Below are 115,343 nucleotides of genomic sequence, written 5' to 3'. Positions count from 1 at the left end.
GCGTCGAGCAGCTCGGCGCGACGTCCGGGCGCGGCCGTGGCGCTGCCGATCACGATCAGCACGGTTCAGCCCTCGATCAGCGCGAGCTGCTCGTTGATCTCGCGGGGGTTCGAGTCGCCGGCCATCCTCTGCAGGAACGACGTGTGGTCGAACACGAAGTCGCGGACCGGCCGCAGTGGGGCCGGGGCGTGGTGGAAGACCTTCCCCAGCACGTAGGCCATCTGTACCTGCTTGGCGGTGTGCGGCTTGCGCGGGTCCTCGTAGGACTGCAGCGCCTGCCGCACGACCGCGAGGTCGGTGAGGTCCACGCCGCGGAGGGCGACGCCGAGGAAGTAGCCGTCCTCGATCGACATGCCGGCCCCGTAGGCGGCGTAGGGCGACGTGGGGTGCGCGGCGTCGCCCACCAGCGTGGCGCGCCCCTTCGACCACTGCCTCAGCGCCGGCCGGTCGCGCAGCACCCAGCGCTGGACGTTCTCCGGCTCGGTCGCGGCGATCAGCCCCGGGAGCGGCGCGGGAAAGCCGGCGGCCAGCTCCGTCGCCGCCGCCTTGAGGTCGGCCGGTGCCGGGGCGTCCGGGTCGGTGGACGTGAGGACCCACCACTGGTGGCCGTCGCGGCCCTTGTGGCGGATGGAGGTCCAGCTGCCCTGGACGGTCCGGCTGTGGGTGAGGACGCACCTGTTCGGCACGGTGCCGGCGACGTCGTCGAACGTGAACCCGCCGAAGATGTGGAGGCGGTGCTCGCGCTTGGGGGCGTCGCCCCAGAGCGTGCGGCGGACGAGGGAGTCGATGCCGTCCGCGCCCACCAGGACGTCGTGCTCGGCGGTCGTGCCGTCGGCGAAGTGCAGGGTCACCGCGCGGCCGTCCTGCTCGATCCGGTCGACCTGCTGTCCGAACCGGAGGACACCCGGCGGGATGGCGGCGAGCATGCGCTCGTACAGCTCGGGTCGGAGCAGTCCGATGAAACCCCCGCCGAACGCCTGCTCCACGTCCTCGTCGAGCTTCACGTCCACGCGGACCTTGCCCTGCATGTTGCGGAACTCGGAGTGGGTGGGCGCCCCGAGGTCGGTGGTGTTCACCCCGAGCGCGCGCAGCGCCTTCAGCGGCGGCGGCCACAGGTTGAGGATGTTGCCGGCCGGCCGGGCCTCGCGGTAGCGCTCGTAGACGACGGCGTCGTGGCCGGCCGTGAGCGCGCCGAGGGCAGCGGCCATGCCGGCGGGGCCTGCGCCCAGGACGGCGACGCGTCCGGCGGGGGAACGGGTCATCGGGCACCTCGACGGGGGGATGCGGAAACCGTAGTGGGCACTACAGTCAGTCCGGGACTGTAGTGCCCGTCACGTTCCTGTCAAGGGGCGTCACGGGGAGCCGGGAGGGGGAAGGATCACGCCGTGACCGACGCCGTCCTGCCTGCCGACCTCGAGGTGCGCCCGCCCAAGCAGCAGCGCAGCCGCGAGGCCTGGAACCGCGTGCTCGACGCGGGGGTCGCGATCCTCGAGGACGCCGGGTACGAGGCCTTCACGATCGCGGCACTCTGCGAGCGCGCCGCCGTCGCGCCCACGGCGATCTACGCCCGCACCACGAGCAAGGACGCGCTGTTCCTGGCCGTGTACGAGCACGGGATCGGCCGGTTGCGCGCCGAGCAGGGCGTCTTCGCCGACGGGGACCGGTGGGCCGGCCTGGCGCCCGCCGACCTGGTCCGTGCCGCGGTCGGCGAGATGGTCGGCATCTCCCTCCGCCACCAGCGGTTCCTGAAGGCGATCGTCCTGCTGTCCGCGGCGCACGAGGAGGTGCAGCGGCGGGGCGACCGGTACGCGCGGGAGCTCGGCGACGGCTTCACCGCCGTGGTCCTCCGGGCGGGGGAGGCCATCGCGCACCCGGAACCGGAGGCCGCGGTCCGGTCCTGCTTCGGCACGGTGTTCGCCGCGACGATGATCCGCGTCGCGTACGGCCCGGCCTTCGCGACGCCGTCCCCGCTGGACGACGACGCGTTCGTGGCCCACCTGGGCGAGACGGCGGTCCGCTACCTCCTGGCCCACGCGCCGGGCTGATCGACTCGGATGGTGTGCCGACCAGGCCGTCGGGATCGCCGGTGTGGTCGTCGTCGACGACGACGCGGCCGAGCGGGACCACCCGCCGCAGGAGCGGCGCGGTCAGCGCTTCAGCTCGGCGAAGGTGTCGGCCACCCAGTCGGCGATGAAGGTGCTGACGTACGGCAGGTGGTCGAGACCGATGTGCTCGGTGGCGCCCTCCTGCGGGGTGAAGACCCGCAGCTCGCGCTTGGGGGAGTTGACGGCCTGGTCGTAGGAGCGGTGCGCCATCTCCAGCGGGATCTGCCGGTCGTTCGCGCCGTGCGCGATGAGGAACGGCACGGTGATCTGCTCGACCACACCGTCCAGGTTCACCGCGTCGGCGAAGTCGAGGAACGCGTCGAGGTGGTGCTCGTCGCCGTCCTTGCCCCAGACCCACAGGACGTGCTCCCAGTAGTGGGGGACCGGCCGCTCGCCCTCGCGCTCCTTGCGACGGCGCTGCACCGCGCCCCAGTCGTGGTTGGCGCCCCAGGCCACGCAGAGGGCGAGCCGCTTCTCGAAGGCGGCCGCCCGGGGGGCGTAGTAGCCGCCCAGCGACCAGCCGACGATGCCGATCCGGGCGGCATCGACGTCGTCCCGCTGCTCCAGCCAGTCCACCGCCGCACCCGCCCAGACCTCGGTGTCGATCCGCGCGGTCAGCCCCTGCAGCCGCAGCGCCTCGCCGGTGCCGGGCTGGTCGAGCATCAGGCAGGAGATGCCGCGGGCGGCCAGCTCCTCCCAGTGGTTGGAGGCGTACATGTGCTCCTTGGTGGAGTCCAGCCCGTTGACCAGCACGATCACCGGAGCCGGGCCGTCGTCGGTGGCCGGAGCGGCGCTGAAGTACGCCGGCAGGGTGGTGCCCTCGTACGGGATCTCGACGCGGGAGACCCGTGGGCTGTGCAGCTCGAACGCCTTCTGCGCGATCTCCAGCATGCGTCGGTAGGTGGGCACCCGGTTGGGGTCGGAGTGGGCCAGCATCCGCTCGGCCTGGGCGAGGTAGTTGCTGGCGCGGAACCACAGCTGCCCGGCGGTGCGGGTGTGCCCGGCCTTCTCGGCGTCCTCCGCCTGGGCCACCAGCTGGTCGGTCAGCGCACGCCAGGCGCGCAGGAACTCCGGTGTCCCGGCGTCCTCGCCGGCGTTCGCGGCGTCCTTGATCGGCCGGCAGGCCCGGTCCATCTCGTCGATGAGGCCACCGGAGTTCAGCGTCGCGACGACACCGAGGTTCCAGGTGTAGGGGCCGGTGGGGAAGTACTCGAACACGTGCGTTCCTCTCGGAGTGGTTCAGGAGGCGGTGCGGACGGCGTCGCTGATCGACTTCACGCCGCCGTGGGCGGTCATCCCGCCGTCGACGGGGATCTCCGCACCGGAGATGAAGGTGGACTCGTCGCTGACGAGGAAGAGCACGAGCGGCGCGACCTCGTCGACGGTCCCGGTGCGGCCGAGGGGGGTCTCGGCGACGTTGGCGGCACGGAAGGCGGGTGCCGCCGAGGCGGTCATCGGCGTCTCGATGTAGCCGGGGTGCACGGTGTTGACCCGGATGCCGCGCGGGCCGAGCTCCAGGCACGCGGCCTTGGCCAGCCCGCGCAGCGCCCACTTCGACGCTGTGTAGGCCACCGGATAGTGACCGGTCAGGGCGGCGACCGAGCCGACGACGACCACCGAGCCGCCGGCGGTCATCAGCGGGGTGAGCGCCTGGACACCCAGGAGCGTGCCGGTGACGTTGACCTCCGACACCCGGGCGAGGTCGGCCGGGTCGAGGTCGGCCAGCCGTGCCCGCCAGGTGATGCCGGCGTTGGCGACCAACCCGTCCACCCGGGCGAGGCCGGCGGCCAGGGCTGCCCATGCCGCGGCGTCGGTGACGTCGAGCTGCCGGTACTCGACCCCCGGCAGCTCCTCGACCGGCTCCGGACCGAGGTCGCAACCGATCACCGTCGCGCCCTCGGCGGCGAGCAGCCGCGCCTCGGCGGCGCCCTGGCCCTGCCCGGCGCCGGTGACGACGACGACCTTCCCCGCGACCCTCACGACGCGCGCATGCGGGCCCGCGACCGGGGCCGGGCCGGGGCCACCGGTGGCAGGTCCAGGCCCTCGACGACGCGGTTGCGGATCGTGCCGAGGCCCTCGACGGTCATCTCGACGACGTCGCCGGGCCGCAGCGGCGGGGGAGCGGCGGCGCCGTGCCGCCCCCACAGCTCGGCCAGGCAGCCGCCGTTGCCGCAGGTGCCCGAGCCGAGGACGTCGCCCGCGCGCACCTCCGTGCCGCGGGAGGCGTAGGAGATCAGCTCCTCGAACGGCCAGCCCATGTTGGACAGCAGGTCCTGGCCGAGCTGCTCGCCGTTGACCGACACCCGCATGTCCAGCGCCAGGAAGCCGTCGGCGTCGCGGTAGGGCTCCAGCTCGTCGGCGGTGACCAGCCACGGGCCGAGGGTGGTGGCGGAGTCCTTGCCCTTGGCCGGCCCGAGCTTGACGGCCATCTCGCGGAACTGCAGGTCGCGCGCGGACCAGTCGTTGAAGATCGTGTACCCGAACACGTGCTCGCGGGCCGTCTCGGGGGTCAGCGAGGCGCCGTCCCGGCCCACGACCACCGCGACCTCGAGCTCGAAGTCGAAGCGCTGCGACCCCGGCGGCACCGCGACGTCGTCGTGCGCTCCGATGAGCGCGTACGGGTTGGTGAAGTAGAACGTCGGCGCCTGGTACCACTCGGGTGGGACGGTCTCGCCGCTCGGCAGCACCATCCCCTCGACGTGCTCCTCGAAGGCGACGAAGTCGCGGACGGTCGGGGGCGTCAGCGGCGGCAGCAGGCGGACCGACTCCAGCGGCACGGCGGGGCGGTCGAGAGCAGCGGCGCCCGCCTCGAGGGCCGCCGGCAGGCCGGCCCGGACGAGGTCGAGGATGCTGCGGCCGTCGGGAAGGGCGTGCAGGCCGGCGGCTTCCACCACGCCGGCCTGCACGCGGCCTTCCGCCTCCCAGGTGGCGAACCGCATCAGACGGGAGGAGCGACGAAGAGACCCTTGTCGGGGTCGTTGAAGGACTTCTGCGCGACGAACTCGTTCATGGCGTTCGCCGTGCCCCACTGGTCGCTGACCTCGGGGTTGCTGATGTCGTAGAGGTGCGGGTGCCAGGTGTCCTCGTCGAGGGTCTCCAGCTCGGTCGTGTACTCGACGGTATTGCCGTGCGGGTCGAGGAAGTAGCTGAAGGTGTTGTTGCCGGCCAGGTGCCGGCCCGGGCCCCAGATCTTCTCCACGCCGGCGCGCAGCAGCCTCCCCGTTCCGCGCATGTACTCGTCGATGCCGCGCATCTCGAAGGAGGCGTGGTGCAGCGACGGGTGCGGCCCGCGGGCGATGGCCATGCTGTGGTGCCAGGCGTTGGTGCGCAGGAACCACATCATGTTGCCCATGCGGGGGTGCATGAGCGTGTCCGACAGGGAGAAGCTCAGGTGCTTGTCGTAGAACGCGACGGTGCCCTCGGGGTCGGTGGAGTTGAGGACGACGTGGGAGAGGCGGACGGGGATCGACTCGCCCTCCTCGATCGCGCGGTGCTGCCGCACCGCGACGTCGGAGCTCACCTCGATCGTGCGGCCCTCGTTGTCGAAGAACCGGAAGCCGTAGCCGCCGCCGGGGGTCTGCAGGTCGGTCGGCTCGTGCACGAGCTGCACCCCGTCCGCGGCGAGCTGACCGGCCAGGGTGTCGACGTCGGCCCGGTTCGCGGCGCCGAACGAGATCAGGTCGATCCGCTTGTCGGTGGCCTCGCGCAGCCGCACGATGTACTGCTCCGGGGACCCCTCGGCGGCCAGGAAGGCCAGGCCGGTGTCGGTGTGCTCGGGCGTCAGGCCCCAGATGCCGGAGTAGAAGTCGAGCTGCGTGGCGAAGTCGGGCACGGCCAGGTCGACGTGCCGCAGGTGGGTGATCAGGCGCTGGGTCATGGATCCGGTCTTCCTACGCGGGCTGGCTGGTGAGCATGGCGATCGAGCGCATCAGCGACGGGATGTCGCCCTGCACGTGGTCGAGCTGCCACTGGGCGAGCTGGTCGGACGCCTCGACCACCGTCTTCGCGCGTCCGAAGCGGCGGGCCATGAAGGCGTCCCAGAGGTCCTGGTCCAGCACGTCGCGCTCGACCAGCAGCTCGGCGAGGACGACGGCGTCCTCCAGGGCCATGGCGCCGCCCTGCGCGATGGTGGGCGGGCAGGTGTGCGCGGCGTCGCCGATCAGGACGACCCGCCCGCGGTTCCACGGCTCGTCGAGGACGTGGGTCTCGAACCAGGTGTAGTTCAGCCGGGACGGGTCGGTCAGCGTCTCGCGGATCTCGTCCCAGGGCCCGTGGTAGGCCTCCGAGAGCTGCTTCATGGTGGCCAGCTGCTCGTCGGGGGAGAGGGCGCTGCGGTCCTGGGCGTCCTCGACGATGTAGGCGTAGAGGGTTTCGTCGCCGGTGGGGCAGTAGCCGGCGATGTAGGACGGACCGCCGTAGTAGAGATCGGTCCGGGTCACGCTGGCCGGGCGCGGCCCGAAGGCGCGCCAGATCCCCATGCCGACCGACTTCGTCTCCAGGTTGACGCCGAGCGCGCGGCGGGTCCAGGAACGGACCCCGTCCGCGCCCACGACGAGGTCGTACCGACCGGTCGAGTGGTCGGCGAAGGAGACGTCGACGCCGGCCTCGTCCTGGGCCAGCCCGGTGTGGGTCGTGCCGTACCGCAGCTTCACGCCGACCTCGGTGGCCCGCTCGCACAGGATGCGGGCCAGCTCGGGCCGGGGCATGCCCATGGCGGCGGGCAGGTCCGGGCCCCCGGTCCTGGCGTCGGGGATCTCGGCGACCACCGTGCCGTGCGGGTCCGGGGCACGGATGCCGGTGACGTCGAAGGCGTAGCCGGCGGCCTGCACCTGGTCCCACACGCCGAGGGAGCGCAGCTCGCGCAGGGCGTTGCCCTGGAGCGTGATCCCGGAGCCGATCGTGGCGATGTCCGGCTTGATCTCGAGGAGGTCCACGGCGACACCGGCCTCCGCCAGGTGGATCGCGGTCGCGGCGCCGGCCAACCCGGCTCCGACGACGAGGACGTTGTTCACGGCAGGCATGTGGTCTCCTACGTCGGTCTACTTGACGGCGATCGGGTTGACCGGGGCGCCGACGGCGCCGGTCACGCGCAAAGGGGCCGCGGTGAGCCAGAAGTCGTACCGGCCGTCCTCGGCGCAGTCGGTGGCGAGCGCGTCGAGGTCCCACATCTCGCCGATGAACAGGCCCATGTTGGGGATCGCGACCTGGTGCAGCGGCTGGAAGGCGACGTCGAACTCGATGGGCCGGACCTCGAAGCCCCAGGTGTCGGTGGCGATGCCGGCGATCTCGCTGCCGTGCAACCAGTCGGCGGTGGTGAACGACAGGCCGGGCGCGGCGCCGCCGGCGTAGTCCCCCCAGCCGCGTCCCTCGGCGATGTCCCGCCGGGCCCGGGTCAGCCGCCCGGTGCGCACCAGGAGCAGGTCGCCCCGGCCGACGCGGGACGACCCGCCCTGCGCAGCGATGGTGGCCTCGAGGTGCTCGGCGGTGATGGCGAAGCCGTCTGGCAGCTCGCCGTCGGTACCGATCGTGCGGCCGACGTCGAGCAGCACGCCGCGGCCGGCGATCAGCGCAGCGGTGGTCTCGATGCCGGTCACCGAGTCGCCGAGGCTGGTGACGACGTCGCCGGCGCGACGGCCGTTCCAGGCGAAGCCGTGGTCGAAGATGTGCCCCAGGCCGTCCCACTGGGTGGAGCACTGCAGGGGCATCGAGATGACGTCGTCGGCGCCGCCGATGCCGTGCGGGAAGCCCTGCACGCCGCGCTCGGCGTCGGTGCCGGTGTCGGTCATCGTGTGCACGGGGTTGGTCCGGCGCCGCCAGCCCTTCTGCGGGCCGTCGGTGTCGAAGGGCTGCGACAGCGAGAAGCTCGCACCCCGGCGGACCAGGGATGCGCCCTCGACGCGCTTGTCCTCGGTGAGGAAGTTCAGCGTGCCCAGGACGTCGTCGGCGCCCCACCGGCCCCAGTTCGAGCAGCGCTTCGCGGCCGCGGCGATGGCGCCCTCGGGGTCGCTGCGGTCGAGGCTGTCGGAGTTCGGCTGCACGGTCCTGACGGTGGCGCAGCCCACACGGGTGAGGGAAGACGAGATGTCTGATGACATGCATCAGCGCCGTCGATAGCGTGGCCGGCGTGAACCTGGCGAGCCTGGACCTCAACCTGCTCGTCTCGCTCGACGCGTTGCTCCAGCAGCGCAGCGTCACGCGGGCCGCAGCCCAGATGGGGCTGAGCCAGCCGGCCCTCTCGGCCTCCCTGGCCCGCCTCCGCCGCCACTTCGACGACGAGCTGCTCACCCGCGTCGGCAACGAGTACCGGCTGACGCCGCTCGCGGTGCAGCTCAGGGAGCTGGCGCGGATCGCCCTGTCGGGTGTCGAGCGGGTGTTCTCGGCCCAGCCGGAGTTCGACCCGGCGTCCTCGACCCGGGAGTTCACCCTGCTGGTCAGCGACTACGTCGTCGCGGTGCTCGGCGACACCGTGGCCCGGCTGCTGGCCGAGGAGGCGCCGCACACCCGGCTGCGGCTCAGCACGCACTCCCCGGCGGTCGTGGACCGGGCCGAGCAGGCCCTGCTGTCCGCGGACCTCATCCTCCTCCCGCCCGGCTTCCTCACCGATCTGTCCCGCCGGGACCTGTACCGCGACCAGTGGGTCTGCGTGGTGGCCGCCGACAACCCCGTCGCGGACGTGGGCCTGACCGTGCAGGACCTGGAGACCCTCCCGTGGGTGGCCACCTACCACGGGCCGACGGCGTCGACGCCGGCCGCGCGGCAGATGCGCATGCTGGGGATCGAGCCGCAGGTCCAGGTCGTCGTCGAGAACTTCCTGACCGTGCCGGCGCTGATCGCCGGCACCGACCGGATCGCGCTGCTGCAGCGCAGGCTGGTCGACCTGCTGCCGCTCGACATCGGCATCCGGGCGCTGCCCTGCCCCTTCGACGCCGGCCCGCTCATCGAGTCGATGTGGTGGCACCCCGTCTTCGACGACGACCCCGAGCACGTCTACCTCCGGGACCTTGTCGTCCGGGCAGCCGACCTGGCGGCGGGAGGGTGGTCGACCGGTATCGATCAGGCTGATGCCGGTCAGCACGAGAAGTGATTTCCGCTCGGGGCCCGGCGTGCTGACACTTCACCGCCAGTGATGCCGGTCACCCGGACCGGCACGCCCGTCGATGGAGACGCCCGTGTCGGAGAACGTCCTGAGCCCTGAACGGCCGGCCGAGGAGCCGCTCGCCGGTGAGGTCGCCGTCGACCCCGCCACCGGCCGCCCGGCCGGCCGCGCGCAGGCGCTGGTCCTGCTGCTGTCCAGCTGCCTGGCCGTCCTGGGTGCCGTGCTGCTCGCCCCCGTGCTGCCCCGCATCCAGGACGCCTTCGCCGACACCCCCGGGGTCGAGGCGCTGGCGCCGATCGTGCTGACCGCGCCGGCGCTGGTCATCGGCCTCACGGCCATGGTCGCCGGCCGGATCGTCGACCGGGTCGGCCGCAAGCGGCTGCTCGTCAGCTCGCTGGTCGTCTACGCCATCGTCGGGACGGCGCCGCTCTGGCTGCCCTCGCTGGAGCTCGTCGTCGCCAGCCGCGTGCTCCTCGGTCTCACCGAAGCGGCGATCATGACCTGCTGCACGACCCTGCTGGCCGACTACTTCCACGGCTCCCAGCGGGAGAAGTACTTCGGGCTCCAGGTGGTCTTCACGACCGTCGCCGCGACCATCTTCTTCGGGGTCGGCGGCGCGCTGGGCGCGGCGGACTGGCGGACGCCGTTCTGGCTGTACGCGGTCAGCCTGCCGCTCGCGGTCGCGGCCGCCACGCTGATCTGGCAGCCGGTTCCGCGGACGCAGGCGGCCGCACGTGCCGAGAAGCTGCCGGCCCTGCCGTGGCGCCGGCTCGCCGCGCCGCTGGGTGTGTCCCTGCTCGGTGGGCTGGTCTTCTACGTGCTGATCGTCCAGCTGTCCTTCAAGCTCGACAGCATCGGCGTGGTCTCGACGGCGGTCATCGGCGCCGCCAGCGCGATCGCCTCGCTCGGCACCGCGGTCGGTGGGATCCTCTTCGGCCGGCTGGCCAGGCGGGGTCCGGTGGCCCTGGTGCCGCTCGCCTTCGCCCTCTCCGGCGTCGGCATCGTCGGGCTCGGCCTTTCCTCGACGGTTCCTGCGGTGATCGCGTTCGCCGTGATCACCGGCTTCGGCAACGGGCTGATCCTGCCGTCGCTGCTCACCTGGGCGCTCAGTTCGCTGGGCTTCGAGCAGCGCGGCCGCGGCACCGGTGCCTGGACGTCGGTCTTCTTCATCGGCCAGTTCGTCTGCCCGCTGGTCGTCCTGTCGCTCACCGGCGCCCTCGGAGGCCTCGGTGCCGCTCTCGCCGTGCTCGGTGCGCTGTCCCTGGTGGCGGCCGTCGGCGTGCGGCTGCTGCGGCCGGTGGCAGGAGCCGGCAGCCCGGTCGCCGCGCACTGACCGATCCCGTCCGGCGGCCCCGCAGTCCACCTGCGGGGCCGCCGTGCGTGCGCGCACCGGTTCCGGGTAGCCGCGGACGAGGGAGGAGGTGCGCACATGGGTGTCGCCGCACGGCTGGACGCGTTCCAGACCAGGCATCCCGCGGCGGGGTTCCCGCTGGCGGTGGTCTACAAGTTCGTCGACGACCGGGGGCCGCACCTGGCCGCGCTGATCACCTACTACGGGTTCGTCTCGCTCTTCCCGCTGCTGCTGGTGCTCACCTCGGCGCTGGGCTTCCTGCTGGAGGACGACCCGGCGCTCCAGCAGCGGATCCTGGAGTCGGCGCTCTCGGACTTCCCGCTGCTGGGCCCGGCGCTGGTCGAGAACATCGGCACCTTCCGCGGCAGCGGCGCGGCGCTGGCGATCGGCGTGCTGGGCAGCCTCTACGGCGGGCTGGGCGTGATGCAGGCGGCGCAGGCGGCCCTCAACCGGATCTACGCCGTCCCCCGGTTCGCCCAGCCCAACCCGCTCCTCTCGCGGCTGCGCAGCCTGCTGCTGGTGCTGGTCCTCGGCGTGGCCGCGATCCTCTCGACCGGGCTCACCGCCTTCGTGTCGGCCTTCTCCGACACCCTGCCCGTGCCGGGGCCCCTGGTCACCGCCGTGGGCACGCTGACCGGCCTGGCGATCAACGTCGGGATCTTCCTGGTGCTCTACCAGGTGCTCACCGCCCGCCGGCTGGACTGGCGCAACGTCGCCGTGGGGGCCGCCATCGCCGCGGTGCTCTGGGAGCTGCTGCACGTGCTGGGCGCGTACTACTTCGGCACGTACGTGATGCGGTCGAGCGACGTCTACGGCGTCTTCGGCGTGATCCTCGGCCTGGTCGTCTGGATCTACCTGCAGGCGCTCGTCGTCGTGCTGGCCGCGGAGATCAACGTCGTCCGGCACCGGCGGCTGTACCCGCGGTCGCTGCTCACCCCCTTCACCGACGACGTGGAGCTGACCCGGGCCGACGTCCGTGCCTATACCGGGTACGCGCGCAGCGAGCGCTACAAGGGGTTCCAGCGGGTGGAGGCCACCTTTCGCAAGGACGCTCCGCCGCGTCCCGGCGACGTCGAGGGCTTTCCCGGCGACGTCCCGCGGGACGGGGCGCGCGACCAGCGGTAGCCGGCGTCCACGCTGCCGAGGGCGCCCGCGGCGTGGGCGGCGAGCACCCCTCTGGGATCAGGCCTTGGCCGGGACCCGGATCAGGTTGACGTAGCGGTCGGTGCGGGACTGCTTGTCGGCGTACATCCGCTCGTCGGCGCGGCGCACCAGGTCCTCCACCGAGCACGGCCGGTGGGGGTCCCAGGGCTCGGCGCCGATGGAGAACCGGAGCTCGAAGGCGGCGCTGGACCCGGCGTTGAACTCCTCGAGGGCCGCCGCCAGCCGCCGCCGGACCTCCGCCTCGTCCGTGCCGTCGCCCAGCAGGACGACGAACTCGTCACCGCCGAGCCGTCCGACCACGTCGCCCGACCGGCACGCCGCCCGCAGGACCGAGGCGGCGGACGCGATGGCGCGGTCGCCCTCCTCGTGCCCGAGGACGTCGTTGACCTGCTTGAGGCCGTCGAGGTCGACGAACACGGCCAGGCGGCGCTCGCCGCCCCGGGCGGCCCGGGCCAGCTCCTGCTCGGCCAGCTGGAACCAGCCCCGCCGGTTGTGGATCCTGGTCAGCTCGTCGGTCGAGGCGATCACGGCCATGGCCTGCTCGCGGCGCCGGCTCATGACGACGAGGGCGGTGCCGGTGATGAGGAGCATGGCCAGGACCAGGACCTCGGTGCGCAGGGCGGCGCGGTCGAGGTGCCCCTGGAAAGCCTCCCTGGTCTGGACGTTCACGGCCAGCCACGTGGTCCCGGGGATCCGCTGCCAGCTGACGACGTGGTCGGTGCCGTCATCGGTGGTGTCCGCGATGCCGTTCTCGCCGCCGGACCGCACCGCCGCGAGTGCCCGCGGGTACGGGAACGGTGAGCCGATCGCCTGCATGTCGGCGGAGCCGACCACGAGCCCGGCCTCGTCGACGATCCAGCCCTCGCCCTCACCGCTGATGACACGGTCGCCGGAGTCGTCCCGGGCGGCCCAGGCGCACAGGAAGAGCCCGGTGGACCCGTCGGACAGCGTCACGGGAGCACCGAGCGCGAGGGCGGGCTCGTCGCCGATCCGGATGATGCCGGACACCGGGAGGCGGTCCGCGCCGGCGTCGGTGAGCGCCGCGAGCAGGGGGCTGAACCCCGGGTCGGAGGGCGAGGCCGTCTCTCCCGTCGGCGCGTAGGACGCCACGACCTGGCCGAGCGGGTTGACGACGGCCGCACCGCGGTTCATCGCGTCGCCCGCGCTCACGACGAAGTCCCGGATCCGCGCGTCGTCCCGCTCGGCGGCGTCCGTCCCCGGCGTGGCGCTGAACGCAGGCACGCCCGCGCTCTCCTGCACCGCGAGGACGGAGGCCAGCTGGCCGAAACCGTCGCGGACGGCCTGCGCGGTCAGCTGGCCGACGACGCTCGTGTTCTGGACGCGGTCCGCCCGGTGCTGGTCGACGGCCAGCTCGCCGGCCTGCTGCGTGGAGAGCAGCCCCAGCGCACCCATGACGGCGACGAGCACGCCGGAGACCACGAGGGGCCCCCACCGCCGCCGCCCCGCCGTGGTCCTGCTCCGCACACCGATCGCCACCGTGCCTCCTCTGGCCGTCCCCCCTCCATCGACAGCCGGAGGCGGAGCTTGATGAGTCGGCCGCGCGGGATCCGCGCGATCTCACCCGGGGGGATGGGCTGCGCGCCCCGGAGCACGTCCGGACCGCAGCGGGCCGGGAGCCGCGGCCCCTCGGCGGCGGACCGCTCAGCGGTAGACGACGTCCACGCTGCGGAAGGCGCCGAGGGCGTGGTCGGCCGTGAAGTACGCGTGGTCCCGGCGCACCCGGTCGGCCGCCTCCTCGGCGTAGCGCAGCACGTCGTCGACGAACAGGTCGTGGCTGCCGATGGCATCGAGGATCGCAGGCTCCACGTCGTAGTCGACGTTGCCGGTCTCGTCCGACATGGCGTGGGTGTGCGCCAGCACACGGCCGCAGATCTCGGCGTACCGCTTCCACTCCCCGGTCGAGAGGGAGCCCAGGCTGATGTCGTCCCGGTAGGGCGCCCGCTCCCGCACCATGAAGCTCTGGCCGTCGACGTCGACGCTGCCGTAGAAGACGTCTCCGCTGACCAGGTGCACCCGCTGGGCGTGCCGGATCCGGTCGGCCTGACCGTCCACCTCGTAGCCCGACGGCGGCACCAGGCCGGACAGCGCCGAGCGGCGGGCGCGCTTGAACTCCAGGAGGAGATCGTCGGTGCCGTCGTCGCGCACGCCGGCGATCAGCACGTAGTAGCGGGTCAGGCCGAGCGAGGCGGTGCCGGCACCGTGCCGCTCGGCGACGTCCTTCACCCGCATCGCGCCGGCCCGCTCGGGCACCGGCACCTCGTTGTCGGCGACGAAACGGTCGACGACCTCCTGGAACTCCTCCCGGCGGCTGCTGACCGGCACCAGCTCCTCGTCGGTTCGGAAGCCGCGCCGGGTGCCGTCCAGCAGCCCGGCCAGCCAGTCGGCCCGGCCGGTCTCCAGCGTGGTGGCGATCAGCTCCCTGATCAGCTTCGGCGCGTTGTCCAGCCGGAGCTGCTCGGTCTCCTCCCTCCCGTCGGAGGCGTAGGAGGCGATCCCGGCGACGTAGCCGCGCACGAACCGTTCCGCGATGGCGCGCTGCTTCTTCCGGCCGTGGCCGGACTTCTCGGCCGCACCCAGCAGGAACCCGACGGCGCCGCGCTTGAGGTCCCACGTGAAGGGTGCGTAGTAGGCGTCGTCGAAGTCGTTGACGCCGAAGACCGGCACGTTGTCGGCGCTGGGCATCACCCCGAAGTTGCCGGGGTGGACGTCGCCGAGCGCGAGCACCGTGGGCAGCCGGGCGTCCTCGCCGACCAGGTCGCGGTAGAAGAGCAGGTTCGTGCCGCGGAAGAAGTGGAAGACCGAGCCGGCGAGCTTGTCGAACTTCGCGCGCGCCTCCAGGTCGCCGGTCGCGATCCGCGTCTCGTGGTCCTCGCGCACGGTCTCGCGCACGTGCACCCGGCGGTCGTTCCCGGTGAGCATGCGGGGGATGAGCACCATCTCGCCGGCCGCGCGGGCCTCGGCGAGCCGGCGGAAGGCCTCGACCCGGGAGCTGATCTGCCGGCGGCCCGCCGCGGGGTGGTCGGTGTCGTGCAGCGGATCGGGCTCGTGCTCGCGCAGCGCGGCGACCAGCTCGTCCTTGGACATGCGGCTGCGGCCGGGGATCCCGCGCTCGCGGGCCAGCCGCAGCAACTCGTCGCGGGCGGCGGTCGTCAGCTGCGTGTCGGAGGGCATGCCGCACGCCTACCCGCCGGTGACCGCGGCAGGCACGACGATCGTGTGACAGGTCGGCCGCCGATCAGCGGGCGGCGGCGTCCTCGGCCTCGATGGCGGCGTTCCACTCGCGCTTGCCCGACTGCCAGCGGTCCTCGGTGTCGCCCTGCCGCCAGTAGCCGGAGATCGACGTCCACGCCGGGTCCAGGCCCCGCTCCGCGCGCAGGTGGCGGCGGAGCTCCCGGATGGCATGGGCCTCGCCGTGCACGAACACGTGCCCGTCGCCGGGCGGCAGTGCGGCGGCGCGGACGGCGTCGACCAGCAGCGCGCCGGGCCCGGTGCCCTCCCGGTGCAGCCAGCGCAGCTCGACGCCGGGGCCCACGGCCAGGTCGCCCTGCTCCTCCTCGGGGCCGGCCACCTCGACGAAGACCAGCGCGCGGGCGCCGGGGGGCAGCCGGTCGAGGGCGGCGGCGATGGCGGGCAGCGCGCTCTCGTCGCCGGCGAGCAGGTGCCAGTCGGCGTCGGGCCGGGGCGCGTAGGCGCCGCCGGGCCCCATGAACTGGATGCGGTCACCGGGGCGCGCCGCGGCGGCCCACGGTCCGGCGAGCCCCTCGTCGCCGTGGTGCACGAAGTCGATGGTCAGCTCCCCGGCGGTCGCATCCCAGGCGCGCACCGTGTACGTGCGGGTGACCGGCCACTGGTCCGCGGGCAGCTCGGCGCGCACCTCCTCGACGTCGTAGGGCACGGTGTACGAGGCGTCCGCGGGCGGGAAGAGCAGCTTGACGTACCGGTCGGTGAACTCGCCGTCGGGGAAGCCGGCCAGGCCGTCGCCGCCCAGCACGACGCGGACCATGTGCGGGGTGACCCAGGAGGTGTGCACGACCTCGCCGATCCGCGGCGTCCGCTTGCGGGGCGGCCGCCCGTCGCCGGTGGGTCGTGGCTCGCTCATCGCTGCTCCGCTCCCGGTCGTCGCCGGGCGACCGCTGTACCGACCGTGCCGCCCGTCCCCGGTGCGCGGGGAGGGCGGGGACGAACGTACCGAGCGCGGCGGCGGCCGCTCCCGGCCGGGGCGGGGCCACCGGGTGCCGCGCGGGCCTGCGGCTATGTTCCCGGGGTGGGAACCGGAGCCGACGCCGTCCAGCCAGGTCCGACCGTGCTGGACGTGCTGGCGCTCGAGGAGATCGACCGCGACCTCTACCGCAGCACGCTGCTGTTCACCGATCCCTTCCCGCTCTACGGCGGGCAGGTGGCGGCGCAGGCGCTGCTCGCGGCGGGGCGCACGGTCGACGCCGATCGGCTGCCGCACTCGCTGCACGGCTACTTCCTGCGCAGCGGGGACGCGGCCCGCCCCACCGTGTTCCGCGTCGACCGCGACCGCGACGGGGGCTCGTTCTCGGCCCGGCGGGTCGTCGCGATCCAGGGCGGTGAGGTCGTCTTCAGCATGTCGGCGTCCTTCCACCTGCCCGGCCCCGGCCCGGACCAGCAGGTGCAGGAGGTGCCCGCGGTCGACCTCCCCGACGGGTTGCCGGTCTTCGAGCTGCCCCGGCTGTTCTCCGTGGAGGGCCGCCGGCCGCCGCAGCCGTTCCCGGACGGGCACTGGCCGACCCGCTTCTGGGCCCGGTCGACGGCGCCGCTCCCCGGGGACCGGCTGGTGCACGCGTGCGTGCTCACCTACCTGTCCGACATCGGCACCGGGCTCTCGGCGCTCCCGGACGACGAGGCCGCGCCCGGCCCGAGCCTGGACCACGCCGTCTGGTTCCACCGGCACGCCCCGCTGGACGACTGGGTGCTCATGGACATGGTCCCGCGGACCGTCGCCGGCGGCCGGGGCTGGTACACGGGGTCGATCACCACGGCCGGCGGGCTGCTCGCCGCCAGCTTCACGCAGGAGACCCTCTTCCGGCCCGGCCGGAACCCCTTCCGCCCGGGTCGGTGACTGCCGGGCACGCCGCGCCGACGGCGTCCCGGAACCTGCGCCGCACCCCGCGTCCTCCGCGGTCGTCTAGACGTCATGACGTATGGTCGGGCGAACCCGGTCCACGAGCGCGAGGAGCCAGCCGGTGCGCATCGGAGTGCTGACCGGAGGCGGGGACTGCCCCGGCCTCAACGCCGTCATCCGATCGGTGGTGCGCACCGCCGGCGCCCACTACGGCAGCGAGGTGGTGGGCTTCCGCGACGGCTGGCGGGGGCTGCTGGAGAACCGCTCGACCCCGCTGGACGTGGCCGCGGTCGACGGGCTGCTCACCCGGGGCGGCACGACCCTGGGGTCGGCCCGGGTGGCGCCGGAGAAGCTGCACGCGGGCATCGACGAGATGAAGTGCACGCTCGACGAGCACGGGATCGACGTGCTGATCCCCATCGGTGGTGAGGGCACGCTCACCGCGGCGCACCTGCTGTCAGAGGCCGGCGTGCCGGTGGTCGGCATCCCCAAGACGATCGACAACGACATCGACGGCACCGACCTCACGTTCGGGTTCGACACCGCGGTGAGCATCGCCACCGAGCTCATCGACCGGCTGCACACGACCGCCGAGTCGCACCAGCGCGTGCTGCTGGTCGAGGTGATGGGCCGGCACGCCGGCTGGATCGCGCTGCACGCCGGGCTGGCCGCCGGCGCCCACCTCACCCTGGTGCCCGAGGAGCCCTTCGACGTCGACGAGGTCGTCCGGCTCGTGTGCGAGCGCTTCGCCCGGGGCGACTCCCACGTCATCGGCGTGGTCGCCGAGGGGGCTGAGCCGCTGCCCGGCCAGATGGCCTTCCGGCGCGGCGGTGTCGACGAGTTCGGCCACCGCCGGTTCACCGGCGTCACCCAGCAGCTGGGCGAGGAGCTCGAGCGGCGCACCGGCAAGGAGGTGCGGGCGACCGTCCTGGGTCACGTGCAGCGCGGGGGGACGCCGACCTCCTTCGACCGCGTGCTGGCCACCCGCTTCGGGCTGCACGCGACGATCGCCGCGCACGAGGGCCGCACCGGTCAGATGGTGGCGCTACGCGGGACGGAGATCGAGCTGGTCCCGCTGGCGCATGCGGTCGCCCGGCTCAAGACGGTCACCGCCGAGCGGCTCGCCGAGACCCGGGCCTTCACCGGCTGAGCCCCGTGCCCGGCCGGGCCCAGGGCGGGTCCAGCAGCGCCAGGGCCCGGTCGACGGCGGGCCGGACCGCCTCCGGCGCGGCGGCGGTCACGACCACCCCGAGGGTCATCCGGAGCGCCAGCAGCACGTCGTCGGCGACGACCTCCTGCGGAACCACGCCGGCCCGGCGGGCGGGGTTCAGGGTGGCCTCGACCAGGCCGAGCAGCCGGTCGGCGAAGTCGCGCGCGGGGAGCGTGCGGCGGGCGTCGACGACCATCTCGACGAAGGCCGTGGAGCTGATCGCCTGGTCCACCAGGCAGCGCCACAGTCGGCCGATCGCCGCGGGGTCCGGGTCGGCGGCGATGACCTCGAGCTCGGTGACGTTCTCCTCGAAGACGGCGAACGCGAGGTCCAGCCGCGTGGGGAAGTGCCGGTAGAGCACGCCCTGGCCGACGCCCGCCTCGCGGGCGATCGTGCTCAGCGGCACCCGGTAGCCGCGCTCGGCCATGACCCGGCGGGCCGCCCGGAGGATCGCCCGCCGGTTGTCCGAGGCCGCGGCCGGACCGCGGTTGACCCGCCCGCCCGATGTGGCCATGCTCGCAGCCTAGCGATCCGGACATCGTTGTCCGGTTCGACGTGAGGAGGAATGCATGACCACCAGCACGTCCGGCCGGCTCGCCGGCAAGGTCGCCTACATCACCGGTGCCGCCCGCGGCCAGGGCCGCGCCCACGCCGTCCGGCTCGCCGCCGAGGGCGCCGACGTCATCGCCATCGACAACTGCGCGACGGCGGCGACCACCTCGTACGCCGGGCCCACCGAGGAGGACCTGGCCGAGACCGCCCGGCTGGTCGAGGCCCAGGGCCGCCGGGTCCTCGCCCGCACGGTCGACGTCCGCGACCTCGACGGGCAGGTCGCGGTGGTGGCCGACGGCGTCGCGGAGCTCGGCCGGCTCGACGTCGTCGTCGCCAACGCCGGCATCTGCTCGGGCGCCCTGTCGTGGGAGATCCCCGTCGAGAAGTGGCAGGAGACCATCGACGTCAACCTGACCGGGACCTTCTACACGGCCAAGGCCACCGTGCCGGTCCTGCTCGAGCAGGGCACCGGTGGGTCGATCATCATCATCAGCTCCGTCGCCGGGCTGCGCGGCCTGCCGTTCCTCGCCGACTACGCCGCCAGCAAGCACGGCGTCACCGGCCTGGCCAGGACCATGGCCAACGAGCTCGGCCAGCACAACATCCGGGTGAACACCGTGCACCCGCACGGCGTCGCCACCGGCATGCAACCGGCGGAGATGTTCGAGCTGTCGCAGAGGTTCGCCACCACGCTGGGGCCGATCCTGATGCAGGCGCTGCCCGACCCGATCTCCCAGCCGGAGGACATCGCCAACGCCGTCGCCTGGCTCGCCTCCGACGAGGCCCGGCACGTCACCGGGATCCAGCTCCCGGTGGACCTGGGCACGCTGGCGCGCTGACGTGGCGAGGCTCGACCTGCGGGTCCGGCTGCTGGGGCGGGCGCTGCGGCTCAGCTCGATCGCCACGCTGGACGCCGAGCGGATCGCCCGCGTCCAGGACCGCTCGCCCGGCCACAACCCCGTGACCGACCTGCTGCTCGGCGGGGTGGCGCCGGGGGTGGCCCTCGAGGACGGGGTCGCCGCCGGCGCCGAGGGCCCGCTGGGCATGCGGGTCTACCGCCCGCGCGGACCGGTCGCCGGCCCGCTGCCGCTGGTGGTCAACCTCCACGGCGGCGGCTGGGTGCTCGGCTCGCTGGACCAGGCCGACTGGCTGTGCAGCAACGTGGCGGCCACCGTGGGCGCCGTCGTCGTGTCGGTGGACTACCGGCTGGCGCCGGCGCACCCGTGGCCGGCGGCACCGGAGGACTGCTACGCGGCGCTGGCCGACATCGCCGGCCGCGCCGGCGACCTGGGAGGCGACCCGCGACGGCTGGCGGTCATGGGCGACAGCGCCGGTGGCAACCTCGCCGCGGTCGTCGCACTCATGGCCCGCGACCGGTCCGGGCCCGCGATCGGCTTCCAGGCGCTGCTGTACCCGGCGACCGACCTGACCTTCGGCAGCGCCTCGATCGCCGAGAACGCCGAGGCGCCGATCCTCACCCGACGGGACATGGAGGCCTACCGGGCGCACTACCTCGGCGACCGCGACCGCACCGACCCGTACGCCTCACCGCTGCTGGCCGGCGACCACGCCGGCCTCCCGCCGGCGCTGGTGCAGGTCGCCGAGCACGATCCCATCCGGGACGACGGGCTGCGCTACGCCGGGGTGCTGCGGGCCGCCGGGGTGCCGGTGCGGGCCACCACCTACGTGGGGATGCCGCACGGCTACCTGGCCTTCCCGCGGTTGTGCCGGAGCGCCCCGCAGGCGCTGGCGGAGCTGTGCGCCGAGCTCTCCTCGGCGCTGGCGGGTCCCAGCTGAGCCCACCGGCTGGACGGCACCGGCCGGCGCCGCGCATCCTCGACCGCGTGCCCGCCCGCTCCGCGACCGAGGACCGGTCGGTGCTCACCCGGCCGGCCGCGCCCCCCGACGAGGTGCTCCGGTACGGCCCGGCCGCTGAGCAGGTCGCGGACGTCCGGCTCGCCGTCGGCGCGCCGGACGGGCACCCGCTCCTCGTGGTGGTGCACGGCGGCTTCTGGCGGCCGGCCTACGACCGCGCGCACCTGGGGCCGATGACCGAGGCCCTGGCCCTCGCCGGGTGGTCGACCGTCGCCCCGGAGTACCGACGGGTCCCCGGCCGGCCGGACCTGGCGGTGGAGGACGTGCACGCGGCGCTGCGCGCGGTAGCGGGGCGGGCGGACCTCACCGGCGGCCGGGGCGTGCTGCTCGCCGGGCACTCGGCCGGCGGGCACCTCGCCCTGCAGGTGGCCGCGACCACCGCGGCCGCGTGGGCTCCGGCCGGCGTGCTCGCCCTGGCGCCGGTGGCCGACCTCCGGCTGGGGCAGGCGCTCGGCCTCGACGGCGACGCGGTGGCGTCCTTCCTGGGGGAGGACGCCGCCGCGCGGCCCGACCTGGACCCCGCCCGGCTGGCGGCACCGGCCGCGCCGGTCCGGATCGTGCACGGGACCGGTGACGCCGTGGTGCCCGTGGCGCTGAGCGAGTCCTACGTGCGGCGCCACCCCGCGGCCGTGCTCGTCCCGGTGCCGGCCGGGCACTTCGCCGTCATCGACCCGCGCGCCGCCGCCTGGCCGGCGGTGCTCGCCGTCCTCGAGGACCTCGGCCGCCCCGGGTGACCGGTCAGGACCACGCGTCCAGCCGCGCCAGCAGCGTCGGCCCGTCCCAGGTGGGCGGCGGCATGATCCGTCGGACCGTCAGCAGCGGGTACGCCGGGTCCTGAGGGTCGGCCAGCTGGAACGCCGCCCGGTAACCCGCCGCCGCGACCCGGGGCAGCGCCTCCGGTGACCACATGCCGTGCGGGTAGGCCATGGTCTCCACCGGGTGGCCGAGGATCCCGGCGAGCTCGGCCCGGGGCCGGTCCAGCTGCTCCACCCACTGGTCCCCGGCCAGCCGGTCGACCCGCTGGTGGTCCCAGCTGTGCGCGCCGATGGTCATGCCGGCCGCGTCGAGCTCCCGCAGCTGGTCGGGGCTCAGCCAGTCCGGCTTGCCGAGGACGACGGTCATCGGGAAGAACGCCGCCGGGAACCCGAACTCGCGCAGCACCGGGAGGGCCACCGAGTGGTGGGTCGCCGAGCCGTCGTCGAAGGTCAGCAGCACCGGCCGGTCGGGCAGCGGCGCGCCGAACTGCAGGTGGCCCAGCAGGTCCGGGACGCTGATCGGCGTCCGCCCGCCGTCGCGCAGCGCCTGCAGCTGGGCCCGGAACATCGCCGTCGGGGTGATGATCGTGCGGGCGTAGGCGCTGTCCTCGGCGCGGAACTCGCGCAGCTGGTGGAAGCAGAGCACCGGCACGGTCGAGCGGGCGAGCACCTCCTCGGCGGTCGCGGGGGTCGGCGGTGCGCTGGAGGGCGCCGGCTCGGCCGTCGGCGACGGCGCGGCCGTGCGGGGGCGGGACGTCCGCTCGGCGGTCGAGCGCTCCGCGACCGGGCTCGAGCAGGCGCCGAGCAGGGCTGCCCCGGCCGCGGCGAGGAGTGTCCGTCTGCGCACGCCCCCACCCTCGCCGCCGGCGGCCCCCGGGGCAAGCACCCCCACCCGCCCGCCGGGCCCCCGGGCCGGGGTCCTACCGTGCTCGGGGTGCGCCCGGGGCCGGGTGCGCGACGAGGAGGTCGTGGCGGGGGTGGGGGACGTCTTCCCGGTCGACCTGCTGCCCGAGGGGATCTCCGGCAGCGTGCTGCTGCTCCTGCTGGTGGCCGCGCTGGCCGCCGGCTGGATCGACGCCGTCGTCGGCGGCGGCGGGCTCGTGCAGCTGCCGGCGCTGCTGCTCGTCCCGGGGATCAGCCCGGTGGAGGCGCTGGCCACCAACAAGCTGGCGTCGATCTTCGGCACCACGACCAGCGCCGTCACCTACCACCGCCGGGTCCACCCCGACCTGCGCACGGCCCTCCCCATGGCCCTGGTGGCGCTGGTGGGGAGCTTCGCCGGGGCATCGGTGGCCGCGGCGCTGCCGGCGGCGGTGTTCAAGCCGGTCATCGTCGTCGCGCTCGTCGCCATCGCGGCCTTCACGCTGCTGCGCCCCTCGCTGGGGGAGGTGACCGCGCTGCGGCACACCGGACGCCGGCACCACGGGGTCGCCGCCGCGCTCGGGGTGGGCATCGGGTTCTACGACGGCATCCTCGGCCCCGGGACCGGGTCGTTCCTCGTGTTCGCGATGGTGTCGCTGCTGGGCTACGACTTCCTGCACGCCAGCGCCAAGGCCAAGATCGTCAACGTCGCCACGAACCTCGGGGCGCTGCTCTTCTTCGCCCCGATCGGTGCGGTGTTCTGGGGCCTGGGCATCCTGATGGGCGCGGCGAACATGCTCGGCGGCTACCTCGGCTCCCGGACGGCGACGACCCGGGGGAGCGGGTTCATCCGCGTCGTCTTCCTGGTGATCGTCACGGCGCTCATCGGCCGCCTCGGCTGGGACGTGTGGACGGAGAACGTGCGCCCGCTGCTGGGCTGACGTGCACCGGCGCGGAGCCGCCGGTGGACAGCGCGGTCGTCCGCCGACAGACTGCCGGGACGACGCGGACGACGAGGTCAGCGGCCGGTCAGCGGGAGGTCGTGGATGCCCAGCCCCTTCGACCGCAGCGGCACGGAGGTGGGGCCGGACGGCATCCGGCGCTACACCGGCCTGCCGCAGAACCTGGTGCAGCTGCTCCGCGCCGCCGTCGACGCGCACCCGGAGGCCGAGGCGCTGGCCGAGCTGGGCGGTGAGCGGCTCAGCTACCGGCAGCTGTGGGCCCGCGCCACCCGGGTCGCCGGCGGGCTGCGGGCGGCCGGTGTGCAGCCGGGTGACCGGGTCGCCAACCGGCTGGGCAACGGGAGCGACTGGGTGCTCGCCTTCTGGGGGACGCTGCTCGCGGGTGCCGTCGTCGTCCCGGTGAACACCCGCTTCGCCGAGCCCGAGGTGCGCTACGTCGTCGAGGACTCCGGCGCCGCCGTCGTCGTGGAGCCCGGCGCGCCGCTGCCGGACGGCGAGCCGCTCGCGGTGACCGACCAGGGGCACACCGACCTGGCCGGGATCTTCTACACCAGCGGCACGACCGGCTTCCCCAAGGGGGCGATGACCACCCACGAGAACTTCCTGTCCAACGTCGAGACGTGCCTGCGCTGCCTCGGGCTGCCGCGCGACGAGCCGCTGTCGACGCTGATCTCGGTGCCGCTCTTCCACGTCACCGGCTGCAACTCCCAGCTGCTGGTCGTCACCGCGGTCGCCGGCCGCGCGGTGGTCATGCCGGTGTTCGAGGTCGGCGCCTTCCTGCGGGCGATCGAGGAGGAGCGCATCTCGGTGCTCACCACGGTGCCGGCGATCTACTGGCTGGCGCTGCAGCAGCCCGGCTTCGCCGACGTCGACACCTCGTCGGTCCGGGCGCTGAGCTACGGGGGCGCGCCGATCGCCCCGGACCTCGTGCACCGCATCAAGGCCGCCTTCCCGACCGCCCGGGTGGGCAACGGCTTCGGCCTGACCGAGACCTCGTCGGTGTCGACCTACCTGCCCGACGAGCACGCCGCCGAGCACGCCGACTCGGTCGGGTTCGCCGCTCCCGTCGTCGACCTGGACCTCGCCGACCCCGACCCGGCCACCGGCGTGGGCGAGCTGCTGATCCGCGGCCCGAACGTGGTCGCCGGCTACTGGCGCAAGCCGGAGCAGACGGCGGAGACCTTCGTCCACGGGTGGCTGCACAGCGGCGACCTGGCCCGCATCGACGACGAGGGCCTCGTCCACGTCGTCGACCGCAAGAAGGACATGATCAACCGCGGCGGCGAGAACGTGTACTGCGTCGAGGTCGAGAACGCCCTGGCGGCGCACCCCGCCGTCGGCGAGGTCGCCGTGCTCGGGGTGCCGGACCCGATGATGGGCGAGAAGGTCGGTGCCGTCGTCGTCCCGCTGCCCGGGCACGACCTGGACCCGGAGGACCTGCTGGCCTTCGCCCGCGAGCGGCTGGCCGACTTCAAGGTGCCGCAGTTCGTCGCCGTGCGCACCGACCCCCTGCCGCGCAACCCCGGCGGCAAGGTGCTCAAGCCCCCGTTGCGCGAGCAGACCGACTGGCAGACCACCCGCTGAACCCGACCCCTGGAGGCAACGCAGTGCCCACCGTCGAGACCGTCCGTGGCCCGATCGACACCGCCGAGCTCGGCGCGACCCTGATGCACGAGCACGTGTTCGTCGTCTCCACCGAGCACCTGCAGAACTACGGCACCGGGGACTGGTGGGACGAGGACGAGCGGGTCGCCGACGCCGTCCGCCAGCTGAACGAGCTCAAGGCGCTCGGCATCGACACGATCGTCGACCCCACCGTGTGGGGCCTCGGCCGCTACATCCCGCGCGTCCAGCGGGTCGCCGAGCAGACCGACATCAACATCATCGTGGCCACGGGCCTGTACACCTACGACGAGATCCCGCACCAGTACGAGCACCGCGGCCCCGGCCTGGCCCTGGACCTGCCGACCGACCCGATGGTCGACGACTTCACCCGGGACATCCGCGCCGGCATCGCCGACACCGGGGTCAAGGCCGCCTTCCTCAAGTGCGTCGTCGAGGCCAAGGGCCTCACCCCCGGCGTCGAGCGCAACCTGCGCGCCTGCGCCGCCACGCACCGCGCGACCGGGGCACCGATCACCGTGCACACGTCCTCGCACAACGAAGCGGGCCGACTGGCCGTGCAGGTGTTCCGCGAGGAGGGCGTGGACCTCACCAAGGTCGTCATCGGGCACGCCGGCGACAGCAACGACCTCGCGTACCTGACCTGGCTGGCCGACGCCGGCTGCCTGCTCGGCATGGACCGGTTCGGGCTGGACATCTACAACCCCACGGCGGCCCGGGTCGACACGATCGTCGCCCTGGCCGAGCGGGGTTACGCCGACCGGATGGTGCTGGCGCACGACGCCAGCTGCTTCATCGACTACTTCCCCGACCCGGCGGCGCGGGCCGCCTTCCAGCAGGTCCAGCCGAACTGGAACTTCACGCACATCAGCACGGAGGTCCTGCCGGCGCTGCGCGAGCGGGGGATGACCGAGGAGCAGCTCCGGCAGATGCTCGTCGACACACCGCGGCGCTACTTCGAGTAGCGCGGGGGCCGCGGTCGGCTCGGACGTGGGTCGCGCACGTCCGGACCGATGGGGGACGCCCGCCGCGCGGGAGGAGCCGGGATCGCCCCGACTGCCTGACCGGGCTGCCAGGCTGAGGGTTCCCGACCCAGGAGGTGGTGGCCCGATGGCCTTCAAGAAACTCATGGCCCGGCTCGGCGCCGGCAACGCCCAGGTCGAGACCGTGCTGGTCTCGCCCGACACGACGCCCGGCGGCACGGTCGCGGGGACGGTGACCGTGACCGGCGGCTCGGTGGCGCAGCAGTTCGACCGGATCCGGGTGGAGCTCGTCGCGACGGTCGAGGTGGAGAGCGGGGACGCCTCGTGGCGCGAGGACGTCACCTTCGGCGCCGCGGTGGTCGCCGAGGGCTCGACGATCGAGGCGGGGGAGCAGCGCAGCATCCCGTTCGGCTTCGACGTGCCGTGGCAGTGCCCGTTCACGACCGTGGGCCAGTGGCACCTGCGCGGCATGCGCGTCGGGCTGCGCACCCGCGTGGACATCCCCGGCGGGGTGGACCCCGGCGACCTGGACGCGGTGCACGTGCGGCCGCTGCCGGTCCAGGTCGCGGTGCTGGAGGCCCTGGAGCGGCTCGGGTTCTCCTTCCGCGGTGCCGACGTGGAGAAGGGACGGCTGCGCGGGAGCGAGCTGCCGTTCTACCAGGAGGTGGAGTTCTGGCCGCCGCGGGAGCTGCGGGGCCGGATCAACGAGCTCGAGGTCACCTTCCTGACCGACCGGCAGGGCGCCGACGTCGTCCTGGAGGTGGACCGTCGCGGGGGTCTGCTCAGCGAGGGGCGGGACGTCGCCGGCCGGCTCCGGCTGTCCCACGACGACACCGACGTCGCCGCCGTCGCCGCCGGGCTGGACGCGGCGGTGCGGCAGTGGGGCGCGCGCGGGGGCGGCCGCGCCCCCCCCCCGCCCCCCCGGCCCGGCGGGGGGCCACGGGTCCGGTCAGGCGCTGACCGGCGCCTCGCGGCGCTCGTCGGCGGGACGGGGCCGGCGTGCCGGGTCCCCGTCCGGCGTGCCTAGGCTGCGGTGCCCCGCCGCCCACGGAAGGACCGCCCGTGCCCGAGGAGCTCACCGGCCGGCCCGCGCCCCGCGGCCCGGCGCGCCTGCCGCTGCTGCACCCCGCGCAGCTGGACGGCGAGCGCGCCCGGCTGCACGCCGAGATCACGCGGGGCCCCCGGCAGGCCCAGTCGTCGGTCGTCCCGCTCACCGACGACGCCGGCCGCCTGATGGGGCCCTTCGCCGCGATGCTGCTCGAGCCCCGCATCGGCTCGGCGGTGCAGGCCGTGGGCGCGGCGCTGCGCGGTGAGCAGCTCCTGGGCCCGCGGGCGCGGGAGCTCGCGATCCTCGCCGTCGCGGTTCGGCGCCGGTCGCACTTCGAGTGGCTGGCGCACGAGCAGGCCGCCCGTGCGGCGGGCGTTCCCACGGCGCAGCTGCAGGCCCTGCTGGACGGCCGGGTCCCCGACGGGCTGGACCCGGTCGACGAGGCCGTGGTCGTGGCGACGTGGCGGCTGCTCGACGACGGCGAGCTGGACGACGCGGGGTACGCCGAGGCGACGTCGGTGCTGGGGCTCGAGGCGCTGGCGGCGCTGGTGTGGCTGGTCGGGTACTACGCGATGCTCGCCACCGCCCTGGCCACCTTCCGGCCGGACGGGGCCACGCCCTCCGCCGGCTGAGCCGGCCGGGGTCAGACGAGGATGCGCCGGCCGTGCAGGCGGTCGGCGGCCTCGGCCGCGAGCAGGATCCGGCGGGCGGGGCGGTACCGGCCCTCGCGCAGGGTGCGCGCCTTGTCCGGGTCGGTGCCGGCCAGCGCCTCGCTGGCGGCGAGGTCCAGCGCGTTGCCGACCAGCATGACCAGCCGTCCCAGGGGGTCGGCGGCGGCGCGGCGGACCGAGCCGCCCATGTAGGGCTCGCCGGGCCGCGGGGTCACCGCGTCCACGGCGGCCACCACCGCCTCCGGCACGCCCAGGGCACGCAGCCGGTCGACGTCGTAGCGCCGGGCCGGATCCGGGTGGTCACGGGTGAGGGCCAGGACGTCGCGGAGCACGCCGGCCATCTCCGCCTCGGGGCCGTGGGGGCGCAGCATCTCGGCGAGCGGCCGCAGGGAGGCGAGGTAGTGGTCGTGGCCGTCCCGGTCCACCTGCCCCTCGTGCGCGGCCAGCGCCAGCAGGTGCGCGTCGGGGACGGTGAAGGCCACGTCCCGAGGCTAGGCGGTGCCGGCGCGCGGGGGGCGGGGGCGGCGGAGGCGGTCGAGGAGCCGGCCGGTGGTCGCGGCCGGCGGGTCGGCGGGCCCGGCCGGGACCGTGTGGGCCACGCGCTCGACCTCCGCCGCGAGCTCCTCCCGGCGGCGCTCCAGGGCAGCCACGTCCGCGAGCAGCGCCGCCCGGCGCTCGGTGGCCTGCCGGTCCAGCCGGTCGCGGTGCGCCGCCGCCTCGGCGTCCGCCCGGCGCCGCTCCTCCCGGCCGGTCGCGAGCATGCCGAGGATCTCCGCGCGTCCCTGCAGCCGGCCCCGGGCCACCTCGGCCGCGGCCTGCTCCACGAGCTCGGCGGCCCGCTCCGCCGCACGCCGCTCCACCGCCCGCGCTCCGGCCGCGCGGCGTTCCGCCTCGGCGACGGCGTCGGTGCGGATCTGCTCGGCGGCGTCGAGGGTGCGCCCGACCACGACGAGCAACGTCTCGGCCCGCGCCGTGGCGGCTGCGGCGGTCTCGCGGGCGCCGGCCCGGGCACGGGCCAGTTCGTCGGCGGCGCGGGCCCGTAGCTCCTCGGCCTCCGCCCGTGCGGCGGCGCGCAGCTCCTCGGCCTCGGCCGTCATGCCCTGGGCCTGGTCGGCCGCGGCGGAGAGCATCGAGCCGATGCGCTCCGACAGCCGCAGCAGCTCACCGCCGCCGGCGGAGTGGTCGAGCAGCTGCCGGGCCTCGTCCAGGGCGGTCCGCGTCTGCAGGCAGCGGTCCAGCAGGTGCTCCCGCTCGCGCTCCGCCGTCGCCAGCTCGTCCTCCGCCCACTGGACGTAGGTGTCGACCTGGAAACGGTCGTAGCCGGCCAGCACCCGGCGGAACATCGGCGCGGCCCGGAACAGCGTGGGCAGGTCGCCGGAGACGTTCGGGTGCGGGTGCGGGTGCGGGCGCGGGGCGCCGTCGGTGACCTCGGCAGCGCCCTCGAGCTGCGTCGCGGTGCTCATCCGGCTACCTCCTCCCGTGCGTGTCCGGCTCCCATCGCGCCGACGTTAGGGCGGCGGACCGAGGGTCCGCGCGCCGAGACGGGCCCGGTCACCCGGCCGGGTGGGGTGCCCACCCGGTGCGGTCGGGCGCCCCGGACGCCGTCGCGCTGCGTCACGTCGCCCGCACGGGTGAGGCTCCCGCGGCAGGAGTTCCCCGTCTCCCGGGGCGGGGCACACCGTGGCCCATGGCAGCGCCCAGCCCCGCGCCGGTTCCCGGCAACATGACCGTCCCCCCGCTGTTCGAGTGGGAGGTCGTGGCGACCGTCGTCCTGCTCGCGGCCGTCCTCGCGGTCGTCGCGGTGATCGCGCTCTCGGCCGCGCCGGGGGCGGGTGACCGCGCGGAGTGGCAGCGGTGGCTGGCCGGCCGGTCGCACCGGGAGCCGGACGAGCCGCGCGCGGACGGCTGACGGCCGCGCGCTCAGGCGCCGCCCCGGAACCGGAGGACCGCATCGACCCGGTTGCGGGCGTCGAGCTTGGTGAGCAGGCGGGACACGTGGTTCTGCACCGTCTTGACCGACACCCCGAGCCGGCGGGCGATGCCGGCGTTGTCGAGGCCCTCGGCCATCAACCGGAGGACCTCGTTCTCGCGGTCGCTCAGTCCGGGTGCCGAGGTCGGCGCGGCCTCGCGCACCTGGCTGAGCCGGGCGAGCAGCCTCGGGGCCAGGGAGCGTCCGAAGACGGCGGAGCCGTGGTGCACCGCCCGCACCGCCGCCAGGAGCTCCTCCTGGCCGGCACCCTTGAGCACGTAGCCGCGTGCTCCCGCGTCGAGGGCGGTGATGATCGCGTCGTCGTCCTCGACCATCGTGATCACCAGCACGGCGGTCGCCGGGCTGGCGCGCAGCACCCGCTGGGTCGCCTCGGCACCGGACATCCCCGGCAGGTTCAGGTCCATGAGGACGACGTCCGGCCGGTGGACGGTCGCCAGCCGGACGGCGTCCTCACCGGTGCCCGCCTCGCCGAGGACCTCGGTGTCCGCGACCGACTCGAGCAGTCCGCGCAGCCCCCGGCGGAACATCGGGTGGTCGTCGACCAGGACGATCCCGATCCGGCCGCTCACCGGGGTCCTCCGGCCGAGGCTCCCGTCGGCAGCGCGGCTCTGACCACCGTGCCGCCACCGGCGCGGTCCGTGACGACGAGCTCGCCGCCCAGTTCCTCCGCCCACTCGCGCATGGTCAGGAGACCGTTGCCGGGGCGGGGTGAGGCGAGCGCCGCGTCCCGGCCGTGCCCGTCGTCCTCGACCGAGACCGTCAGGCTCCGCCCGGCCTCCGCGCGGAGCACCACGCGCACGCACGTTGCGCACGGCCCCGCGTGCCGGACGGCGTTGGTCACCGCCTCCTGGGCGATCCGGTAGGCGGCCACCTCGGTGGCGGCGGGCAGCGGCGGAACGGTGGGGCAGCCCTCGACGACCACCGGGAGTCGGCCGGTGCTCATCCGCCGGGCGAGCGCGTGCAGTGCGCCGGGCAACCCGAGGTCGTCGAGCGCGGCCGGACGCAGGTCCTCCACCACCCGGCGCACGTCGGCGACCGCCTCCTGGACGTCGTCGCGCAGCTCGAGCAGCACCCGGTCGACGGCCGGGTCGCCGCCCACGGTGTTCCGCGCGGTGTCCACCCGCAGCGTCAGCCCGGCGAGCGCCGGACCGAGCCCGTCGTGGAGGTCCCGGCGCAGGCGGCGCCGCTCCTCCTCGCGGGAGAGGACGAGCCGCTCGCGGGACGCCTGGAGCTGGCGGGACAGCTCCAGCGCCCGCACGACCGGAGCCAGCTGGTGCGCCAGCGCCGTCAGCACCGGGACCGTGGAGGTGCCCCTCCGGACGCCGGCGAGGCGCAGGGCGCCGACCTCGACCCGCTCGTGCACCAGCGGGACCTGCTGCTCGGGCGGCCCGGGGCGGCCACGGGACGCCAGGACGGCACCGTCTGCCCCCAGGACGGCCACGTACGGCAGCCGCAGCGACTCGGCGAGCGCGTCGACCACGGCCGGGAGCGTGTGCTCCGGTGCCGCGGCATCGGCGAGCCGGTCACCGAGGCGCCGGACGACCTCCACCGGCTCGTCCCACACGCCGAGGGTCAGCCGGTTCACCGCCCGCTGCACGCGCTCCCGGACCGGCTGGAAGGCCACCGCGACGACGGCTGCGGCGACGACCGGCGCCCATCCGGGATCACCGGAGCGGAGCACCGCGCCCACGCCGCCGACCACCACGACGTACACGGCGACGACCCCAGCGGTGAGCACGCCGTAGACGAGCGTGCGGTTGACCGCGAGGCGCAGGTCGTAGAGGCCGTGCTGCAGGACCGCCACGCCGACGGCGACAGGGATGGCCGCGACCGCGAGGGGGAAGGCGATCGCGCCCCGGCTGAGGTCCACCACGATCCAGAGGCCGACCACCAGGGACACCGCGGCGGCCACCAGCAGAGCGCCGACCTGCTGCCGCACGAGCGGGTCCCCCCTGCGCCGGCGCACGGCGACCGCGCACAGCCCGACCAGCGCGCTGACCACCACCAGCGCGAGGCCGGTGAGCGGCAGGAGGTCCACGGCCGGTCGCCAGTCGAGGGGGAGCCCGAGCGGGTTGCGGATCCCGGCCAGGCGGTAGTCGAGCGGTTCGGGGGCGGTGAGCACCGCGCCGGTGAAGAGCACCAGCGAGCCCAGGGCCAGGGCGACCGCGGGGCGCCAGCGTGCCGACGGCAGCCGCCCGTCGGGGAAGAGCAGCGGGAGCAGGACGACGACGAGGATCCACCCGGCGCCCCGCACGGCCAGCGCCACCACCGCGACCACCGTCCACCCAGGCTGGTCGGCGCCCGCGACCAGCCGGGCGGCGGCCACCTCCAGGGGCAGGGAGGACAGACCCCAGAGGGCGCCTCCGGCCCACAGGAGGAGGCCGATCGGGTGGCCGGGGCGGTGGACCAGCACCACCGCCCCGGAGACGACGAACAGCGTGACGACGACGGCGTCCGCCACCCGGGCGCCGGCCTGGGGCAGGCCGCTGCCGTGCGCGACCGCAGCCGCGCCGGCCGCCGATGCCACGGCCGCGGACGTCGCGAGCCACAGCCCGGCGGCGCCCGCCCGTCCCATGGCGGTCATGGTGCGGCTCCCGTGCTCCGTGCGGGGGGTTCCCGGTCGCGGCGGGTCGGCGCCGCTACCGGACGAACCGGGTCGCCTCCTCGGGGACGGACCGCCGGGAGAGGACGACGGCCGCCACCAGGACCCAGAGGGGGAGGACGAGCGCGAGCAGGAAGGACAGCGGCGTCACGAGGCCGACCGCGGCCAGACCCGCGCTCGCCCAGCCGAACCACCGGGGGAACGCCGTGGTGCGGAGGACGCACGCCGCCGTGCCGGCCAGCAGCACGGTCATCCCCACCGGCGCGGCCAGGCCGGAGAGCGCCAGCCCGCCGTCGTAGAAGACGACGGCGGACTCCGGTGCCAGGCCGGCGGGGCTGCCCGCCCGCAGGGCGCCGGCCGAGACGAGCGCGAACCCGCCGGCGAGCAGGCCGGTGGCCACGGCACCGCCGAGGCCCGCCATCCGGGCGGGCCACGGGTCAGCGGTCCGCGCGTCCTCCAGCGCGCGGACGAGCGCCGCCAGGAAGACGGCGAGCGGGACCAGCGCCAGCAGCGACAGCATCATCGCGACGGCGATGCGGTCCGGTGCCGCGGCGTAGAAACGCAGGACCTCCCCGGGCTCCGCGTGCGGCGCGGGGGTGGTGCCCTGCAGGGCGTTACCTGCGACGGCGAGCGCGGCGAAGCCGCCGGCGGCGGCGAGGAGAGCGTGTCGGGACGTGGAGAGGGGCATGGTCGACCTCGTCGGCTACGGGAGAGCGCCCGCCCGCGGGCCGGTCGGCGCGACCTGGGCCCCGGCGGTGCGTGGACGTGGCAACGGTCGCGCCCGGCGGTTCCCGCCGTCGTCGGGCACCTTCCCCGCCGGCCGGGAAGTTCTCCCGGGTCCCGGGTGCCGCCGACGGCCTGACCGGCCGCCCTCCGGTCAGGCCGTGTCGAGCACGATCTTGTACTGGCCGGCCCGCGGCTGGATCGCGGCGGCGAAGGCGGTCTGGACGTCGTCGACGGGGTGGACGTCGCTGACGTAGACGTCGGGCAACCCGGGGTGGGCCGCGAGGTAAGCGCCCGCGTCCCGCAGCACCCGGGCGCGCTCGAGCGTGACCCCGGCGCGCAACGTCAGGTTCTTCCGCAGGAACGTGATCATGTCCAGCGGGTAGACCGGGTCGTCGGGGATGCCGAAGTAGAGGATCTCGCCCCCGGGGGCAGCGGCGGCCAGGCAGTCCTGCAGCGTGGTCACCTGGTGCCCCACCGCCTCGACGACGACGGACGGGCGGTCGGCGTCCGGGAGGGTCGCGGCCCAGCGGCTCGCGCTCGCGGTGACGGTCTCGTCCACCCCGAAGGCGCCGGCCGCGGCGCTGCGGTCCACCCGGTCGATGCCGACGACGTGGCGGGCGCCGCGCTGCTTGAGCACGTGGCTGAACAGCAGCCCGATGGGGCCCTGCCCGACGACGGCGACCGCCTTCCCGCGCACGTCGCCGAGCTGCTCCGCGGCGTAGAGGACGCAGGCCAGCGGCTGGAGCATGACGGCGGTGGTGGGTGGCAGCGCGGTGTCGTAGCCGGCCAGCCCGTCGCCGTCGGTGACCAGCAGTTCGGCGATCCCGTCGAACGCGGCCGCCCAGCCGACCACCAGGTCGCCGGGGAAGTGGGCCGGGTGCCGGCTGGCGACCACCTCGCCGACCACCTCGTGCAGCGGGAAGCCGGGGACCGGCGTCACCGTCCGGTCCGCCGGGTTCGGGGCGTGGAGGAAGGGCGCGCCCTTGAAGAAGGGCAGGTCGCTGCCGCAGATCCCCCCGGCCCTCGTCGCGAGCAGCACCTGGCCGGCCGCCAGGTCCTCCGCGCGCGGGGCGGCGACCTCCACCCGCTCGAAGGCGAACGGTCCGCTCAGCCGCTGAGCCCACACGTCGCACCGCCTCCCCCCGCGGCCGCCGGGTGCGGCCGCCCGGGAAGTAGACCAGCGCCGCGTGCCGGGCGCAGCAGGACCGGTCGCAGGGCGTCCCGGCGCCGCCGGGATACTGGTCGGCGTCGCGCACGCCCGGCGACGCGCCGGCGCACCGGCCGGCGGTCCCACGGTCGAGGAGGTCCTGGACGTGCCCAGAGCGCTGCTGCTGGAGAACATCGACCCGGTCGCGACCGAGATCCTCGGTTCCGCCGGCTACGAGGTCGAGTCCATGCGCGGGGCACTGGACGAGGCGGACCTGATCGCCGCGCTCGACGGCGTCGACCTGCTGGGCATCCGGTCGAAGACGCAGGTGACCGCCGAGGTGCTGCGCAACCGCCCCGACCTCGCGGCGGTGGGGGCCTTCTGCATCGGCACCAACCAGATCGACCTGACGGCGGCCGCGGCCGCGGGCGTGGCGGTGTTCAACGCGCCGTTCTCCAACACCCGCAGCGTCGTCGAGATGGCGATCGCCGACATCATCATCCTGGCCCGGCGGCTGGTCGACCGCGACCGGTCGCTGCACGCCGGCACCTGGGACAAGTCGGCCGCCGGCAGCCACGAGATCCGCGGGCGGACCCTCGGCATCATCGGCTACGGCAACATCGGCAGCCAGCTCTCGGTCCTGGCCGAGGCCCTCGGCATGCGGGTCCTGTTCTACGACCTCGAGGACAAGCTCGCGCTCGGCAACGCGGAGCGCTGCGACAGCCTCGACGAGCTCCTCGAGCGGGCGGAGACCGTCACGCTGCACGTGGACGGGCGGGCGGGCAACGCCGGCCTGTTCGGGGCCGAGCAGTTCGCCCGGATGCGCCCGCGCAGCCTGTTCCTCAACCTGTCCCGCGGGTTCGTCCTCGACCACGAGGCGCTGCGAGACAGCATCCTGAGCGGGCACATCGCCGGGGCGGCGGTCGACGTCTTCCCGCTCGAGCCGCGCGAGCAGGGGGACGAGTTCACCTCCGTCCTCCGCGGCCTGCCCAACGTGATCCTCACCCCGCACATCGGCGGGTCGACCCAGGAGGCGCAGCACGACATCGGGCGGTTCGTGGCCGGCAAGCTCGTCGACTACACCGCCACGGGGACGACGACGTTGAGCGTCAACCTGCCCACGGTGGTCCTGCACGGCTCCTCGGCCGACCGTTTCGCGCTGCTGCACCGCAACGTGCCCGGTGTGCTCGCGCGGGTCGACGCGCTGGTCGGCGAGCACGGCCTCAACGTCGACGCCCAGGTGCTCGCCACGCGCGGGGAGCACGGCTACGCGGTCACCGACGTCAGCGCGCCGCTGCCGGCGGACCTGCTCGCGGGGCTCGCCACGCTGCCGGAGGCCGTGCGCCTGATGCGCTTCGGGCCCCGGGGCGGCTGACCGCGGCGCCTCCCTCGCCAGGGGAGCGGCACCTGGGTACGGTCGCGTCGTGCGGCTCCCGGACGGTCTCGTGGCCGTGGTCAAGCGCGACTGCCCCACCTGCGTCCTCGTGGAGCCGGTGCTGCGGCGGCTCGGCGCCGCCGTCTGGTGCCAGGACGACGCCGGGTGGTTCGACGGCGACGACACCGAGCTGGAGCTCTCCTACCGGCTGGGCATCGAGACCGTGCCGACGCTGCTGCGCGTGGCCGACGGCGCGGAGACCGCCCGGGTGGTCGGCTGGAGCCGGGAGCAGTGGGCGGAGCTGACCGGCGTCCCCGACCTCGGGGAGGGGCTGCCCGAGCACCGGCCGGGCTGCGGCTCGCTGTCGGTGGACCCGTTCCGGGTCGATGCGCTGGAGGCGCGCTACGGCGGCAGCGGGCTGGCCAGCCGGCGGATCGAGCTCGCCGAGCTCGAGGACGAGCACGAGGCCCTGTTCGACCGCGGCTGGACCGACGGGCTGCCCGTCGTCCCGCCGACGCCGGAGCGGGTGCTGCGGATGCTGCGCGGCACCACCCGGGACCCCGCCGAGGTCGTCGCCGTCGTCCCGCCCGACCTCGTCGAGTGCACCGTCGAGAAGGTGGCCGTCAACGCGGTGCTGGCCGGGTGCCTGCCCGAGCACCTGCCGGTGGTGCTGGCCGCGCTCGAGGCGGCGGCCGCCGAGGAGTTCGCGCTGCACGGGCTGCTGGCGACGACGTACTTCGCCGGGCCGGTGGTGGTGGTCAACGGGCCCGTCGCCGGCCGGATCGGCATGAACAGCGGGGTCAACGCCCTCGGCCAGGGCAACCGCGCCAACGCCACGATCGGCCGGGCCCTGCAGCTGGTGGTGCGCAACGTCGGCGGCGGCCGCCCCGGCGAGGTGGACCGGGCGACCCTGGGCAACCCGGGCAAGTTCACCTTCTGCTTCGCCGAGCGCGAGCACGACAGCCCGTTTGCGCCGCTGGCCGCCGACCGCGGGGTGACCGGCGACGCGGTGACGGTGTTCGCCGGGTCGGGCGTGCAGCCGGTGGTCGACCAGCTCAGCCGCGACCCGGCGTCGCTGGCGCGCACCTTCGCGGCCTGCCTGCGCGTGAACGCCCACCCGAAGCTGCCGATGGCGTTCGACGCCATGCTGGTCGTCTCGCCCGAGCACGGCCGGTCGTTCCGCGAGGCGGGCTGGGACCGCGCCCGCCTGCTGGTCGAGCTCGAGGAGCTGCTGACGCTGCCCGGCGAGGAGCTGGTGCGCGGGGCCGGCGGCATGGCCGAGGGGGTGCCGGCCGGGCTGGCGGGGGCGGAGCTGCCGAAGTTCCGGCCCGGTGGCCTGCTGGTGGCGCACGCCGGCGGCGATGCCGGGCTGTTCAGCGCGATCGTGGGCGGCTGGGTGTCCGGGGAGACCGGGAGCGCCCCGGTGACGAGAGAGGTGCGCGCATGAGGACCGTCCTGGACCCGACCGGCGAGCGGCAGGCGTCCGCCCGGGAACCGCTGCCCCGCCCGAAGACGCTGCGCGGCCGCAGCGTGGGGCTGCTCGACATCAGCAAGGCGCGCGGCGACGTCGTCCTCGACCGGCTGGCCGAACTGCTCGCCGCCGACGGGGCGGTCGTGCGCCGGTACCGCAAGCCCACCTTCGCCCGCACCGCCCCGGTGGACCTGCGGCACGAGATCGCCGAGCAGTGCGAGGTGGTCATCGAGGCGCTGGCCGATTAGGGCTCGTGCACGTCGTGCAGTGTGCACGACATCGCCGATCTCGAGCGCCGCGGCGTCGTCGGGGTGTTCCTCGCCAGCGAGGCCTTCGCCGAGGCGGCCCGGGCGCAGGGCAGCGCGCTGGGGTTCCCGGCGCCCTGCGTGCTCGTCCCGCACCCGGTCCAGGACCGCACCGACGCGGAGCTGCGGGCGGCCGCGGAGGCGGCGTACCCGGCGGTGCTGGCCGCCGTCACCTCCGCGGGGTGACGTGCGTGCCGGTCGCTGCCAGGGTGGGCCCGTGACCGAGATGCCGATCAGCCGCTTCCCCCTCCGGCCCGCCGACGAGCTGCCCCCCGACCTGGCCGAGCGCTACGCGGAGGTGGCGGAGAAGTCGGGCTTCCTGCCCAACGTCTTCGCGGCGCTCGCCTGGCGGTCGGACGAGGCGCGGGCGTTCTTCGCGATGCACGACGCGCTCATGGACAAGGAGACGCCGGGGCTCTCCAAGGCCGACCGCGAGCTGATCGTGGTGGCGACCAGCGCCGGCAACGACTGCCTGTACTGCGTCGTCGCCCACGGCGCCGTCGCCCGCATCCGCAGCAAGGACCCGCACATCGCCGACCACGTCGCCGTGGACTGGCGGAAGGCGCCGCTGTCGCCGCGCATGCACGCCGTGCTCGCGGTGGCCACCCGGCTGGCGGCCGACCCGGCCTCGGTCACCGCCGCGGACCTGGCCACCCTCACCGAGCACGGCCTGACCGAGGACGATGTGTGGGACGTCGGCATGATCACGTCGTTCTTCGCACTCTCCAACCGGCTGGCGCACTTCGCGGCGATCACGCCGAACCCGGAGTTCTTCCTGATGGGCCGGCTGCCGCGGGGCGCCGAGGCGCCGCAGGGTGGTTCCCGGGCGGGCGAGTCCCCGACGGGTTGAGCCGCGCCGGCCGACGTCCAGCCGCACCGTGGCGCGGCTCCACGTCGGCCGGTGCGGCTGGACGTGCGCTCCTCGCGCGGTGTCCCGGCCTCTCGGTCGCGCGGTCCGCGCGGTGCGCGCAGGATCGGACCGGACCGGGCGACGACAGGGGAGGGCCGGATGGCGGGCGGCGAGGCGGAGCTGCGGCAGCGGTGGTCGGAGGGCCGGCCCTGCCACGGGCTGTGGAGCCTGCTGCCCGGGGCGGTGACCGGTGAGGTGCTCGCGCGGACCGGCGCCGACTACGTGGTCGTCGACCTGCAGCACGGGGCCACCGCCGAGGCCGAGCTCCCGGGCACCTGTGCGGCGATCACGGCGGCGGGCTCGGTGCCGCTGGTGCGCACCCGCAGCTCGCTGTTCCCCGACCTCGGGCGGCCGCTGGACCTCGGCGCCCGCGGCGTCATCGTGCCCAACGTCCGCGACGCCGCGCACACCCGCGAGATCGTCGCCGCCTGCCGGTACGCACCCGCCGGCGGCCGGTCCATCGGCCGGCTCTCCGGCGGGGCCGACGAGCCGCTGGTGCTCGTCATGGTGGAGGCGGCGTCGATGCTCGCCGACCTCGACGCCGTCCTCGGCGTGCCGGGGGTGGACGGGGTGTACGTCGGCCCGGCGGACCTCGGGCTGTCGCTGCAGCTGACCGGCGACGACCAGCGGGACGAGCTCCGCGCGGTGCTGTCCTCGATCATCGCCCGGGCTCGAGCCGCCGGGGTGCCCGTGGGCGTGCACGCGCGCAGCGGTGAGGAGGCCGCCGGCTACGCCGCGGAGGGCGCCACCGTGGTGACGGTCGCCGTCGACGCCGGTTCCCTGGCCGAGGCCACCGCGCAGCAGCTCGGCGTCGCGCGGGGCGCGGCCACCGGCTGACGGCGCCCGGTCAGGCGAAGGCGGCGACGGTCCGGTCCAGGTAGGCGTTGCGGAAGACCCCCTGCGGGTCGAAGCGCCGGACGAGCTCTCGGAACGAGCCCATCCGCGGGTACAGGGCGGCGAGCTCGTCGGCGCCGGTGGTGAAGAGCTTGCCCCAGTGCGGGCGGGCGCCGTACGGGCGCAGCGCCGCCTCGATCGCGGGCAGCAGCGCGCGCACCCGCTCCTCCTCGGGCAGCCAGGTGAAGTGCAGGGCCAGCACGTCCCCGCCGTACGCCGGGCTCAGCCACAGGTCGTCGGCCGCCACGGTGCGCAGCTCGCTCACCTGGAGCAGCGGCGCGATGCGGTGCGCCAGCGAGCGCAGGGCCTCGCACGCCTCCCGCCCGTGCTGCCGCGGGACGAAGTACTCGGTCTGCAGCTCCTCGCCGCTGCTCGGGGTGAAGCCGGTGCGGAAGTGGGGCAGCCGCTCGTGCCACTCGCCGGGGAGCCCCAGCTGGTCGGTGAGGTTCTCCACCGGGGTGCCCGGCAGCATGTGGGTGGGCTCCGTCGCGGCCCGGGCCCCGAAGAACTCCTCCGGCACGACCGCGTGCTCGTCCGTGCGGGCCTTGACCCACACCTGGGTCACCTCGCGCCAGTCGGTGAACACGCTGACGCTGTAGGCGGCATCGGCGACGGCGTCGAAGTCGGCGAACAGCCGCTCCCAGGTCAGCTCCACGTAGACGTCGGTGCGCACCTGGAAGGCCGGCTGGTACCGCAGGCCGATCCGGGTCACCACGCCCAGCGCGCCGAGGTGGACGACGGCGCCGGCGAAGTCGGGGTCACCGGGGGCCAGCCGCACCAGCTCGCCGTCGGCGCGGACCAGCTCCAGGCCGACCACGGCGGTGCTCAGCGAGCCGTTCCGGTTGCCCGACCCGTGGGTCCCGGTGGCCGTGGCGCCCGCGACGGTGATGTGCGGCAGCGAGGCGAGGTTGTGCAGCGCGGAGCCGTGCTCGGCCAGGTGGGGGACCACCTCGCTGTAGCGGGCGCCGCCGGGGACCCAGGCGGTGCCGCCGTCGCCGTCCGGGGCCGGCTCGAGCACCACCTCGCCGGGCAGCCGGTCGAGGGCCACCAGGTCGGCGGGGGTGTCGGCGATGTCGTTGAAGCAGTGCCGGGAGCCGAGCGCCTTGACCCGCTCGCTGCCGGCCACGACCGACTGCAGCTCGGCGAGGCTCGCCGGCCGGTGCAGCCGCGCCGCCCGGTAGGCGACGTTGCCGGCCCAGTTGGTCCCCGGTTCGGCGGGGGCGGCGGTCGACGTCTCGGGCATGCTGGCTCGCGATCTGCTCGGGGCGGCGGCCGTGCGACCTGCCGGGGTCCGATGATCCCTGACGGGGCCGGCCGCAACGAGGCCACCGCCACCGCCACCGCCACCGCCGACGTCGGCGTCGGCGCCGACGGGGCGGCGGCACGGACGGTGGTAGGCGCCGGCCCGGTGCCCTGACCGGGTCGCCCACGCCGGGCCGCGCGTCCCCACCCGTCGGCCGGGGAGGGCGAGGACCGGCGGGAAACGTGCTCACAAGCGGGACCGGTGCTCGAAGCGCGCCGTGAGGGCTGCGCCGGCCGCGGCCGGCAGCCAGAAGGTGAGCAGCCGGAAGAGCACCACACCGGCGCAGGCGCCGGCGAGCGGCGCACCGAGCGCGGTCAGTGCGAGCAGCAGGGCCACGTCGGCCGCGCCGGGAGCCGCCGTCACGGGGACGACCGACCACAGCAGGTGCAGCACGCCGTAGACGGTCGCGGTGGCCAGCAGCGCGACCCGCCCGCCGACGCTGTGCAGCGCCGCGGCCAGGACGGCGGCCTCGAGGAAGACCCCGGCGACCGTCCACGCCAGCTGGGTGCCGCGGCGCCGCGGCAGGCCGTCGGGGCCCGGCCGCCGGACGGTGAGCAGGTCGCGCAGCGCCTGCCCGACGTCCGCCCGGAGCTCGGTCCGGGCCGGTGCTGCCCCCGACCGGCGCAGGGCCAGCCACTGCCCGGTGAGCACGAGCACCCACGCCCCCAGCCCGACGACGACGGCGGGGACCAGCGCCTCGGGCGTCCGCCAGCCGGTCAGCCGGCCCTCCACCACGGCGAGGACGAAGGTGGCCACGGCCACGACGGCGGCGGCCACGACGGCGCCCGCGGTGAAGCGGGCCAGCGCCGCCGCCGCGGCGTCGGGCAGCACCCCGGCCCGCTCCAGGAAGCGGGCCGCGGCCCGCCGCCAGCCGTCGCGGCCGTGCACCAGCCCTGCGCTGTCGGCCACCATGCCGGCGCCGTAGGTGTGGCCCAGGGCGATGCGCCGCTCCACGGTCACCAGCGCGCCGGCGGCCATGGCGATCCGGGCCAGGACGGCCAGCGCCACCGCGGCGCCGAGCCACCGCCAGCCGCCGCGCCCGACCACCTCGGCCATCGGGCCGGCCCCCGCCAGCAGCGGCACGCCCACCAGCGCGCCGATCGAGCCCAGGGCCACGGCGGTCCGCGCCGGCCAACCGGCCGGCGCGAACTCCGGCCGGGCCGGGTCGGGCAGGCCCAGCCGCGCGCGCACCTCGGTGCGGAGCTGGTCGAGCCGGCCCGGCCGGGTCCGCAGCCGCGCGCGGGTCGCCGAGGAGAGGCTGAGCGGCGCGAGGGCCGGCAGCGCCGTCGCGACCGCTGCCGGGCCGAGCCGGTCCACGGCCGGGCCGACGACGAGGGACGGTTCGACGAGGAGCACGAGTGAGGCCATGAGCTCGGCGACGTCGCCGGCGAGCGAGTCGTCGGAGGCGCCCGTGAGGGCGTTGCCGAAGTCCACGATCCAGGGCCGGCCGCCCTCGTCGACCACGATGCTGCCCGCCACGAGGTCGTGGTGGGCGACCCGTGCCTGGCGCAGCAGGCCGACCTGCGCCCAGACCTCGGCCAGGAGCTCCGGGGTGATCGCCTCGGGCAGCAGGTCGTCCAGCGGCCGGGCGGGGAGGAGTTCCTGCACCACCACGGCGCCCCGGTCGTCCCCCCGGGCGAGCAGGATGCGCGGGGTCCGCACCCCGCGCTCCCGGGCGGTCATCGCGGCGACCGCCTCGTGCTCGGCCTGCTGCCCCAGCGGCGCGACGGCGTCGGCGTCCTTGACGTCCCGGACGGCGAGCAGCCGGTACAGGCGGTACAACCAGTCCCGCTCGGCGCGGTCGGGTTCGAGGTACTTCACGTACAGCCGCTGCCCCGCGGGGGTGGTGGCGTCGAACGGGTGCGAGCTGCGGGCCTCGACCGCGGCCGGCCGGACGTCGGCGACGGGCAGGCCCAGCCGGGCCAGCAGCCCGCTGAGCCGGCGCGGGTCGACCTCGCGGCGGGGCACGCCGCAGACCCAGTGCACGAGCGAGCCGATGGCCCAGCCGACGGCCACGCCGCCGACGACGTCGAGCGGCAGGTGGGCGCCGACGTAGATGCGGGCGAGGGCGACCGACCAGGCCAGCACCCAGGCGACGCGCCGAGCTCGCCGCGAGAGGTAGGGCACCGCCGCGGTCGCCAGCGCGGCGGCGACCGCGGAGTGCCCGGAGATGAAGCCCAGTCCACCGACCGGCCCCTCCGGGAAGTTGACCTCGACGGCGAAGCCGCCCGGCCGCTCCCGCCGGACCACGCCCTTGACCAGGTCGGCCGCGACGTAGGCGAGCAGGCCGGAGAGCAGCAGGTCCCGTGCCACGCGCACCCGCCGCGCGGCCAGCGCGCCGGTCGCCAGCACCGGGACGGCCACCGCGTTGCCGAGCTGCATGACCACCCAGACGAGCGGGAAAACCACCGCCGGCAGCCCGTTGACGAGCTGGAACAGGTCCCTCTCGAAGACGGGGAGCTGCCCCCGCTGGGCGACGAGGAAGCCGAGCCCGAGCACGGCGGCGCCCAGCACCACCCGGACGAGGTCGACGGGGTGGCGCTGCACCGGCGGGCGGCCGGCGCGGGCGGGGCCGCCACGGGGGCGACCGACGTCCCGGCTGCCCGCCTCCAGCCGCGTCGTCACCGCACGAGTGCACCTCCCGGGAAGCCCGGTCAGCAGGGTCTTCCGACCCTGGGGCGCCTGCGCCCCGCCGAGGCGAGGGACCCGGGTCTGCCGGGTGGCCTGCCGCCGCCCGGGGCCGGACGCCGCCGCCCCTGCCGTGGCGGGGCCAGGGTGACACGATGCGGGCATGGCATCGGGGACCGCGGCCGGGCGGGGGAGGACGGCGTTCGTCCTCGGCGGCGGCGGGGTCATGGGTGCGGCCGAGGTCGGCATGCTGCAGGCCCTGGTGGAGGCCGGGATCCGGCCCGACCTGGTCGTGGGGACGTCGGTCGGCGCGATCAACGGGGCGCTCGTCGCCACCGACCCGACCGCGGGCGCCGTGAGCCGGCTGCGCGCGGTGTGGGAGGACCTGGCCGAACGCGGGGTCTTCGCGGGGTCGGTGCTGGCCCGGCTCGGCACCCTCGTGCGCACCCGCACCCACCTGCACTCCCGGGAGCCGCTGCGCGAGCTGCTGGAGGAACACCTGCCGGTGCGGACGTTCGGCGAGCTCGCCATCCCCTTCCAGTGCGTCGCCTCCAGCATCGAACGGGCCGCCGAGCACTGGTTCACCGACGGCCCGCTGGTCGACGCGGTGCTCGCCTCCTGCGCCGTCCCCGGTCTGCTGCCGGCGGTGGAGATCGACGGGGAGCACTACCTGGACGGCGGGCTGGTGCACAGCATCCCGGTCGGCCGGGCGGTCGCCCTCGGCGCCGAGACGATCTACGTGCTGCACGTCGGCCGGATCGACCGGCCGCTGCGCCCGCCGGCCCGCCCGTGGGAGGTGGGGCTCGTGGCCTTCGAGATCGCCCGCCGGCACCGGTTCGCCGCCGACCTGGCCGCGCTGCCCCCGGGGGTGACGGCGCACGTGCTGCCCTCGGGCGGTGCTGCCGCGCCCGGCGCGGGAGACCTGCGCTACCGCGACTTCTCCGGCGTCCCCGCGCGGATCGCCCGGGCGCACTCCGCGGCGCGGGACTACCTGGGGCGCTCCGGGGCCGCCGGCGCCGGGACGGCCTGAGGTGCTGCCCCCGCGGCGCGTGCGCCGGTTCACCGGTCCGCTGCTGGTCGTGGCTCTCGTGGCCGCGGTGCTGCTGCTGCCGGTGCTCGTCCTGGTGGCCGCCGTCGCCTCGGTGTGGCTCCCCGGGCACTGGCGCGGCCTGCGGCTGCTCTGCTTCGCGCTGGTCTACCTCGCGCTGCAGGTCGTGGGGCTCGTGGCCGCGGGGGTGCTCTGGGTGCTCAGCGGGTTCGGTCGCCGACTCACGGCGCCGCGGTCGCGCGCAGCCCACTACACCGTCCTGCGGCTGCTGCTGGACACGCTGATGCGGGCCGGGCAGCGGCTCTTCGCCCTGCGGCTGGTCACCGACGGCGCGTCGTGGTCACCGCTGGACGACGGTCTCCCCGGCTCGACCAACGCCATGGTGGTGCTGTCCCGGCACGCGGGCCCCGGCGACTCGTTCCTGCTGGTGCACACCCTGATGGACCGCGACCACCTGCGCCGGCCGCGGATCGTGCTCAAGGACGTGCTGCAGCTGGACCCGATGATCGACGTCTACCTCAACCGGCTGCCCAACCACTTCGTGCCGGCCGACCCGGCCGGCGGGTACAGCTCGGAGGAGGCGATCGCCGGCCTGGCCCGCGACCTGGGAGACGAGGACGCGCTGCTGATCTTCCCCGAGGGCGCGAACTTCACGGCCCGGCGGCGCACCCGCGCCATCCAGGGGCTCCGCGACCGGGGGCTGCTGGCGGCGGTGCGCCGGGCGGAGGAGATGCGGCACGTGCTGCCGCCCCGACCGGCCGGGGTGGCGGCGGCCCTGGGCGCGGCGCCGCACGCCGACGTCGTCTTCGTGGCGCACACCGGCCTCGAGCACCTGAACACGCCGCGCGACGTCTGGCGCGGTCTCCCGATGGACAAGGCCCTGCACCTGCGCTGGTGGTTCGTCCCCGCCGCCGACGTGCCGCGCGACCCGGCCGAGCAGGTCGACTGGCTCTACCGGTGGTGGGAGACGATCGACGCCTGGGTGGACGCGACGTCGGCGGCCGAGGGGGACGGGGCACGGGTGCCGCCGGAAGCCGATCGGGCGCTCCCCGGTTGACCCCGGCGTGAGGCTCTCGCTGCTCGACCGCTCCCGCACCCGCGCCGGCCACCCGGAGGCGGCGGCGCTGCAGCACACGGTGGAGCGGGCGGTCGCGGCCGAACGGCGGGGCTACCATCGGTTCTGGGTCGCCGAGCACCACGGCGTGCCGGGCATCGCCTCGGGCGCGCCCGCGGTGCTGCTGGCGGCCGTCGGCGCCCGGACGGCGACCATCCGGCTCGGGTCGGGCGGGGTGATGCTGCCCAACCACCAGCCCCTCGTGGTGGCCGGGCAGTTCCTGGTCCTGGCCGGGCTGCACCCCGGCCGGGTCGACCTCGGTGTGGGCCGCTCGCTCGGCTTCACCCCACCCGTGCGGCGGGCGCTGCGCCGCACCGACGGGGAGCCCGACGCGTTCGCCCACGACGTCGTCGAGCTGCGGGCGTACCTGGAACGGGAGGCCGAGGTGACCGCGCGCCCCGTCGCCGAGGGGCCGGTCCCGCTGTTCGTGCTCGCCACCGGCCGCGGAGCCGAGGTCGCCGCCGGGCTCGGGCTCCCGCTGGTGCTCGGCGGCCCGGTGCTGGACCGGCCCGAGCTGGCGGACGTGCTCACGGGCTACCGGCGCGGCTTCCGTCCGCACCGGGGCAGCCGCCCGCACGTCACCGTCTCCCTGGACGTTCTGGTCGCCGACACCGACGACGAGGCCCGCGAGCTGGCGCTGCCCGAGGTGTGGGCGATGGTCCGTTCGCGGCGCACGGGCGTGTTCGGCGCGCTGGAGCCGGTGGCGGAGATCCGGGGCGGGCGCTGGGACGACCTGGACGCCCGCCGGGTCGAGCAGGGCCTCGCGGCCGTGACCGCCGGCCGCCCGGCGACGGTGCGCCGCCGGCTCGAGCAGCTCGCCGAGCGCACCGGCGCCGACGAGCTGCTCGCCAGCGGCGCGACCTACGACCGGGCGGCGCTCGCCTCCTCCGACGCCGCCCTGGCGGCCCTGCTGGCCTGACCCGCACCGCGGCACGGCGCCCGAGCGCACCGGTGCTCCCGGCGCGCACATCGCCGTCGACCGGCCGTCGGCCGTCCGCCTGGCTACGTCGGGGCGTCGAGCGTTCTCGCCGACCGCCCGCTGCGGGGTCGGCCCGGAGTGTGGAGGTCGTGCGGTGCGGCGGATCTTCGTGGTGGGCTGCCCGCGGTCGGGCACCACGCTGCTGCAGTCGTTCCTGGCTGCGCACCCGCAGGTGCACTCGTTCCCGGAGACCCACTTCTTCCACCGGCTCCAGGCGCCGCGCGGGGGCCGGCGCGCGGCCGGGCTGGCCGCGACCGGCGCGGCCGGGCGGCTCGACGAGGCCGCCGGCCGGCTGGGCGCCCCCCGCCGCCGTCCCGTGCTGCCGACGGTGCGCCGCTCCGGCGCAGCGTTCGTCGCGATGGCCGACGCCGCCGCGCGCCGGAACGGTGCGGACACCTGGGTCGAGAAGACCCCGGCGAACCTGTACGTCCTGGACCTGATCGAGCGGGTCGTGCCCGGCGCGCAGGTGGTGCACATCGTGCGTCGACGGCGTCGACGTCGTCGCCGGCGAGATGGTCACCGGGCGCGCCGCCGCGCCGGCGGGCTGGTCGAGGACTTCGAGCACTGGAAGGCCGACAACACCGGGCCGCTGCGGGACGGCGCGGGCCGGCGGGCCCGCGAGGTCTTCGACGCCGCGACGCTGCGGTACGTCCGGGAACGGGTCGCGGCGGTACCGGTCCGGGAGCTCGCGCAGGGCACGTGACCCGGCCGGCCGCGCGGGCGGGCCGCCCGCAGCCGCGGCCGGTCCCTCTGGACGGCGACCGCGCCGGCGCGCAGCGGCGGGGAGGGGAACCGGCCCCGGACCGCAGCACGTACCTGCGGGCAGTCGCTCTCCGCCCACTCCGGCGGGGCAGAGAGCGACTGCCCCGAGGTGAACACTGCCGGTCCCCGTCAGGGGACCGGTGCCACGACGCGGGGAGTGGCCCTACAGTGCGGCGGCATGGCGCGCCGGTCGACGCTCGTCGCGGTCTCCTCCCTCCAGCTCGCCGCGCAGCTGGCCGGGCACGTGCTGGCCGTGCGGCGGCGCCGGCACTTCGACGTCCCGCTGCTGACCGGCAGCCCCGACCACATCGGACGGGACTGGCTGTGGTTCGGCACCGCGTTCAGCGCGCCCTCCTACCTGGTGGCGCTGCAGACCTGGGCGGTGGCCCGGCTGCTCCGCGGACCGGACGACCGGGCACGGTGGGTGCTCCGGTGGGTCGGCACGGGGATGACCGTGGGCTACGCGAGCGAGCGGGCGGTGCGGCTGCGGGTGCGCGACCCCGACCTCCTCGAGACGCCGGTGGTCGTGACGGGGTGGGGGTGCGCGGCCGCGATGGCCGTCCTGTCCCGCCGCTGACCCGAGGCCCGTCGGTGCACCCGGGAGGAGGCGGGGCGTTGGTGCCTGTGCGGCGGGACGGGCACACTGCCGGTGTGACGGGTGGCGGCGAGACGAGCACCGATCCCGGGATCAGGCTGCCCGAGCCGGACGGGGGCGACGGACGGTCCGAGGCGGGGGCACGGCTGCTGATCCCGGGCGAGACCTGCTGGCGGATCGAGCGGGCCACCCGCTTCGCGATCTTCGTCGACGCGGCCGACTACTTCGCCACCCTGAAGCGCGCGGTGCTCTGCGCCGAGCGCCGGGTGCTGTTCATCGGCTGGGACTTCGACCCGCGCATCCGGCTCGACCCGCTCGGCGGCGGGCGGCCCGAGGACGACCGCCTGGGCGCCGTCCTCGAGCAGGCGGTGGAGCGCCGCCCCGGGCTGGAGATCGGGGTGCTGCAGTGGGATCTCGGCATGCTGCGGGCCCTCGGCCGGGGGCTGAAGCCGATCGTGCTGCTCGACCGGCGCGCTCCCGACCGGCTCACCTTCGCCGTCGACACCCACCACCCCGTGGGCGGGGCGCACCACCAGAAGATCGTGGTGATCGACGACTCGCTCGCCTTCGCCGGCGGCATCGACGTGACGGCCGACCGCTGGGACACCTCCGACCACGCCGACGACAACCCGGACCGGTGCCGGCCCGTCAACGGCCGGGGTCCGGGGCGGCCCACCGGGCCGTGGCACGACGCGACCAGCATCATGACCGGCCCGGCCGCCCGGGCCCTGGCCGAGCTCGCCCGCGAGCGGTGGGAGAGCGGGACGGGGGAGCGGATCGAACCGATCGAGGAGGAGCGGGACTGCTGGCCCGAGGCGGTCGAGCCGCTGCTCACCGACGTGGACGTGGCGATCTCCCGCACCCGACCCGAGCACGGTGACGCGCCCCTGGTGCACGAGGTCGAGCTGCTGTGGCTGGCCGTCATCGCCGCCGCCCGGCGATCGCTCTACGTGGAGAGCCAGTACTTCGCCAGCCGGCGGATCGCCGAGGCCGTCGCCGAGCGGCTGCGCGAGCCCCACGGCCCCGACGTGGTCGTGGTGAACCCCTGGACCGCCGACGGCTGGCTCTCGGAGAAGGCGATGGGCACGGCGCGCGCCTGCGTGCTGGAGACCCTGCGCGAGGCCGACGTCCACGACCGGTTCCGGCTGTACACACCGGTGACCGAGCAGCGGGCGCACATCTACGTGCACGCCAAGGTGACCGTGGTCGACGACCGCCTGCTGCGCATCGGCTCCAGCAACGTCAACAACCGCTCGATGGGGCTGGACACCGAGTGCGACCTCGCGATCGAGGCGGTGGAGGGGGAGCCGGGCGCCGAGGAGCTCGCCGCCGCCATCGGCAGCTTCCGGGACCGGCTGCTCGCCGAGCACCTCGGCTGCACGCCCGAGCAGGTCGCCGCCGCGGTCGAGGCCACGGGTTCCCTGGTGCGGGGGATCGAGCAGCTGCGCCGCCCGGCCGGGCGGTCGCTGATCCCCTTCGAGCCGCCCGAGCTGGGCCCGGCCGACCGGGCGCTCGGGGAGTCGGAGGTCATGGACCCGGAGAAGACGCCGAACCGCTGGCGCCGGGTCGAGCGGTTCTTCGCCCGCCGTCGGCGGCCGCGGAGCCGGGCCCGCGCCTGAGCCGTGCTCGCCGTGGGCGGCGACCACGGGCCCCGCACCGAGAGACAGGAGCGACCGTGTCCTTGCACCGGCACTACCCACCGGACCTCTACCGCGGCACGACGGGGGAGGTGAGCGCGTGGCTGCGTCCTGCGGGCGGCGACCCCGACACCACCTCGGCCAACGGGGTGACCTGCGAGTTCCTGGCCACGGGAGCGGAGACCGGCGGGCGGTTCGGGCTGTACCGGTACAGCTTCGGGGCGGAGGAGGCCGGGCCGGCACCGCACTTCCACCGCTCGATCTCCGAGCAGTTCTACGTGCTGTCGGGGCAGGTGAGCCTCTACGACGGGCGTTCCTGGCAGGACGCCGGAGCCGGTGACTTCCTCTACGTGCCGGAGGGCGGCGTCCACGCCTTCCGCGGCGGTGCGCACGCCTCGATGCTGCTCATGTTCGCGCCGGGTGGCCCGCGTGAGGAGTACTTCGAGACCCTCGCCCGGGGCGAGCGGATGACGCCCGAGGAGCGCGCGGAGTTCATGCTCCGCCACGACACCTACTGGCTCTGAGCCGTCGGCACGGAGCGGGGCCCGCCTCCTCCTGGGGTGTGCGGTCAGCCGGTCGCCAGGTCGCGGCGGCGGAACCCCGCGAAGCCGGTGGCGAGCAGGGCGACGGCGATGCCGGTGAGCGCCAGGACGGGGCCGGCGGTCCACGGCTCCAGCGGCATGAGCGGCACCCAGCCGACGGGGGAGAGGTCGCTGACCCAGCCGGGCCAGTCGAACGACCCGGCGAACATCGTGATCACCAGGAAGAGCCCCACCGCGGCCCAGGCGAGCGCTGTCGCCAGACGGGGGAGCAGGCCGAACAGCGCCACGGCGAGGCCGGCGACCACCCAGACGGCCGGCACGTAGGCCACCGCGGCGCCCACCATCCGGCCGAGGGCGGCCGCCTCACCGGTCTGCAGGACGCGGACCACGCCCGTGGTGACGCCGGACGCCGCCATGGCCAGCGCCGAACCGGCCAGCGCGACGGCGACGTGGCTGCCCAGCCAGGCCGAGCGGCTGGTCGCCGTCGCCAGCACCGGCTCGGCCCGCTGCTCGCCTTCCTCGCTGCGCGCCCGCAGGACCGCCGACACCGCGTACGCCGCGGCCAGCAGGGCGGTGATGCTGAACGTGGTGCTCAGATAGGCGTCGACCAGCTCGCCGACGTCCGGGTCGCCGAACATCGCCAGCGCCTGCTCGTTGCCGGCGATCAGCGTCTCGACGGAGTCGGCCAGCGCGCCGTAGACCACGCCCAGCAGGGCCAGGCCCAGCGCCCAGGCGAGGAAGGCGCCGCGCTGCAGCCGGACGGCGAGGCCGAGCGGTGAGCGCAGCGAGCGCGTCGCGGCGGGGCGCCCCGGGCGCGGCTGGGTCAGGCCGGCGCCCAGGTCGCGCCGGTCGAGCAGGGCGAACCCGGCCACGGTCAGCGCGACGGCCGCCACGAGGCACAGCAGCAGCGGCACGAGCTCGTCCCCCGAGTACGGGTGGGTGGCCTGCGCCCATCCGATGGGCGAGGTCCACACCAGCCAGTTGCCCTCGATGTCGCCGATCGCGCGCAGCACGAAGAACACCGCGAAGGCGCCGCCCACGAGGCCGTACACCGACCGGGTGTGCCCGGTGACCTGCACGGCCACGGCGGTGATGCCGGTGAAGACCAGCCCGCAGGCGCCGAAGGAGGCGCCGAGGACGAAGGAGCCGGCGGCCGGCAGCCCGGTGGCCGTGGCGGCGGCGCCCACGGCGACGGCGAGGGCGGCGCAGGCCAGCGCCGACAGCAGCACCGCGGCCAGCAGCGGCGCGTGCCGGCCGATCCGGGCGGAGCGGACCAGTTCGGTGCGCCCCGCCTCCTCGTCCGCGCGGGTGTGCCGGGTCACCGTGAACATCGCCATCAGCGCCGCGATCAGCATCACCGTCGCCGAGATCTCGAACGCGACCGCGCCGGCCACGGTGTCCAGCCCGACCGGCGGGCCGCCCAGCGCGATCGTGGCGGCGTTGCTGCCGACGGAGGCACGGTAGGCGGCCAGCGCCCCGGGGGTGTCGTAGAACGACTGGCTCGACACCGACTGCAGCGCCACCATGGCCGTACCGGCGGCGACCCAGACCGGCAGCCGGAGGCGGTCGCGGCGGAGCGCGAAGCGGAACAGCGCCGCCGTCCCGGCGGTGGTCGACGAGCGGCCGGGCCGCGCCGGCGCGGCGGGCCGAGCGGTGGCCTCGGACAGCTGCGTGCTCACGACCGCACCGGCTCCCGTGCCGAGGCGCCGTCCTCGGCGAGCTCGTCGCCGTAGTGGCGCAGGAAGAGCTCCTCCAGCGTCGGCGGCGTGCTGGTGAGGCCGACCACGCCGAAGCCGGTGAGGTGGCGCAGCGCGCCGTCGAGGGCGTCGGTGTCGACGTCGAAGCGCAACCGCCCGCCCTCCTCCCGCAGGTCGTGGACGCCGGCCAGGGCGTCCAGGCCGGTGGCCGGCCGTGCCGTCTCGACCGTGATGGCGGTGCGGGTCAGGTGCCGCAGCTCGTCCAGGCTGCCGCTCTGCACCGTCGCGCCGTGGCGGATGATGCTCACCCGGTCGCACAGCGCTTCGGCCTCGGCCAGGATGTGGCTCGACAGCAGCACGGTCCGGCCCTCGGTGCGCGCCTCGCGGATGCACTCCTGGAACACCGCCTCCATCAGCGGGTCGAGGCCGGACGTCGGCTCGTCGAGCACCAGCAGCTCGGCGTCCGACGCCAGCGCGGCGACCAGGGCGACCTTCTGCCGGTTGCCCTTGGAGTAGGTGCGCGCCTTCTTGCGCGGGTCGAGGTCGAACCGGTCGAGCAGCTCGGCACGACGGCGGGGGTCCAGCCCGCCGCGGAGGCGGCCGAGGAGGTCGATCGACTCGCCGCCGGAGATGTTCGGCCAGAGCGTGACGTCGCCGGGCACGTAGGCCAGCCGGCGGTGCAGCGCCACGGCGTCCCGCCACGGGTCGCCGTCCAGCAGCCGCACGCTGCCCGAGTCGGGACGCAGCAGGCCGAGCAGCACGCGGATGGTCGTGGACTTGCCCGAGCCGTTGGGGCCGAGGAAACCGTGCACCTCCCCGGTCGCGACCTCGAGGTCCAGGCCGTCCAGCGCACGGGTCGTCCCGAAGGTCTTGACCAGTCCCGAGACGGAGATCGCAGTCATGCCGGCGAAGCTACAGACGTTTCACGAACTTGTGAAGCTCATTGAGGGGCCGACACGTCGGGTACCGTGGGCGGCGTGACGGTCGCGGAGAACGCCGACGCCGAGCGGGCGACGCTCCTGCGCTATGTGGAGCGGTTCGCCCTGGTGCTGCGCGAGTCGGGCATGCAGCCGATGCCGGCCCGGGTCTTCGCCTACGCGCTGGCCGACGACGCCGACCGCTACACGGCCGCCGAGCTGGCCGACGGTCTGCAGGTCAGCCCCGCGGCGATCAGCGGAGCGGTCCGCCAGCTCGTGCAGATCGGCTTCCTGGTGCGCGAGCGGGAGCCCGGTACCCGCAGCGACCTGTACGTCCTGGACGACGCCCACCTCTGGGCCCGGTTCGTCACCGCCGAGCTGCAGGCCCTGCAGCGGTTCCAGGAGATCGTCGCGTCCGGCATCGAGCTGTTCGGCACCGACCGGCCGGGCGGACGCCGGCTCGCCGAGACCCGCGAGTTCCTCGCCTTCCTGCGCGAGGTGCTGGCCGACGCCGTCGCCCGCTGGCCCGAGGAGCGCGAGCGCCGCCGGCTGGGCTGACGAGCACCGCCAGGCGCACCGGCGGCGCCCGGGCGCGGGATTCCTCAGGCGGGTGACCGGTCCTCGCTGCCGGCGTCCGTGGTCGACGGCGGGGGAGGGGCGAGCCAGAGGGTGCTCGCCAGCGCGCCGTAGAGCAGCGCCGGGCCGGCGTGCGGCCACCGCTTGCCGGCGGCGGCCCGCGCCTGCCCCCGGCGGAAGGCCCACCGCTCCCCGGCGCGCACGCCGGCGACCGAGCCGGCCAGCGCGGTGGCCGCGACGCCGACGAGCGCGGCCTTGCCCCTCGCGGGCAGCGAGCGGAAGACCTCCGCGGGGTGCACCTCGTCGCGGACCTCGCGAGCCGCCACCCGTGCCGCCAGCAGGTCGGGTGCGGAGGCGGCGAAGGAGACGGCCGTGATCGCGGCCTTCGCCCAGCCGCGGGCGGTGCGGGAGGCGATGAGGTCGGGGGTGGCGTAGTACAGCGCGGTGGCGGCCCCGCCGACCAGGGCCGCGAACACGCGGGAGCGCGTCGGCGGAGTGCTCATGCGGCCATCCTGCCGCGCGCGGGCTGCCGGGTGGTCCGCCGTGCGCCGGGCGATCTGCGCCGGTCCTGACATCCGCGCAACGCTGACCAGACTTCCGCTTTCCGCAGCGCAGAAGTGTTGCTAGCTTCTGTGGCGCAGCGCACAGTCCTCGGCGCAGGCGCGGATCAACCCGCGACGGCCGGGCATCTCCCAGGGGGACCCGGTCGGCACGGGTGGGGCGGGCGGCGGTCGACGACGTGCGATCGCCACCCCACTCGAGAGGATCCACGGACTTGAAGAGAAACCTGCGCCGACCCATTCGGGCGGTGCTGCTCGCCGCCCTGACCTCCCTGCTGTTCCTCGGCCTCGTCGGCACGGCGAACGCGGCTCCGCCCTCGACCGGAGCGCACGAGAACTCCGACTGCGTCGACCGCGCGGTGCCGGCGCGCATGGTCTCCGTCCAGCTCTGGACCTTTGCCGAGTACATCGGTTTCGGCACCGACGAGGCCACCCAGGCCCGGCACGAGGAGGTCCTCCGCCGGCTCGCCGAGATGGGCTACCGGAACGTCGAGCCCTTCACCCTGAGCGGCATGACCGCGGAGGAGTACGCGGCGCTCCTGCGGGAGTACCGGCTCAAGGCCTCGGGACGGCACGTCGACGTCGGCACGCCTGACGAGCCGGCGGACATCGGGCAGATCCTGCAGGAGAACCGCGTCCTGGGCGTGAAGCACTTCGGCTCCGGCGGGACCCCGCAGTTCGAGACCGAGGCCGAGTGGATCGCCTACGCCGAGTACCTCGACACGGTCGGCGAGCAGGCCCGCAAGGCCGGCCAGTGGCTGATGGTCCACAACCACAACTGGGAGTTCGAGACCACCTTCGGCGACCGCACCGCCTTCGACATCCTCATGCAGCACACCGAGCGGCGGCACGTCGTGTCCCAGCTCGACCTGTACTGGGCGGTCTTCGCGGGTGTCGACCCGATCGACGTCATCCAGGAGTACGGCAACCGGATCCGGCTGTTCCACGTCAAGGACCTGAACGAGGAGCTGGATCGGCGGATCGAGATCGTCGGCCGCGGGGACATCGACTTCTCGGAGATCTTCCGGGTGGCCGGCGGCAGCACCCGCTACTACGTCGTCGAGCACGACCCCCGCTTCGGCGACCCGACCTACGACCCGTTCGAGGCCGCGCAGGAGGGCTTCGCGTACCTCACCTGCTCGACCCGCTGACGCCTGCTGCGTCGGACGCTCCCGAGGGGCGGTCCCGGGTTACCGGGGCCGCCCCTCCGTGCGGGATCAGCTCCCGCCGCGGGGGGAGCGGCGCAGGAAGTCCTGCGCGATGTCGTCGAAGGTCACCCAGCGCACGCCGTCGTGGCCGCCGATGTGCTCGATGAGCCGCTCCAGCATGAGCAGCACCTGCGGGCGTCCGGAGACGTCCGGGTGGATGGTCATGGTGAAGGCGGCGTAGTCCATCTCGCGGTGCACCCAGTCGAACTGGTCGCGCCACATCTGCTCGATGTCCCGCGGGTTGACGAAGCCGTGGCTGTTCGGGCTGGACTTGATGAACATCATCGGCGGGAGGTCGTCGAGGTACCAGTTCGCCGGGATCTCGACGAGGTCGGTCTCCTCCCCGCGGACCAGCGGCTCCATCCAGCTCTCCGCCGGCGCGGCGTAGTCGATCTTCGTCCACGAGTCGCCCACCCGGACGTAGTACGGCTCGAAGTCCCGGTGCATCAGCGAGTGGTCGTAGGTGATGCCGCGCTCGAGCAGCAGCTCGTTGGTGACGCCGCTGAACTCCCACCACGGGGCCACGTAGCCGGTCGGCCGGCGCCCGGCCCGCTCCTCGATCAGGGCGATGCAGCGGTCGAGCACCGCCCGCTCCTGCTCCCGGCTCATCGCGATCGGGTTCTCGTGGCTGTAGCCGTGCACGCCGATCTCGTGCCCGGCGGCGACGCAGGCGTCGAACTGCTCCGGGAACGTCTCGATCGAGTGACCGGGCCAGAACCAGGTCGTCGGCAGCTCGCGGCGGCGGAACAGCTCCAGCAGGCGGGGCACGCCGACCTCGCCGGCGAAGACGCCGCGGGAGATGTCGTCGGGCGAGTCCTCCCCGCCGTACGAGCCGAGCCAGCCACCGACGGCGTCGACGTCGACGCCGAAGGCCACGAAGATCTCCTTGCTCATCCCTGCACTCCATCCACTCGGTCCGACGTCCGGGCCCCTGCGGCGAGGTGGTCGCGCACGACCGGCAGCGGGTCGTGCGGCGCGACGGCGAGCGCGGCGGCGAGCAGCAGGCGGGCCTGCCACGGGCTCAGGTCGCCGGCGAGGACTGCGCCGTCCCGGGCCAGGTCGGCACCGCCACCGCCGGTGTACAGCGGGGCGACGGGGCCCGACGGGACGCGCGAGCACACCAGCACCGGCGTCCCCCCGGCGACCAGCTCCGCCACGGCGGCGGCCACGGCCGGGGTCACGTTGCCCGCGCCGAACGCCTGCAGCACGACGCCGGCCGCACCGGCGGCCACCGCGGCGCGGAGCAGGGCGTCGTCGGCGCCCAGGTAGAGCGGGACGACGTCCACGCGCGGCAGGTCGGCGTCGAGGTCGAGGGGGAGGGCCGGGCCGCGCACCGGCCGGGCCAGCGGCGTCACCGCGTCGCCGTCGACCCGCAGCACCGGTCCGCGTCCCGGTGCCGCGAACGCCCCGCTGCGCAGGGTCTCCACCTTCCGCACGCCGCGCGCCGCGAACGCCAGGCCGTCGAAGCAGAGCAGCGCGCCACATCCCCGGGCCGCCGGTGCGGCGGCGACGCGCAGCGCGTCGGCGAGGTTGCGCGGACCGTCGGGTGCGGGATCGTCGAAGGGCCGCTGGGCGCCGGTGAGGACCACCGGGCGGGGGTCGTCGTGGACCAGGTCGGCGAGGAACACCGACTCCTCCATGGTGTCGGTCCCGTGCGTCACGACGACGCCGTCGACGTCCGCCGCCAGGCGCCGGCGCACCTCGGCGACGAGCCCGCGGAGGTCCGCCGTCGTCAGCGCGAAGCTGCCGACGGTGGTGAGGTCGCTGGTCGTCACCACCAGCCCGTCCGGCGTCCCCGCCGCGGCGAGGAGGTCGGCAGCGGGGGTGACCGAGGCGAGCCCGCCGGCCCCGCGCCGGCTCGCGATCGTGCCACCGGTAGCGAGCAGGTGGATGGGCACTCGTCCTCCCGGCAGCGTCGGAGCGTCGGCACCGACAGTGCCCCGCGGGCCGTCCGCGCGCGACCGGAACCCCGGCGGGGAGGCCGGCGCCGGGGGAGTGACCTGGGGCCCTGTGCCGCGGCGCCGCCGAGGCGCACGCTGGCGGTACCCATCGGCGAGAGGAGTCGTCATGACCGTCGTCAGCGGAACGCCGCAGCCCCCCGGGGACACCGGCCGGCGGCGCGGTGGGTGGGACCCGCTCCAGATGACCGAGGCGGAGAAGCGCGCCTGCGAGCGGGAGGCCAGGCACGACGTCGCCGCACGAGGTCGCCGGCCGGTGCAGGAGACCGTGCAGCACTACCTGGCGCACGAGCGGCTCACCCACGAGCACCGGGGGGGCACCGGAGCCGGGTACGCGGCACGTCCGGTCGCCCGTGCGACGCCGCCCGGGGTCCCGGGCGAGCCATCCGCCGCGGTGCCGACGCCGCGGACCGGCGGGCTGCTCCACCGGCTGCTCGCCCGCGTGCGCTGACCGCCGGGAGCGACCGGATCAGGAGCGGACGACCGACAGGGTGACGCCGTCCGCGAGCCGGTAGGGGGTGGTCGCCACCAGACCCCCGATCACCCGGCGCAGCCGCGAAACCTCCGCCCGCGCCGTCACGCAGTGCTCCTCGTCGCCGTACAGTGCGGTGCTCAGCGCGGCGGCGGTCAGCCCCGCACGGCCGGCCCGCTGCAGCAGCACCAGGACATCGGCGTTGCGCCGGGTCAGCGGCGTCCGCCACGACTCGGCGCCGGTGCGCAACCGGAGCACCGGTGGGCCGGTGAGGTCGAGCTCGGCCTCGAGCACGTCGTCGCCGGGGCCCCGGGGGCGGACCAGCCAGCCCTCGCCCAGGCGTTCGGGGGCGCACAACCCCAGCCCGGGGACGGCGATCAGCCGGTCGGGCCGGGGCACCTCGATCCGGTCGCGCACCGCGATGCCCGACCGGTGCGCCACCCAGCCGTCGTCGTCGACCAGCAGGACGGGGCCGCGGACGGCCGCCAGCGCGGCGCGGGCCGAGCGGCGCAACCGCTCCAGCCGGTGCTCGTGGTGGCGCCACAGCTGCGACTCCGCCAGCTTGACGGCCGTCTCCACGAGAGCGCCGATCACCGGGTGCAGGGTCAGCGCCGGCCCGCTGACGTCCACGACGCCGAGCAGCTCCCCGCTGACCGGGTGGTGGATCGGTGCCGCCGTGCAGTACCAGGGGTGCTGGGCGAGCTCGAAGTGCTCGGCGGAGAACAGCTGCACCGGCGCCGCCTCGGCCAGCGCCGTCCCGATGGCGTTCGTGCCCACCGCGGCCTCCGTCCAGCGGGCCCCCTCGGTGAAGCCGAGCGCGTCCGCGCGCATCCGCACCCGCGCCGATCCCTCCCGCCAGAGGATGACGCCGTCGGCGTCGGTGACCACCACGAGGAACGACGAGGCGTCGGCGACGCTGACCAGCACCTGGCGCAGCTCGTCGACGACGAGGGACAGCGGGCTCCCGCGGCGGCGCCGCTCGACGTCCTCGAAGGGCAGCGGCGTGCGGGCGTTGGTGCGGGAGGCGTCGAGGCCGAGGCCCAGGACCCGCGACCAGGAGCGGGCGACGACCGTGCGCGGGCGCACGGGCGGGCGCCCGCCGGCGATGACCGCGTCGTGCACCCGGACCAGCACCCGGGCGTGCTCCGACAGGTCGGTGCCGGGGGAGATCGCCGAGTAACCGGCCACGTCCACCTCCTTCGGGGCGCCGCGGCGGCCGGGGGCCCTGCAACGCGCTGCAACGCTTCCCCCGCCGGACGCCGAGCGCTGTGCTGGACATCACACCATGCCGATCGGCGGACGGAGGAGGCGCAGCGCATGACCCAGACACTGGACACGCCCACGCAGACCCCGGAGCAGCGGACGCACCGCTGGTTCACCGGCTTCGAGGAGGCACTGCGCGCGCGGGACGTGGCGCGCGCGGCCGGGATGTTCGCCACGACGAGCTTCTGGCGCGACCTGGTCTCCTTCAGCTGGAACATCACCACCGTCGAGAACCCCGAGGGCGTCGCCGACCTGCTGACCGCGACCCTCGAGCACACCGGCCCCTCGGCGTTCGCCGTCGAGGAACCACCCGAGGAGGCCGACGGGGTCACGACCGCCTGGTTCACCTTCGAGACCACCGTCGGCCGGGGGCGCGGGCTGGCGCGGCTGGTCGAGGAGGACGGCGAGACGGTGGCCTGGACCCTCCTCACCACCCTGTCGGAGCTCAAGGGCCACGAGGAGCCGCGCGGCCCGGCGCGGCCGATGGGCGCCGAGCACGGGGCGAACAAGGAGCGCCGCACCTGGCTGGAGCGCCGCGAGCAGGAGGAGGCCGATCTCGGCATCGGCGTCCAGCCCTACGTCCTGGTCATCGGCGGCGGGCAGGGCGGCATCGCGCTCGGCGCGCGGCTGCGCCAGCTCGGGGTGCCGGCGCTCGTCGTCGACAAGCACCCGCGGCCGGGGGACCAGTGGCGCGGCCGCTACAAGTCGCTCTGCCTGCACGACCCGGTCTGGTACGACCACCTGCCGTACCTGAAGTTCCCCGACAACTGGCCGGTGTTCTCGCCCAAGGACAAGATCGGCGACTGGCTCGAGTCCTACGTCACGGTCATGGAGGTGCCCTACTGGGGCAGCACCACGGCCACGTCGGCGATCTTCGACGAGGAGAAGGGCGAGTGGACCGTCGAGGTCGAGCGCGAGGGCAAGCCCCTCGCCCTCCGGCCGAAGCAGGTGGTCCTCGCGACGGGGATGTCGGGCAAGCCGAACATCCCGGCCATCCCCGGGCAGGACGTCTTCCGCGGCGACCAGCAGCACTCCTCGGCCCACCCCGGGCCCGACGCCTACGCCGGCAAGAAGGTCGTCGTCATCGGCAGCAACAACTCCGCCTTCGACATCTGCGGGGCGCTCTGGGAGCACGACGTCGACGTGACCATGGTCCAGCGCTCCTCGACGCACATCGTCAAGAGCGACAGCCTCATGGAGATCGGGCTCGGCGCCCTCTACTCCGAGCAGGCGCTGGCCGCCGGGGTGACGACGGAGAAGGCGGACCTGATCTTCGCCTCGCTGCCGTACCGGATCCTGCACGAGTTCCAGATCCCCCTGTACGAGCAGATGAAGCAGAAGGACGCCGACTTCTACGACCGGCTCGAGAAGGCAGGCTTCTGGCTGGACTGGGGCGAGGACGGCTCGGGGCTGTTCATGAAGTACCTGCGCCGCGGCTCGGGCTACTACATCGACGTCGGCGCCGCGGAACTCGTCGCCGACGGCCGGGTGAAGCTGGCGCACGGGCAGGTGGTCCGGCTGACCGAGGACGCCGTCGTGCTGGACGACGGCACCGAGCTGCCCGCCGATCTGGTCGTCTACGCCACCGGCTACGGGTCGATGAACGGCTGGGCCGCCGACCTGATCAGCCAGGAGGTCGCCGACCGGGTGGGCAAGGTGTGGGGCCTGGGCTCGGACACCACCAAGGACCCCGGGCCCTGGGAGGGCGAGCAGCGCAACATGTGGAAGCCCACCCGGCAGGAGGCCCTGTGGTTCCACGGCGGCAACCTGCACCAGTCGCGGCACTACTCCCTCTACCTGGCGCTGCAGCTCAAGGCCCGGTACGAGGGGATCCCCACGCCGGTGCACGGCCTCGCGGAGGTGCACCACGTGAGCTGACGGGTGCGAGGAGGGTGACCGGGGGACCCGTCCGGTGCAGAATCGGGCCCCCGGTTCCCCTCCTCCCGGCTGGACCGATGTCCGTGACGCCGCCGCCCCACCAGCGCGAGATCCGCTCGGCCCGGTTCCCGCACGGGCTGCCGGACCGCTGCGACGACACGGTCCTCGAGGCGTTCGACGGCGCCTGGTTGCTGCTGGAGCGGACCGGCAGCGGGTACCGGATCCTCGGCGTCGCCGAGGACTACCGCTCCGCCCGGGCCTGGCTGACCGCGGCCGGGGACACCACGGGGCCCTGAGCCGCCGCCCGCGTGATCGGCGGACCGCCGGCAGCGGCTGCGGCGGAGTGGTGCCGACCCCGGGGACGCCGATTTCACTCCGCCGACGGTCTCCTCGCGCACCCGGCGTGCGACCGTCGTGCCGGGCGGTCTCGTATCGTCCGGGGCCATGCACCCTCCGGCAGCGGTCGACTCGTCCCGTGGCTGGCTGGTGGTCGCCGCGGCGTTCGCGGGGATGTTCGTCTCGTTCGGGATCGCGTACTCGTTCGGCGCCTTCCTGGAGCCCATGGCCGACGAGTTCGGTTCCGGCCGCGGCACGACGTCGGCCTTCTTCGCCCTGACCTCGCTCACCTACTTCGGCCTCGGCGCGCTCAGCGGAGTCGCGGTGGACCGCTACGGCCCGCGCCGGGTGCTGCTGTTCGGCGCCGTCGCCCTGGGCGCCGGGCTGACCGCGACATCGCTGGCCGGGGAGCTGTGGATCGGCCTGGTGACCTACGGCCTGGGGGTCGGCATCGGGGTCGCCTGCGCCTACGTCCCGATGGTCGCCGTGGTGAGCGGGTGGTTCGAGCGACGGCGCACGCTGGCGGTCGGGGTGTCGGTGACGGGCATCGGGCTGGGCACGCTCGCCGTGGCGCCGCTGGCGGCATCGCTGATCGGTGAGCTGGGGTGGCGCACCACCCACCTCGTGCTGGGACTGGGCGGCGCGGTGGTGCTCGCGGCCTGCGCGCTGGTGGTGCAGCCCCCGCCGGTGCCGTCCGGACCGGCGGCGCTGACGCTGCGCGAGGCCGTGCGCAACCGCGACTACCGGCGGCTGTACCTGGCCTCGGGTCTCATGGCCGTCGCCCTCTTCGTGCCCTTCGTGCACCTGCCCGGGTACGCCGTGCAGCAGGGCGTCGACCCGGTCGCCGCGGCGGCCCTGGTGGGGGTGATCGGGCTGGCGAGCACCGCCGGCCGGCTGCTGCTCGGCGTGGTCGCGGCGCGGACGGGCACGCTGCGCGCCTTCCAGGGGTGCTTCCTGACCATGGGCCTGAGCTTCGCGCTGTGGGGCCTGGGGGGCGGGTACGGCGTGCTGGTCGTCTTCGCCGTGGTGCTCGGCGTCGGCTACGGCGGCTTCGTCGCCATCGGTCCCGCGGTCGTCGCCGAGCGCTTCGGCACCACCCGGCTCGGTGGGCTGCTGGGCGTCCTGTACACGAGCGCCGGCCTCGGGTCCGCCGTCGGGGCGCCGCTCGCGGGCGCGGCCGTCGACGCCTCCGGCTCCTACCTCCCCGCGATCGCGGGCTGCCTGGCGCTGGGCCTGGCGGCCTACGTGGCGGTGCTCAGCGTCGGTCGTGGTTCTCCGGTGCGGGGGACGGGAGCGGAGGTGCGGCCGGCGGCGCGGTGAGCTCCTGGTAGGCCGACGTGTGCGCGCGGAGGGCGGCGACCGCGTCGGCGACCCCGGTGACCGGGCGGGCGCCTGCCGAGACAGCCCGCTCCGCCTCCAGCACCGCGTCGCAGACATCGGCGACCGTCGCGAGGTAGTCGCGGGCCTCGGGCCCGGGGTCGGCCCGGTCGGCCGGGTCGGCGGCCAGGGCGCGCTGCCGGAGGCGCTGCTCCAGCCGGGCGCCCTCGGCATCCAGCGACGGCAGCAGCTCCGGGATCTCACCCAGGTGGGCGCCGGCGGCCCGGGCGGTGGCCACGTGGTGGCGCAGGCGGTCGCGGGCGCGGGCGACCTCGAGCTGCAGCTCCGCCGCGGAGCGCCGGTGGCCCGGCGGGAGGTGCCGAGCCGCCACGGCCGTCGCACCCTGGAGCCCCAGGTCCCGCCCGCGGGAGGCGAGCTCCCGGCTCCGGGCCACCAGCGGGCTGCGCCGCACGCGCCGCAGCACCAGCCACCCGGCGAGCGCGGTGATCAGCAGGACGATCAGCAGCGCGCCACCGAGGACGGCGAGGACCGTGGGGTCGAGCGACGTCAGCCAGGTCAGCGCGCCGTCGTCGCCCAGGTCGCCCAGGTCGAGGGCGACGGCGAGGCCGGTCGGCGGCAGGGTGGTCATGGGGCTCCTCGTGCAGGGCGGTGTGCCGGTTCCCTGGGGAACGCTCCCAGGCCGCCCGTGGGTTCCCCGCCAGGACACTCCGGCCCGGGACGGCTCGGGCACGCGCCCCATCACCTGGGGCCGGGCCCCGCCCGGCGGGAAGACCGACGGCTGACAGCATGGCGGCGTGCGCGCCCTCGTCGTCGATGCCGTCCGAGCCAGGCCCGAGGTGCGGGAGGTGGCCGCGCCTCCGGCCCCCGCGGGCGGCGTGGTGGTGCGCGTCATGGCCACCGGGATGTGCCGCAGCGACTGGCACGCCTGGGCGGGGCACGACGACATCGCCTTCCCGCACGTGCCCGGGCACGAGCTCGCCGGGGTGGTCGCCGAGGTCGGTGCGGGTGTCGCCCGCTGGCAGGTGGGTGACCGGGTCACCGTCCCGTTCGTCTGCGGCTGCGGCCGGTGCCGCTGGTGCCGGGCGGGGGAGGCCCAGGTCTGCCCCGACCAGCAGCAGCCCGGCTTCACGCACTGGGGCTCGTTCGCCGAGCACGTCGCCCTGCACGGCGCCGACACCAACCTGGTGGCGATCCCGGCGCGGGTCGACTTCGCGACCGCGGCCGCGCTCGGCTGCCGGTTCGCCACGGCCTACCGCGCCCTGGTCGGCCGCGCACGGGTCGCCGAGGGGGAGTGGGTGACCGTGGTGGACGCCGGCGGCGTGGGGCTGAGCACGGTGATGATCGCCGGCGCCATGGGCTGCCGGGTCGTGGCGGTCGACCGCAACCCCGCGGCCCTCGCCGCCGCGGCCGCGCTCGGTGCGGAGCACACGCTGCTCGCCGACGGCGCCGACGTCCCGGCCGCCGTCGGCGAGCTGACCGGTGGCGGCAGCGACGTCGCCGTCGACGGCGTGGGGAGCGAGCAGACCTGCGCCGACAGCATCCTCAGCCTCCGGCGGCGGGGGCGCCACGTGCAGATCGGGCTGCTGCCGCCGGTCGACGGGCACCCGCGCATCCCCATGGACCGGGTGATCGGCTGGGAACTGGACCTCCTCGGCAGCCACGGGATGGCCGCGGCCGACTACCCGGGCATGCTGGCCCTCATCGAGCAGGGCGCGCTGCGACCCGGGCTGCTGGTGGAGCGCACCATCGGGCTCGAGGAGGCGGCGGAACTGCTGCCCGCCTTCGACCGGGCGAGCGTGGCGGGGATGACCATGGTCGACCCCTCCCGCTGACCGCTCGAGCGGCGCGGGGGTAGGGCGGCCACCGCCTGGATACACCCCGGCGGACGACCCGCTCCGGCTCACCGTGGCCGGCAACCCGGTCGCGGGACGACCGACCGAGAGGAGACCGCCCCGTGCGCGGAGCTGTGCTGCACGCCCCCGGTGACGTCCGCATCGAGGACCTCGACGATCCCTCGATCGTCGAGCCGACGGACGCGATCATCCGCGTGTCGGCGACCTGCGTCTGCGGATCGGACCTCTGGCCCTACCGGGGCATCAACGAGGTGACCGGGCCGTTCCCGATCGGGCACGAGTACTGCGGCGTGGTGGAGGACGTCGGCTCCGAGGTCACCTCGCTCCGGCCGGGCCAGTTCGTCATCCGCTCCTTCATCGCCTCGGACGGCACCTGCCCGCACTGCCGGGCCGGGTACCAGAGCGCCTGCGCCCACCGGGGGGGCATCCAGGGCGCGCAGGCAGAACTGCTGCGGGTGCCGCACGCCGACGGCACCCTGGTGCCGACCGCCGACCGCCGACCGCCGACCGGCCCGGCCCCGAGCTCCTGCCGAGCCTGCTGACCCTCTCCGACGTGATGGGCACCGGGTGGTTCGCCGCGGTCGCGGCGGGCGTGCGGCCCGGGATGACCGTCGCCGTCGTCGGGGACGGCGCCGTCGGCCTGCTCGGGGTGCTGTCGGCACGGCAGCTGGGCGCCGAGCGGATCATCGCGATGAGCCGCCACCGGCCACGGCAGGAGCTTGCCCGGGAGTTCGGCGCCACCGACGTCGTCCCCGAGCGCGGGGACGAGGCGGTGGAGCGCGTCCGGGACCTGACCGAGGGGGTGGGCGCGGACGCCGTCCTGGAGTGCGTGGGCACGGACGAGGCCATGGGGCAGGCGGTCCGTTCCACCCGGGCGGGCGGGGGAGTGGGTTTCGTCGGCGTACCGCACGGGGTGAGCCTCACCGGCCGGCAGCTGTTCTCCACCGTGGTGCGGCTGCACGGCGGGCCGGCTCCGGTGCGCCGGTTCCTGCCCGACCTGATCGAGCGGACGTTCCGGGGCGACATCGATCCGGGACGGGTGTTCGACCTCGACCTGCCCTGGACCGGGTGGCCGACGGCTACCGCGCCATGGACGAGCGGCGGGCGATCAAGGCGTTCCTGCGTCCGTAGCCCTCCGGCAGCGGCCCGTGCCGCGGTGCCGGACCTTGTCCAGCCCGGGGGCGCCGTCGTGCGGTCGCTGGCAGGGTGGGCGGCATGGCCTCCTCCTCTCCCGTCGTCGTGGTGACCGGTGCGAACGGGCTGGTGGGCACCGCGGTGTGCCGGGCGCTCGTCGAGCGGTCGGCGCGGGTGCGCGCCGTCGTCCGCCGCGCCGGCAGCGCGCCCGCGCTCGACGGCGTGACCGAGCACGTCGGCGACTTCGCCGACGAGGGCTTCGCCCGCGAGGTCACCGACGGCGCTGACGCGGTCGTGACGACCGTCCACCCGATGGGCTCGCCCCGGGAGGTGCAGCACCGGGTGGGCGTCGAGGGCACCCCGGCGATCGCCCGGGCCGCCCGGGACGCCGGCGTCGCCCGGCTGGTGCACGTGTCGACGGCCGGGGTCTACGACCGCGCGGCCGGCGTGGGTGACGTCGCCGAGGACGGCGCCCTCCTGCTCGAGGGCAGCGGCGCCTACCCCGACACCAAGAACGCCACCGACGCCGCGCTGGCGCAGGTCGGCGGGCTCACGACGGTGCTGGTCCGCCCGCCGGCGATCCTGGGCCCCGGCGAGACGTCGGTGTGGAACACGCTGCGACCGCAGCAGATCCGCAACGGCGAGAACCGGGCGAACCCGGCGCAGACCTGGGCGTGGGTGCACGTCGACGACCTCGCGGCGTTCATCGCGGACGTCGCCACCGGGGCCGTCCCGACCGCCGGCGACCCCGAGCGGGGCCCCGTCGCCGGGAGCACGACCCCGGTCGTCGTCACGGGCGAGCCGGCGACATGGCGGGACTACCTCGGCACGGTGACCGACGCGCTGGGCACCGCGCCCGCGTGGACCGACGAGCCGGTCTGGACCGGGCAGCTGGTCGCCGACCGCGCGCGGCGGTGGGGCTGGGCGCCACGGGTGGGCCTCTCGCAGGCCATGGACGAGCTGCGGCGGGGGCTGACGACGCGCTCGTGAGACCCCGCGGTCGGAAAGCCTCCGCCGACCCTCTGGATGGCGCTCCGACCTTCACCCGGGCGTGTCACCGAGGTCATCCGGTCGGGGGAGCGCACTTACGCATCGTCACCGATCAGCAGGAACATCCTCGGTCACGGCGAAGGACGCCCGTGCACATCCGCGCAGCCCGAGGCTGGGTGGCCGATCATGCGGAGGATGCCCTGCCCGACGACCGAAGCGCTGCGCTCCTCGTCCGGGTCTGGCTCGAGGACGGCACGGATCAGTTCCGGGCCCGCGTGACCGCGGTCGGGCGGGACGAGTCGGAGGACGACCGCACCGTGGCCCTCGCGTCCTCACCCTCCGAGCTCGTGCATGCGGTCGGTGAGTGGCTGGATGGCTTCGTCGGTGGTGGGGCGACGACGGAGTGACACGTGCGGCGGGGCCCGGACCTCGCCGTCCACTTCCGTGATGAGGCCCTCCGGGACCGGTGTGCGATTCTCCGCGGGCGGTCAGCGCTGGTGGCGCACGTCCGCCCGTCGGTCCCCGCGGGCCACCACCGCCGGCCAGTGGTGACGGCGCGGTGACGCCGCTACGCGATCCTGCCGACCATCGACCGGGCCACCGGCACGACCGCCGGGGCCGGCAGCGGACGGAAGGACAGCGATGCCTACGTACACGGTGCTGCGTGACCTCGCCGCGGCGCGGACGGGGGAGCCCTACGGCGGGACGACGGAGGGGCCGGAGGCGCCCGGACTCGGCACAGCCGGGCTCCGGATCGACGTGGAGCGGCTCGAGAAGTCCGAGGTCCGGGCGCTCGCCCGCGATCCGGAGGTACGGGCGATCGCGCCCATCATGCCCACCCGGCTCATCCGGCCCGTCGACGTCGAGGGCGACGAGCCACGGGCAGGGGGATCGGCGACCTGGGGGGTCACGGCGGTGGGTGCCGACCGGTCGACGCGGACCGGGGCGGGTGTCACCGTCGCCGTCCTCGACACCGGCATCGACGCCACCCACCCCGCCTTCTCGGGTGTCCACATCGTGCAGCGGGACTTCTCGGGCAGCGGCGACGGCGACAAGGACGGGCACGGAACCCACTGCGCCGGCACGATCCTCGGCCGCGACGTGGACGGCGTGCGCATCGGCGTGGCCCCCGGCGTCCCCACCGCCCTGATCGGCAAGGTGCTCGGGGACGACGGCTCCGGCGACTCCGACATGATCTTCCGCGGCATCCAGTGGGCCGTCGACGGCGGCGCGCACGTCATCTCGATGTCCCTGGGATTCGACTTCCCCGGCCTGGTCGAGCAGCTGGTGGCACGCGGCTGGCCGGCGGACCTGGCCACGTCGCTGGCCCTCGAGGCGTACCGCGCGAACCTGCGGATGTTCGACGCGCTGATGGGCGTGGTCAGGAGCCGGCAGGCCTTCGGCCCGGGAACCCTCCTGGTGGCCGCGGCGGGCAACGAGAGCAAGCGCCACGAGAACCCCGAGCACGAGATCGCGGTCTCGATCCCTGCCGCGGCCGAGGGCGTGATCTCCGTCGGCGCCCTGGGCGAGTCCGCGGACGGGCTGCGGGTCGCGCCGTTCTCCAACACCTTCCCGCAGATCAGCGGGCCGGGCGTCATGGTCCGCTCGGCCAAGGCGGGCGGGGGCCTCGCCACGCTGAGCGGCACGAGCATGGCGACGCCCCACGTGGCGGGCGTGGCGGCGCTCTGGTGGGAGGACGTCGCGGCCCTCCCGGTCCCGCTGTCGGCGCTCCCGGTGACGGCCAGGCTCCTGGCGACGGCCACGACCGAGGGCATCGCGTCCGACGTCGACGTGGCCGACCGGGGAGCCGGGCTCGTCCAGGCTCCCTGACCGGGCACCGGCAGGGGAACCCATCCCTCTCGGAATGCAGAGGCGGTAGCAGTGGAACCGACCGTGGTCTACGTGCACGGCAACGGCAACAAGCCGGACGAGGTGTCCCTGAAGCGGATCTGGGACGAGGCCCTCTTCGACCGCCCGGCCGGAAAGCGATCCCGGGTGGCGTACTGGGCCGACCTCCGGTACCCGGCGCCGCTGCCGGCTCCGCGCGTCGACGAGCTGGAGCTGGTCGGCGGGGAGGAGTCCCCCGGCGATGCCGAGCTGCGCCCCGCCGAGCTCGTCGTCGAGGCCGTCATGGAGGCGCACGCGGAGGTCCTGGTCGAGACGCCGGCTCCCGGTGGCAGCGGGTCCGCCGGCAAGCCCGTGCCGGGCGCCGCCCTCGACCCGTGGCTGCGGGAGATGGCCTACGTGGCCGATGCCGTGGTGCAGGGGGAGCGCTCCGACGAGGAGGTCCTGCCGCTGCCACGCGGGGCGCGGGTCGCCACCTTCCGTCTCCTGGTGAAGCGCACGTTCACCGACGTCTACGCCTACTTCTTCGGCGGGGCTGGGGAGGCGATGCGTGACCGGCTGCGGGCCACGCTGCAGCAGATCGACGGCCCCGCCGTGGTGGTCGCGCACAGCCTGGGTTCGATCATCGCCTACGACGTCCTGCGGGAGCTGGGGACCGAGTGCGAGGTGCCGCTCTTCGTCACGGTCGGCTCACCGCTGGGGATCACCGAGATCCAGGATCTCGTCACCACACCGCTGGCGGTCCCGGCCGGGGTGACCGCGTGGCGCAACGTCGCCGACGGACGCGACCTGGTCGCGCTCGACCGGACGATCCGGCCGGAGTACGCCCCCGCCGACCGCACCAGCGACTTCCTCGTGGTGAACGGCAGCGACAACCACCACGGCATCCGCGAGTACCTCCGGACCGGCCCCGTGCGCAGCGCGATCACCTCCCTCCTCTCCTGATCCGGGGAGCCGACGTGTCCGACGAGGCGGAGCTCGCGGCCGCCATCCGGGACCACCCCCTGGAGGCGGCGGGGGCGCTCGCGGCGGTGCAGGCGGGCTGGCTGGCGCCGTTGACGGTGGACAGCCTGGTCGCCGCGCTGCCCGTGGTGGGCGGCACCCTCGAGCAGCTCTGGATCGAGCAGCTCGCCCACCGCGACCTGCTCGACGCCTTCGTCGGGGCCCTGCAGGCCCGCGGCGTCCCCGTCGGCGCGCCGCAGCCGGCGGCCGACCACGTGGATCCCGAGCGGCTGGTGCTCTTCGGATCCCGCGCCAAGGCCTTCCGCTGCCGGGTCCTGGTGAACGGCGCCGTCGCGGGCACCGGGTGCCTCATCGGGCCGAGCCTGGTGCTCACGGCGTGGCACGTCGTCGCGGTGCAGCCGCCGGGGCGGCCGCAGGAGCCGGCGCCTCGCATCCACGTCGTCCTCGCCGACTCGACCGTCGAGGAGGTGGCGCTCCCGCTGCGCTTCGAGTCGTTCTGCGGCGACGCCGAGTACACCGGTCAGGCTCCGCGGGCGGACGCCGACGTCGATGGCCGCAATGACGTCGCCGTCCTCGTCATGCGCCGGCCGGCGGCGGCGCACCTGGGCCGTGCCGAGCTGCCCGAGCCCGTCTCCAGGACCGCGTCGCGGACCAGGCTCGTGCTCGTCCACTTCCCCGATGGCGAGGACCGGGGCTTCGGCTGGGGGTACCTGCACAAGATCCGCAACGTCACCGCCCGGTGGCGGCACGACATCACGACCGCGCAGGGGTCGTCCGGTGGGGCGTGCTTCGACAGCCACCTGGAGCTCGCCGGGGTCCACCAGGGCAGGTGGAACGGCAAGGGACGGCTGGTCCCGCTGTCCCGGTTCGCCGCGGACCTGCGGCCCCTCGTCGAGGACGACGTGGCGCCCCGGTCGCTGTGGTCGCTGGACGGCACCGCGACCGGCGCGCTCGTCATCGGCCGCGACGTCTTCGTCCATGCCGTCGCGGCGGCCGGTGACGAGCGGAGCCGGGTCCGCGGCGTGCGGGTCAAGCGGCGCGAGACGACGGGCGGGACGACGGGGCTCAACTTCTCCCACCACCTCCTGGGTGGGCTGCTGGCCCGCCGGGGTGCCGGCCAGGTCATCGTCCGGGTCTCCTTCGACGAGCTGGTCAGGGACCTCGTCGAGGACATCCGAGGCCGGGTCGCGGGAACGGGCCTGCCGCTCGCGGACCTCCCGCCCTCACCGGGCCTGGAGGTGGGGCTGGCCTCTCCCGAGGCCGCGGCGCGGGACCGGGCCCGGCTGCTGGCCGCAGCGGTGGAGGCGGCGGCCGCGGCGGCGGGGCGCACGGTGTGGTTCTTCTTCGACACGCCGTCGGTCGTGGTCCCCGAGCCGGCCCGGCTGTTGCTGGAGGGCTTCGTCGCCGCGGCGCTGCGCAAGCCCCACCTGCGGCTGGTGGTCGCCGGTTTCGAGACCCTCGCCCTGCCGGGGGAGGAATTCGCCACCGCCTCGGCCGCGGCCGTCGCCGGGCCCCCCGGCCTGGTGGTCGAGTACCTCGGCGGCTTCACCCGCGCCGACGTGCTCGACCTCCTGACCCGGGCCCACGAGGACCTCACGGGGCGGCCGCCTCTCGTCGAGGTCGTCGACGCCGTCGCCGACCCCGTCCTGGCGCCGCTGCGCGACTTCAACGGGGTCTACGCGGCATCGGACCTACCCGCCGTGGCGGCGGCGCTGCGCCCGGACCTGCAGCAGTGGCAGCGGGACGGGCGGGAGGAACCGTGACCACCGTGGCGCGCGACATCCCGGCCGAGGAGATCCGGGCCGTGGTCGACTTCGCGGCGCTGTCGGGCCACTTCGACCCCGGTGCCGCGCTCGGCGCCGCTCCGACGTCGACAACCGACCGTGACCGCACGGTCGACCTCGCCGCGCACCTCGCCCGGGTCTGCGACACGAGGCCGGGGGAGGGTCGGGGCTCCTGGGTCATCCGGGGACCGGAGCGCCGGTGGGCGCTCGAGCGGCTCGCCGAGCGCACGGGGATCCCGGCGGCGGTCACCTGGCGACGCGGGGCCGGCGCCGTGGACGCCGAGACCGCCGACCTGCTCGACGCCCTGGAGGGGCGGGGGGACCTCGCACACGACGCCGTACGGGCGAGGATCGTGGCCGGCGGCCCCCGGCGCGACCTCGAGCGGATCGTGGTGGCCCTCGACCGGAGCGGGCCGCTCGCACCCGCCTGGCTGCTGCTGGACGCCGCCCGAGCCGTGCTCGTCCGCCTCGACGCCACCGACCGCAACGAGATCCTCGCCGCAGCCGACTTCGTGGACCGGGACGCCGAGCGGTCCCAGATCGTCGAGTGGCTCCACCAGCCGTTCCCCGAGCCCCCGGTCCGGGCGCTGTTCGTCAGCGGGACGGCCGGGATGGGCAAGTCGACGCTGCTCGAAGAGGTGATCCGTTCGGCGCGTGCGTCGATGCGGCCGTGGGTCGTCGTCCGGCTGGACTTCGACCGCGGCGGCCTCGAGGTGCAGGACCTCACCGCGTTGACCGTGGAACTCGCCCGTCAGGTCGCCGCGGACCTCACCGGGGAGCCGCACGCCCTGCGCGAGGCCCGGCTCCGGGCGGCCGGGGCCCCGGTGTCCGACCCGCTGCCGGCGGTGAAGGGCGAGCTGCGCGAACGGATCCCCATGGGGCTACTGCGGGTCACCGCCGAGCTCGTGCGGACCGAAGCGCGGCCGGTGCTCCTGGTCCTCGACACCCTGGAGGCGCTGCGGTCCCGCGGGGAGACGCATCCCGCCCGCCTGTTCGACTGGATCGACCAGCTCCTCGCCGCCGGCCTCGGTCCGCTGGCCGTCCTCGCCGCTGGTCGTGGCGACGCCCTCGGGACGGTTCCCGGTCGGGTCGGCCGCCGGATCGACCTGGGGGGTCTTGACGACGTCAGCGCCGACCGCCTGCTGGCCCACCTGGGCGTCCCGGCTCAGGGCCGTCCCGCCGCACGCTCGCTCGCCCAGGGCAACCCGCTCGTGCTGCGGCTCGCGGCCACCGTCGTCCGGGAGGCGGGCACCCAGGCGCTGGCCCGGGCACGGCACCGCAAGGGAGGCGTGGCCGCGGCCTTCCTCTATCGCATGCTGCTGTCGCGCATCGCCGACGAGCCGTTGCGGCGGCTGGCACATCCGGGCCTCGTCGTCCGGCGGATCAACGCCGATGTCATCGCGGAGGTCCTCGCCCCGCACCTGGGGCTGGGCCGGATCGGCGCCGCCCGCGCCGAGGAGCTGCTCGCGGAGCTGTCCCGCGAGCACTGGCTCGTCGAGCCCGATCCGGTCGCCCCGGGCTTCGTGCGGCACCGGGCGGACACGCGGCGGGATCTGGTCCAGCTCCTCTACGACACCCGGCCGGCCCGGGCGGCGACGGTGGATCGGGCCGCAGCGGCCTGGTTCGCAGCCCGCCCGGAGCCGTGGGCCGCCGTCGAGGCCGCCTACCACCGACTCCAGCTCATGCGCCGGGACACCCGGGCGCCCTACCTCGACCCGGCCGTCCTGCAGCGGCTGGGCCCGGAGACGCTCGCCGAGCTGCCCCAGGTGGCTCGGGACCTGGTCCACCGAAGCCGTGGCGAGCGCTCGGTGCTGGTCCGCGGTGCGGCTCCGGGGGCGGGTGGGCCGCCCGTCCCCGGCGCTGCCGCCGAGCTGGCGGCCACCGTGGAGCGCGGTGACTGGCTCGAGGGCTCCTCCATCTACGACCGCGCCCTCCGCGGTCGGCTGTTCGATGCCCGGTCGCCGGAGGCGGACGCCGCGCTGGCCTTCCTCTGGCGGTCCGGGCAGTGGTCGGAGGCCCGACGGCTCCTGGCCGAGCGCGACCGGGCGAGCGGGGACGACGGCGACCTGGCCCGGCTGCACCCGCACCTGGCGGCGCCCCGGTGGGAGATGCGCGCCGAGTTCTCCTTCGACGCCCTCGTCCACCGGCTCACCCGGGACCCCCGGCAGGCGGTCGCACTGGCCGACGTCGTGCGCCGCGGCCTGCCGTCCGAGCTCAGCGAAGGTGCCCTCGGGTTCGCCCTGTGGCGCGCCGGCTCGGCCCCGCGGAACCCGCCCTGGCGTGGGTTCGACGCGGTCGGCGCCGCGTGGGCGACCTGGCTGCCGTCCGGCACCGGGCAGCGCGGGGCCGGTGCGGGCGCGGCACGGGAACGGCTGGACCGGGCCGGGTCCCCGGCTACGACGTCCGGGGACCCGGCGGGCGAGGCACTCCTCCTCGCGGCCCTGACGCCGTACGCCGCGCCGGTCGTGACCCTCGATCGGGTACGGAGCGCTCCCACGCTCGAGCGGCACGCCGCAGCGGTCGCGCGCCGGCTGGCCGGTCCTGGTGGGCTGCCGGTGACCGACCACCCGGCATCCCCACCGGGTGCACCCGGGCCGTCCGGGGCGATCGACGGCCTGAGCGTGTCCGGCCTGCTGGCGGAATGGGCGGGGGCAGCCGCGTTTCTGCTCGCCGATCCGGACCTCGTGCTGCTCGCCCGCAGCGCCGAGCGCTGGCGACGCACGATGGCCGGACGGTGGTCCTACGGCGCGGCTCTGCCGTCAGCCCGGCGTGGGTGGAGCCGCCCGCTGGACGTGATCCTGGCCGACCGGGTCGCGGCGCTGGAGTCGGTCGCCGGCCCGGGAACGGCCGCCCACGAGCACCTGGCCGCCTGGTCCGGCGACGACCGGGCGGACCCGACCCCGGTGATCACCGAGATCGGCCACCGGCGCGGTGGCGCCCTGACCGCGGGACGCGCCGTCGCCGATCGGGGTGCACCGCACGCGGCGGCCGCCCTGCTGGAACACCGCATGCCTGCGGCCTTCGTCCCGCCTCTGGCGGTCCTGCTGGCGCGCGGGGAGATCTGAGACGGGAGAGGACATGGACGAGAGCAGGCTGGAGAGCGTCCGCGGGCGGCTGGCTGCCTCCCACGCCCTGGAGGCGGCGGTCCGGCGGGCGATCGCCGAGGGGACCGTGCCGGAGGCAGCCGCGGCGAGGATCCCGGAGGGAGTCCCGGCCCGCCTGGAGGCCGACCGGGAACCCCTGGAGAGCGTCGTGCCCCTCGACGCACTCGAGGCGATCGTGCAGCGGGTGGGCCGCCCCCCGCTGCTGGTCCGCAACGCCACCGTGGAGCTCGAGCCGCTGGTCGACTTCCCCGCGGACGTCGACGTGCGGATCAAGGCGGTCGAGCCGGCCGTCCGCTCGGTCGGCCGGGTCGAGTTCGTCAACCACCGCATGGCCTGGGGCGGTACCGGGTGGGTGATCGAGGAGGACGGGGACGCACGGGTGGTGGCCACCAACCGGCACGTCGCGTCGCTCGTGGCGCGCCGGCTCGCCGACGGGCGCGGGATCTTTCTGCGCTCGCCGGCCACGGGCGCCCGCTACGGGGCGGACATCGACTTCGCGGAGGAGGTCGGCTCGGTCGCGTCGCAGGCCGTCCCGGTCGCCGTGAGCGACGTCCTCTTCGTCGCCGACGATGCGGCGCCGGACGTCGCCTTCCTGCGCATCCGCGGCCGGGATCTGCCGGATCCGCTCCCGCTGGCCGACGACGAGGCCGGTGCGGGGGACGTCGTGGCCCTCATCGGCTACCCGGCGTTCGACGAGCGCAACGACCCCCACGACCAGGCGCGCTACTTCCGCGACATCTACGGCGTCAAGCGCTTCATGCCCGGCAAGGTGATGCAGGCGCTCACCGGGCGCACCGTCCTGTCCCACGACTGCACCAGCCTCGGTGGCGCCTCGGGCTCGCCGCTGATCCGGCTGGAGGACCGGAAGGTCGTCGGCCTGCACTACGCCGGGGTCTACGGGGTGGCCAACAGCGCCGTCGGCGTCCGGACCCTCGGGCAGCTGCTGCGCTCCCGCGGCCGGGTCGCGGTGAGCGGCGTCCGGCTGATCGCTGACGGGCAGGCCGAGGCCACGGACGGAACGCACGGCCCCGACGACCTCCGCGACCGCCGCGGCTACGAGGTCGCCTTCCTCGGCGAGGGCACCACCGCCCCCTGGCCGGGCCTACCCGAGCACGTCCGGGGCGATCTCGCCCGGCCCGCCGACGAGACGTCGGACCAGCCGGGCGAGGTGCGGTACACGCACTTCGGCGTCCGCTTCTCCACGTCGCGCAGGCAGCCGGTGATGACCGCGGTCAACATCGACGGCCGGCACTCGGTGCGGGTGAAGCGCGGCCGGGACCGGTGGTTCGTCGATGGTCGCCTGCCGGAGGAGATCCAGCTGACCCGGGAGCACTACCGCGAACCCGAGATCGATCGCGGTCACATGGTCCGCCGCGAGGACCCCAACTGGGACGTCGAAGCGCCCGCCGGGCAGTCCAGCGCCGTCGCGGACCAGGCCAACCTGGACACCTTCCACTACACCAACGCGGCCCCCCAGCACGCCGACCTGAACCAGGGCAGGACTCTGTGGCTGGGGCTGGAGGACCACATCCTCGACAACGCCCGTACCCGCGGCTTCCGCGCCTGCGTGTTCACCGGCCCGGTGGTCCGGGACGACGATCCCGACATCGGCGACGGCGTCCTCGTCCCGCGGGAGTTCTGGAAGGTCGTGGTGATGCTCGACGCCGACCGGGACGCACTGCACGCGACCGCCTACCTGCTCAGCCAGGGAGACCTCATCCGCGATCTGCTGGAGGACCGCGGTCGCACGGAGACGCTCGAGGGCTTCGTCCTCGGCCCCTACCGGACCTTCCAGATCTCGATCGCCGACCTTGCCGAGGGAACCGGCTACGACTTCACGGCCTACCTCGATGCCGACCCCTTGTCGGCCGGCCGGTCCGCGGAGGAGAGCGCCGACCCGGACCAGCCGGTCGTCGTGCCGCTGGAGACGCTGGAGGACGTCCGGACGTGAGGCGGCCGTCCCCCGGTGCACGTCCCGCTCGCGCCGGCCCGCGATCAGTGACCGGGCGGGGGGAGCACGGGGGACTGCTCCGAGCGACGGGGGGAGGGCAGCGTGGGTGCGCCGTCCGCCGGCCGCCGTGCTGCGCCGCACTCCACGGCTGTGGCCAGGAGACCGGCCTCGTGCGCTCGCTGGACCGCCATCAGCCTGTCCCGCACGCCGAGCTTCCGGTACAGGTGCTCGAGGTGCTTGTGCACCGTCCGCGGAGAGGTGTGCAGGCGGCGGGCGATGGATTCGGCGGTCAGGCCCGCGCCGAGCAGCCTGAGGACGGCGTACTCGCGTTCGGTCAGACGGGTGCCACGGACGCGCTCGTACTGCCAGTCCGCCACGTCCTGCATCACCTGCTGCTGCCCGACGAGCGCCGCAAGGGCCGGACGGACCAGCCGCGCGAGCTCGGCATCAGCGTCCTGGTAGTCGTCGTCGGGACGGCTGACCACGTAGGCCTGGATCCCCTCGCCCAGCCGGAGGGGCAGGGCGAGCTGGTGGGTGATGCCGAGGGGACGTGCGAAGGCCGACCACTCGGCCGCCATCCGCGCGGAAGCCACCTCGCGCGGCACCCGCCCCAGGATCTGGACCTCACAGCTGCCCGTGACGGCGTACCAGCGGATGAGGGGGTGCGTCGTCGCATCGGGGAGGACGCCCGACGGCGGCGTCCTCGGCAGGTAGCCCTCGGGCCAGGCGCCGACGACGTGGTCGACCCACGCCCCGTCCACGACGTTCAGCGAGCAGCAGGCTGCGTCGAAGGACGTCAGGAGCAGGCCGGCGACCTCGGCGTGCGGGAACTCCCGCCTGCCCGACCGCCCCTGCAGGATGCCGCCGACGAGCTCCAACCACGCTGCTTCGGATGCCGTGGCGTGCGACACGGGGCCCACTGTAGGAGGGCGCTCGCCGAGGGGGAAGGCGTTCGGCGACGATCCCGTTCCGGTAAGCGGCCGCGGTGTCGACGGCCGTCGCCGGTCCCTACGCACAACTGCGTACGGTCCGACGGCCTGCCGCCCCCTAGCGTTGCCCACGCAACCACGTGCCGCGTCGAGGGGAGCCATGCCGGACCGCCCGCACGCGACGGGATCAGGGCCACCGTCCACGCGCCCCCGGTGACCGATGCAGCGCGGCGGTCGTCGGGCGGCGCGACCGGACACCAGGCGACGGTCGACCCCGGCGTCCTCTGCCTCGGCCACCGGCCTCCGAGAGGAAGGAGCCCTCCCGTGGACCGCTCGTCTGGTTCCCGCGTCACGTTGCTCGACGGTTTCGGGCTGCGCCTCTCCGGCGTCGCCCGGCCCTCTGCCGGTGACGACCTGCCGCGGGCGGTGCAGCGCCTGGTGGCGCTCGTGTGCCTGTCCCACCGGCCGACCCGGACAGCGACGGCCGGCCGGCTGTGGCCCGACGTCCCCGAGGACCACGCGCACGGGAGCCTGCGGTCGGCGTTGTGGCGGCTCAACAAGGCCGCGCCCGGCCTGGTCGAGGTGTCGGGCGGCGCCCTCCGGCTCGGCACCGACGTCCGGGTCGACGTCAGCGAGATGAGTGACTGGGCGCTCGGGGCGATCGGGGCTTCCGTCAGGTCCGACCGCGCCGTCCGGGCGAGCACGGACCTTCCGGACACCGATCTCCTCGGCGACCTCCTGCCCGGGTGGTACGACGACTGGGTCCTCCTCGAACGTGAGCGGCTGCGCCAGCTGCGCATGCAGGCGCTCGAGGCCGTGGCCGCGCGCCTGCTCTCCCTCGGCCGCCACGGCGAGGCTCTGGAGGCGGCGCACGCGGCTGTCGGTGCGGAGCCCCTGCGGGAAAGCGCCCGTCGGATCCTCGTGAGGATCCACCTGGCCGAAGGCAACCTGGCCGAGGCGGTCCGGGCCTACGAGCTCTTCCGGACCCTCCTGGAGGACGAGCTCGGCGTCCCACCCACCGAGCAGATGACCCGGCTGGTCCAGCACATCCCGCAGGTGCGCCGCGGGCTCGCTGTCCGGAGCCGGCCGCGGCCCGACCAGCTGGTGCCCAGGCCTGGGGCCACGGCGGCCGCGCCCGCCCGGCGCCGCGCGACGGCCGGGCTCCCGGGCGGGCACTGAAGGGGGAAAGGGTGTGGCGCCTTCCGGAGCTCGCGTCCGCCGGCGCCGCCGGGGAGCCTCGTCGCGTGTGATCCGCGACCGAGGTGCCGTGGGCGACCACCGGGGCGCGGCGTTGCTCGTCCGAGTCTGGCTCGAGGACGCCGGGGACTTCAGGGCGCGCCTGCTGACCCTGCCAGATGCCACCGGTGGAAGGGCTGTGGAGGAGACGACCGTGGCCGTGGCGTCCTCGCCCGCGGCCGTGCTCGATGCCGTCCGCGACTGGCTCGAGAGGCTGCCCCACCAGGCTGTCGGTCCGCCCGACGGCGGTCAGTGAGCCCGCGTCGCCCGCAGGCGCCGGGCGGTCCTGGGCAGGACGCCGGCGATGCCGGCGGGACACCGCGACCGCTGCGCGGCCTGCCGCTCCCTCCCGGGGGCGGCGTCGGAGATGTCATCTCGACACGACCATCGACCTGTCCGTCATCCGGACGTCGACAGGGGTGCCCACGACCGCCCTGGCGCCGGCGGCCTCAGGTCTGCTCTACACGTCCGCTCCTCGGAAGTTGTCGGTGACTCGCCCCACGATGAGCTCGGTCGCCTCCATGCGCGTCCGCACGTCGCGGAGCGACTGCCCGATGACGTCCGGCACCTCGGTGATCTCCAGGTAGGGACTGCACTCATCGTGGAGCCGGGACGATTGGCAGAACTTGCCTCCGACGACCTCGTCGTCGGTGGCAATCGGGAGGATCGTGACCCCGTCCCGCAGCGCGGTCGCCGCGTGACCGCTCAGCTGCCTGACGGGCTCGTCTGCCGAGAGGACGGCCCAGCCGTCGATGACGCCGTACGGGTTCAGGGTGAACAGGCCGGGACGACCAGGGGGAGTAGGTTGCCGACGTGCACGTCCTGACCGCGCGCGACCTCGGCAGCCTCAGGACCCGGGGCCGGGCTGACGTCGGCCTTCAGCGCGCTTCCCCAGCGGCCCCGGCTCGCCGCGGTCAGCGTGAGGCCGCCCGCGTCGAGGACGGTCGCGGTCGCCGCTGTGCTGCCCCGGCCGCCGGCGGCCGGACGACGACCGCGGCGATGCCGCCGTTGACCTAGTACCGCGTCACGCAACCTTCGACTGGTTCAAGCTGGGCCGACTAGCGCTTCGCGTCAGGACAGTGTGCGCAGACGCGCCATTCCCGTGCCGAAAACTGACCATCTGCGCACTCCGTCGCCATCCGTGGCGGTCTCGGGAAGGCAGCCGCCAGGCAGGCGAACGTTGACGGCCGCAGTACTAGTAGTCCGGGCGGCTTGGCCGAGCGCGCTCTCGCGCCACAGTCACCGAACTACCGGTCAAACTGCCCATCCCAAGTGATGCGCGTCGGGGTGTCGACGGGTCCTCGCAGTGCGCGGCCGACAAACGCGGTCACCGCGGTCGCGACCCCGGTGATCGTCCGGCCATCGCTAGGAATCTCATGGACGTAGACACACCCGGGTAGGTGAGCGTGGGCGGCATGGCGGCTCCTGACGCTGGCGGCGTCGTCACCGTCGCCGGCGGTCATCGCTCCCGCGTCACGCCCGCTGTGCGTCCCGTCGGGCCGCGGACCGCCGGCGGCGAACCTGCTTGACGAGTCGGTGACGCAGTACCCGTTACCGTCCGGCTCCGGCAGGCCGCCCTCCCTCCGGCGGCTGGCTGACGACCGGTCGGTCCCCAGCGCAAGTGAAGAGGCGTAGGACGTGGCCGTCGCGCTTTACTGGTGGCACCTGGATATCAAGCTGGACCAGAAAGAAGGCGGTGAGGAGGGCCCACGCTGCGACGGTGAGCGCCCTCAGGGGCGGCAAGTTGAAGGCGGACGACGCCCCCGTGACCTACTTCTCGAGCAGTCTCATCACGACGGGCGCCTGCATTTCCAGCAGTAAAGGCGTTGACGAAGGTCGTAGTGATTGCTGCTGGCGAGAACGGAAAGCAGACGCTCAACACCATGCAGGAGATTCGCGATGGCACGATGGCATGCAAAGCGGCGGCCCATTCGAGTAGCGTCGCGGGCGCAGGACGCCGTGCTGGTGCCCCGCGCATCGCGGGAAACGCCCGGCTCGAGCGTTGCGCGGGGGTCGTCGGCGACCCGGCCCTGGCCCGGCGCGGCTAGGGCCTGTCGTGACCAGCCGTGGGACCCGCCCGTCACTGAAACTGAACAGTCGAATGTGGGCTGTCGTTGACGAATGGGCCGAGCTGTGGGGGCGAACCGATACTCCTTGCCAGCGAATGTTGGCTTTTGGCATGCTGACGCCCTCAGCGCGCTCTGGGGGATGACCATGGACGTAGCGACCGCTGATCTCGCTGACACCCTTACGAGCCTGCGGCAGCAATTGACGAGCGCAATGCAGCAGGGTGAACGCGAGAGCCTCCGCTTCGAGCTCGGTGCGATCGAGATCGAGTTCGGCGTGGTCGTAACCCGCGACGCCTCGGCCGAGGGCGGCGTCCGCTTCGGCGTCGTCTCGTTCGGGGCGAAGGGCAGTCACTCGCAGGAAGTGACGCACCGCCTGGCCCTCACTCTCACACCGGTGCTCGACGACGGTGCCCGGCGCAGGCCTGCCCTCGTGCGCGACTCGACAGCCGAGGAGCCACGATGACCGACAGCCTCCGGAACTGACTAGGTCGGACATCGTGTCCGGCAATGGCTCACGACTACCGACCGCACGGAACGTCGCGGAAATCTGGGTACCCGCTGACCGCTCGGCTGGGTCCGGCTACCTGCTGTCGAACCGACTCGTCCTCACAGCCCGACACGTCGTGCAAGCCGCCATGCCGACGACCACCCGGTCGGCGCCGGCGAAGCTCGGGCACGACGAGCTGACTGCGCTGCGACACGAGGTCGCTCACCAGCTCCGCTGCCGAGTGCGACGGTTGTCCGCCGGCCCAGGCCAGTCCTTCGCTGACGCGACCGTCGTGTGGTGGCACCCGGCGCGGGATATCGATGCGGCTCTGCTGCTGGTGCTCGATCCGTCCTGGGACAACGCGCCTGCCGAGCCGGTGGCGTGGGCGGAGATCCTCGACGGCTCCGCGCCAGTCGCCTGCACTGCAGTCGGGTTCCCCGCTACCGACGTCCAGGTGGACGCGGACGGCGAGCTGCGGGAGTCACGGCAGTTGATCGGCGTCGTGCCACCGCTGTCGCAGTACAAGCGACAGCGGTGGGCGGTGCACGTCGAGGGCCGCGTCGGCACGGTGATGCGCGCAGGCAGCTCCTGGTCTGGAATGTCCGGCGCGGCGCTGTTCGCACATCACAAGGGGCTTCTCCTCGGGATCGTGGAGGCCGACGTGGATGCGGACGACCCCGAGCGCCGGGAGCTGCGCGCGCAACCCGTCCACACCTTCGCGGACCACCCCGACCTCGTCGACTGGCTGGTCGCCGATGGCGGTGTATGGACGCGAACCCGGCTGGTCGACGACGCGAGCACGCCTCGGAGCACTCGCATCGTCGGCGATCGCATCTCGGGGGGTGTCGGCTGCTGGCGTGACCGGGACGCCCAGCGGGCCGAGCTGCGGGCGCTCGTCCTCTCCCGGCAGAGGGTCATCAGCGTGACCGGGCGTCGCGGGATCGGGAAGAGCGCGATGGTTGCGCGCGTGCTCGCGGACTTCGAGGAGCCCGACCCGCGTCGCAGCCCGCTCGAGGACGTCGACGGGCTCGTCTACCTGTCCACGCGCACCGGTCCCGGTTCCCTGACGCTGTCCGGGTTGTACGAAGCACTCGCCGGCCTGCTTCCACCCGAGGAGCGCAGCCGCCTGAGCGAGAATCTGAAGAACGTGCGGGAGCGGGCTCTGCCGGCCCTGTGGCAGGCACTCAGCGCGCGTCGCGCCGTGGTAGTGCTCGACAATCTCGACGACCTGCAGGACCCGGGCACTGGCGAACTCCTCGACGCGGAGGTCGTCGCCTTCCTGGACTCCGCCTGCCGGGCACCAGCCGGCCAGACAGTGGTGACGACTTCACAGCGCCCGCTGCGCCTGCCCGGCGACCTCGTGAGTCACGTCCGCGAGCTGGAGCTCGACGCAGGGTTACCGGAGGAGGACGCGGTCCACGTGCTCCGTGCGATCGCGCCCGGCGGCCAGGGGCTGCGAGAACTCTCGGACGAGCAGCTGCGGCAGGCGGCTCGGACGCTCCACGGCATCCCGCGTGGACTGGAGTTGCTGGCCCGCCTGCTGACCGACGACCCGTTTGCGGCTCAGGACGTCCTCGAGTCCGACGTTCCGCCGGAGGAGCTCGTCCGCCAGCTGGTGAGCCAGGGCTGGACGCGGCTCGACGCGATCGGCAGGGCAGTCGTCGGGCTGCTCGCCGCGGCGGGGATTCCGCTGCCTGCGGAGGCCGTGCCCCCAGTGCTGGCCGACGTCGCGAACGCGCGCGAGGTGCGCAGTGTCCTGGCCACCCTGTGGCGCAGCCGGGAGCTCGCATACGACCGGGACTCGGGCCTCGTGCGGTTGCACCCACTCGACGCCGACCACGTGCGCGCCGTGCTGCTGTCCGGCGAGACGCTGCGCCAGCGTGACACCGAATTGGCGAGGTGGTACGCGAGCCAGCGGCGGCCTGTCATCGCGTTGAGGTTCGTGTCGGACGCGATGCCGCACGTCAAGGAGTACGAGCACCGGTGGCGCGCGGGAGACCACGGTGCGGCGCTGACTGCACTGGCCGAGGTCGCCGACTTCCTGGCACGCGGTGGCGAGGGAGCACTGTTGCGCACCGCGCTTCGCCAGGCGGAGCAGCATCCGGACGTGCCGGTCTCGCCCGTGCTGTGGTGCCGCGCCGCGCTCGAGTTCTTCGACGGATCCCTGCACGAGGCGGAGGAGGCGCTGCGGACGCTCGTCGCCCACTCTTCCGGCGACGAGGCCCTCCCCCTTCCGAAAGCAGCCATCGACGTGCGGTATGGGACGACACTGCGGCACCTCGGCCGGGCGCACGAGGCCGTCCGGGTCCTGACAACGGTCGGCGAGGACGATGCGGCGCCGCACAACTGCCGGATGGATGCGCTGTTCGAACAGGCGCTGTCGCTGTGTTACCTGCAGGACGTGCCGGCCGCCGCGATGACTGTCCGGCGGATGGTCGAGTTGAGCCGGGACGACGATCCGCCCTTGTTGCGCGCGCAGCGAGCTGACGTCGAAGCGCTCGTCGCGCTGCTCGAGCAGGACACCGCACGCGCCCTTCGCGCGGTCGAGGAGGGTCTCGACGCCTACCGCGACAGCCCGGAGAGCGACTCCGCGGGTTTCCTCCGCAACGTCCGCGCGCTCGTCCTCCTCGCGCAGGGTGACCCAGAAGGGGCTGAGCAAACTCTCCGCCGGGCCGCCCAGGAGGCCGAGAAGCTGCAGAACCTGCGATTGACGGGGTTGTGCCGGATGAATTTGGCCTGGTCGCTTCTATATCAAGGACGCATCGCCGAGGCCGTGTCCGCCGCTGCCTGCGCGTCTGGCGCACTTGTCCGCAATGGCGCCCTCGAGGCGCCCGCCGCCCAGGCACTGGTCGAGGTCCTCGCGCGCCGGGGCAGCGACGTGCCACTGGAGGCCGCGCTGGACCGGCTCGGAGAGCTCTCGGCGAGCAGCCCCGATCTACACCAGCCCGGCACCCTCGCGCGGGTGGCTCTCGGCTCGGGTGCCGGCGGGATGAGAGATCGATGAGCTCAGGTCCTTCATCTTTCACAGTCGCCGGTCGAGGAGGGCGCATGCCGAACGTCTCCAGCTTGCAGAAGTACTTCCCTCTGGACGAGGACTGCGAGGCAGCGCTGCTGCTGCTGCAGTTGACGGTCGCCTCCGCGTTGCGCGACGCCCCTCCGGACGAGATCGACGGGGTCATCCGCGATCACCAGGACCTGTTCGACCGGCTCGGTCCGCACATCACCGGTAGCGCTTATGTCGAGTCATTGCGCAACCGCTCGAGCCTCTGGCGCAACAACCTGCTCGCCTGGGTCGGTGACCAGCCCGAGATGAAGCCCTGCGGCGACCAGGTGCACCGGCTCGTCGTCCTCCTGGAAGTCTGCACATCGTCCGTGTTCGTCGATTGCGAGCGGTTGCAGGCGGCCGCGGCGGTCCGGCGAACCGATTTCTTGCTCGACCTGCTGGAGGTCGATGGCTGGTGCGGCGACGTCCGGCTGCGCTACGTCGAGGCAGTCCAGATCCTGGTGGGACAGCTGCGCAAGGGGTGGCTGCCGAAAGCCGCGTCGCGCGCCCGCAAGGTCGCCGACCTGTTCAGCCATGTCGACCCCAACATGGGGCTGGCAGCGGCCGTGCTCGGCTGGGTCGACGACGAGCCCAAGGTCGCGGTACCCGTTTCCCCGACGCCGGTTCTTGCCAGGGTCCTGGGTGTGTGTCTACTCGCTCTGCCTGAGCAGCGCGAGGGGCTGGCGTCGGCCGCTGTCAACGTCCTCCTGCGGGACATCGACAGGATGTCCCGCCGAGTGGAGGCGCTGCAGCGCGGCGCCGCTCCTATGTACGCCCCCCGCGCGCTTGCGGAACTGCAGGGCCTGCAGTGCAGCCAGGCGCGCGGCTTGGAGTTCCTCGGGTCGCTGGCTCCGCGCGGCCTCGTCCTCGACGGCGATCACGTGCCGACGCTCGTCGGACACCGCGTGCCGGACGCACGCGCGGTGTTGGCCCGCGTGTCAGGCGACCTGGGAGTCGAGGTCGTGGCTGCGTCCGGCGGCAAGGGAGTCCCCGCGTGGTTCGAGAGCAGCTGGCACGTCGTCGGGCAGGAGCGGCTCGACGAGGGAGTCGTCCGCCTGCTGGTGAGCAAGACCGAGGCCTGATGCTGTGTGGGCCGGCTGCGCTTCGACGCCGTGCCAGCCCCTGACCACAAGACTTCACCGCTCTTGACGGATCGTGACCTGCGTCGCCAGGCGGTGTAGGGGCGTGCCCGCGTCCGCAGCGAGCGGCTCAATCCTGTCCGAGGTTCGGACGCGTCTGATCAGACTGCGGTGACGCACGGGTGACGCTACGCCGTGAGGCTGTGCACGTGAGCAGCTTTCCGGGCACTCCGCGCACGCTCCGGGGTTCGATCGTCGCGGTGGACCCGTGGAGCCCGGCGTCCCGGGTGGTCGTGTTCCAGTACAACCCCGACTCCGTTACGCGAACCCTGCGGCCGCGGGCCGACACCCGTCAGCAGCAGGACCGGGCCGCGGACCCCCACCGCGTCTACGGGGCGCCGACCGAGTCGGTGACGATGACCGTGGAGGTGGACGCCGCCGACCAGCTGGAGGCCGACGACCCGGTCGCCCGGGCGGCCGGTATCGCGCCGGCGCTGGCGACGCTGGAGATGCTGCTCACCCCCAGCAGTGCCCGGGTGATCGCCGACACGGCGATGCTGCTGGCCGGGACGATCGAGATTCTCCCGCCGGCCGGACCGCTCACCGTCCTGGTCTGGGGGCCCGCGCGGGTGCTGCCCGTGCGGCTGGAGACCCTGACGATCACCGAGCAGGCCTTCGACCCGGCTCTGTCGCCGATCCGGGCGAGCGTGGAGCTGGCGCTGCACGTCCTCACCTACAGCGACCTGCCGACGAGCGATCCGGGGTACTGGCTCTCCCTCCGCCACCAGGTGCTCAAGGAGACGCTGGCCACAGTCGGCAGCTCGACCGGGACGGGCGCCGCGCTGGGCGCCCTGGCGGGGGCCTGACGTGGCCAGGGGGAGCCGGTACGACGGCGCGGAGGTCGCGAGCGCCCGCATCGTCGACGGCCGCGGGGGCGAGCGCGAGGTCTCCTACCTGCGGCGGCGCCTGCACGGCACCTCGAGCGCACCCGCGCTGGCGCACCACCGCGTCGCCGAGGAGGACCGGCTGGACCTGGTCAGCGCCCGCTACTACGGCGATCCGATGGCGTTCTGGCGGATCTGCGACGCCAACCACGCCCTGGATCCCGACGACCTCGTCGCGCGCGACGCCGCGGGTCGGCTGCTCGTCGTGCCGGCGCCGGTGGTCTGACGTGCCCGCGCCCGGGGTGCGACTGACGGTCCTCGCGGGACGTGCCGTACCCGTACCCCTGCCCGCGCCCGTGACCGCGCGGCTTCGGCAGGTCCTGGTGACCGAGACCGACGGCGAGCGCTCGGTGTTCACGCTGACCTTCGACGCGGGACGCGCGGGACCGCTCGCCGCCCTGGACACGCGGCTGTTGCAGGATTCGCCGGTCGCCGTCAACGCGCGTGTCGTGCTCGTGCTGACGTTCGGCGCGCTGCCCGCCGTCCTCATGGACGGGATCGTCACGACCGTCGCCCTGACCCCTGGGGACCGGCCGGGCCAGGCCACGCTGACGGCGACCGGGGAGGACCTGTCGCTCCTGCTGGACCGCGAGGAGCGCGACGTCGAGCACGTGGGGCTCGACGACCCCGTCCAGGTGCTGGCGGTGCTCGCGCCGTACGCCGCACGCGGGCTGGTGCCCCTGGTCGTGCCGCCGCCGTCCGCCGACCCGCCGCTGCCGATCGAGCGGGTGCCGACCCAGCACGACACCGACCTCGGGCACCTGACCATGCTCGCCGAGCGCCACGGCTACGTCGCCTACGTCATCCCCGGGCCGGTGCCGGCCACCAGCACCTTCTACTGGGGGCCGCCCGTCCGGGTGGGCGTGCCGCAGCGAGCGGTCTCGGTGGACCTCGGTCCGGAGACGAACGTGACCGCGCCGCCGCAGTTCCGGATCGACGCGCTCGCGCCGGTCACCGTCGAGGGGATGGTGCAGGACCCGCTCACGGGGCGAGCCGTCCCGGTCCGCAGCGGGCCGAGCCTGCGTCCTCCGCTCGCGGCACGTCCGCTGTCGGTGGAGTACGCGGCCGAGCTGCGCCGCCGGCGGCTCCGCCAGAGCGGGACGGGCATCGTCGGCGCCTTCGCGCGGGCACAGGGACAGGCCGAGCGATCCGGTGACGCGGTGGTCGCCGACGGCGAGCTCGACGGCGCGCGCTACGGCGGTGTGCTGCGGCCACGCGGGCTCGTCGGCCTGCGCGGCGCGGGCTGGTCGCACGACGGCCTCTGGTACGTCCGCGAGGTGGAGCACGAGCTGTCCACCGGTGGCTACCGGCAGCGCTTCAGCCTCGCCCGCGAGGGCCACGGCTCCACCGTGCCGGTGGTGCCGGTGTGACGAGCTTCTACGGCAAGCACCGGGGGAGGGTCGAGAGCAATCTCGACCCGCTCCAGCGCGGACGCGTGCAGGTCTCCGTCCCCTCCGTGCTCGGCGAGGGGCGGATGAGCTGGGCCGAGCCCTGCGTGCCGTACGCCGGTGACGGCGTGGGCCTGTTCGCCGTGCCCCCGGTCGGCGCCCACGTGTGGATCGAGTTCGAGGCCGGGGATCCGGACCGGCCGATCCTCGCCGGCTGCTTCTGGGGTGCCGGGCAGGTGCCCGCTGCGCCGGCCGTGGCCGAGGTGAAGGTCTGGAAGACCGAGGGGGTGAGCTTCACGCTCAGCGACCTGCCGGGAGCCGGCGGCCTCACCATCGAGGTCGGACCCCCGGCCGTGCCGGTCGCCATGACGATCGGCTGCACCGCTGCCGGGATCGAGCTGAGCGTCGGCGCCGCGAAGATCATGCTGACGGCGGCGTCGGTCAGCATCAACGACGGCGCCCTCGAGGTGGTCTGATGCCCGGCTCGCTGGTGCAGCAGGGCGCCTCGGTGCTGTGCGCCCACGGTGGTCAGGCGCAGCCGACCGCGCCGAACCCCCGCGTGCTGCTCGGTGGGGCACCGTCCGTGCAGCTGGCGGCGCCGTGGACGGTCGCGGGCTGCCCGCTGCCGCCGAACGCCGGCGGGCCCTGCGCCACCGCCTCGTGGACGTCGGGCAGCGTCCGCGTCACCTCGCACGGGCAGCCGCTCGTCCTGCAGGGGGGCTCCGCGACCTGCGTGCCGACCGGCGTCCCCCTCACCGTGCTCCTCGCGCAGCCGCGGGTGCGAGCGTCATGACGCACCTCGCCTTTCCGCTGCGCCTCGACGGCCGGGGGCGCACCGCCCTGGCCGACGACGAGGCGTACCTGCAGGGCCTGGTCGAGGTGGTGCTGTTCACCCGGCCCGGAGAGCGGGTCAACCGGCCGGATCTCGGCAGCGGCATCGACCGCCTGGTCTTCGCACCGTCGGGCGACGAGCTGGCCGGTGCCACGCGTGCCCTGGTGCACGGCGCGCTGCAGCAGTTCCTCGGCGACCTCATCCGGGTCGAGGACGTGCAGGTCCGGGCCGTCGAGACGCTGCTCGAGGTCACGGTGGTCTACAGCCCGCTGCAGGCACCGGTCGCCGATGGCCCACGGGTTCTCCGGGTGTCCGGCGGTGCGGCGTGACGGCCTCCGGCCCGGGCGCACCGGTGGACCGCGAGGCCCGGCGTGCGCTCATCGAGGGGCACCCGACGCTCGACGGCATCGACTTCGTCGAGGTCCTGGCCGACCAGCGCACGCTGCTGGTCCACCTGCTCAACCGCGACGTGCCGCCCGGCTGGGACCGCAGCCGGGTCGCCGTCATCGGCGGTGTCCGGGTCGACGCGCGCGTCAATCCGGTCGGGCTCGTCTGGGCCTGGCCGGCGGCGGTGCTCGCGCAGGCGTCGGAGGACGACCTGAGGGCGCTCGGCGCCGGCCCCGCCGACGCCGAGATGGTGCGGGCGTCCGTGCCCGAGCAGGCGCGGGGCGGGGTGCTGGTCGTCCGGACGACCACGAGCGGCGACTTCTCACGGTACGTGCTGCGCCTGCTCGGGCCGACCGGTGCGGGCGTCCCCGACGACGTCGACGTCCCGCTGGCCGAGGCGCCGTTCTCGTTCAAGGTGGACTGCTCCACCGGGTCGGACTGCCGCCAGGAGGCCGCCTGCCCACCGATCGACACGGCCGCGCCCGTGCTGGACTACCTCGCGCGCGACTACGACGCTCTGCGCACCCGGCTGCTCGACCGGCTCTCGCTCCTGCTCCCCGGGTGGGACGACCGCAACCCGGCGGACGTCGGCGTCATGCTCGTGGAGCTGTTCGCCGCCGTCGGGGACCGCCTGGCCTACTGGCAGGACGCCGTCGCGGTGGAGGCCTACCTGGCGACCGCGCAGCAGCGCTCGTCGGTGCGCCGCCACGCGCGGATGCTGGACTACGCGGTGCACGAGGGGTGCGCGGCGCGGACCTGGGTCGCACTGACGTCTGCCGCAGCCTTCACCCTGCGTGCCGGCGCGCCCGTCGCCGACCTGCCGCTGCCCGGTGCCGCACCGGGGGAGGCGGCCGAGGCCGGGGCCGTGGTCTTCGAGACCTGCACCGATCTCGCCGTGCGCCCGGCGCGCAACGCCGTGCCCCTGCACGCCTGGGGCGATCCCGACCACTGCCTGCCGCGGGGCGCGACCTCGGCGTTCCTCGCCGCACCGTCGGCCACCGGGGACCCGGAGCTGCGGGCGGGAGACCTGCTCGTGCTAGCCGACCGCGCGGCCGGCGGCGCTGTCGTGGACGGCGACCCGGACCGGCGTCATGCGGTGCGGCTGATCCGCGACGCCGTGCGCCGTGAGGACCGCCTCGCCCCCGACCTGACGGTGCTCGAGGTCCACTGGCACCCCGAGGACGCGCTCCCGGCGCCGCTGCGCGTGACGGGTCGCACCGCGGACGGCCGCACTGCTGCGCCGGTCGCCCTCGCCAACGTCGTCCTCGCCGATCACGGGGCGACCGTCGAGGAGGGGCTGTCGCCGCCTCAGGTGCCTGCGGACGGGCCCTACCGTCCGGTGCTGGCGCGTCGCGGACTCGCCTGGGCCGACCCGACCGGTCTGACCGACCGGCCGGCCGACCGTGCACGGGGCTCCTGGGCGTCGGCGAGCGCCCTGCTCGTACCGGACGCGCGTGCGGCGAGGGCGGCGCTGGAATTGGACGACGGCGTGCGGACGTGGCGCCCGAGGCGGGACCTGCTGGCCAGCGGCCGGCTGGACGCGCACGTCGTCGTCGAGCCCGAGGTCGACGGGGTGGCGCACCTGCGTTTCGGGGACGGCATCGCAGGGCGCCGTCCGTCGCGCGGCAGCGTGCTCCGAGCGCGCTACCGGCTGGGCGGGGGGCAGGGCGGCAACGTCGTCGCGGGCCGCCTCACCACCCTGCTGCTGCGGCCGGACGGTGCTCCGGCCGTGCCCACCGGTGCGGACGTCACCGTCTGGAATCCCCTGCCTGCGTCAGGCGGGACCGGTCCGGAGCGGCTGGATGACGTCCGGCAGCTGGCGCCGCACGCCTTCCGGCACCAGCTGCGCGCGGTCGTGCCGGCGGACTACGCCGCGGTGGCGGCGCGCGTGCCCGGCGTCCAGCGCGCCGTCGCCCGCCGCCGGTGGACCGGCTCCTGGTACAACCAGGAAGTCATGGTCGACCCCGTCGCCGGTCACGAAGGGGCGGAGCTCGACGCGGCGGTCACGGCGAGGCTGGAGCTGCGGCGGCGGGCGGGAGTGGACGTCCGGCTCGCTCCGCCGGTGTACGTGCCCCTGCAGATCGGGCTGCGCGGGTGCACCGCGCCCGGGCACTCGGCCGCCGACGTCGCCGGCCGGCTCTCGGACGTCCTGTCCAGCCGGGTCCTGCCCGACGGCCGGCGCGGCTTCTTCCACCCCGACGCGTTCACCTTCGGACAGTCGCTGTACGTCTCCGATGTCGTGGCCGCGGCGATGACGGTCCCCGGACTGGCCTGGGTCGACGTCACCGCCTTCGCCCGCCGCGGGGGGAGCGACGACGACACGCAGCAGGCTCTCGCCGCCGGGCGGCTCGACCTGGGCTGGCGCGAGGTCCTGCGCTGCGACAGCGATCCGAGCAATCCCGAGGCGGGGCAGGTCGAGGTCGAGCTGCGAGGCGGGTCGTGACCGACTGCGGCTGCGACCCCCTGGCGCCGCAGCTCCCCTCGACGGCGAACCCGCCCGCTCAGACGCATCTGCGCCGGCGGGTCGCCACCCACGCGACGGCCCTGGCGCGGATGCGGACGGCCTTCGGAGCTGACGGGCGCTCCCCCCAGCTGCGGGCGCTGGCGCGGCAGTCGGCCGAGGACCCGGCCGTGGCACTGCTGGACGCGTGGGCGGTGGTGTGCGACGTCGTCGCCTTCTACTCCGAGCGGATCGCCGAGGAGGGCTTCCTGCGGACGGCCACCGAGCGGCGGTCGATCCGCGAACTGGCCCGCACCCTGGGGTACGAGCTGCGTCCCGGCGTTTCCGCCCAGGTCGAGCTCGCCTTTACGGGGGAGACGGCACCCGGCGCTCCGGCGGCTGTGACGGTGCCTCGCGGAACGCCCGTGCAGAGCGTTCCCGGCCAGGGCGAGCAACCGCAGACGTTCGAGACGGCCGAAGACCTCGAGGTCCGCGGCGCCTGGAACGACATCCCCCTCGTGGACGCGGAGCCGCAGCACGTCGCCCGCGAGGCGCACCAGCTCTGGCTGCGGGGCCCGACGACGTCCGTACGGCCGGGTGGCCGCCTGCTCGTCGTCCGAGGGACCGTCTCCCGGCTCCGGGTCGTGGACGGCGTAGAGCCGGAGCCGGCCGGGCACGCGGGATGGACGCGCCTGAGACTGGTCCCGGCAACGGACACCGGGGGCGCCGGCGAGGCGTGGGACGGACCGACCGAGGTCTACGCGTTCGGCGAGCGGGCGAGCCTGTTCGGCTGGAACGCCCCGGACCCGAACCTGCTCGTCACCGAGCACGGTCGCCCTGCCGGCTCGGAGCATGTCGACAGCGACGATGCCGACCAGGACCTCGACCACCACAGGTGGATGGACTTCGGCGTCGACCCGTATGCGCTCGAGCTCGACGGCGACCGTCCGTCCGTCCGGGCCGGGACGGACGCCTGGGTGGCCGTCGAGCAGCCCGCAGCCACGGACGACGCGCCACCGATCCTGCACGCTGCCCCCGTCACGAAGGTCGTCCCGGACGGCGCCCAGCGGTATGCGCTCAGCGGCAGGATCACCCGCGTCCTGCTCGCCGGCCCTCGCCGGGCGGTCCCGGAGCTCGAACGCCGCCGGGCGGTCGTGCACTGCGCCTCGTGGCCGCTGCCGGCTCAGGAACGGCCGAGGACGGGGCCCGTCGCCGGCACGGAGCTCGAGGTCCACGCGACCGACCCGCCTCTGCCCGTCGGACGGTCCGTGCTCGTCGTCGGCGTCGACGCCGCAGAGGGACAGCCGCAGGTCCAGGCCGCCACCGTGACCGGCTGCACGCCGAGCGGTGAGCGGCGGATGCGCCTCGAGCTCGACAGGAGCGTGACGGGTCTGCGCCCCGACTCCGTCCGGGTGCGGGGCAACGTCGTTCCCGCGAGCCACGGCGAGACCGTGCGGCAGGTGCTGGGCAGCGGGGACGGGCGTGTCTCCTTTCCCTGCTTCCGTCCGCGGCGGGCGCCGCTGACGCACGTCCGGTCGACGACCACCCCGGAAGGGGCGGCCCCCGAGCTCGAGGTCCGGGTCGACGGCGTCCTGTGGGAGCGCGTGCCGCGGCTGGACACGGCCGGCCCGCAGGACCGGGTCTACGTGGTCCGCCACGACGAGGACGGCGGAGCGGACGTCGTCTTCGGCGACGGCCTGCACGGCGCGCGCCTGCCGACGGGCGAGGAGAACGTGTCCGCCACCTACCGCGTGGGCATCGGCGCGCCCGGTGCGGTCGGAGCCGGGCAGCTGTCGCTGCTCGTCCGGCGCCCGCTGGGCGTGCGGCAGGTCGAGAACCCGGCGCCGGCGGCTGACTGGGCTCCGCCGGAAGAGCTCGAGCAGGCACGGGTCAACGCGCCGGTGCGGGTCCGGACGCTCGACCGGGCGGTGTCGGTGGCCGACCACGAGGACCTCGCCCGGGGCTACGCCGGGGTCGGCCCGGCCCGCGCCGACCTGGTGTGGGACGGACGCCGCGAGCTGGTGGTCGTCACCTTGCTCGGCACCGACGCATCCGCGGTGAGCGCCGGTCTGCGCACCGACGTGCACGCCGCCCTGGCCGCCGTCCGGGACCCTGGCACACCGCTGGAGGTGCGGGCCGGACAGGTGCTCCCCTTCGGCCTCAGCGTGGCCGTCCGGCACGATCCGGCCCACGAGCGCGCCGCGGTGGAGGACCGGGTGCGCGCCGCCCTGACGGCGGCGTTCGGGCCGGCGGTGCGGACGTTCGCGAGCCCCGTGTCGTCCGCGGCCGTCCTCGTCGTGGTCCGGCAGGTACCCGGCGTGCTGGCCTGCACCGTGCCCCGGCTCGAGCCACCGCCGGACCACGAGGAAGCGAGGGTCGCCGAGGGGCTGCTCACCGCCGCGCCGGCGCGCTGGCACGGCGGCGTGCAGGCCGCTCAGCTGCTGGCCCTGGACCCGGATGGCCTCGTGATCGGGGAGATGACGCAGTGAGCGGGGGAACGGGTGCCGCCCGTCAGGCGGACGCCCTGGAGCGGCTGCTGGCGCTGGTGCCCGTGCACGTCCGGGCCCGGGACGAGGCATCGTCGGAGCACCTGCTGCGCTCGCTGCTCGCCGCGGTCGCCGGAGAGCTCGCCGTCCTCGAGTCCGACATCGAGGAGCTCTACGCCTCCTGGTTCGCCGAGACGGCCCCCGAGTGGGTCGTCCCCTACCTCGGCGACCTCGTCGGCGTCACGGACCTGCCGCCCGGGCCGCTCGAGCGGGGCCTCGGGGTGGGGTCGGCCGCGGCCGGCAGCCGGCGTGCCGTCGTCGCGAACACGGTGGCCTACCGCAGGCGCAAGGGCACCGCGGCGGTGCTCGAGCAGCTCGCCCGCGACGCGACCGGGTGGCCCGCCCGTGCGGTCGAGCAGTTCCGGCGGCTCGCCGTGTCGACGCACGTCAACCACGTCCGGCTCGACCGCACGGCGACCGTCTCCCTGCGCTCGGCCGGCATCCTGGAGCTCGGCACCACCGGCACGGCGCGGGGGGCGCTCTCGTCGACCGCCCACACCGTCGAGGTCCGCACCGCCCCCAGCGGCCGGGGGCGGTACGGCATCTCGAACGTCGGGCTGTTCCTGTTCCCGCTGCAGGTCTACGAGGCCCGGGACGTGCCCGCCCGAGCCGGCAGCGACGGCTGGAGCGTCCACCCGTTGGGGCACCGGACGCCGCTGTTCGCCGTGCCGGTGCCGGAGGACGGCGTCGAGCAGGTCGCCGAGGAGGTCCACCTCCCGGTGCCGCTGCGGCCGAGGCGCCTGCTCCACCTGCTCCGCGAGGCCCGGGCAGGGCGGTTGCCCGGGCACGAGCTCCCGCTCGCCGTCCGGGTCGACGAGGAGCAGGCGGCGCTGGACCCCCAGCGGCTCCGGGTCCACGCTCACGAGGACCTGGCAGTGGTCGACGAGGGGGAGGATGCCGGCCGGGTGCTCCCGGGCTGGCAGGTCGTCGTCGACCCCGTCGCCGGCCGGCTGCACCCCTACCTCGACGGGGCGCCCGTGGACCCGCGGAGCCTGCGGGTCCGGTTCGCCTACGGCGACACCGCGGACGTGGGAGCCGGCACCTACGATCGCACCGACACCCACCTGGCCGCGCTGGCCGCTGACCCCTATCGAGGCGACCCCGACCGCGGTGGCCGGCGCGTGGTCGCACAGCTGGCCGTGCGCGCGGACCCGAACGGGAACGCGCTGGGCGGTGCCCTCGCCGACATGGAGGCGTCCTGGGCCGCGCCACAGCAGACGGTGACCGGAGCGACCTCGGTCGTCTCCGTCGGCGACAGCGGTGCGTACGCCGGGCCCCTGGCGGTGCGGTTGCCGGCGCAGACACGCCTGGTGGTGGTCGCCGCCGCGTGGCCGGACACGGTGCGGGTCGACGGCACGATGGCCCCGCCGGCCCCCGGCGTCCACCACCCGGACGGGCTGCTGCCCCGCCTGCAGGGGGACCTCGCCGTCACGGGCGAGGCCGGGAGCAGCCTGGTGCTGGACGGGCTGGTGGTGGACGGCGACGTCGTCGTCGGCGACGGCGAGCTGGGGTCCCTGACACTCAGCTCCTGCACGGTCTCGGGGCGGGTACGGGTCGAGGCGGGGTCGCGCGCCAACCGCGGGCTGCGGGTCTCGCTGTTCCGGACGGTCGCCGGTGGCGTGGACCTCCCGCCCACCGTCCCGGCGCTCCTGCTCACCGACAGCCGCCTCGACGGCAGAGGACAGCGGTGTGTCGTGGGCGCAGCCGCGCACCTGTCGGCCGAGGGCAGCACGCTGCGCGGTGATGTCGAGGTGCGATCGCTCGACGCCAGCAGCTGCCTGCTCGACGGCACGGTGATCGTGGAGCACCGCCAGACGGGCTGCCTCCGCTTCTCCTACGTCGGTCCGGGCTCCCGCGTCCCGCGGCGCTTCCGGTGCGTCCCTCCCTCCGAGTCGGAGCCCGGTCCCCGCCCGGTCTACGTGTCGGACGATCCAGGCTCGCCGTCCTGCCTGGCACTCGCCTCCTCCTGCCCCGACGTCATCGCCGAGGGCGGGGAGCACGGGAGGGAGATGGGTGTCCACCACCACCTGGGACGCCCGCAGCGGGCGGCGGCAGCGCGCCGGCTCCTCGCGCCCTACGTACCGGTCGGGCTGCAGCTCGGCTTCTTCGGGAGGTAGCAGATGCACGGGGACTTCAGTCGCTGGACCTTCGACCCGGAGCAGGGCTACCGCTCGGTGCTGCTCCAGCAGGGACGCGTGCTGCTCGACGCGGACTGGAACGAGCAGGCCGAGATCACCGCCCACCACGACGAGGTGCGGACGCGTGACGTCGTCGGCCGCAGCGGAGGGACGCAAGAGCTGCCGGACGGGAAAGGCGGCGCCGGCTTCGCCGTGGTCGGTCCGGAGGGCGAGCGTCCGGAGGGGGTGGCCTGGGAGGATCTCCGGATCACGACGGGTCGCTACTACGTCGACGGGCTGCTCTGCGAAGCCGCCGCCACCGCCGCCCCCGGGTGGTCGCTCGCCGACCAGCCCCACCTCCCGACGGTCGGGGGCAGACCGGGGCTGCCCGAGCCGCAGGCCGCGGGCCGCCATGCGCTGTACCTCGAGGTGCGTGACCACCTGGTCACCGCCGACGAGGACAGCTCACTGCTCGAACCCGCGCTCGGCGGCCCGGACACGACCGTGCGCCAGCGGACGCTGTGGCAGGTGCGCTGCGTACCGCTCGGGGACGGCGAGCAGTGCTCCGATCTGCACGTCGAGGGGTGGCAGCGGGAGCCTGCCGCCACGATGGCCGCCCAGCTGCGCGTCGAGCCACCGGGCACCGACCCGTGCCTCCTCACGACCGGGGGCGGCTACACCAGGCTGGAGAACCAGCTCTACCGGGTGCAGGTCCACGAACCCGGCGACGGGACGGCGCCGCCGACGTTCCTGTGGTCCCGGGAGAACGGCAGCGTCGTCGCCTGCGTGACCGCCCTCGAGCTCACGACGACCCTCAGCGACATGGACGCCGTCGCCACGCTCGACCGGGAGGGCCGCGACGACGAGCTGGCGTTCCGGCAGGGCGACCTCGTCGAGCTGACGAGCGTCGACCTCCAGCTGCGCGGTGAGCCGGGGCTGCTCGCTGAAGCCGGCGCGCCGCTCGGGCTCGACCTGCCGCTGTCCTGGCGCGACGGGGGGCCGACGTCGCTCCAGGAGCTCGGCGACACCCCGCTCGTCCGGCGGTGGGAAGGCGGTCCGCACCCGGCGACGTCGACCGCGACCGAGCTCGAGGGCGGGATCACCGTCACGTTCGCCGGCGAGGGACCGGGCCGGACCGGCGACTTCTGGCTCGTGCCCGCGCGCGCGGTGCGCCTGTCCGACGGCATCGCCTTGAAGAGCGGGACACTGCTGTGGCCGCAGCAGACCGAGGGCCAGGGGATCGCGCTGCCGCCGCACGGGCCGCGGCGCCACGTCACGCCGCTCGCGGTCCTGGAGAAGACGGAGGCCGGTTGGACACTGGAGTCGGACTGCCGGCGGCTGTTCCCACCGCTGACCGAGCTGGTCACCCTCGACCTCGTCGGTGGCGACGGTCAGGAGGCCCGGCCGGGACAGGTGCTGCCGGAGCCGGTGCGGGTGGTCGTCCGCAACGGCGGGCTCCCCGTCGAGGGGACTGCCGTGCACTTCGCCACGACCGACGGCGGCGCCCTTCTCGCCTCGGCGGACGGCAACGAGATCGGGCCCGACGTGGAGACCACGGATTTGGGCGTCGCGGAGGTCTGGTGGTCGTTGAACCCTTCCGGTCCGACGACGCAGCGGCTGCGGATCACCCGGCTGGACGACCACGGAGAAGGCGTCGGCGTGGTGCTGGCCGTCACCGGGCGGCTCAGCGTCGCGGAGGAGGTCGCCTGGTCACCGCCGGACTGCGAGGGCTTCGCGCAGACGGCGACGGTGCAGGACGCTCTGACGCACCTCGTGACGACCGCGGAGCTGAGGCTGCTCGGGGGCGACGGCCAGCACGCCCACGAGCGAGGCACGGTGCTGCCACACCCCGTCCGCGTCGTCCTCGACAGCCCCTGCGGCCCGGTTCAGGGCGGCGTCGTCGCCCAGGCTGGTCCGGACGGACTGCTCAGGCCCCTCCGGCCCGACGAGTCGCGACCCGACCGGCTCGATCCGGGCCAGGACGGGAGAGACGCGTCGACGGACACGGATGCGGACGGCGTGGCCGGGTTCTGGTGGCAGCCGGGGTTCGCCGAGGAGTCGTCCGAGGCCCTGGTCCTGCAGCCCTCCCACGCCCGTGCAGCACCCCTGAGCCTGAGCGCGCAGCTGTTACCGGCCGTGGGACGACGTCCGGGACTGCACGTGGAGTCCGTGCGTTTCCGGGACGGGGAGGAGTTCCTCAACGACCAGACCTACTCGTTCGACGACCTGGCGAGGGGAATCGACGTGGAGCTCGACGCACCCGTCCGGGAGGAGAGCGTCGCCGGCAAGCCGGTGATGCGTGTGCAGCTCGACCTCCCCTGGCCATCGAGCGGCGACTGGGCGTCGTCCACGGTCGGGTACCAGACCGTGGAGCTCGGAGCCGACCTGGCCGCCGACGGCGCTCTGCTCCGCTGGTCGCCCTGGCAGGAAACGGGTGGCTGGCTGCAGCAGGAGTTGCCGGAGCAGCTGGCGGGACGCGATTGGCAACGGCCCATCGTGGGACGGTTCGTGATCGACGGCTGGGCCGTCATCTCCGCGGAGGAGCGGGCCAGGCACCTGAACGGGCATGCCGACACCAGGCTCCAGGACGGCGTCACGGTGCTCCGGCTGCCGACGGACGACGAGGTCGCGGGCCGTCAGTTCGTCCAGTGGTTCCGGCTGGAGCGGCAGCGCGGTCCCGTCCTGCGGCTCACCGTCGTGCCCGACGTCGTCGGTGAGACGCTGGACACGGCTCGCGCGCTGATCGAGCAGGCCCGCCTCAGGGTCGGAGAGGTGTCCGGGATCGTCGGCCGATCGGCCAAGGTGGCCAGGACGAAGCCGGCGGCCGGCCGCAGGGCGGTCGTCGGTTCACCGGTCGACATCGACCTGACCGGCCGCATCGTCATCCCGCAGTGAGCCAACGATGCCCGGTCGCGCGCATGGTCGACGCCTCCCTCGTGGGAAGACTGACGGATGGGCTCCTCGCCCGGAGCCGGCAGGACGACCTGGCACCACACGGAAGGCCATAGCGTCCAGCCCCCACAATGTTGCGTCCGTGCCGTTGGTGAGCGCGCCTCGTCCGCTCGGAGCCCGACCGGGCGTCCGGCCGAGCGCCAAACCGCCTCTCGGTGCTCAGTCGAGCGGACGGGAGCGGGGCCAGGTCTTGGAGCAGCGTGTCGAAGTCCTGTCGCGAGGCGCTGCCGACCTCCGACGGGAGACCGTGGACGGCATCGAGGCCGGCATCGCGGACGTCGACCACATGCTCAAAGATCTGGAGCAAGTCGGAGTCCACTATCAGTGTGCATACGACAACTTCGCACGGGTCCTCGCGGCTGGCCACGAGCACAATGCGCTTGTCGATGCGGCGACAGACGCGCTGGTTGGAGCGGTGCTCGGCATAACGCTGGGTGCGACGGTCGCGCTTTCTCTGTCCCGGGTGTTCACGTTGGCGCCGAACGCCGGGTTCGCGCTGCAGGCGGCAGCAGAAGTCCGTAACGGTCTCGTGGCAACCGTGATGCAGACGTCCCTGGAGGCCGCTGGAGAGGCTGCGGTCAAGGCATCGCAGGCTCCGGGGCAGGACCAGCCACCGGAAGTAGGACGCGCCCGGCATGAGCGGCAGCACCCGACGATGCAGCGGGTCGCGACCTACCAGCAGGCCGCGGACTTGTATCGGCGTCTCGCCACGCTGGCTGCGCGGGCGCAACGCACGATGGACGTGGCGGCGCTCGTGAGCAACCTACGAGCGGACAGCCGCGAACTGGCCGTCACAGGAACGGTGGCCCGCACAGGAGTGGAAGAGTTGGAGCGAGAAGTCCGCGACCTGGACGCTCTCATCGGTCGACATGAAGAGGTCGCGCGCTCGGTGCAGGAACTGACTCGTAGCGTCGCCTCGGCGCGGGCCGACGCTGCCGTCGCCCTCGCCGAGATCGATGAACGACGCCTCGAGCGTGACATCTGGATCGTCTGGATGGGCTCCTTGACTCCTGAGCAGGCGGAGGTGCTCGACTCGACTCCGGTGGAAGATCGTCTTCACGACATGGGAATCATGGCCCGGCGCGGATACGGCGGCGCGCAATCTTCTTGGCAGAGCACCATCGGTTGGTCTGTGGGCGTCTACCACTCCGACGCCGAGTCACGAGAGGGAGTGCGCCTGGCGCGGGAGGCAGCAACCTCGCTGCAGATGACAGGAAGGGCCGGAACCTATCGGAGACGTGGGAGGGGTGGTGTCTTCGTCGACTCTGACGGGCGGGAGTGGCCGGCGCGACACCGCCGCAGCGACACCGGCCTCGACGACACGCCGGTCGTCGTGGTCAAGGCGAGTCCCGGTGGATTCTTGGAAGTGGACGCCCCTGATGCTGCCGCCGACGATCGGCTAACCAACTTCCGAGGGCGTCAGCTGCTCAACGAGGTGGTGGACCTGACCCGGGTTGTCGAGAGGGTCAACGCGAACGGGCTCATCACGTATCTTGCAATCGGCTCGACCCCTCGCTTTCCGGGTGACACCTGGATGGTCCGGTTGGTGAGCATGGAGGGGCGGGCTGGCAGACCCGTCCGACAAGGTCGCGTGATTGCGATCGAGCGTGCCGGCACGTTCATGCCAGCTGGCAGCGTCCCGGTCCTTCGATGCGTGCCTCTTTGAGGTGATCGAGAGGGGGTCGGGGGCAACTCGAGGTCCACAATTCACTCATGCAGCCTCGCGAGCGAGCAGTGAGGCCGGTCGTCACGAGGTCCCGAACGACCGCCCGCTCTTGGCCAGCTCCCACCGGGTCGCGGTCGCGACCATGTCGGCATCGACCATCCCCGTCTCGGCACCGAGGTACGCCGCCGTCAGCGCCGCCGCGGCGATGCCGCCGCCGGGCAGGTCCACGGTGGCGAGCCGCGCCGGGTCCAGCCCGGCGGTGGGCGTCGCCGCGGGGAACGCCCGCCGCCACAGCGCCTCCCGCGCGGCCTTGTCCGGGTAGGTGAAGGTCACCACCGTCCGCAACCGGCGCAGGAAGGCCTGGTCGAGCGCTGACCTGGCGTTCGTCGTCAGCAGGGCGAGGCCGCGGAACGACTCGATGCGCTGCAGCAGGTAGCCGACCTCGAGGTTGGCGTAGCGGTCGTGGCTGTCCCGTACCTCGGTGCGCTTGCCGAAGAGGGTGTCGGCCTCGTCGAACAGCAGCACCGCGGCGCCGTCCTCGGCCGCGTCGAACACCCGGCCCAGGTTCTTCTCCGTCTCGCCGATGTACTTGCTCACCACCTGGCTGAGGTCGACGACGACGAGGTCCAGCCCGAGCTCGCCCGCGATCACCTCCGCCGCCAGCGTCTTGCCCGTGCCGCTCGGCCCGGTGAACAACGCCGCCGTCCCCAGCCCCCGCCCCGACCGGTCGGCGAATCCCCACTCGTGCAGCACCCGGCTGCGGTGGCGCACCGCCGCGACCAGGGCGCGCAGCTGCTCGATCTTGGCCTCCGGCAGCACCAGGTCCTCCCACCGGGCCCGCGGCGTGATCACCTGGGTGCCCGGGAACCGACCGCGCGACCGGGCCCGGCAGGCATCCCACAGCGGTATCCCGTGAGCGGCGTCCCGGGCGGCGAGGTCCAGATCGGGCAGGGACAGGTCGAACACGCCGGCGACCGTCTCCACCTCCCGGCTTCCCGCCGCACCCGGCGCCGGCCCGGCCAGCGCGCGCCGCACGGCGGCGAGACGCTCCGGGATCGGCAGCCGCGGTACCCGCACCGCTACCGGCTCCGGTGCCCCGGCGACCGGGTCCGCGGCACCGAGCAGCGCCACCGGCGCGTCCATCCCGCAGATCGCCCGGACGGCGGCCCGGGGCTCCTCGCCCCGCGCCGCATCGACGTCGAACGCCCACGCCGCCCCGGCGAGTACCGACTCCCGCTCCATCAGCCGGAGAACCCGGTCCCGGTCGGGCGCGGCTGCGGGCAGGTCCTCGGCGGAGACCGTGTACAGGGAGAGGCCGGTGCGGTCGGCCGCGACGCCAGCGACGCACAGCAGGTTCGGCGGCTGCGGCCCCTGCAGCAACGGGATCCGTCGTTCCCGCCAGGCGTCGGTGACCCGATCGGCCGCGGCCGACAGGGAGTCCGGGAGCGCAGGGTGCGGGCACACCGGTCGGGCGATCACCGCCAGCTCCGGCTCGAGGTAGTCGGCGCCGAGCAGCGAGTGCAGCACCCGCTCGTCGACGGTGAGCCGGGCCCCGGTGACCGACTCGGCGCCGGGCGGGTGCAGCAGACGCCAGCGGCGCAGCGGGGCCGCCGGGGTGAGGGCGTTCCAGTGCGCCCCCGGCAGCAGCGACAGCGCCAGCCCGAACGTCGGGCACGGATCACCGTGGACGGCGGTGAGCTCGTCGGCGACCGCGCCCACGAGCTCCGGCCCGGCCGCCAGCAGCAGCACCGCGCGCTCGAAGTCGCTGAGCCCGAACCCGTCGGCGACCCGGTCCAGGCCGTTCGGCTGCAACGCCTGCCCGCGGGCGTCCGCGAGGTCCGCCTCGGCCGCGGTCACCCGCACCTCGAGCCCGTCGGGCTGTCCGGCCGCCGCGCGCAGCCGGACCCGGAGCACCTCCAGCTCGGCGAGCAGGGCGTCGGCGAAGCGGGCGGGCCGCCGTGCGCGTGCGGTCCGCCCGGCCGCGGGGTTCGTCGTCACGGCACCGTGAGCAGCGGGGCGCGGTAGGTGTCCCCGACCAGCTCTGGCAGGCTCTCCACGCCGTCCACCGCCACCCGCACCAGCCACTCGCCGGCCCGCAGCTCCGCCGGGGGCAGCGTCATCCTCGCCCGCGGGCCGGCGTCCGGCCCGACCCGAGGCAGCCGGACGGTGACCTCGTCGTCCTCCGGCTCGCGCTCGTCCTCGTCCGGCTCGTCCGGCGGGCCGGACACCAGCCGGGTGAGCCCGACCGTCACCTGCTGCCCGGGGGCGACCGGCGGGTCGAGCACCAGCACGGTCTCCGACCCGGCGGCCTCGACGGTCACCGCCGGGCGGACCAGCAGCGGCCGCACCGTCGAGGTCGCCACGATCCGCGCCGGCTCGCCGTCCGCCCCCGGGCGGATGTGGACGACCCGGACGGCGTGCAGCCCGGCGGGCACCGCACCGCCCAGGCCCACCTCGACGCGCAGCGGTCCGACCCGGTCGGGCTCCAGCTCGGCGGGGCCCACCCGGACGGCGGTGCGGCATCCCGGTGGAGCGGCCAGCCCGGTGCCCTCCAGCACCACCGTGCCCGAGGAGGTGACGGTCTCCCCGGACCGACCGTGGTGCACCGCGGCCAGCCGCGGCGGGCCACCGACGACGACGCTGACCTGGCGATCCCGGACCGGGAGCGACGTCCGCACCGCCACGTCGGGCTCCAGGACGGCCGTGGTCGCCACGTAGGTCTGGGAGAGCTGGTGCGGGGTCTGGAAGAGCCCCCAGAGCTTCGACAGCTCCTCGAGGCTGAGCGCGTGGGGCGCCACGGTCACGTTGTCGACCTGGTCGCGCAGGTCGGACTCGGCCAGGAACGCGGCGTCGTCCCGCCCGTAGCGGTCCAGGGCGAGGTTCACCACGTCCCGGGTGAGCACCGGGTTCACGGTCAGCGCGAGCGCCGCCCGACCGAGCAGCCGCTGCGCGTCCAGCGACTCGTCGCTGCCGTGGCAGGTGACCAGGTAGTGCAGGTCGAGTGCGGCCACGGGGCGCCGGGTGAGGCCGCCGTCCGGACTCCGCGCCGGCATGTCGGCGAGACTCCGGGCGGGGTTGGTCCGCACCTCGTAGAGGTAGACGTTGATCCCGGGTGACGTCACCAGCTCCGTGTCGGTCAGTCGGTCGGGTCGCAGCGTGGTCACGTCGGCACCACCGACCGGTCCGGGGTGCGGCAGCTCCAGCGCCCGGGCGAGGACGTAGCGCAGGGTGGTGGTGATCGCAGCGATCGCCAGGGAGTTGCTCATGGCGCCTCCCGGCGCCGGGCCAGGTAGGCCCGGTGGTCGATCGCCGGGCGACGGCGCGGCTCCGGCGGCGGGGCGGGCGCGGGTGCGGTGGCACGGGTGACGACGACCTGGTCGATGTGCACGTGCGTCGGGGAGGGCGGGTGCGGGGTGGGCGACCGGAGCCGGTCGGGAGGGGGATGACCGCCCGGGCGGACCTCGATCCGCCCGGCCGTGACCGTGACCTCGCCCCGGGCCGGTGGCGGCGGAGGGCCCTGGAGCGGGGCAGCGACCGCCGGCCGTTCGGTCCGGTCCAGCACGCCACGGGTGACCAGTTCCGGGACCACGTGGTCCCGGAGGAGCGCCTCGACGTCCGGCAGGGAATCCGGGGCGCGCGGATCCGGGGGACGCGGCCGTGCAGGAGGGGCGACGAGGGGCCGGGACGTGGACCTGCGGACGGCGGGTGCGGCACCCGGGCGGGGCTGCTCCCGTTGGGCCGGCCGGGCAGTCGGGTCCGGATCGACGCGAGGAGGTTCCGTACCCGGTGCCGGCCGGACGAGCGGTGTGCCGCTACTCGGTGGCGCCGCCGCCATCGGCACGGCGGGACGGGCCGGGGTCTGCACGTCCCGCAGGCGATCCGCTGACGGGGTATCTGCCGATGCCGGCTCCGCGACAGGTGACCCGGCAGGGAGCGCTGGCGAGGGCGGCGCCGGAGCGGCGCGTGCTGCCGGGGAGCTCCGCGCGCGGCGCTCGCTATTGTCGGCGGCCCCGGCCTGACCGGGTGCCGCGGACGCGGTCACGAATCCCTCACCGGCAGCGCCGTCCTTGGCGCGACCCGCTCGTGGAGGATCAGGCCGGACCGGGGGCAGCCCTCCTGCCTGCGCCGTCCCGTCCAGCGGCTCCGGGGACGGATCCCGCAGCGGCGGCAGGGCGTCCGGGGTGCCGGGCTCGAACCGCTGCGGGCGCCGGACGTGCAGGGTGGCGTCCTCCGATCCGGTGGCGCGGGCCGCCATCCGCTGGAAGAACCCGGTCACCGGACGCCCGCCCCCACCAGGTCCAGGTATGCGCGGCGCCGGGGCACGGACAGCGCCAGGACGTCGCGCTCGGTCCAGCCGAATGCTGCGGCCAGCGTGGCGACCTCGGCCAGGAGAGCCGGAGCCGCCACGCAGATCCGCTGCCAGAGAAGCTGCGACACGTCGACCGGTGCCCGCAGGTCAGCACCGCAGGCCGGGCAGGGCGCCGTCACGACGAGCGCGGCGAGACCGGCCAACCGCTCGGCCACCGCGTCGACCTGGGCCAGCACGTCGGTCCCGAAGGCGGAGGCATCGACCGGCTCACCGCCGGCTCGGGTGACGCACCGGTTCCAAAGCGCCGTGGCGGGGTCGGGGGACCGGCCGGCGAGCACGAGATCCCGGAGGGTGGGTGCCCGGACGGCGAGATCCCCGACCGGGGATTCCACCGGTCCGGCGGCACCGGGCGGGTCGGCGAGTACGGCCGAGAGCGGCAGTGGCACATCGAGCAGGTCCCCGCACCGATGGCAGCGGATGACCCCTTCGACCACGTTCCCGAACGCCTCGGCATACAGCCCCGCCGCGAGGGCGGCGACCTCGTCCACCCCTAGGTCGAGGGCACCGTCCAGATCGGCGACCACGCCGGCGGCGTGCAGGACCACCACGTCCTGCATGACTCCCGACACGGATGCGCCCGCGTCCCACACGTCGAGCAGGTGGGCTGCGTCGTCGAGCGTGGCCACGGGCTGACTCAACGGTCGCCGGTCATGGTTCGACGTACGACGGCTCGGTCGGTTCGGACACCGTGTAGTCCCGCTCCCAGCCCTCGTTCTCGAGTTTCAGTGTCTGGATGGCGACGGCGTTCGCGTTCGCGTCGAGTTCCGGCAGCGCCTGGAACTCCGACACCCAACACCGGTAGACCTTGTAGGCGATGGCGAGCTGGCCGGCCTCGTTGTAGACCTCGATCACGATGTCCTTGCGGAAGTCACGCAGGGAACTCTCCGCCCCGAGCCCGGATCCGTAGTTCCACACCTTGTTGGCCCACCGCTCGAACGCCTCGTCGTGGGTCACCCCGCGCTCCAGGGTGACGGCGTCGTACTCGGTGCGGCCGACCGACTTCCGGCTCGAGCTGGGATCACCGCCGTGCCGGTGGGGAACCACCTCCGTCGTTCGCTTCAGTGCGCTGATCTTGCTCACCCCGGCGACGAGCCGGCCGTCCACCCGCACACCGAACTTGAAGTTCATGTAAGGGTTGAACCGGTGCACGTTCACGGTGAACTCGGCCATGCCGCGACTCCTAGCTGGCGGTTGCGGTCTTCTGCTGGATGCTGACGACGACGAACTCCGCCGGCTTGAGCGGTGCGAAACCCACGACGATGTTCACGATCCCGCGGTCGATGTCGTACTGCGTGGTCGTCTCCGCGTCACAGCGCACGAAGTAGGCATCCCGAGGCGTGCTGCCCTGGAACGCTCCCTGCCGGAAGAGGTCCTGCAGGAAGGCCCCGATCGAGGCGCGGATCTGCGCCCACAACGGCTCGTCGTTCGGCTCGAACACGACCCAGTGCAGGTTTCGCCACAGGGTCTCTTCGAGGAACAGCGCCAGGCGCCGGACAGGCACGTACTTGTACTCGTCGGCGACGAGGTCGGCGCCCCGCAGGGTCCGCGCCCCCCAGACGACCGTGCCGACGGTCCGGAAGGTGCGCAGGCAGTTGATGCCGAACGGGTTCAGGTCACCGTTCTCGCCGTCGGTCAGCGTGACGGCGAGCCCCGTCGCGCCGGTGATCCCCGCCTCGGTCCCGGCGGGCGCCTTCCACACCCCACGGGCGCTGTCCGTGCGCGCCATCACCCCGGCGACGGCACCGGAGGGGACGAACGGGCGTACCGCGTTGTCCCGCAACGGGTCGGCCCGGCGGAGTCGGGGGAAGTAGATGCCACCGTTGCGGCCTCTGCTGGTCAGGCCGCGACCCTCCAGCCAGGTGCGGATCGTCGTCCGAGATTCGTCAGCGGGAGGGTCGACGAGGAGGAAGGCTCGCTCCTCTGCGCAGAGGGCCAGTGCGTGAGCCCAGACCTCGTCCGGCAGGTCGCCACCGGGATCGCCCGGGGGCAGGCAGAGGATCGTGAAGAGGTCGGCGTCCCGGAGGGCGTCGATGCCGACCTTCTCCTCGGCTGGTTGTCCGGCGGAGGGAGGCACGTAGTCGGCGAACACGAGCTTGCCGGTGTCCCGGCCCGTCGATCCGGCGGACCGCACCGTGTAGGTGCCGGGGGCCGGTCGCGTCCCCGGGAGCCCACCGGGCACCGTGACCACGAGGTCGGAGATCCGCAGCACGTCGTCGACCTGCCGCGGGCCGTCGACGACGGTGAGGTTCAGGTGGGACTCCTGTTGACGTGGCTCCGCTCGGGGCCCCTCCCGAACGGTGAGGTGGAAGAGCGCATCCACCGCCACGCCCTGTCGCTCGGCCACCGCCTCGGCCTCGGGGCCGGCTGTCGCGTGGGCCACGTCGACCTCCAGGAGGTCGCCCCAGGCCCCCCGTGTCGCGGCCTCGAGAGTGAGCCCGCCGGCGTCCATCCGGGCGGGCGCGGCCCCGGCCTCCTCGTCCTCGGCGCCGCCGGGCAGCCGGACGATCACGGCGAGGTTGCCGCCGTTGAGGTAGTAGTCCTGCACGGCGTACCCGAGCCCGCTGTTCCGCCAGAGCCCGCCGAACTGCCGCTCGAACTGTGCGTACGAGGAGATCGGCACGGGTCTGTGGACCGGACCGCGCAGCGCACTCCCGACGAACGCGGTCACCGCCGTGGCGACCCCGGTGATGGTCCGGTTGCCGCTCGGCACTTCCTGGACGTAGACACCCGGATAGGTGAGCGTGACCGCCATGAGTGCTCCCTGGTGACGTCGGCATCACCACGATCGCCGGAGCCCGTCACCATTGCGTCACCGTCTCCCGACGGCATGACACCGAGGACACCCGAGGTGACGCCGACGTGACGCCGGCGGCCCAGAGTGGTGTGAGCAGCCCGGCGCCGAAGGGACGTGGCCATGGTCGAGGTGTCGCTCACCGCGCTCGTGAAGGTCACCGGCGGCCCATCGATGCCGCTCGAGGCCACTCTCCTGCCGCTGTCCTACAGCGTTGCATCGGTGGACCTGCCCGCTGCAGCGGATCCGGAGACACCGTCCTCCACGACCGTGCCTCTCCTGCCGGACGACGGGACGGTGACGCTGTTGTCGGTACGCGCCCGGACAGGTTCCGGCACGGAGGCCACGGTGACGGTCACGCCCACCGGCGGTCCCGAGCCGGACCCGGTGCTGACCGTGAACGGCATGCTGCTCGTGTCCAACGCCGACGTCCTCGCACGGATCGTGACGGGCGGGCCACGAGAGCTCACGATCGGCAACGCGGCTGCTGAACCGGTGGTCGTCGACATCCTGGCGCTGCTCGATCCGGCCCCGGAGCCCCCGACGCCGTGAGCCGCGGGACCATGTCCCGAACCGTGCGCGGACACCGCGGTACTCGAAAGGCCCACCACAGCTGAAAAGGTTCACGCAGCCCTGACGCCAAGGGCGCGGGGACCGTCGACGCCCTCACGGCCGTGTTATCTGACCGTCTCGAGCAGAGACCATGGCGGTTGTCATCCCGGGTGTGCAGGAGGCGGCTTCCGGGTGCCGGGGACCGCGAGGGAGGCGAGCGGCTCAGCGCCGGGCTCGGGCACCTGCACGGTCCGCTGTGGCGGGACGAGGAGTACCTCGACGGGCGGTCGGACCAGCAGCCGCAGCTCCCGGGGCGGCGCGTTCCCCTTCCAGAGTTCGGGTGAGGCATCCGCGTACCAGAGGGATGACGCGAGAGCAGCGGCACACACCACCTCGTCGATCGCCCCCCGGCGGAGCACGACCGAGGTCTGGCCGAGGTCGGCGGTGAGCTCCAGGCGGAAGCGGATCGGGATCGTGCTCCCCCCGACGTGAAGGAGGATCTCGGTCGTCTGGGATGAGGACAGTCGGTGCCCTTCTGCGAGGACGACGGTTGCCTCCGGTGTCTGGGGGTCGTCCCGGGTGGACCGGGCGGCCTCCCGCAGCTCGCGGAACGTGGCGAGCCAGTGCACCAAGGGCCCGGCGACGTCCTGGTCGAGGCAGGACACCGCTGCGGCGAGGATGCGGCTGTCGAGCAGCCGGTAGGTCGACCGGAGGAGCCGGTAGCGCTGTCCCAGCGTGGGGGCTGCGATCCCGTCGGCAGGCAGTCGCGCCGCCATCGTGGCGACGAGGGCGTCGGTGTCGGCACCGCCGGCCGTCAGCCACCGCAGGCTCGTGGGGGGTGGCGCTTCACTCGTGGGCATCGACGACCTCCTGGAGACGTAGCCGAGCGGGTTCCTGGCGGACCTCGACGAACAGGTCGAGGCTCGGCACGACGGCCGCGGGGACGTCGGGTAGCTGCCAGGCCGCAGGGGAGGAGCCGATGTGCACCTGGTCGTGGACCCAGCGGCGTTCGCGTCGATGACGGCGTGCGCGCGGAGAGCCGACCGTTCCGGCGAGCAGCACGGCCAGCACGAGGCCGGCGAGGCCACCTGCGCCGGCGGGGACCCACCAGGACGTCCCCAGCACCGTGCCGGCCTCCTCGAGGTCCACCGCCACGGTGTCGCCTGGTGTCACGCCGGCGTCTGGCGGCGGGTCCTGCCGCACGACGCGACCGGTCCCGCCGTTCACGCTGAGCACCAGCTCACCGCCCAGGGTGGCCCGGGCCTCGTCCTCCGTCAGGCCGATGAGGTCCGGTACGGCGACCAGCGTCTCCTCGGGGTCCACCGCCCCCGGCGGAACCTGTCTCGGAGGGTCGGAGGTCGGCATGGCCCGAATGGTGAGCGTCTCCCGGCCATCGCAGGACGAGGTGATCAGGTGCTCCCCGGGCCGGAGGGCCTCCGACACGGTGAAGGTGACCCTCGCCAGGACCCCGGTCCGACCGTCGAGGGGTGCCGTCGCGAGGACGTCGCCGTCGTCGGTGATGAGCTCCACTGCCGTGAGGCGCTCACCGACCCGGCCCACGCGGCAGGTACCCGTCGCCGTCACGTCCTCACCGGCGACGACGGCGGAGGGGGTGATTTCCAGGTGCGGAGCCTGGAGGACGGTGAACGACGCGCTGCCGCCGCAGGCGGTGCTGAACTGGGTCTCGCCGGCCCCCAGGCCGGTCGGCATCCTCACCGGTCCGGCGAAGGAACCGTCGGTGGCGAGCGGGACGGACCCGACCGATCTCCCGGCGATGGACAGGTCGGTGCTCGGCGGGACGGCCCGCGCACGGATGTCCCCGGTGGTGTCGTCGGTTCCGCCGGCGCCGCCCGACCCGCCCGGGCACGAGCCGGTCACGGTCACCTGGCCGCCGGCCACCGCGGCGGTCGGTTCCACATCGAGAGACGCCGAGCCGGCCGGTCGCGCGCCGGCCGGCGCAACCGCCACAGTCCCGAGGGTGGCCACGACGGCGAGAACCATCAGAGCAGATGCGGCCCACCGGATGTGCATGGCGATTCCTCCAGGACGCAAGCGTCCCAGCCGGACCAGGTGTTGAGAACCCGGATCGACGCCGCGAGGACGCCGACACGATGACCCTGCGCGGCGCACCGCCCGAGGTCTCCGGTCCGCGGTTCGATCGAGCCAGGAACTCCGTGCAGGCACAGTGCTGACCGGCCCCGGGGTCAACCTCATGTGAAGTTCTGGATGCGGTGAGTCACTGGCTCGACGGATCCATCGGTGACGAGACCGATACGGATTGACACCGTGCCGTATGGATCCGAGCATCTCGGGCCTAAGCGCCTGACGTCTGCGGTCCGACCCGAGGGTTCCCGAGGGGGTGTTGCACGTGACCGTCGCCTCGGCGCCGCGGGTCACGTTGTTCGACGGGTTCTCCCTTCGTTTCGGTGAGGGGGCGTCACGCAGACTGCTGGAGGAACTGCCGCACGGCGTCCAACGTCTGGTGGCCCACGTGTGCCTGTCCGGACGAGCACCGCGGGCGGCCATCGCCGGGCACCTGTGGCCGGACGTCCCGGAGGACCACGCCCACGGCAGTCTGCGGTCGGCCCTGTGGCGGCTGCACAAGGCGGCTCCCGGGCTGATGGAGGTCTGCGGGGACGCGCTCAGACTCGCGGAGGGCGTCCGCGTCGACGTGCGGGAACTCGGGGCGTGGGCTCGGCGGGTGCACGATCCGAAATCCTGCCTTGCCGATGTCGAGGTGCCCGATGTCGGCCTCTCCGGCGAATTGCTGCCCGGCTGGTACGACGACTGGGTGCTGCTGGAGCGGGAGCGGCTGCGGCAACTGCGCATGCATGCGCTCGAGCAGGCGGCGATCCGGCTGGTCGCCGCCGGGCGCCCCGGCGACGCGCTGCAGGCGGCCTACGCCGCCGTGCATGCCGAGCCGCTGCGGGAATCCGCCCACCGGACCGTCGTCGGGGTGCACCTCGCCGAGGGGAACGTCGTCGAGGCACTGCGGGCCTACGACAGCTTCCGAGTGATGATCACCGAGGAGCTCGGCGTGCAGCCCAGCGAACAGATGGCCCGACTCATCCGCAGTCTCTACACACAGCGCAACGGCTCGTGCGGGGCGCGCGCGTCTCGCGACGCGCTGTCATCACACTCTGTCGGGACTGCCGCGAAGCTCGGGTGACGCGGGATTGACGGCCCGGGTGCCACCGTCGGGCCGGTATCCGGTCACCTTCGGCGGCCCGGCAGTCCCGGACGACAGGAGCTGGCCGTGAGTGCCGGATGCCCGTGCTCCGGGGAGGACTGCGGGGACAGGAAGAGGCGGTCCGCGAGGCGGAGAAGCGGCTGAGCCCGGACCGAGTTCGGCGCCGAGGGCCGGAGAGGGCAGGTACGTGATGACCGCGCGGATCGACGACCTGGACTGGACCGCTTTCCGGGACCGCAGGTTCCATCCCTCGCCCTCGTCGTGGGCCGACCAGGTCCTGTACTTCCTGCTCGTCGACCGGTTCTCCGACGGGCGCGAGGACGGCTACCGCGACATCGACGGTAACGCCGTCCCGGGAACGACCCCGATGCTCTCCGCCGCGGACGACGGCAATGCCGTCGGCACCGCGGGCGACGCCGCGGCATGGCGGGCGGCGGGCGGCAGCTGGGTCGGCGGCACACTGGAAGGCGTCCGCAGCAAGCTCGGCTACCTCGGCAGGCTCGGCGTGACCGCCCTCTGGATCAGCCCGGTGCTGCGCCAGCGCGCGGGGACGTCGGACTACCACGGGTACGGCACGCAGGACTTCCTCGACGTCGACCCGCATTACGGCACCGGTGAGGACCTGCGCCGGCTGGTGACCGAGGCGCACCGGGCCGGGATGTACGTCATCCTCGACGTCGTCCTCAACCACACCGGGGACGTCTTCGGCTACGACGCCGACCGGTACCCGGAGGTGGACCCCGACACCGGTCAGGAGTACCTGGACCCCCGCTGGGACGGACGGCCCTACCGGGTCGCCGGCTGGCGGGACGAGACAGGGGCGCCGTCGCTGTCCTTCCCCGACCCCGTCGACCCGGCCCGGCGCGGCAGCGCGGTCTGGCCCGCCGAGCTGCAACGGGACGGGACCTTCACCTGCCGCGGCCGGATCTCCGGCTGGGACCACGATCCCGAATTCCGGGAAGGGGACTTCTACGGCTACAAGGACGTCTGGCACGGGACGGGTCCCATCGACGACTACCGACCCTCGGCGGCCCTGCAGGCGCTGGTCCGCGCCTACCAGTATTGGATCGCCCACGCCGACCTGGACGGGTTCCGCATCGACACGGTCAAGCACATGGACCCCGGAGCCACCCGCTTCGTCACCTCGGCGATCCACGAGTTCGCCCAGTCGATCGGGAAGGACTCCTTCTTCCTCGTCGGCGAGATCACCGGGCCGCGGGGGTTCGCCGTCGAGCTCTCCCGCGCGACCGGCCTGGACGCCGCGCTGGGCCTTGCCGACGTGCAGGACCGCATCGAACGAATGGTGAAGGGCTGGGCGGAGCCGGCCGAGTACTTTTCCCTGTTCCGGAACTCGCTGCTCGTCGGCGAGGGGAGCCACGCCTGGTTCCGCGACCACGTCGTCACCTCCTACGACGATCACGACCAGGTGCGCCGCGGGACAGACAAGGCACGGTTCGCCGCCGATGCGGACGGTCGGGCGCTGGCGGCCGCCGTGATCGCCACGAACGTCACCACCCTGGGCATTCCATGCATCTACTACGGGAGCGAGCAGTGCTTCGACGGCCGCGGTGGCAACGACCGGTACATCCGGGAGGCCATGTTCGGCGGTGGCTTCGGCGCCTTCCGCAGCGCCGGGCGGCACTGCTTCGACGAGATCGGCGGCGTCTACCCCGAGGTGGCGGCCCTGCTGGCGGTGCGGCGTCAGGAGGTGGCGCTGCGGCGTGGGCGGCAGTACCTGAGGGAGATCTCCGGCGACGGCGTCCACTTCGGGCTGCCACGATCCGGTGGCGAGCGGATGACCACGGTCGTGGCCTGGAGCCGGATCCTGGCGGACCGCGAGGTGGTCTGCGCGATCAACACCGACCCCCGGTCCGAACGCAATGCCTGGGCGACGGTCGACGCGGGCCTGCACCGGGACGGCAGCGGTTTCACCTACCTGTATCACCCGACCCCAGGGGTGTCCGGCACGGCCACGTCCGTCGAGACCCGCAACGGCCGGGCGGTCCACATCAGCCTGCCACCGGCCGGCGTGGCCGTGCTGGGACCTTCCTGACGGCTCGCCGGGTCGGTCGACGACCTACATCCCGGGGCCTTGACGCACATCGTCGACCCTCGGTGGGTGCGGTCGCAGAGCTGGGGGAAGGCCCGATGAAGTGATCCCAGCGGGCCGGACATCTCCAGACTTGGCAGCAGCAGGGAGGAGCCCCGGTTGGGGAGAGTCAGCAAGTACCCGGAGGAGTTCCGCAGGCAGGCGGCGGCGCGGGTGCTCGACGGCGGGCGCGGCGTGCGGGATGTCGCCCGCGGGCTCGACCTCAACCACGAGACGCTGCGGAACTGGGTGGCCGTGCTGCGGGCCGAACGAGCAGCGCCGGGTGGCCCGGTCAGCGCCGATGAGCGGGCCGAGCTGGCCCGGCTGCGGCGCCGGGTGGCCGAGCTGGAACTCGAGAGAAAGATCCTGAGACGGCCGCGGTCTTCTCGCCAGGGAGACGGGGCGGTGAGCCCAGGGGAGACCTTCGCCTTCATCGCCGCGGACAAGACCGCCTACGGCGTGCGCCGTCTTCACCGGGTGCTGGGCGTGTCCAAGACCGCCTTCTACGACTGGGTCGCCCGCGGCGGCGGGCCGAGCGAGGCCGAGCTGGCCGAGGCGGTACCTCATCGACGAGCTGCACGGCCTGGGCCGAGCATCGGCGAACCTATGGCGTCCGCCGGCTGACCGCCGAGATCCGCGACCGCGGGCACGACTGGGCCCGCGAGCGGGTCGCCCGGCTGATCAGGCGTGCGTGGTCTCGAGGGGGTGCACCGGCGTCGCCGCGCGAAGCAGACGACCCGGCAGGCCGCCGGTCACGCACCGGCGCCGGACCTGGTCGGCCGGCGGTTTACCGCCGATCAGCTGGACCGGTTCTGGGGCGCCGACATCGGCTATCTGCGCAGCTGAGAGGAGTTTCTCTACCTGGCGGTGGTGATGGAGCCTGCAGCCGGCGGGTGGTCGGCTGGGCGATGGCCACCCACCTACGCCGCGAGCTGGTCCTCGACGCCGTCGGCATGGCGATCTCTGCCCGCAAGCCCCGGCCCGGTTCGTCCACCACGGCGACCGGGGCAGCCAGCCCAGTACACCAGCGACGAGTTCGGCAGGACGCTGCGCACCTCCGGCGTGCTGGCCTCGATGGGGCGCGTAGGCAGCGCGTACGACGACGCGATGATCGAGTCGTTCTTCGCGACGCTGAAGGAGGGGCTGGTCCACCAGCGGGCCTGGCCGACCCGGCACGAGCTGGAGACGGAGGTCTTCAGCCGCATCGAGGGCTTCTACAACCCGACGCGTCTGCACGGGCGGCTGGACAGCCTCAGTCCGGCGGCCTGCGAGAGAACATCACGCAGCAGGTGACACAGACCGATGTGTCGCCTGACGGGGTCACTTCAACGTCCTCTCCGAGATCGGCCACACATGCACGGCGACATTTACGTCAAAGCCCGTCGCGACCACCGTGTCCCCACTGACATCAAGCCATGAATCTCACCTGGTCGTCAGACCAGCCCCGTGGCGCGAATGTCGAGGTAGGCTTCGTAGACGAATTCGCCCCAGGCTGGGACGAGTCTGTCATCCCAGGGCGTCGAGGTGTATTCCGACCCGAGCGCTCGGATGTTGTCGTTCGGCCAGGTGCTGGAATTACCAGCATAGGCAGGCAGGTTGATCCCCGGATAAGTGGTCGCGGTGTTGGGGAGCGCGGCCAGCGTCATCGTCGTGCCCTGATCGGCTACCTGCCTGATGTAGCGGGCCACGGCGAAGATGTTGTACTCGTCGGATGCGAGTAGACCAGCGGTCGCGAAAGGGACTGCTGCACGAGTAGGTGACATCTGATCTGTGGTGCCGCGAGGCGCCGCTGGAAGGATGTTCGCCGTGCCCAAGCCCTACCCCAAGGAGTTTCGCGACGACGTCGTGAGCGTCGCTCGCAACCGTGAGCCGGGCCAGCACCTGAAGCAGATCGCGGCTGACTTCGGGATCAGCGAGTCGTGTCTGACGAACTGGATGAAGGCTGCCGACGTCGACGAGGGCGTCAAGCCCGGGACCACCGCGGCCGAGAACGTCGACCTGCGTGAGGCCCGCAAGCGGATCCGGCTGCTGGAGCAGGAGAACGAGGTCCTGCGCCGGGCAGCGGCCTACCTGTCCCAGGCGAACCTGCCGGGAAAATGATCTACCCGCTCGTCCGTGAACTCGCCGTCGACGGGATCCCCGTGACGGTGACGTGCCGGGTTCTGAAGATCGCCCGCCAGCCCTACTACCGGTGGCTGGCCGCCCCGGTCACGACCAGCGAACTGGTCGCGGCCTACCGGGCCAACGCGCTGTTCGACGCCCACCGCGACGACCCCGAGTTCGGCTACCGGTTCCTCGTCGATGAGGCCGCTGCCAGCGGGCAGCCGATGGCCGCACGCACCGCGTGGGCGATCTGCGCGGCCAACCGCTGGTGGAGCGCGTTCGGCAAGCCGCGCCGGGGCAAGAGCGGCCGGCCCGGACCTCCCGTGCACGACGACCAAGTCCAGCGGGTGTTCACCGCGGCCGGACCCAACCAGCTGTGGTTGACCGACATCACCGAGCACCGCACGGCCGAGGGCAAGCTCTATCTGTGCGCGGTCAAGGACGTGCACTCCAACCGGATCGTCGGCTACTCCATCGACTCACGGATGAAGTCTCGGCTGGCCGTGACCGCGATCGAGAATGCCGTCGCCCGGCGGGCCGCCGACGGTGCCGAGGTCGCCGGCTGCATCGTGCATTCGGACCGCGGATCGCAGTTCCGCAGCCGGAAGTTCGTCCAGGCCCTCAACCGGCATCAGCTGTCCGGGTCAATGGGCAGGGTCGGTGCAGCCGGGGACAACGCCGCCATGGAGTCCTTCTTCGCGCTGCTGCAGAAGAACGTGCTCGACCGCCGCTCCTGGGCCAGCCGCCAGCAGTTGCGCATCGAGATCGTCACCTGGATCGAACGCACCTACCACCGCCGACGTCGGCAAGCCGGCCTCGGTCGACTGACCCCCATCGAGTACGAGACCATCATCTACACACCGGCAGCTCAGGCCGCCTGACCCAACCTGTCACCGATCCGTGCAGCAGTCCC

At 74.4% G+C, this 115,343-nt stretch carries 104 protein-coding genes and 1 pseudogene (1 of these 105 running past the window's edge); 67 read left to right on the top strand and 38 right to left on the bottom strand.

The features are described 5' to 3' along the window. A protein-coding gene (locus QOZ88_RS03360; RefSeq protein WP_305998381.1) for a putative quinol monooxygenase crosses the window boundary here: on the bottom strand, positions 1 to 53 show its 5' portion. It extends 295 nt beyond the left edge of the window; only the first 53 of its 348 coding nucleotides appear in the window; it begins with the start codon at positions 51 to 53; its stop codon lies off the left edge, out of view. Between the two features lie 12 nt (positions 54 to 65). Then, positions 66 to 1,262, bottom strand: a complete 1,197-nt coding sequence (locus tag QOZ88_RS03355; protein WP_305998380.1) for an FAD-dependent oxidoreductase — start codon at positions 1,260 to 1,262, stop codon at positions 66 to 68. A 123-nt stretch (positions 1,263 to 1,385) separates the two neighbouring features. On the opposite strand from QOZ88_RS03355, the gene QOZ88_RS03350 reads away from it, so the two are divergent. Further along, positions 1,386 to 2,045 carry a TetR/AcrR family transcriptional regulator gene (locus QOZ88_RS03350; protein ID WP_305998379.1) on the top strand — a complete coding sequence of 220 codons (660 nt, stop codon included), beginning with the start codon at positions 1,386 to 1,388 and terminating at the stop codon, positions 2,043 to 2,045. Between the two features lie 102 nt (positions 2,046 to 2,147). Here QOZ88_RS03350 and QOZ88_RS03345 read toward each other — a convergent pair whose 3' ends face one another. The 6 genes from QOZ88_RS03345 to QOZ88_RS03320 are packed head-to-tail and all read right to left on the bottom strand — an operon-like array spanning position 2,148 to position 8,143. Beyond that, positions 2,148 to 3,323, bottom strand: coding sequence for an alpha/beta hydrolase family protein (locus QOZ88_RS03345; RefSeq protein ID WP_305998378.1), 1,176 nt, complete (start codon positions 3,321 to 3,323; stop codon positions 2,148 to 2,150). A gap of 21 nt (positions 3,324 to 3,344) precedes the next feature. Then, a complete protein-coding gene (locus tag QOZ88_RS03340; protein ID WP_305998377.1) occupies positions 3,345 to 4,085 on the bottom strand; it encodes an SDR family NAD(P)-dependent oxidoreductase in 741 nt (246 codons plus the stop codon). Beyond that, positions 4,082 to 5,044 carry a fumarylacetoacetate hydrolase family protein gene (locus QOZ88_RS03335; protein WP_305998376.1) on the bottom strand — a complete coding sequence of 321 codons (963 nt, stop codon included), beginning with the start codon at positions 5,042 to 5,044 and terminating at the stop codon, positions 4,082 to 4,084. The genes QOZ88_RS03340 and QOZ88_RS03335 overlap by 4 nt, the downstream gene beginning before the upstream one ends. Continuing rightward, entirely contained in the window at positions 5,044 to 5,982 is a 939-nt protein-coding gene (locus QOZ88_RS03330) for a VOC family protein (RefSeq protein WP_305998375.1), read from the bottom strand. Before QOZ88_RS03330 ends, QOZ88_RS03335 begins: the two co-directional genes overlap by 1 nt. Positions 5,983 to 5,995: 13 nt before the next feature. Continuing rightward, entirely contained in the window at positions 5,996 to 7,126 is a 1,131-nt protein-coding gene (locus QOZ88_RS03325) for an FAD-dependent monooxygenase (RefSeq protein ID WP_305998374.1), read from the bottom strand. Between the two features lie 18 nt (positions 7,127 to 7,144). Then, positions 7,145 to 8,143: a cyclase family protein gene (locus QOZ88_RS03320; protein ID WP_305998373.1), complete on the bottom strand. Its 999-nt coding sequence runs from the start codon at positions 8,141 to 8,143 to the stop codon at positions 7,145 to 7,147. An 86-nt stretch (positions 8,144 to 8,229) separates the two neighbouring features. Between QOZ88_RS03320 and QOZ88_RS03315 the strand changes: the two genes are divergently transcribed. The 3 genes from QOZ88_RS03315 (at position 8,230) to QOZ88_RS03305 (ending at position 11,677) form a co-directional block, all read left to right on the top strand. After that, on the top strand, positions 8,230 to 9,189 hold the full coding sequence (locus tag QOZ88_RS03315) for a LysR family transcriptional regulator (protein ID WP_305998372.1): 960 nt from the start codon (positions 8,230 to 8,232) through the stop codon (positions 9,187 to 9,189). Positions 9,190 to 9,274: 85 nt separating this feature from the next. Continuing rightward, positions 9,275 to 10,534, top strand: a complete 1,260-nt coding sequence (locus tag QOZ88_RS03310) for an MFS transporter (protein ID WP_305998371.1) — start codon at positions 9,275 to 9,277, stop codon at positions 10,532 to 10,534. 96 nt (positions 10,535 to 10,630) lie between these two features. Continuing rightward, on the top strand, positions 10,631 to 11,677 hold the full coding sequence (locus QOZ88_RS03305; protein ID WP_305998370.1) for a YihY/virulence factor BrkB family protein: 1,047 nt from the start codon (positions 10,631 to 10,633) through the stop codon (positions 11,675 to 11,677). Positions 11,678 to 11,734: 57 nt separating this feature from the next. On the opposite strand, the gene QOZ88_RS03300 is transcribed toward QOZ88_RS03305, so the two are convergent. From QOZ88_RS03300 to QOZ88_RS03290, 3 genes are all read right to left on the bottom strand, one after another. Next, positions 11,735 to 13,213, bottom strand: a complete 1,479-nt coding sequence (locus tag QOZ88_RS03300) for a GGDEF domain-containing protein (protein ID WP_305998369.1) — start codon at positions 13,211 to 13,213, stop codon at positions 11,735 to 11,737. 165 nt (positions 13,214 to 13,378) lie between these two features. Then, on the bottom strand, positions 13,379 to 14,908 hold the full coding sequence (locus tag QOZ88_RS03295; RefSeq protein ID WP_305998368.1) for a DUF2252 family protein: 1,530 nt from the start codon (positions 14,906 to 14,908) through the stop codon (positions 13,379 to 13,381). 64 nt (positions 14,909 to 14,972) lie between these two features. Further along, positions 14,973 to 15,836: a siderophore-interacting protein gene (locus QOZ88_RS03290; RefSeq protein ID WP_305998367.1), complete on the bottom strand. Its 864-nt coding sequence runs from the start codon at positions 15,834 to 15,836 to the stop codon at positions 14,973 to 14,975. Between the two features lie 165 nt (positions 15,837 to 16,001). Here QOZ88_RS03290 and QOZ88_RS03285 point away from each other — a divergent pair, with 165 nt between their 5' ends. Further along, the gene (locus tag QOZ88_RS03285; RefSeq protein WP_305998366.1) at positions 16,002 to 16,823 is read left to right on the top strand and encodes an acyl-CoA thioesterase; all 822 of its coding nucleotides are present in this window, start codon (positions 16,002 to 16,004) and stop codon (positions 16,821 to 16,823) included. Positions 16,824 to 16,947: 124 nt separating this feature from the next. Then, positions 16,948 to 17,976, top strand: a complete 1,029-nt coding sequence (locus QOZ88_RS03280) for an ATP-dependent 6-phosphofructokinase (RefSeq protein ID WP_305998365.1) — start codon at positions 16,948 to 16,950, stop codon at positions 17,974 to 17,976. Here the strand turns inward: QOZ88_RS03280 and QOZ88_RS03275 are convergent. Then, a complete protein-coding gene (locus tag QOZ88_RS03275; RefSeq protein WP_305998364.1) occupies positions 17,966 to 18,550 on the bottom strand; it encodes a TetR/AcrR family transcriptional regulator in 585 nt (194 codons plus the stop codon). The genes QOZ88_RS03280 and QOZ88_RS03275 overlap by 11 nt on opposite strands. Before the next feature lie 55 nt (positions 18,551 to 18,605). Here QOZ88_RS03275 and QOZ88_RS03270 point away from each other — a divergent pair, with 55 nt between their 5' ends. From QOZ88_RS03270 to QOZ88_RS03260, 3 genes are read left to right on the top strand one after another with little or no spacing between them, the layout of a single operon-like run. After that, positions 18,606 to 19,427 (top strand): mycofactocin-coupled SDR family oxidoreductase, encoded by an 822-nt coding sequence (locus tag QOZ88_RS03270; RefSeq protein ID WP_305998363.1) that lies wholly within the window; start codon positions 18,606 to 18,608, stop codon positions 19,425 to 19,427. A gap of 1 nt (position 19,428) precedes the next feature. Continuing rightward, a complete protein-coding gene (locus tag QOZ88_RS03265; RefSeq protein WP_305998362.1) occupies positions 19,429 to 20,385 on the top strand; it encodes an alpha/beta hydrolase in 957 nt (318 codons plus the stop codon). 47 nt (positions 20,386 to 20,432) lie between these two features. Next, positions 20,433 to 21,197 (top strand): alpha/beta hydrolase, encoded by a 765-nt coding sequence (locus tag QOZ88_RS03260; RefSeq protein WP_305998361.1) that lies wholly within the window; start codon positions 20,433 to 20,435, stop codon positions 21,195 to 21,197. A gap of 4 nt (positions 21,198 to 21,201) precedes the next feature. Here QOZ88_RS03260 and QOZ88_RS03255 read toward each other — a convergent pair whose 3' ends face one another. After that, positions 21,202 to 22,065, bottom strand: a complete 864-nt coding sequence (locus tag QOZ88_RS03255; RefSeq protein WP_305998360.1) for a polysaccharide deacetylase family protein — start codon at positions 22,063 to 22,065, stop codon at positions 21,202 to 21,204. A gap of 103 nt (positions 22,066 to 22,168) precedes the next feature. On the opposite strand from QOZ88_RS03255, the gene QOZ88_RS03250 reads away from it, so the two are divergent. From QOZ88_RS03250 to QOZ88_RS03230, 5 genes are all read left to right on the top strand, one after another. After that, positions 22,169 to 23,020 (top strand): sulfite exporter TauE/SafE family protein, encoded by an 852-nt coding sequence (locus QOZ88_RS03250; RefSeq protein WP_305998359.1) that lies wholly within the window; start codon positions 22,169 to 22,171, stop codon positions 23,018 to 23,020. Between the two features lie 105 nt (positions 23,021 to 23,125). Continuing rightward, complete coding sequence (locus tag QOZ88_RS03245) at positions 23,126 to 24,625, top strand: class I adenylate-forming enzyme family protein (RefSeq protein ID WP_305998358.1); 1,500 nt, start codon at positions 23,126 to 23,128, stop codon at positions 24,623 to 24,625. Between the two features lie 23 nt (positions 24,626 to 24,648). Beyond that, the gene (locus QOZ88_RS03240) at positions 24,649 to 25,629 is read left to right on the top strand and encodes a phosphotriesterase family protein (protein ID WP_305998357.1); all 981 of its coding nucleotides are present in this window, start codon (positions 24,649 to 24,651) and stop codon (positions 25,627 to 25,629) included. Positions 25,630 to 25,774: 145 nt separating this feature from the next. Further along, positions 25,775 to 26,674, top strand: coding sequence for a sporulation protein (locus tag QOZ88_RS03235; protein WP_305998356.1), 900 nt, complete (start codon positions 25,775 to 25,777; stop codon positions 26,672 to 26,674). A 35-nt stretch (positions 26,675 to 26,709) separates the two neighbouring features. After that, entirely contained in the window at positions 26,710 to 27,327 is a 618-nt protein-coding gene (locus QOZ88_RS03230) for a carboxymuconolactone decarboxylase family protein (RefSeq protein ID WP_305998355.1), read from the top strand. Positions 27,328 to 27,338: 11 nt separating this feature from the next. Here QOZ88_RS03230 and QOZ88_RS03225 read toward each other — a convergent pair whose 3' ends face one another. Both QOZ88_RS03225 and QOZ88_RS03220 read right to left on the bottom strand, forming a co-directional pair. Beyond that, the gene (locus QOZ88_RS03225) at positions 27,339 to 27,848 is read right to left on the bottom strand and encodes a phosphohydrolase (protein WP_305998354.1); all 510 of its coding nucleotides are present in this window, start codon (positions 27,846 to 27,848) and stop codon (positions 27,339 to 27,341) included. Positions 27,849 to 27,857: 9 nt separating this feature from the next. Next, positions 27,858 to 28,829: a hypothetical protein gene (locus QOZ88_RS03220; RefSeq protein WP_305998353.1), complete on the bottom strand. Its 972-nt coding sequence runs from the start codon at positions 28,827 to 28,829 to the stop codon at positions 27,858 to 27,860. 224 nt (positions 28,830 to 29,053) lie between these two features. Between QOZ88_RS03220 and QOZ88_RS03215 the strand changes: the two genes are divergently transcribed. Continuing rightward, complete coding sequence (locus tag QOZ88_RS03215) at positions 29,054 to 29,275, top strand: hypothetical protein (RefSeq protein ID WP_305998352.1); 222 nt, start codon at positions 29,054 to 29,056, stop codon at positions 29,273 to 29,275. Between the two features lie 11 nt (positions 29,276 to 29,286). Here the strand turns inward: QOZ88_RS03215 and QOZ88_RS03210 are convergent, their stop codons facing one another. From QOZ88_RS03210 to QOZ88_RS03195, 4 genes are all read right to left on the bottom strand, one after another. Further along, positions 29,287 to 29,925 (bottom strand): response regulator transcription factor, encoded by a 639-nt coding sequence (locus QOZ88_RS03210; RefSeq protein WP_305998351.1) that lies wholly within the window; start codon positions 29,923 to 29,925, stop codon positions 29,287 to 29,289. Beyond that, on the bottom strand, positions 29,922 to 31,940 hold the full coding sequence (locus tag QOZ88_RS03205; RefSeq protein WP_305998350.1) for a sensor histidine kinase: 2,019 nt from the start codon (positions 31,938 to 31,940) through the stop codon (positions 29,922 to 29,924). Before QOZ88_RS03205 ends, QOZ88_RS03210 begins: the two co-directional genes overlap by 4 nt. A 55-nt stretch (positions 31,941 to 31,995) precedes the next feature. Then, positions 31,996 to 32,646, bottom strand: a complete 651-nt coding sequence (locus QOZ88_RS03200) for a hypothetical protein (RefSeq protein ID WP_305998349.1) — start codon at positions 32,644 to 32,646, stop codon at positions 31,996 to 31,998. A gap of 189 nt (positions 32,647 to 32,835) precedes the next feature. Beyond that, positions 32,836 to 33,810, bottom strand: a complete 975-nt coding sequence (locus QOZ88_RS03195; RefSeq protein ID WP_305998348.1) for a zinc-binding dehydrogenase — start codon at positions 33,808 to 33,810, stop codon at positions 32,836 to 32,838. A gap of 187 nt (positions 33,811 to 33,997) precedes the next feature. Here QOZ88_RS03195 and serA point away from each other — a divergent pair, with 187 nt between their 5' ends. The 5 genes and pseudogenes from serA to QOZ88_RS03170 all read left to right on the top strand — a co-directional run bounded on the left by serA (position 33,998) and on the right by QOZ88_RS03170 (position 38,729). Continuing rightward, a complete protein-coding gene (gene serA / locus QOZ88_RS03190) occupies positions 33,998 to 35,206 on the top strand; it encodes a phosphoglycerate dehydrogenase (RefSeq protein ID WP_305998347.1) in 1,209 nt (402 codons plus the stop codon). A 49-nt stretch (positions 35,207 to 35,255) separates the two neighbouring features. Then, entirely contained in the window at positions 35,256 to 36,653 is a 1,398-nt protein-coding gene (locus QOZ88_RS03185) for a thioredoxin family protein (RefSeq protein ID WP_305998346.1), read from the top strand. Next, a pseudogene (locus tag QOZ88_RS03180) lies at positions 36,650 to 37,168 on the top strand (UGSC family (seleno)protein). Before QOZ88_RS03185 ends, QOZ88_RS03180 begins: the two are co-directional and overlap by 4 nt. A 40-nt stretch (positions 37,169 to 37,208) precedes the next feature. Next, positions 37,209 to 37,832: a peroxidase-related enzyme gene (locus QOZ88_RS03175; protein WP_305998594.1), complete on the top strand. Its 624-nt coding sequence runs from the start codon at positions 37,209 to 37,211 to the stop codon at positions 37,830 to 37,832. 159 nt (positions 37,833 to 37,991) lie between these two features. Continuing rightward, on the top strand, positions 37,992 to 38,729 hold the full coding sequence (locus tag QOZ88_RS03170; RefSeq protein WP_305998345.1) for an HpcH/HpaI aldolase family protein: 738 nt from the start codon (positions 37,992 to 37,994) through the stop codon (positions 38,727 to 38,729). Positions 38,730 to 38,739: 10 nt separating this feature from the next. On the opposite strand, the gene QOZ88_RS03165 is transcribed toward QOZ88_RS03170, so the two are convergent. Further along, on the bottom strand, positions 38,740 to 40,029 hold the full coding sequence (locus QOZ88_RS03165) for a D-arabinono-1,4-lactone oxidase (protein ID WP_305998344.1): 1,290 nt from the start codon (positions 40,027 to 40,029) through the stop codon (positions 38,740 to 38,742). A gap of 51 nt (positions 40,030 to 40,080) precedes the next feature. Here QOZ88_RS03165 and QOZ88_RS03160 point away from each other — a divergent pair, with 51 nt between their 5' ends. Next, positions 40,081 to 40,203: a hypothetical protein gene (locus QOZ88_RS03160; RefSeq protein ID WP_305998343.1), complete on the top strand. Its 123-nt coding sequence runs from the start codon at positions 40,081 to 40,083 to the stop codon at positions 40,201 to 40,203. 72 nt (positions 40,204 to 40,275) lie between these two features. On the opposite strand, the gene QOZ88_RS03155 is transcribed toward QOZ88_RS03160, so the two are convergent. Then, a complete protein-coding gene (locus tag QOZ88_RS03155; protein WP_305998342.1) occupies positions 40,276 to 42,714 on the bottom strand; it encodes a phosphatase PAP2 family protein in 2,439 nt (812 codons plus the stop codon). 166 nt (positions 42,715 to 42,880) lie between these two features. On the opposite strand from QOZ88_RS03155, the gene QOZ88_RS03150 reads away from it, so the two are divergent. The 7 genes from QOZ88_RS03150 to QOZ88_RS03120 all read left to right on the top strand — a co-directional run bounded on the left by QOZ88_RS03150 (position 42,881) and on the right by QOZ88_RS03120 (position 49,376). Continuing rightward, positions 42,881 to 43,747: a patatin-like phospholipase family protein gene (locus tag QOZ88_RS03150; RefSeq protein ID WP_305998341.1), complete on the top strand. Its 867-nt coding sequence runs from the start codon at positions 42,881 to 42,883 to the stop codon at positions 43,745 to 43,747. A 1-nt stretch (position 43,748) separates the two neighbouring features. Next, positions 43,749 to 44,822: a 1-acyl-sn-glycerol-3-phosphate acyltransferase gene (locus tag QOZ88_RS03145; protein WP_305998340.1), complete on the top strand. Its 1,074-nt coding sequence runs from the start codon at positions 43,749 to 43,751 to the stop codon at positions 44,820 to 44,822. A gap of 7 nt (positions 44,823 to 44,829) precedes the next feature. Next, positions 44,830 to 45,798 carry an MsnO8 family LLM class oxidoreductase gene (locus QOZ88_RS03140; protein WP_305998339.1) on the top strand — a complete coding sequence of 323 codons (969 nt, stop codon included), beginning with the start codon at positions 44,830 to 44,832 and terminating at the stop codon, positions 45,796 to 45,798. A 154-nt stretch (positions 45,799 to 45,952) separates the two neighbouring features. Then, complete coding sequence (locus QOZ88_RS03135) at positions 45,953 to 46,561, top strand: sulfotransferase family protein (protein ID WP_305998338.1); 609 nt, start codon at positions 45,953 to 45,955, stop codon at positions 46,559 to 46,561. A 237-nt stretch (positions 46,562 to 46,798) separates the two neighbouring features. Beyond that, a complete protein-coding gene (locus QOZ88_RS03130; RefSeq protein ID WP_305998337.1) occupies positions 46,799 to 47,197 on the top strand; it encodes a hypothetical protein in 399 nt (132 codons plus the stop codon). 74 nt (positions 47,198 to 47,271) lie between these two features. Further along, positions 47,272 to 48,834, top strand: a complete 1,563-nt coding sequence (locus tag QOZ88_RS03125; RefSeq protein ID WP_305998336.1) for a phospholipase D-like domain-containing protein — start codon at positions 47,272 to 47,274, stop codon at positions 48,832 to 48,834. Positions 48,835 to 48,890: 56 nt separating this feature from the next. Then, positions 48,891 to 49,376 carry a cupin domain-containing protein gene (locus QOZ88_RS03120; protein WP_305998335.1) on the top strand — a complete coding sequence of 162 codons (486 nt, stop codon included), beginning with the start codon at positions 48,891 to 48,893 and terminating at the stop codon, positions 49,374 to 49,376. Positions 49,377 to 49,420: 44 nt separating this feature from the next. Here the strand turns inward: QOZ88_RS03120 and QOZ88_RS03115 are convergent, their stop codons facing one another. Next, positions 49,421 to 51,073 carry an ABC transporter permease gene (locus QOZ88_RS03115; protein WP_305998334.1) on the bottom strand — a complete coding sequence of 551 codons (1,653 nt, stop codon included), beginning with the start codon at positions 51,071 to 51,073 and terminating at the stop codon, positions 49,421 to 49,423. Next, complete coding sequence (locus QOZ88_RS03110; protein ID WP_305998333.1) at positions 51,070 to 51,993, bottom strand: ABC transporter ATP-binding protein; 924 nt, start codon at positions 51,991 to 51,993, stop codon at positions 51,070 to 51,072. Before QOZ88_RS03110 ends, QOZ88_RS03115 begins: the two co-directional genes overlap by 4 nt. 75 nt (positions 51,994 to 52,068) lie before the next feature. Here QOZ88_RS03110 and QOZ88_RS03105 point away from each other — a divergent pair, with 75 nt between their 5' ends. Further along, positions 52,069 to 52,566: a GbsR/MarR family transcriptional regulator gene (locus tag QOZ88_RS03105; RefSeq protein ID WP_305998332.1), complete on the top strand. Its 498-nt coding sequence runs from the start codon at positions 52,069 to 52,071 to the stop codon at positions 52,564 to 52,566. Positions 52,567 to 52,610: 44 nt separating this feature from the next. Here QOZ88_RS03105 and QOZ88_RS03100 read toward each other — a convergent pair whose 3' ends face one another. Further along, positions 52,611 to 53,087 (bottom strand): hypothetical protein, encoded by a 477-nt coding sequence (locus tag QOZ88_RS03100; RefSeq protein ID WP_305998331.1) that lies wholly within the window; start codon positions 53,085 to 53,087, stop codon positions 52,611 to 52,613. A gap of 272 nt (positions 53,088 to 53,359) precedes the next feature. Between QOZ88_RS03100 and QOZ88_RS03095 the strand changes: the two genes are divergently transcribed. Next, the gene (locus QOZ88_RS03095; protein WP_305998330.1) at positions 53,360 to 54,295 is read left to right on the top strand and encodes a sugar phosphate isomerase/epimerase family protein; all 936 of its coding nucleotides are present in this window, start codon (positions 53,360 to 53,362) and stop codon (positions 54,293 to 54,295) included. 66 nt (positions 54,296 to 54,361) lie between these two features. On the opposite strand, the gene QOZ88_RS03090 is transcribed toward QOZ88_RS03095, so the two are convergent. Together QOZ88_RS03090 and QOZ88_RS03085 are read right to left on the bottom strand one after the other, a co-directional pair. After that, positions 54,362 to 55,246, bottom strand: a complete 885-nt coding sequence (locus QOZ88_RS03090; protein ID WP_305998329.1) for a polysaccharide deacetylase family protein — start codon at positions 55,244 to 55,246, stop codon at positions 54,362 to 54,364. Further along, positions 55,243 to 56,250, bottom strand: coding sequence for an asparaginase (locus QOZ88_RS03085; protein ID WP_305998328.1), 1,008 nt, complete (start codon positions 56,248 to 56,250; stop codon positions 55,243 to 55,245). Before QOZ88_RS03085 ends, QOZ88_RS03090 begins: the two co-directional genes overlap by 4 nt. Before the next feature lie 169 nt (positions 56,251 to 56,419). Between QOZ88_RS03085 and QOZ88_RS03080 the strand changes: the two genes are divergently transcribed. Further along, entirely contained in the window at positions 56,420 to 56,761 is a 342-nt protein-coding gene (locus tag QOZ88_RS03080; protein ID WP_305998327.1) for a hypothetical protein, read from the top strand. A gap of 18 nt (positions 56,762 to 56,779) precedes the next feature. On the opposite strand, the gene QOZ88_RS03075 is transcribed toward QOZ88_RS03080, so the two are convergent. Next, entirely contained in the window at positions 56,780 to 57,970 is a 1,191-nt protein-coding gene (locus tag QOZ88_RS03075) for a GAF domain-containing protein (protein WP_305998326.1), read from the bottom strand. Between the two features lie 129 nt (positions 57,971 to 58,099). On the opposite strand from QOZ88_RS03075, the gene QOZ88_RS03070 reads away from it, so the two are divergent. The 3 genes from QOZ88_RS03070 (at position 58,100) to QOZ88_RS03060 (ending at position 61,579) form a co-directional block, all read left to right on the top strand. After that, entirely contained in the window at positions 58,100 to 59,923 is a 1,824-nt protein-coding gene (locus tag QOZ88_RS03070) for a flavin-containing monooxygenase (protein WP_305998325.1), read from the top strand. 83 nt (positions 59,924 to 60,006) lie between these two features. Further along, a complete protein-coding gene (locus QOZ88_RS03065; protein WP_305998324.1) occupies positions 60,007 to 60,219 on the top strand; it encodes a hypothetical protein in 213 nt (70 codons plus the stop codon). A gap of 148 nt (positions 60,220 to 60,367) precedes the next feature. After that, positions 60,368 to 61,579, top strand: coding sequence for an MFS transporter (locus QOZ88_RS03060; protein ID WP_305998323.1), 1,212 nt, complete (start codon positions 60,368 to 60,370; stop codon positions 61,577 to 61,579). Here the strand turns inward: QOZ88_RS03060 and QOZ88_RS03055 are convergent. Then, entirely contained in the window at positions 61,515 to 62,225 is a 711-nt protein-coding gene (locus QOZ88_RS03055; RefSeq protein WP_305998322.1) for a hypothetical protein, read from the bottom strand. The genes QOZ88_RS03060 and QOZ88_RS03055 overlap by 65 nt on opposite strands. 166 nt (positions 62,226 to 62,391) lie before the next feature. Between QOZ88_RS03055 and QOZ88_RS03050 the strand changes: the two genes are divergently transcribed. The 10 genes from QOZ88_RS03050 to QOZ88_RS03005 all read left to right on the top strand — a co-directional run bounded on the left by QOZ88_RS03050 (position 62,392) and on the right by QOZ88_RS03005 (position 75,221). Further along, positions 62,392 to 63,429, top strand: a complete 1,038-nt coding sequence (locus QOZ88_RS03050; protein ID WP_305998321.1) for an alcohol dehydrogenase catalytic domain-containing protein — start codon at positions 62,392 to 62,394, stop codon at positions 63,427 to 63,429. Positions 63,430 to 63,551: 122 nt separating this feature from the next. Next, positions 63,552 to 63,992 (top strand): alcohol dehydrogenase catalytic domain-containing protein, encoded by a 441-nt coding sequence (locus tag QOZ88_RS03045; protein ID WP_305998320.1) that lies wholly within the window; start codon positions 63,552 to 63,554, stop codon positions 63,990 to 63,992. 14 nt (positions 63,993 to 64,006) lie between these two features. Beyond that, positions 64,007 to 64,696: a zinc-binding dehydrogenase gene (locus QOZ88_RS03040; protein ID WP_305998593.1), complete on the top strand. Its 690-nt coding sequence runs from the start codon at positions 64,007 to 64,009 to the stop codon at positions 64,694 to 64,696. Then, positions 64,666 to 65,574, top strand: coding sequence for an NAD-dependent epimerase/dehydratase family protein (locus QOZ88_RS03035; protein WP_305998319.1), 909 nt, complete (start codon positions 64,666 to 64,668; stop codon positions 65,572 to 65,574). Before QOZ88_RS03040 ends, QOZ88_RS03035 begins: the two co-directional genes overlap by 31 nt. A 149-nt stretch (positions 65,575 to 65,723) precedes the next feature. Next, the gene (locus tag QOZ88_RS03030) at positions 65,724 to 65,981 is read left to right on the top strand and encodes a hypothetical protein (RefSeq protein WP_305998318.1); all 258 of its coding nucleotides are present in this window, start codon (positions 65,724 to 65,726) and stop codon (positions 65,979 to 65,981) included. 235 nt (positions 65,982 to 66,216) lie between these two features. Beyond that, positions 66,217 to 67,404 carry a S8 family peptidase gene (locus QOZ88_RS03025; RefSeq protein ID WP_305998317.1) on the top strand — a complete coding sequence of 396 codons (1,188 nt, stop codon included), beginning with the start codon at positions 66,217 to 66,219 and terminating at the stop codon, positions 67,402 to 67,404. Positions 67,405 to 67,455: 51 nt separating this feature from the next. Beyond that, positions 67,456 to 68,364 (top strand): hypothetical protein, encoded by a 909-nt coding sequence (locus QOZ88_RS03020; protein WP_305998316.1) that lies wholly within the window; start codon positions 67,456 to 67,458, stop codon positions 68,362 to 68,364. A 14-nt stretch (positions 68,365 to 68,378) separates the two neighbouring features. Continuing rightward, positions 68,379 to 70,145: a trypsin-like serine peptidase gene (locus tag QOZ88_RS03015; protein ID WP_305998315.1), complete on the top strand. Its 1,767-nt coding sequence runs from the start codon at positions 68,379 to 68,381 to the stop codon at positions 70,143 to 70,145. Beyond that, on the top strand, positions 70,142 to 73,231 hold the full coding sequence (locus QOZ88_RS03010; protein WP_305998314.1) for an ATP-binding protein: 3,090 nt from the start codon (positions 70,142 to 70,144) through the stop codon (positions 73,229 to 73,231). The genes QOZ88_RS03015 and QOZ88_RS03010 overlap by 4 nt, the downstream gene beginning before the upstream one ends. Positions 73,232 to 73,244: 13 nt before the next feature. Then, complete coding sequence (locus QOZ88_RS03005) at positions 73,245 to 75,221, top strand: DNA/RNA non-specific endonuclease (RefSeq protein WP_305998313.1); 1,977 nt, start codon at positions 73,245 to 73,247, stop codon at positions 75,219 to 75,221. A gap of 44 nt (positions 75,222 to 75,265) precedes the next feature. Here the strand turns inward: QOZ88_RS03005 and QOZ88_RS03000 are convergent, their stop codons facing one another. Further along, entirely contained in the window at positions 75,266 to 76,132 is an 867-nt protein-coding gene (locus tag QOZ88_RS03000) for a helix-turn-helix transcriptional regulator (protein WP_305998312.1), read from the bottom strand. Positions 76,133 to 76,474: 342 nt separating this feature from the next. Here QOZ88_RS03000 and QOZ88_RS02995 point away from each other — a divergent pair, with 342 nt between their 5' ends. The 16 genes from QOZ88_RS02995 (at position 76,475) to QOZ88_RS02920 (ending at position 99,336) form a co-directional block, all read left to right on the top strand. After that, entirely contained in the window at positions 76,475 to 77,329 is an 855-nt protein-coding gene (locus tag QOZ88_RS02995) for an AfsR/SARP family transcriptional regulator (protein ID WP_305998311.1), read from the top strand. A gap of 88 nt (positions 77,330 to 77,417) precedes the next feature. Beyond that, on the top strand, positions 77,418 to 77,642 hold the full coding sequence (locus QOZ88_RS02990) for a hypothetical protein (RefSeq protein WP_305998310.1): 225 nt from the start codon (positions 77,418 to 77,420) through the stop codon (positions 77,640 to 77,642). 1,958 nt (positions 77,643 to 79,600) lie between these two features. Continuing rightward, positions 79,601 to 79,918 (top strand): trypco2 family protein, encoded by a 318-nt coding sequence (locus QOZ88_RS02985; protein ID WP_305998309.1) that lies wholly within the window; start codon positions 79,601 to 79,603, stop codon positions 79,916 to 79,918. Further along, on the top strand, positions 79,863 to 82,946 hold the full coding sequence (locus QOZ88_RS02980; RefSeq protein WP_319946868.1) for a trypsin-like peptidase domain-containing protein: 3,084 nt from the start codon (positions 79,863 to 79,865) through the stop codon (positions 82,944 to 82,946). Before QOZ88_RS02985 ends, QOZ88_RS02980 begins: the two co-directional genes overlap by 56 nt. A 44-nt stretch (positions 82,947 to 82,990) precedes the next feature. Then, the gene (locus QOZ88_RS02975; RefSeq protein ID WP_305998307.1) at positions 82,991 to 84,067 is read left to right on the top strand and encodes a hypothetical protein; all 1,077 of its coding nucleotides are present in this window, start codon (positions 82,991 to 82,993) and stop codon (positions 84,065 to 84,067) included. A 206-nt stretch (positions 84,068 to 84,273) separates the two neighbouring features. Further along, a complete protein-coding gene (locus QOZ88_RS02970; RefSeq protein WP_305998306.1) occupies positions 84,274 to 84,930 on the top strand; it encodes a hypothetical protein in 657 nt (218 codons plus the stop codon). A gap of 1 nt (position 84,931) precedes the next feature. Beyond that, the gene (locus QOZ88_RS02965; protein ID WP_305998305.1) at positions 84,932 to 85,234 is read left to right on the top strand and encodes a LysM domain-containing protein; all 303 of its coding nucleotides are present in this window, start codon (positions 84,932 to 84,934) and stop codon (positions 85,232 to 85,234) included. A gap of 97 nt (positions 85,235 to 85,331) precedes the next feature. Further along, on the top strand, positions 85,332 to 86,378 hold the full coding sequence (locus tag QOZ88_RS02960) for a hypothetical protein (RefSeq protein ID WP_305998304.1): 1,047 nt from the start codon (positions 85,332 to 85,334) through the stop codon (positions 86,376 to 86,378). Further along, a complete protein-coding gene (locus tag QOZ88_RS02955; RefSeq protein WP_305998303.1) occupies positions 86,375 to 86,872 on the top strand; it encodes a phage baseplate assembly protein V in 498 nt (165 codons plus the stop codon). The genes QOZ88_RS02960 and QOZ88_RS02955 overlap by 4 nt, the downstream gene beginning before the upstream one ends. After that, positions 86,872 to 87,189, top strand: a complete 318-nt coding sequence (locus QOZ88_RS02950; RefSeq protein WP_305998302.1) for a hypothetical protein — start codon at positions 86,872 to 86,874, stop codon at positions 87,187 to 87,189. Before QOZ88_RS02955 ends, QOZ88_RS02950 begins: the two co-directional genes overlap by 1 nt. Further along, positions 87,186 to 87,557: a GPW/gp25 family protein gene (locus tag QOZ88_RS02945; protein ID WP_305998301.1), complete on the top strand. Its 372-nt coding sequence runs from the start codon at positions 87,186 to 87,188 to the stop codon at positions 87,555 to 87,557. Before QOZ88_RS02950 ends, QOZ88_RS02945 begins: the two co-directional genes overlap by 4 nt. Further along, positions 87,554 to 90,058: a putative baseplate assembly protein gene (locus QOZ88_RS02940; protein WP_305998300.1), complete on the top strand. Its 2,505-nt coding sequence runs from the start codon at positions 87,554 to 87,556 to the stop codon at positions 90,056 to 90,058. The genes QOZ88_RS02945 and QOZ88_RS02940 overlap by 4 nt, the downstream gene beginning before the upstream one ends. Then, positions 90,055 to 92,544, top strand: coding sequence for a baseplate J/gp47 family protein (locus QOZ88_RS02935; protein ID WP_305998299.1), 2,490 nt, complete (start codon positions 90,055 to 90,057; stop codon positions 92,542 to 92,544). The genes QOZ88_RS02940 and QOZ88_RS02935 overlap by 4 nt, the downstream gene beginning before the upstream one ends. Further along, positions 92,541 to 94,718 (top strand): hypothetical protein, encoded by a 2,178-nt coding sequence (locus QOZ88_RS02930; RefSeq protein ID WP_305998298.1) that lies wholly within the window; start codon positions 92,541 to 92,543, stop codon positions 94,716 to 94,718. The genes QOZ88_RS02935 and QOZ88_RS02930 overlap by 4 nt, the downstream gene beginning before the upstream one ends. A 3-nt stretch (positions 94,719 to 94,721) precedes the next feature. After that, entirely contained in the window at positions 94,722 to 97,613 is a 2,892-nt protein-coding gene (locus tag QOZ88_RS02925) for a DUF6519 domain-containing protein (RefSeq protein WP_305998297.1), read from the top strand. A gap of 304 nt (positions 97,614 to 97,917) precedes the next feature. After that, complete coding sequence (locus tag QOZ88_RS02920) at positions 97,918 to 99,336, top strand: hypothetical protein (protein WP_305998296.1); 1,419 nt, start codon at positions 97,918 to 97,920, stop codon at positions 99,334 to 99,336. A gap of 81 nt (positions 99,337 to 99,417) precedes the next feature. Here QOZ88_RS02920 and QOZ88_RS02915 read toward each other — a convergent pair whose 3' ends face one another. The 6 genes from QOZ88_RS02915 to QOZ88_RS02890 form a co-directional block, all read right to left on the bottom strand. Beyond that, complete coding sequence (locus QOZ88_RS02915) at positions 99,418 to 101,334, bottom strand: ATP-binding protein (protein WP_305998295.1); 1,917 nt, start codon at positions 101,332 to 101,334, stop codon at positions 99,418 to 99,420. Then, positions 101,331 to 102,602 (bottom strand): DUF4255 domain-containing protein, encoded by a 1,272-nt coding sequence (locus tag QOZ88_RS02910; protein WP_305998294.1) that lies wholly within the window; start codon positions 102,600 to 102,602, stop codon positions 101,331 to 101,333. Before QOZ88_RS02910 ends, QOZ88_RS02915 begins: the two co-directional genes overlap by 4 nt. After that, the gene (locus QOZ88_RS02905; RefSeq protein WP_305998293.1) at positions 102,599 to 102,724 is read right to left on the bottom strand and encodes a hypothetical protein; all 126 of its coding nucleotides are present in this window, start codon (positions 102,722 to 102,724) and stop codon (positions 102,599 to 102,601) included. The genes QOZ88_RS02910 and QOZ88_RS02905 overlap by 4 nt, the downstream gene beginning before the upstream one ends. An 884-nt stretch (positions 102,725 to 103,608) precedes the next feature. Then, positions 103,609 to 104,331 (bottom strand): hypothetical protein, encoded by a 723-nt coding sequence (locus QOZ88_RS02900; protein ID WP_305998292.1) that lies wholly within the window; start codon positions 104,329 to 104,331, stop codon positions 103,609 to 103,611. Between the two features lie 22 nt (positions 104,332 to 104,353). Then, a complete protein-coding gene (locus QOZ88_RS02895) occupies positions 104,354 to 104,875 on the bottom strand; it encodes a phage tail protein (protein ID WP_305998291.1) in 522 nt (173 codons plus the stop codon). A 10-nt stretch (positions 104,876 to 104,885) separates the two neighbouring features. Then, positions 104,886 to 106,457: a phage tail sheath family protein gene (locus QOZ88_RS02890; protein ID WP_305998290.1), complete on the bottom strand. Its 1,572-nt coding sequence runs from the start codon at positions 106,455 to 106,457 to the stop codon at positions 104,886 to 104,888. Positions 106,458 to 106,619: 162 nt separating this feature from the next. Between QOZ88_RS02890 and QOZ88_RS02885 the strand changes: the two genes are divergently transcribed. Beyond that, entirely contained in the window at positions 106,620 to 107,048 is a 429-nt protein-coding gene (locus tag QOZ88_RS02885; protein WP_305998289.1) for a hypothetical protein, read from the top strand. A 161-nt stretch (positions 107,049 to 107,209) separates the two neighbouring features. On the opposite strand, the gene QOZ88_RS02880 is transcribed toward QOZ88_RS02885, so the two are convergent. Both QOZ88_RS02880 and QOZ88_RS02875 read right to left on the bottom strand, forming a co-directional pair. Beyond that, entirely contained in the window at positions 107,210 to 107,908 is a 699-nt protein-coding gene (locus QOZ88_RS02880) for a hypothetical protein (protein WP_305998288.1), read from the bottom strand. Next, complete coding sequence (locus tag QOZ88_RS02875) at positions 107,895 to 108,965, bottom strand: PASTA domain-containing protein (protein ID WP_305998287.1); 1,071 nt, start codon at positions 108,963 to 108,965, stop codon at positions 107,895 to 107,897. The genes QOZ88_RS02880 and QOZ88_RS02875 overlap by 14 nt, the downstream gene beginning before the upstream one ends. A gap of 451 nt (positions 108,966 to 109,416) precedes the next feature. Here QOZ88_RS02875 and QOZ88_RS02870 point away from each other — a divergent pair, with 451 nt between their 5' ends. From QOZ88_RS02870 to QOZ88_RS02850, 5 genes are all read left to right on the top strand, one after another. Continuing rightward, a complete protein-coding gene (locus QOZ88_RS02870; RefSeq protein ID WP_305998286.1) occupies positions 109,417 to 110,217 on the top strand; it encodes an AfsR/SARP family transcriptional regulator in 801 nt (266 codons plus the stop codon). Between the two features lie 211 nt (positions 110,218 to 110,428). Beyond that, the gene (locus QOZ88_RS02865) at positions 110,429 to 112,291 is read left to right on the top strand and encodes an alpha-amylase family glycosyl hydrolase (RefSeq protein WP_305998285.1); all 1,863 of its coding nucleotides are present in this window, start codon (positions 110,429 to 110,431) and stop codon (positions 112,289 to 112,291) included. Positions 112,292 to 112,447: 156 nt separating this feature from the next. Next, positions 112,448 to 112,951: a transposase gene (locus tag QOZ88_RS02860; protein WP_305998284.1), complete on the top strand. Its 504-nt coding sequence runs from the start codon at positions 112,448 to 112,450 to the stop codon at positions 112,949 to 112,951. A gap of 63 nt (positions 112,952 to 113,014) precedes the next feature. After that, a complete protein-coding gene (locus QOZ88_RS02855; protein ID WP_305998283.1) occupies positions 113,015 to 113,173 on the top strand; it encodes a hypothetical protein in 159 nt (52 codons plus the stop codon). A gap of 27 nt (positions 113,174 to 113,200) precedes the next feature. Continuing rightward, a complete protein-coding gene (locus QOZ88_RS02850; protein WP_305998282.1) occupies positions 113,201 to 113,620 on the top strand; it encodes an IS3 family transposase in 420 nt (139 codons plus the stop codon). A 140-nt stretch (positions 113,621 to 113,760) separates the two neighbouring features. On the opposite strand, the gene QOZ88_RS02845 is transcribed toward QOZ88_RS02850, so the two are convergent. Beyond that, complete coding sequence (locus QOZ88_RS02845) at positions 113,761 to 114,015, bottom strand: hypothetical protein (protein ID WP_305998281.1); 255 nt, start codon at positions 114,013 to 114,015, stop codon at positions 113,761 to 113,763. A gap of 118 nt (positions 114,016 to 114,133) precedes the next feature. On the opposite strand from QOZ88_RS02845, the gene QOZ88_RS02840 reads away from it, so the two are divergent. After that, positions 114,134 to 115,311 (top strand): IS3 family transposase gene (locus QOZ88_RS02840; protein WP_305998280.1). Its coding sequence is split into 2 segments (ribosomal slippage): positions 114,134 to 114,418 and positions 114,421 to 115,311, totalling 1,176 coding nucleotides; the frame shifts between segments, so codons are not numbered across the junction. Positions 115,312 to 115,343 lie beyond the last annotated feature (32 nt).

This window comes from Blastococcus carthaginiensis (assembly GCF_030731085.1).
Classification (GTDB): domain Bacteria; phylum Actinomycetota; class Actinomycetes; order Mycobacteriales; family Geodermatophilaceae; genus Blastococcus; species Blastococcus carthaginiensis.
The sequence above is the reverse complement of the archived record's forward strand: the minus strand, read 5'-3'. Positions and strand labels throughout refer to the sequence as shown.

Coding starts and splice junctions, on each gene's coding strand:
- QOZ88_RS03355 (WP_305998380.1), bottom strand. CDS start 1,262: ATGACCCGTTCCCCCGCCGGACGCGTCGCCGTCCTGGGCGCAGGCCCC.
- QOZ88_RS03335 (WP_305998376.1), bottom strand. CDS start 5,044: ATGCGGTTCGCCACCTGGGAGGCGGAAGGCCGCGTGCAGGCCGGCGTG.
- QOZ88_RS03330 (WP_305998375.1), bottom strand. CDS start 5,982: ATGACCCAGCGCCTGATCACCCACCTGCGGCACGTCGACCTGGCCGTG.
- QOZ88_RS03325 (WP_305998374.1), bottom strand. CDS start 7,126: ATGCCTGCCGTGAACAACGTCCTCGTCGTCGGAGCCGGGTTGGCCGGC.
- QOZ88_RS03305 (WP_305998370.1), top strand. CDS start 10,631: ATGGGTGTCGCCGCACGGCTGGACGCGTTCCAGACCAGGCATCCCGCG.
- QOZ88_RS03295 (WP_305998368.1), bottom strand. CDS start 14,908: ATGCCCTCCGACACGCAGCTGACGACCGCCGCCCGCGACGAGTTGCTG.
- QOZ88_RS03290 (WP_305998367.1), bottom strand. CDS start 15,836: ATGAGCGAGCCACGACCCACCGGCGACGGGCGGCCGCCCCGCAAGCGG.
- QOZ88_RS03275 (WP_305998364.1), bottom strand. CDS start 18,550: ATGGCCACATCGGGCGGGCGGGTCAACCGCGGTCCGGCCGCGGCCTCG.
- QOZ88_RS03270 (WP_305998363.1), top strand. CDS start 18,606: ATGACCACCAGCACGTCCGGCCGGCTCGCCGGCAAGGTCGCCTACATC.
- QOZ88_RS03245 (WP_305998358.1), top strand. CDS start 23,126: ATGCCCAGCCCCTTCGACCGCAGCGGCACGGAGGTGGGGCCGGACGGC.
- QOZ88_RS03235 (WP_305998356.1), top strand. CDS start 25,775: ATGGCCTTCAAGAAACTCATGGCCCGGCTCGGCGCCGGCAACGCCCAG.
- QOZ88_RS03220 (WP_305998353.1), bottom strand. CDS start 28,829: ATGAGCACCGCGACGCAGCTCGAGGGCGCTGCCGAGGTCACCGACGGC.
- QOZ88_RS03215 (WP_305998352.1), top strand. CDS start 29,054: ATGGCAGCGCCCAGCCCCGCGCCGGTTCCCGGCAACATGACCGTCCCC.
- QOZ88_RS03205 (WP_305998350.1), bottom strand. CDS start 31,940: ATGACCGCCATGGGACGGGCGGGCGCCGCCGGGCTGTGGCTCGCGACG.
- QOZ88_RS03200 (WP_305998349.1), bottom strand. CDS start 32,646: ATGCCCCTCTCCACGTCCCGACACGCTCTCCTCGCCGCCGCCGGCGGC.
- QOZ88_RS03175 (WP_305998594.1), top strand. CDS start 37,209: ATGCCGATCAGCCGCTTCCCCCTCCGGCCCGCCGACGAGCTGCCCCCC.
- QOZ88_RS03170 (WP_305998345.1), top strand. CDS start 37,992: ATGGCGGGCGGCGAGGCGGAGCTGCGGCAGCGGTGGTCGGAGGGCCGG.
- QOZ88_RS03165 (WP_305998344.1), bottom strand. CDS start 40,029: ATGCCCGAGACGTCGACCGCCGCCCCCGCCGAACCGGGGACCAACTGG.
- QOZ88_RS03160 (WP_305998343.1), top strand. CDS start 40,081: ATGATCCCTGACGGGGCCGGCCGCAACGAGGCCACCGCCACCGCCACC.
- QOZ88_RS03150 (WP_305998341.1), top strand. CDS start 42,881: ATGGCATCGGGGACCGCGGCCGGGCGGGGGAGGACGGCGTTCGTCCTC.
- QOZ88_RS03130 (WP_305998337.1), top strand. CDS start 46,799: ATGGCGCGCCGGTCGACGCTCGTCGCGGTCTCCTCCCTCCAGCTCGCC.
- QOZ88_RS03110 (WP_305998333.1), bottom strand. CDS start 51,993: ATGACTGCGATCTCCGTCTCGGGACTGGTCAAGACCTTCGGGACGACC.
- QOZ88_RS03100 (WP_305998331.1), bottom strand. CDS start 53,087: ATGAGCACTCCGCCGACGCGCTCCCGCGTGTTCGCGGCCCTGGTCGGC.
- QOZ88_RS03090 (WP_305998329.1), bottom strand. CDS start 55,246: ATGAGCAAGGAGATCTTCGTGGCCTTCGGCGTCGACGTCGACGCCGTC.
- QOZ88_RS03080 (WP_305998327.1), top strand. CDS start 56,420: ATGACCGTCGTCAGCGGAACGCCGCAGCCCCCCGGGGACACCGGCCGG.
- QOZ88_RS03070 (WP_305998325.1), top strand. CDS start 58,100: ATGACCCAGACACTGGACACGCCCACGCAGACCCCGGAGCAGCGGACG.
- QOZ88_RS03060 (WP_305998323.1), top strand. CDS start 60,368: ATGCACCCTCCGGCAGCGGTCGACTCGTCCCGTGGCTGGCTGGTGGTC.
- QOZ88_RS03055 (WP_305998322.1), bottom strand. CDS start 62,225: ATGACCACCCTGCCGCCGACCGGCCTCGCCGTCGCCCTCGACCTGGGC.
- QOZ88_RS03040 (WP_305998593.1), top strand. CDS start 64,007: ATGGGCACCGGGTGGTTCGCCGCGGTCGCGGCGGGCGTGCGGCCCGGG.
- QOZ88_RS03035 (WP_305998319.1), top strand. CDS start 64,666: ATGGCCTCCTCCTCTCCCGTCGTCGTGGTGACCGGTGCGAACGGGCTG.
- QOZ88_RS03025 (WP_305998317.1), top strand. CDS start 66,217: ATGCCTACGTACACGGTGCTGCGTGACCTCGCCGCGGCGCGGACGGGG.
- QOZ88_RS03005 (WP_305998313.1), top strand. CDS start 73,245: ATGGACGAGAGCAGGCTGGAGAGCGTCCGCGGGCGGCTGGCTGCCTCC.
- QOZ88_RS02985 (WP_305998309.1), top strand. CDS start 79,601: ATGGACGTAGCGACCGCTGATCTCGCTGACACCCTTACGAGCCTGCGG.
- QOZ88_RS02975 (WP_305998307.1), top strand. CDS start 82,991: ATGCCGAACGTCTCCAGCTTGCAGAAGTACTTCCCTCTGGACGAGGAC.
- QOZ88_RS02950 (WP_305998302.1), top strand. CDS start 86,872: ATGCCCGGCTCGCTGGTGCAGCAGGGCGCCTCGGTGCTGTGCGCCCAC.
- QOZ88_RS02945 (WP_305998301.1), top strand. CDS start 87,186: ATGACGCACCTCGCCTTTCCGCTGCGCCTCGACGGCCGGGGGCGCACC.
- QOZ88_RS02925 (WP_305998297.1), top strand. CDS start 94,722: ATGCACGGGGACTTCAGTCGCTGGACCTTCGACCCGGAGCAGGGCTAC.
- QOZ88_RS02910 (WP_305998294.1), bottom strand. CDS start 102,602: ATGAGCAACTCCCTGGCGATCGCTGCGATCACCACCACCCTGCGCTAC.
- QOZ88_RS02895 (WP_305998291.1), bottom strand. CDS start 104,875: ATGGCCGAGTTCACCGTGAACGTGCACCGGTTCAACCCTTACATGAAC.
- QOZ88_RS02890 (WP_305998290.1), bottom strand. CDS start 106,457: ATGGCGGTCACGCTCACCTATCCGGGTGTCTACGTCCAGGAAGTGCCG.
- QOZ88_RS02885 (WP_305998289.1), top strand. CDS start 106,620: ATGGTCGAGGTGTCGCTCACCGCGCTCGTGAAGGTCACCGGCGGCCCA.
- QOZ88_RS02880 (WP_305998288.1), bottom strand. CDS start 107,908: ATGCCCACGAGTGAAGCGCCACCCCCCACGAGCCTGCGGTGGCTGACG.
- QOZ88_RS02865 (WP_305998285.1), top strand. CDS start 110,429: ATGACCGCGCGGATCGACGACCTGGACTGGACCGCTTTCCGGGACCGC.
- QOZ88_RS02850 (WP_305998282.1), top strand. CDS start 113,201: ATGGAGCCTGCAGCCGGCGGGTGGTCGGCTGGGCGATGGCCACCCACC.